The sequence below is a fragment of the Rhizobium indicum genome, assembly GCF_005862305.2.
Taxonomy (GTDB): Bacteria; Pseudomonadota; Alphaproteobacteria; order Rhizobiales; family Rhizobiaceae; genus Rhizobium; species Rhizobium indicum.
In genome coordinates, this window is sequence record NZ_CP054022.1 from 632,320 (window position 1) to 747,662 (window position 115,343).

Sequence of the window (115,343 nt, forward strand, 5' to 3'; positions counted from 1 at the left end):
ATCACCATCGCCGATATCATCGCCATCCTTTCCAATCCGAGGCTCCGATGACCATGACCAGTTCCGAAACCACCTCCGGCCGGCTGTCGGGAACCCGGTTTGGCTATCGCTTCAACATCGTCGGCGCGATCGGCTTCACTGTGATCCTCTTATGGGCGCTCGTCGCGATCTTCGCGCCATGGATCATCCCCTACCCCGTCGGCGAGATCATCGATCTCGACTATTTCGGCCCGATGAGCCGGGAACTCTGGCTCGGCTCCGATTATCTCGGCCGCGACATGCTCTCAAGGATTCTGATGGGCGCACGCTACACGGTCGGTATCTCGCTGGCGGCGGTGACGATCGCCTGCTTCAGCGGCGTCGTGCTCGGCATGATCGCAGCAGTCGCCGGCGGCTGGCTGGACACGATCCTCAGCCGCTTCCTCGACGCGCTCAACTCCATCCCGAGCAAGCTGTTCGGCCTTGTGGTCGTCGCTGCCGTCGGCTCCTCGGTCCCGGTGCTGATCATGACGCTGTCGGTGATCTACATCCCCGGCGCTTACCGCTTCGCCCGGGCGCTCGCCGTCAACATCAATGCGATGGATTTCATCACGGTTGCGCGCATCCGCGGCGAAAGCACTCTCTATCTCATTCGCTCGGAAATCCTGCCCAACATCGTCGGACCGGTGCTTGCCGATCTCGGCATCCGCTTCGTCTTCATCGTTCTGCTGCTCTCCGGGCTTTCCTTCCTCGGCCTTGGCGTCCAGCCGCCCTATGCCGACTGGGGTGCGCTGGTGCGTGAGAATATCGGCGGCCTGCCATTCGGTGCGCCGGCGGTGATGTTTCCCTCGTTTGCCATCGCCAGCCTGACGATCAGCGTCAACCTGCTGATCGACAACCTGCCGCAGAAAATCCGCGACCGGAGTGTGTCATGAGCAATTTCATCGAAATCCGTGACCTGAAGGTCGAAGCCACCACCGATTCCGGCCGTCGCGTCGAGATCATCAAGGGTGTCAGCCTCGATGTTGCCGAGGGCGAAATCGTCGCGCTGATCGGCGAGAGCGGCTCGGGCAAGACAACCATCGCCCTGACCCTCATGGGCCATACGCGTGCGGGCTGTCGCATCTCCGGCGGCAGCGTTTCGGTCGGTGGCAAGGACATGGTCACGCTCAGCGAGAAACAGCGCGCCAAGGTGCGCGGCACCGAAGTTGCCTATGTCCCGCAATCGGCGGCTGCCGCCTTCAACCCGGCCACATCGATCATGGACCAGGTGATCGAAGTCACGCGTATTCACCAGCTGATGTCACCGGATGAGGCGCGTGCCCGGGCCGTCGAACTCTTCCGGGCGCTGTCCCTGCCGGAACCCGAGACGATCGGCAGCCGTTATCCGCACCAGGTTTCCGGCGGCCAGCTGCAACGTCTGGCGGCCGCCATGGCGCTGATCGGCGACCCGACCCTCGTCATCTTCGACGAGCCGACGACGGCGCTCGACGTGACGACCCAGATCGAAGTCCTGCGGGCTTTCAAGTCGGTGATGAAGAAGGGTGGTATCGCTGGCGTCTATGTCTCGCACGACCTTGCCGTCGTCGCGCAGATCGCCGACCGCATCGTGGTGTTGAAAGGCGGAGAGACGCAGGAAACCGGCACCACCGACGAAATCCTCAACAATGCCAAGCACCCCTATACCAGGGAGCTGCTCGCAGCCTTCGAACCGAAACCGCGCGGCGCAACTGGCCTCGCCGAACCCGCGACGGCTCCCCTGCTGAGCATCGAAGGTCTTGTCGCGGGCTATGGGCAGCGCCAGGCTGACGGCCTGCCGCTCGTTCGCGCGGTCGAGCATGTGAGCCTGAAGGTGGAAAGAGGCCGCAATCTCGGCATTATCGGCGAATCCGGTTGCGGCAAGTCGACGCTCGCCCGCACAATCGCCGGCATCCTGCCGGCGGCGGTCGGCAAGATCGTCTTCGACGGCACGGAACTGCATCGCAACGCGCGCGAGCGTTCGCGTGATGAGTTGCGCGAGATGCAGATCGTCTTCCAATATGCCGATACCGCACTCAACCCGGCAAAATCGGTCGAGGACATTCTCGACAGGCCTCTGGTCTTTTACCACCGCATGGATCGAAAGGCGCGGAACGCCCGGATCGATCAACTGCTCGACATGGTACGCCTGCCCCGCAACCTGCGCCATCGCCGGCCGGGCGAACTCTCGGGCGGCCAGAAGCAACGTGTCAACTTCGCCCGGGCGCTCGCCGCCGATCCGAAGCTGATCCTCTGCGACGAGATTACCTCGGCGCTCGACACGGTGGTCGCCGCCGCGGTCATCGACCTGCTCAAGGAATTGCAGCGCGAACTCGGCCTCTCCTACATCTTCATCAGCCACGACCTCTCGGTGGTGGAGGCGATCTGCGACGAGATCGTCGTGATGTATGGAGGCCGGAAGGTCGAGGAAATCACATCCCTGACGGTGAAGGCGCCGCAACACCCCTATTCGCAACTGCTCTTCTCATCGGTGCCAACGCTCGATCCGGCCTGGCTCGACGGGCTCCAGCAGGATCCGGAACTGGTGCGGGCTTATTGCCGGCACTGAGCGACGATTCTAACGCGAAATTTCTCGGGTCGGATTTGCTTCAAGAAATTAGGCAGCAAACTGCTCTGCCCTCCTCGAAACCAGAGTTGGGCGCTTGCCAGATCAAGCGCCCACCGGGTCAGGTCGTGCTGGAAAGCCTCGACTCCGCGGCAGGAGCCCAGCAAGTGGCAGCGAACATGGCTTTGGAAGGTAAGGCCGAAATTTTGTCGCAAGTCCTTCCAACCGGAAGAAGCTTAGAGTTATAGGGAGAACAACCTGCGACAGAGAGAGCAGTATCCGCGCAGGACTGATGAGTGACGCAAAAACTGCTCACTTTTGCTGAAATAGCCCTAATGCGGAAACAAGGTGGTTAGCGGCATGTGGGCCTTGATGATCGGCGATTTCAGGACGACGAAGCTGAAATACTTGTCGATGCCGACGTCCATATCGGTAAGGCGCTCCATGATCGTCTGGTATTCGTCGATCCCGGCGGTGACGAATTTCAGCAGATAATCGTAGCCGCCCGAAACCAGATGGCATTCGATCACCTGGTCAACTTTTTCGATCGCCGCCAGGAAGCGAGCGAAATCGATCTGCCGATGGTTCTTCAGGGTGATCTCGGTGAACACAGTCAGCGTCTGCCCAAGTTTGCTGACGTTGATCTGAGCCGAATAACCTTCGATATAGCCCTCCGACTGCAGCTTCTTTACCCGCATCAGGCAGGGGCTCGGCGACAGATTGACCAGTTCGGCGAGTTCCACATTCGTGACGCGGCCATTCTTCTGCAGTTCGTAAAGGATTTTTACGTCGATCCGGTCGAGTTTCATCTCATACGCCCTCACTTGCTGGAGATCGCCAATGACGCAGCAGATTATGCTGCTTGTTCCCGGCACCAACCTTAGCACATGACGTTGGCCTGTCGATCGCGTTGCGAGACAGGCCGAAGCACAAACGGCTGCTGGTATCCTCCCAACACGGAATCTTCTGCTGCCGCCAACCGATCTCCGGCAAAGCCGTGGCGTCGGATCCGCTACACTACCGTTAAAACGGAGACTCTCCCATGCCCGCACCTCTCACTCGCGTCGACACCACGCCGGAACTGCCTTCCACCGCTGATGTCGTGGTTATCGGCGGCGGCATCGTCGGCGTTTTCACGGCCTATTATCTCGCCCGGCGCGGATTGAAGGTGGCCCTCGTCGAGAAGGGTCTGATCGGCGCCGAACAATCGAGCCGCAACTGGGGCTGGTGCCGCCAGCAGAACCGCGACGCCCGCGAATTGCCGATGTCGACGAAGAGCCTCGACCTGTGGGAGCGCTTCGCCACTGAGACCGGGGAGGACACCGGGTTCCGTCGTTGCGGCCTCTTCTATCTGAGCAATAGCGAAGAGGAACTGTCCGCCTGGGCACGCTGGCGCGATTTCGCCCGCTCGGTCGGCGTCACGACACTTATGCTGAGCAGCGCCGAGGCGACCGAACGCGGGCGTGCCACCGGCACCTCATGGAAAGGCGGGGTGTTTTCGCCGACCGACGGCACCGCCGATCCGGCGAGCGCTGCGCCAGCCGTCGCGCGCGCGATCCTGAAACTCGGCGGCACGGTGCATCAGTCCTGTGCGGCCCGCGGCCTCGACGTCGAAGGCGGCAGGCTCTCGGGCGTCGTCACCGAGCATGGCACGATCCGGACAAAGATTGCGGTCCTCGCCGGCGGCGCCTGGGCCTCCTCCTTTTGCCGCCAGCTCGGTATTCGATTTCCGCAAGCCTCGATACGCTCCTCGATCCTCTCCGTATCTCCAGGGGCAAGCAGCCTGCCGGATGCGCTGCATACATCAGCCGTTTCGGTGACGCGACGCCGCGATGGCGGCCACACGCTGGCGATCAGCGGCCGCGCCCGCGTCGATCCCACTCCACAGCAGTTCCGCTTCGCGCGGCAGTTCCTGCCGATGTTCGCCCGGCGCTGGCGCAGTCTCGCACCCGGCGGGTTGGAGGGCTTTCGCTCCGGTCACGAAACTCTCACCCGCTGGCGGCTCGACAGGCCGACGCCGATGGAGCGCATGCGCATCCTCGAGCCGGCGGTCGACGAGGCCACCATTGCCCTTACGCATGCGCGGGCGCTCGAGCTTCTGCCCGACTTGAAGAAGACCGCCATCAGCGCGGCCTGGGCAGGCTATATCGACAGCACGCCCGACGGCGTGCCGGGGATCGGCGAGATCGCCACCTTGCCGGGTTTCATCCTTGCTGCCGGCTTCAGCGGCCACGGTTTCGGCATCGGGCCGGGCGCCGGTCATCTGATCGCCGATATCGTCACAGGTGATGAGCCGATCGTTGATCCGAGGCCCTACCATCCCGACCGCTTCGGGGGAACCGCCTGGGGCAAAGTGGCCGATTTTTAGGGCACGGTCGGCCTTTGTGCGACGTTCGACGACGCGGATCGGCACGACTTGGTACCGGCCATAGGAGCCGATGCATCGCGCTTCGATTGCCACGATCACTAAAAACCGGCGGTCAAGGGGAGGTTGATCGCTTCGGCTCCTCACCGGCATCATTGGCAATCAAGGCGCGCAATGCTGCCGCCACAGGCGAGCCAGCGACGGCGAGATCGCGCACCGTGCTCATGTGATTGCCGTCTGCGACCTGCGATGCCTGCACGTCGAGCCCTTGGGCGGCAAGAATGTCCTTGAACGCATTTGCCTGTATTTTGAACGGATCAGTTTCCAGTTCGCCGGTCATGATAGCGACACGTGTTGCAGGATCGTGCTCGTGACGCATGGGCGTAAACCGTCGCACCTCCTCGTCGCACAAGGCGATCTCGTCACGCAGGAAGGACGTCTGCAGGGGTTCGAGATCGTATAGCCCGCCAAGCAGGAATGCAGCAACCACGCCCGAAGGCGCTTGCGAGCGATGGAAGAGAAAGGTTGCAAGATGTGCACCGGCGGAGTGGCCGCTGACGGAGAACCGCTTTGGTGTGGCGCCAAAACGATCGGCATGCGCCAGCAGGAAAGCCTTGGCCTTCAGGACCTGACCAACCAGGACGTCCATTCGCGCCATGGGCATCAACGAATAGTCGACGATGGCTGCGACCGCGCCGGCGCCGGTGATCGTTTCAGCGACGCAGGAATAGTCCTCCTTGGAAAACATCCGCCAATAGCCGCCATGGATGAACATGTGGATCGGCATATCCGAGCCGGCGCTGTTTGGCAGGAAGATATCAAGCGTCTCGCCCGGCGCAGTCCCGTAGGCGACGTTGGCCTCCATGGCGACAGTGCGCCGCGTTGCAAGGCTGCGAGCTCGGATATCGCCAACGATCGCGTCGAAATCTGCGACATGGTCACGAATGCGGAACGGGTCGGCCACAAGTTCCTCCCTCAGAAACTTGTCGCAATGTACTTGGCTTCCATGAACTCCGCGATACCATGGTGTTGCCCTCCTTCACGCCCAAGGCCGCTCTGTTTCACACCGCCAAAGGGGGCGGCGGGATCGGAGACCAGTCCACGATTAAGCGCGATCATTCCAGCCTCGACCTTGGAGGCGACCCGCATGCCGCGGCCAATGTCGCGGGTATAGATGTAGGCGGCGAGGCCATATTCCGTATCGTTGGCGGCAGCGATCACCTCCGCCTCGCTCTCGAAACGGTAGAGCGGCGCGACGGGACCGAAAATCTCCTCGCACCCCATGTCGGAGGCCGGGGAAACATCGACGAGCACCGTCGGTGGATAGAAGAAGCCGCGTTCTGCCAATGTTCGTCCGCCGCAGAGCGCGCGCGCGCCGCGCGAAATGGCGTCTGCAACAAGGCGCTCGATCTTCTCCACCGCCTTGCGTGTGATCATCGGACCGCACTCGGTATCCAGATCCACACCCGGACCGACCCTGAGGGCGGCCATGCGTCGGGTAAATTTTTCCGCAAAGGCATCGTGGATACCGGACTGGACATAAATGCGGTTTGCAGCCGTGCAGGCCTCACCCGCATTGCGCATTTTCGCGACCATCAGACCCTCGATCGCCGCGTCGATGTCCGCATCGTCGAAAACGATGAACGGCGCGTTGCCGCCAAGTTCCATGGAGCAGGAGATGACATTTTTCGCCGCTTCCGCCAGAAGCGTGCGGCCGACGCCCGTAGAGCCTGTGAAGGAGAGTTTTCGCACGCGCGGGTCGGTCAGCATGGCGGCGATGACGGGGCCTGGCGTCGATGTTGTCATCACGTTCACGACACCCGGCGGCACGCCAGCCTCCTCGTAGAGAGCCGCAAGCGCATAGGCCGTCAGCGGCGTCTCGCTCGCCGGCTTCAGAATGACGGTGCAGCCTGCGGCAAGGGCCGGCGCGATCTTGCGGGTCGCCATCGCGGCCGGGAAATTCCACGGTGTGATGAGAACGCAGATGCCGATAGGCTGGTAATCGACGACGATGCGGTTTCCACCGGCCGGGGCAGTGCCGAACTCACCAGAGCTGCGCACCGCCTCCTCGGCGTTCCAACGAAAGAACTCCGCCGCATAGGCCACCTCGCCGCGTGCGTCGCGCAACGCCTTGCCGTTCTCGAGCGAAATCAGCCTGGCAAGCGTTTCGGAGCGCTCCACCATAAGTTCGAAGCAGCGGCGCAGAATCTCGGAACGCTTTCTCGGCGGCGTCTCGCGCCAACCTTCCGCGGCGCCTGCGGCAGCCTCCACGGCCACTGCCGCATCCGCAAGGGTCGCATCGGGCACGGAGGCAATGGCCGCCTCGGTCGAGGGGTCTATCACGTCGATCCGCCCCTCGCCAGCCGCAGGCCGCCAGGCGCCGCCTATATAGAGGCCGCGGGAGAACGAGTTGAGCCCGAAGGGATCGTGGTCTGGATGTGAAGAATGCTGGTTGACGTTCATGATGATTTCCAAGTCAGAGGGCGGAAGCGGCCAGGTCGCCGTCATAAGCGGCGCGCACCAGGCCGCGCATGGCGGCCGCATCGAAGGAGCGGGGGTTATTCTTGATCAGCCGGCCGATGCCGAGCGCCTGCTCTGCGGCCCAGTCGATCCGGTCTTCCGGCAGGCCGAGCCCGGCAAGCGTCGGCGAGATGCCGATCGCGGCGAAGAGACGGCTCACCTCGCCGATCGCGGCATCGGCAAGCGTCTCGTCGTCCTCCACGCCGGTGGGATCGAGGCCGAGCGCCCTACCGACAATGGCGATGTCCCCGCTCGAGACGCGGCGATTATATGTCATCACATAGGGAAGCATGGTCGCAACCCCGAGCCCATGCGGCGTATGGGTCACGGCACCAACCGGATATTGCACGGCATGGGCCGCAGCGGTGCCTGCCGTTCCGAAGGCGCAGCCGGCTGCGAGCGCGCCCATCATCACATCGGCGCGCGCATCGATGTCGGCGCCGTCGACGAAGGCCTTTTCCAGGCTCCGGCTGAGGAGCCGGATGGCATGCAGCGCGAACTGGTCAGAGAGATCGCTCTTGCCGATGAAGACATGCTGCTGCGCGAGTTCAGGATCGCCGGGGCGGCGCATGGCCGTGAAGGCTTCGATGGCATGCGTCAACGCATCCGCACCGGCAATCGCCGTAAGCCCAGGCGGGCAGGATAAGGTCAGTTCCGGGTCGCAGATCGCCGCTGCGGCGATGAGATATGGGCTGGAAATGCCAACCTTCAGGATACGGTCAGGATCGGAAACAACCGCAACCGGCGTCACCTCGGAGCCCGTGCCTGCCGTCGTCGGCACGGCGATGACCGGCAGGACGGGCGCCGGCACCTTGAACTCACCGTAGTAATCGGCGAGCGCGCCGCCATGAGCCAGCAGGAGCGAAGCGCATTTCGCCATGTCGAGACAGCTGCCGCCACCGATGCCGATCACCATATCGGGCTCAAAGCCGCGCGCGGCTTCAACGCAAACCGCGACCGTATCTTGCGGCACGTCCGGCAGCGTCCGGTCATGCACCAGGACGACAATGCCGGCTGCTTCAAGCGCGGCGATCATTTCCGCGAAGACGGGTGTTGCGGCAAAACGCGCATCCGTGCAGACGAGTGCGCGCCGGCCGGTTCTGCTGGCGACGCTCGCGAGCGCATGGCGCTGGCCGACGCCAAACAGGATTTCCCGCGGCAGCCTCAAGGCGGCAAACAGGCTCATGATCTTTGTCCCTCGAAGGCCAGGATGCGAGGGCGCGAAAGCGCGTTGAGGTCTTCCCAGAGGCGCTGGTCGATCTCGAAACCGTTGCGGCTTGCTGCCGCCCGCCGCCGGCGGGCACGATCGCCCGGGACGAGAACCGGTTCGCCAGTGCTGGCGGGTGGTGAAGCGCGCACGGCATCGAGATAGGTCGACAGTCGCGCCGGCAGTCCCGGCGCCAGACTGGGCTCGATCAAAATGAAGACGTCGCCCTTGTTGCACGGCGACTGGCTGTCGAGCGTGCCGCGCACATCCGGCGCGAGCGCCGAGCCGGCAAGAGCTGCCACCAGCAGCTCCAAAGCGATACCGAGGCCGTAGCCCTTCGCGTCGCCGAAGGGCGCAATCGCGCCGGTCTTCGCACGCCCCGGATCGGTCGTCGGGTTACCGGCCGCATCGCGCGCCCATCCCTCGGGAATAGGTCTGCCGGTCGCCGCGTGATGATGGATCCTGCCCATCGGCACGAGGCTGGTGGCCAGGTCGAGCACGAGCGGTTCCTCGGCGGTCGGCACGGCGATGGCGATGGGGTTGGTGCCGAGCATGGCCCGGGTGCCGCCGAAGGGATGGACCAGCGCCTCGCTTGACGAGAGCGCGATGCCGACGAAACCCATTGCAGCGATGGCCTCCACATAATGCGCGAGCATTCCGAGATGGTTGGCATTGCGCACGGCGACAAGGCCGATACCAAGATCCGCAATGTGAGGCGCCAGCCGTTCGATCGCGGCCATGGCGACGACGGGGCCAAATCCCGACGACCCCTCCACCTCCAGCACCGCATCCGCGCGCCAGCGCTGGGTGCCCTTCGTCTGCGGGTCAATGACCCCGCGCTCGATCCGTTCGATCAACCGCGGAAGCCGGTACAGGCCATGCGAGGGGTGCCCCTTCATCTCCGCCGTCACCAGGACGCGAGCCTGCAGGGCCGCATGGTCACGCGGTGCGCCATGCTCTTCCAGCAGGCGCGTGGCAAGCGCAAGCGCTGCCGCTTCGGATATGCGCATGATTTTTCCTCCCTATATTAAATCGTATAGGATATAGGATTGTCGTGGCCGAAGCATCGTGCTAGCGATTGAACCTGTCAAGAGGCAAGGCAGCAGATGATTTCGACGAGACCGAAGGAACCCTCAACGGGCACAACCCAGATACCGCGCGCCAACAGCCTGGCGGGCGACGTCTACGAGGCAATCTTCAACCAGCTCATGTCGTTGAAGATTGCGCCGGGGACGCGCATCACGGTCGACAACCTGGTCAAGGAGTTCAACGTCTCCCATACGCCGATCCGCGAAGCCCTCGGCCGGCTTGAAGGCGAAGGCCTCGTCGTCAAGCAGCATCTCGTTGGCTATCGTGCCGCGCCCCAGATCACGCGCCACCGCTTCGACGAGCTCTATGAACTGCGTCTGCTGTTGGAACCTGCCGGCGCTGCGAAGGCAGCCGAGGCGATGAACGACGAAAAGCTCGCCATTCTCACCGAGGCCGCAGGAGTGATGACACGCAGCGACAACAGCGACGAACGAGCGAACTATTCGGCCTTCGCTCGCCAGGACGCCATCTTTCACGACCGGATCATGGAATTTGCCGGCAACGAGTTGATCCGCGAGATGCTGACATTCCAGCACACGCATTTCCATATCTTCCGCCTGATGTTCCATCGCCGCGTCACCGAGGAGGCGCTCGCCGAGCATCAGACGCTGCTCGATGCCTTTGCGGCGCGCGACCCGGGCGCGGCTGCGAACGCAATGCGCATTCATATCGAACACTCGCGCGACCGGCTGTTGCCGGCATTCGACGAAATCTGAGCAACCCGGCAGGCACGATCGTGCCTGCCCGATCTGACAAGAGGAGGAGAACCCATGCCAGGCAAGAAAATCCTGATGCTCACCGGCGATTTCACCGAGGAGTACGAAATCTTCGTCTATCAGCAGGCGATGGAGGCGGTCGGCCACACGGTGCACGTCGTGTGCCCGGACAAGAAGGCCGGCGATATCCTCAGGACGTCGCTGCACGATTTCGAGGGAGACCAGACCTACACCGAAAAACTCGGGCACAACGTCACCATCAACAAGACATTTTCCGAGGCCGAGAACCAGCTCGACCAGTATCATGCCGTCTACTGCGCCGGCGGGCGCGGACCGGAATATATCCGCACCGACAAGCGGGTGCAGGCAATGGTGCGTCATTTCCACGAGCAGAAGAAGCCGATCTTCACCATCTGCCACGGGGTCCAGATCCTGATCGCGGTCGACGGTGTCGTTCGCGGCAAGAAGGTGGGTGCACTTGGGGCCTGCGAACCCGAAGTCACCCTGGCGGGCGGAACCTATATCGACCTCTCGCCAACCGAAGCCTATGTCGATGGCACGATGGTTTCGGCCAAGGGCTGGACGGCGCTCGCCGCCTTTATCCGCGAATGCCTGAAGGTGCTGGGAACGGAGATCCACCACAGCTGAGACGACGATACCAAGTAACGAAAAAGGCCCGGCAGCTGACATCTGCCGGGCCTTCTTTGCGGTTGGGCCTACAATCACGCTCCGCCGCGGTTCCAGCCGCGGCCACGGTCGCCGAACATTTCATAGCCGCCATCGGTGATGGCAAGCGTATCCTCCAGCTTGATGAATCCGCGCTTTGGGTGAAGCATCGTCGTCTCGACCGAGATCACGCTCCCGGCTTCCAGCGGCTTGTCGGCATCGATGCCATCATAGGTGACGGGGTGGTTCGTCATGAGGAACGGTGCTTCGTGGGCGATGAGGCCCATGCCATGGCAGAAAAAGTCGGTGAAGGCCGCCGACGGCGAGGCCTTGAGCTCGGCCTCCGCTGCCACGATCATCTCACTGCCCGCAGCCCCTGCCCTGACCTTGGCGAAGGCCGCTTGCTGGATGCATTCGACTTCGGCCAGGAGGTCCTCCAGTTCCGCATCCGGCTCGCCGAGCACAGCCATGCGGCAGAGGTCGCCGATATATCCGTGATAGTTGCCGCCGGAATCGATCGACAGGATCTCGCCCTCGACCCAGGCCTGCGGCGAGCCCGCGCGGTTATGGCTGGAACCGAGCGTCAGCAGGCAATATTCGAAGTGCAGGCCGCGGTTCGTTTCCTCCCGGCGCAGCTGCTCGATGATCTCCATCTTCGTCGAGCCGGCGCGGGCCGCCGCCATCGTCGCCAGCATGGAGTCGGTAATCAGTTCGGAGGCGCGTCTTAGCCTTGCCAGTTCATCCGGCGTCTTGACCGCCCTTAGCCGCTCCAACACATGCGTGGCATCGACAAATCGAGCGCCATCCAGCCGAGAGGCAAGGAGGTCGCGGGCGTCGGATGGCAGAAAGGCTGGCTCGATGCCGATGCGCCCACCGCTCTTGCCGATTTTCTTCAGGTGTTCGACGGCGAGCCCGGCGGCATCCTGCGTGCCCCAGGTCGCCGTATGCACGGCGGGCGTCCAGAATGGGTTGTTCTGGTGCTCTGCGCCCTCCATGCGGTTACCTACATAGGCGGCGTGATCAGGCGCGCCTTTCTCATAAATCACCATCGGCAGGTACCGGCTATGCCCGATCGCATCCATGGCCGCGAAGAAGATGAACTTGTAGCCGCCCATGAGATATTGCGTGTTGTGTTTGGAGGTGGCGACGACGACGTCGATACCGGCTTCCTCCATGAGACGGTCGAGCTTGGCCGTATCGAACGGCGTCACGGCGGCCTGCCTCGTTTGCCCTGCATTGTCGTTCATTGTCTTTCCTCCCAGAAAATGGATGCGCCACTTCAGAAGCCCGGCGGCAGCAGGCGGAAGTCCGGCAAATCGCGAAGCGCAAGCTCCGGCCCCGCCGGTGAGTAGACCACGAAGAGGAGCATCGGCCCGCCGCCAGTGTTCTTCGTCGAATGAAAGCGGCTTTCCGGAACATAAATCGTGCAGCCGCTGGCGACCTTCCGCGTGATAGGATTACCCGTCTCGTCCTCGACCATCTGCTCGCCCTCGCCAGAAATCACAAAGATGATTTCCTCCGCGCCGGGATGATTGTGGCGGGAATGGCCCTCGCCGCTCGGCAGTTCGACGACACCGCCGGAAAACCGGCTGGCGCCGTTGACCTCGGGCGCCACAGTCAGCGACAGCTTGCCCCAGTCGAAGCCGAAGGCGCTCACGTCCTTAGGATAGATGAAGTACTTGTCCTTTACCATGAAACTGCCTCCTCCACATCCTTCCTCAGACGACCGCGCCGATGGCGAGCGCCTTGAAATCTTCGGTCTGCTTGCGAATTGCCGCCTCTGCCGGCAGGCGCTCCATCGAGCTTGCGCCATAAAAGCCGTGGCAGCCAGGGCAACGCTCGAGAACATAGCGCGCATCCTCCGGCATGGAGATCGGGCCGCCATGGCAGAGCACGATGACATCGTCGCGCACGGAACGTGCCGCCTTGATGATCGCGGTGATCTCATCGACGCAGTCATCGAGGGACTTGCCGGATGTGGCGCCGATCGTGCCGCCAGTCGTCACTCCCATATGCGCCACGACGATGTCGGCGCCGGCGGCCGTCATGGCGATCGCCTCGCTCTCGTTGAAAACATAAGGCGTCGTCAGCAGCTCGAGCCCGTGGGCGGTGGCGATCATCTCGACCTCCAGATTGTAGCTCATACCTGTCTCCTCGAAACTCTGCCGCATCCGGCCGTCGAAGAGGCCGATTGTGGGGAAGTTCTGTACGCCGGAAAAGCCCATTGCCTTGAGGTCGGCAAGGAAGCGCGGCATCAGCACGAAGGGGTCCGTGCCATTGACGCCGGCGAGTACCGGCGTCTTTTTCACGACCGGCAACACTTCGAGCGCCATATCCTTCACAATCTCGTTGGCATTGCCATAGGCGAGCAGTCCGGCCGCCGAACCGCGCCCCGCCATCCGGTAGCGCCCGGAATTGTAGATAATGATGAGGTCGATGCCGCCTGCTTCCTCGGCCTTGGCGGAGATGCCGGTGCCGGCGCCGCCCCCGACGATCGGCACGCCGGCTGCGATCATGCCGTGAAATTTTTCGAGGATGGTGTTGCGCGGTATGACTGGCATCGATTTGTCTCTCAGGGGTTGGCGATGTCACGATAGGCCGCGACGGCGGCCTCGGCGAAATCTGGGTCGTTGATATGGAGCGGCAGGCGAATAATACGTCGCGATGCCGTCGGCTTCACCGTCGCCTCGAGCGCGGCAAAAAGCGCGGCGTCGGCTTGCGGATCGAAGAACGGACCGCCTTCGATGTCGAGGGCCGAAACGCCCTTTTCGGGAATGAGGAAGCGTAGGGGGCCGTGGCAGAGATTGAGCTTGTCGCCGATCCAGCGGCCAATCTGCGCACATTCGGCCAGTGTCGTGCGCATCAAGGTGACGTTCGGGTTGTGCCGGTAAAACAGCCGGCCGGCATAACGCTCCGGAACGGTCTCCGGCGCCCAGAAGTTCACCATGTCGAGCGCACCAACCGAACCGACATAGGGCAAGCCTTTGCGAGCAATGGCGCCGAAACGGTCCGAGGTGGCGGGCAAGACGCCGCCGAACAGCAGGTCGCAGACCTCGGTCGTCGTGATGTCGAGCACGCCAGAGATGAGCTCGCTGTCGGCAAGCTTCTCCATCGCCCGCCCGCCCGTGCCTGTGGCGTGGAAGACCAGGCAATCATAGTCCGCTCGGAGGCGCTCGACCATGGCGGATACGGCAGGTGTGGTAACGCCGAACATGGTAAGCCCGAGGGCCGGTTTGGATGCAGTCACCTCAGCCGGGCGGTGGGCCATGGCGGTGATCGCCTGAGCGGCGTTGTGAAGGATGACGCGGCTCAGCCGGTTCAGGCCCGCCATGTCCGTGACCGAAGGCATCATCACGATGTCTGAAACATCGACAAAGGGAGCCACATCGCCGGATGCGAGCGTCGAGACCATGATCTTTGGCAGACCGAGCGGCAATTGGCGCATGCCTGCGGTAATGATCGAAGTGCCTCCGCCTCCACCGATACCGATGACGCCGGCGATGTCCTGGCGCTCCACAAGGAAGCGCGCGAAAGCAATGCCCATCGCCTCGACCGCCCTTCCGCGGTCCCCGCTGGCAAGAACGGCTCCAGCCCCGTCCGGATGGCACGCCGCCACTGCGTCGGCCTTCACATCGACGGCGGTCGCAGGCTCGCCTATGCCGACGTCAACGCGGACAACACCGCCGCCCACCGCTTCGATGCAAGCGGCAAGATACGCAAGCTCCTCGCCCTTCGTGTCGGCCGTGCCGACCACGTAGATCTGCTTCATTTCCCCTCCGCGACCGGGTGGATTTCCTCCCGGCATATCTCACGTTGGGACAAAGCGACGGGCCCTTGCAAATTTGTGAGACGTGCGTATCATAAAGACATGGATGTCTCACGTCAACAGAACGAAACAGCCAGGACCGAGCGAGGCCCGCGTGCCCGAACGCGAAAACTGATGCTCGAAACGGCAACGCGGATCATGCAGTCCGGTATCACTCCGTCGGTAAGTGAAGTCGCCGAGGCTGCCGAAGTCTCGCGCGCGACGGCCTACCGCTACTTTCCGAGCCAGGCCGCGCTGGTGCATGCCGTGGTGGATGAGGCTCTGGGGCCCATACTCGGCTGGTCGTCGGAGAGTCCGGATGCACGCGTCCGCGTTGCCGACCTTTTGGCGACGGCGATGCCGCGCATCGACGAGTTCGAGGCCACCTTCAAGGCGGCGCTGAAACTTTCGCTGGACCAGTGGGCGCAGCGCCAGGCGGGCACGCTCGGCAACGAACCGCTGTTCAAGCGCGGCCACCGGGTCGACCTGCTGAAGAGCGTGACTGCCCCCCTGCAGGGCGCCGTGCCGCCCGAATCCAGGGAACGCCTTGCACAGGCGCTTTCACTTGTCTTCGGCGTCGAAGTGCTGATCGTGTTGAAGGATATCTGGGGCCTGACCTCGGAAGGCGCGCAGTCTGTTGCCGAGTGGGCCGCCAAGGCGCTTGTTGATACCGCATTACGGCAGGCAGAGAGCGAGGCATGACGTGGCGCCCCGACTTGGGGCAACAACTGGTTCGACCAGTGTCAGTAATATATTCTTGTATTGTGGTCTGGATCGCCGATGATGAATGTGAGACGGTCCGACAAGCCTGCGTCAGAAGCCCTGCAATTGCGGGGGAAAGACGTCGAAACTTCGAAGACGAGCCTTTGATGAAAGCTCTCCGAGGTTGCGCTTGACGATAATGGCTTTTGGTACTACCAGATCAGGGAACGACATTCAGGCTTGAGATCTGAAACGAGCTAGGGGGTCGAGGAGGACCCCCAGCACGAACACCGCCCAAGAGGATCGGGAAAGCCGGATCGGGAGGCCCGCGATGAAGCGGGAGGCGTGCATAAATGGGAGGAAACATTATGCGCAAAACTATGACCGGTCTGTTGGCCGGTGTCGGATTGATGTGGGCCTGCGGAACATCCGCACAGGCCCAGGAACTGACCATCTTCTGGGCCGAGTGGGACCCGGCAAACTACCTTCAGGAACTCGCCAACGAATACGAGGCTCAAACCGGCGTTAAGGTCACGGTCGAGACCACACCATGGGCTGACTTCCAGACCAAGGCCTTCACCGAGTTCAACGCCAAGGGTTCAGCCTATGACATGGTCGTCGGCGACAGCCAGTGGATCGGGGCAGCGTCAGAAGCCGGCCATTACGTCGATCTGACCGACTTCTTCACCAAGCACAATCTGACCCAGGTGATGGCCCCGGCAACAGTGAAATACTACGCCGAATATCCGTCGAACTCGAAAAAGTACTGGTCAGTTCCGGCCGAAGGCGACGCCGTCGGCTGGTCCTACCGCAAAGACTGGTTCGAAGATCCCAAGGAGATGGAGGCGTTCAAGGCCAAATACGGCTACGACCTCGCCCCGCCGAAGACATGGGCCGAGATGCGTGACATCGCCGAGTTTTTCCACCGTCCGGACCAGAAGCGATACGGTATCGCCATCTACACCGACAACTCTTATGACGGTCTCGTCATGGGTGTCGAGAACGCGATCTTCTCGTTTGGAGGCGAACTCGGCGACTACCAGAGCTACAAGGTCGACGGCATCATCAATTCCGAGAAGAACGTCAAGGCGCTCGAGCTGTATCGCGAGCTCTACGGGTTTACGCCTCCGGGCTGGGCCAAGTCCTTCTTCGTCGAGAACAACCAGGCGATCACCGAGAACCTGGCGGCGATGAGCATGAACTACTTCGCCTTCTTCCCGGCTCTGGTGAACGAGGCGTCCAACCCGAACGCCAAGGTTACCGGCTTCTTTGCCAATCCGGCAGGCCCGAACGGCGAGCAGTTCGCAGCGCTCGGCGGCCAAGGCATATCGGTCATCTCCTACTCAAAAAACCAGGAAGAGGCGATGAAATTCCTCGAATGGTTCATCAAGGACGAGACCCAGAAGCGCTGGGCCGAACTCGGCGGCTACACGGCAAGCGCCAAGGTGCTTGAATCGCCGGAGTTTCAGAACGCGACACCCTATAACAAGGCCTTCTACGAGACGATGTTCAAGGTGAAGGACTTCTGGGCAACGCCTGAATATGCCGAACTGCTGATCCAGATGAACCAGCGCATTTATCCCTTCGTCACCGCCGGCCAAGGCACGGCGAAGGAAGTGCTCGATTCTCTGGCAGCGGACTGGAACGCTACGTTCGCGAAATACGGACGCAACAAGTAGCAAGCGCGCTCAGCGGAGGGGCCGCAGCCCCTCCCATTTCACTCTGCATCTCCGCGCCGAAGGCGCGGCTCGAGAGGGCGCGGCGCCCGGCATCAACTTCGCGCATCGTGATGCCGTTCCGGCATCCGGCGCGCCGAACTCTCGGAGGAGGAGAGGATTGGCCACCGCAGTCATGACATCGCTGGACACGAAATCGCGTGCCGCATCTCGCGGCATGAGCGACATCCGGATTCGCAATCTCTTCATCATTCCGACGATCCTGTTCCTGATCGTCTTCAACATCTTTCCGCTGATCTATTCGCTCGGCTATTCCTTCACCGACTTTCGCGCTTCGTCGAACGCGCCGGCCAACTTCGTCGGCCTGCAAAACTACCGCGAGTTGCTGAACGATCCTTTCATCTGGTCGAATTTCGCCATCACCGCGAAATATGTGATCGTCTCTGTTACCGGGCAGGTGATCGTCGGCTTCGGCACCGCGATGCTGCTCAACCGCGATATCCCGCTGAAGGGTCTTCTGACGACGCTGCTGCTGCTGCCGATGATGCTCTCGATGGCAGTGGTCGGCCTCTTCTGGAAGCTGCTCTACGACCCGTCCTTCGGCATCATCAACTACGCACTCGGCCTCGGCTCCTTCGAGTGGCTGTCGAATCCGGATATGGCGCTCTATGCAGTCGCAATCACGGACATCTGGATGTGGTCGCCCTTCGTGATGCTGCTGTCGCTTGCCGGTCTTTCGGCCGTGCCGAAGCATCTCTACGAGGCAGCGGCGATCGACCGGGCGGGGCCGTTCTATACCTTCTTCCGCATCACGCTGCCGCTCGTGGCGCCGATCCTCATGATCGCAATCATCTTCCGTACGATGGAAGCCTTCAAGACCTTCGACCTCGCCTACATCCTGACCAGCCAACCGACGACCGAGGTGATCTCCATCCGGCTCTACAAGATGGCCTTCCAGGAATGGCAGACGGGGCGTTCCTGCGCACTCGCCTACATCGTGCTCATCATGGTCCTCGCCATCACCAACATCTACGTCAAGTACCTCAACAAAGTGAAGGAGCGCTGAGATGGCCGCCGTCCAAACCCGCTCCGAACGCGCGCTGAACCGGGTGGCGATCGCCGCCGTACTGGTCATCACGCTGATCTTCCTGGCGCCAATCTACTGGATCACCTCGACGGCCTTCAAGCCGCGCAACCTTGCTACCACCATTCCGCCGACGGTACTTTTCGAGCCGGAACTCTCGCCCTTCGTGAAGCTCTTCACCAAGCGCTCGCAATTGCGCGGGACGCCGACTCCCGAAGAATATGCCGCCGCCCCCTGGTGGGAGCGGATGGTGTTCGACGGCGGCGAGAAGATCGTCCGCTCCGGTCGAGGCGAGGTGCAGCCATCCGGCTATCCGAACCGCTTCATGAACTCGCTGATCGTCGCCATCACGTCCACGGTGCTGGCAGTCGGCATGGGAACATTCACAGCCTACGGCTTCTCGCGCTTCAAAGTGAAGGGGGAGGCAGACCTTCTCTTCTTCATCCTGTCGACGCGCATGCTGCCGCCCGTCGTCGTGGCGATCCCGATGTTCCTCATGTACCGCGTCGTCGGCCTCAACGACACGCATTGGGGCCTCATCATACTCTACACTGCCTTCAACCTTTCCTTCTCGGTCTGGCTGATGAAGGGCTTCATCGACGAGATCCCGAAGGAATACGAGGAGGCAGCACTCGTCGACGGCTACACGCGGATGGAGGCCTTTTTCAAGATCGTCATCCCGGAAGCGGCGACCGGCATCGCCGCGACCGCCGTCTTCTGCTTCATCACGGCCTGGAACGAATATGCATTTGCGCTGATCATGACGAACCGGCGCGCGCAAACGGCTCCACCCTTCATTCCGAGCCAGGTCGGCTCAGGCCTGCCGGATTGGACGGTCATTGCGGCCGGCACGTTCCTGTTCCTGCTACCGGTCGCCATCTTCACCTTCCTGCTCAGGAACCATCTCCTGCGCGGCATGAGCTTCGGAGCGATCCGCAAATGACCTTCCGCGCCTTGAACCAGAGATTTCTCGAACCCGCTTCGCAGTATCTGATGATCCTCGGCATTATCGCGCTCTGCCAGCCCTGGAACCTATTTCTGCATCGCTACGGCATGACGATGACGCTCGTCGGACTGATCGCCTTCATGGTGACGACCAAAATCCCGCGGGACGCGCAACCAGACGAAGGCAGCCATTCATGACGCAGATCGAACTTCGCGGGATCCAGAAATATTTCGGTGCCGTCCAGGTCATCAAAGACCTTAATCTCGCCATCGCCGACAATGAATTCATCGTGCTGCTTGGACAATCGGGCTGCGGAAAGACGACGACATTGCGCGCCGTCGCCGGGCTCGAGACGATCGACGAAGGCGACATTCTGATCGACGGGCAGCCGGTGCAGCATATCAAGGCATCCGGCAGGGACATCGCCATGGTGTTCCAATCCTTCTCGCTCTATCCGCACATGACGGTCTACGAGAACATCGCCTTCCCGCTCCGCGCTACCCGGATGAGCCGTGCCGATGTCGATGCGTCGGTCCGCGAGATCGCCGGTGTGCTGCGCATCACCGGTCTGCTGGCCCGCAAGCCTTCGGCGCTGTCCGGCGGCGACATGCAGCGTGTCGCAATCGGCCGCGCGCTGGTGCGACGGCCAAAGGCCATGCTGATGGACGAGCCGATCGGTGCGCTCGACGCGAAGCTGCGCGAGGAGATGCGGGCGGAAATCAAGCGCCTGCATATCAAGCAGGGTTCAACCACCATCTACGTGACGCATGACCAGGTGGAGGCCATGTCGCTCGCCGATCGAATCGTCATCATGCACGAGGGCATCCTTCAGCAGGTCGGCACGCCGGAAGAGGTTTATGCGCAACCCGCCAACACGTTCGTCGCCCAGTTCGTCGGAAGCCCGGTCATGAACATGGCGCCGGCGACCATCAGCGAAACGGGCAGCCATACCAGCGTGCAGGTCGGCGACGGGACGACGGGCTTCGAGTTCCCCGCCGTGCTGGCCAACCGCCTCTCTGACGCAAGGGCCGAGAACGGCAAGCTGACACTCGGGGTACGCCCTGAGGGCGTGCTCGTTTCACGGGAGGCCCGCGAGGGCTTCATGCCGGTCGAAGCGCATATCATCGAGCCTCTTGGCTCGCACGACATCGTGGACCTGAAGGTCGGTCACCAGATGATCAGGGCACGGACCAAGAGCGGTTTCGTGCCTGGTCCCGGCGAAGCCGTCTGGGCACGCATCGACCCCGCCCAGGCACATTTCTTCAACACCGCTACCGGTTCGTCGCTGGGGATCAGACTCTGATGGCGCATATCGAACTCAAGGGCATCACCAAGACCTTCGGCAGCCACACGGCGCTGAAAAACCTGAATATCGACATTGCTGACGGCGAGTTCTTCGTGCTGCTCGGGCAGACCGGCGCCGGCAAGACGACGACGCTGCGCCTGATCGCCGGTCTCGAGAAGCCGGCCGCAGGCCAGATCTTCATCGACGGGCAGGACGTTGCCGACTGGGGTGCCGCCGAGCGCGACGTGGCCCTGGTGCTCCAGCAATACTCGCTTTACCCGCGCTATACGGTGCGGGAGAACCTGGAATTTCCGTTGAAATCCCGTATCCGTCGCGTTGAACCCGGGGAAATCAAGGAGCGCGTCGACCGCGTTGCGAAAACCCTGCGCATCGAGCATCTGCTCGACCGCAAGACGGACCGGCTGTCGGGAGGCGAGATGCAGCGCGTATCGATCGGCCGGGCCATCGTGCGCAAACCGCGGGTCTTCTTGATGGACGAACCGCTTTCGGCGCTCGACGCGAAGCTTCGCGAAGCACTTCGCACCGAGCTGAAAAACCTGCAGATGAACCTCGGCGCGACCTTCCTCTTCGTCACTCACGACCAGATAGAGGCCATGTCGATGGGCGACAAAATCGGCGTCCTGAACAATGGTCAACTGGTGCAGACGGGTACGCCGCAGGAGATCTACGGAAACCCGGTCAACACCTTCGTCGCGCGCGCGGTCGGTTCGCCGCCGATGAACCTGATTGCCGGCACGCTTGCCGGCGGCGAGGCAGTGGCGAGCGAGGGCTATCGGCTGCCCCTCGGCAACGGACACGGGATCGCGACAGACGGTCGTCCGCTCACCTTCGGCATCCGTCCCGAGGACATTTTTCTCGACAGCGGCGCGCCCGGCGAAGCACGGGTCCACGACGTGGAAAATCACGGTGTCGAAAAGATCGTGACGCTGCGCACCGGCGAGAAGTTCATCCACGCGACCGTGCCGACACAGACGGCGCTTCGGATCGAGGATGAGGTTCGCTTTTCGTGGAATCCGGAAAAGGTCGTGCTGTTTGACGCCGGAAGCGGTGTAAGCCTGCGGCACGCGGGCTGACCTGATCGGTCCGAAGGATGCCAGCGGTCTCGGCGGCACGGCAGGGGCAGCCAGCGTTTCGAATTGTCGCGACGAGGCGCTATGCGGGAAAGCGCCGGCGGTAGTGTTCTACCACTTCGGGATTGCGCAAATTAACGGGCAAGTCGCCCTTGATGACGCGCAGGGCTTCGCTCGCCGCGCCTGTTCCCATGCGCATCATGCTCTCTTCCGTCAGACCAGCGAGATGGGGCGTGACGATGACGTTGTCAAAGCCGAGATAGGGATGGTCGAGCGGCAGCGGCTGCGTTGCGAAGACGTCGAGCGCGGCTCCGCCGATACGACCATCGCGCAGCGCCTCGATCAACGCCGCATCATCGATCACGGGGCCGCGCGAGACGTTGACCAGAATGGCCGCGGGCTTCATGCGCCCGATGCGACCGCCATTGAGCAAGCCGGTCGTCTCCGGCGTCAGCGGGCAGCAGAGCACCACGATGTCAGCCGTCGCCACAAGCTCATCGATCGTGACGAAACGCGCGCCGTCCGGCACGCTTTCCGGCGACCGGCTCGTGGCGACCACCTCCAGTCCGAAACCGAACTTCGCGATCTTGAAGATCGCCTTGCCGACATTGCCCATTCCAACGATGCCCATGGTGCGGCCGGCGAGGTCGACGGCCGTATCCGATTGGGCGCGGCCCGCCACCCAGCCGTTCTGACGCAGGTCGCGGTCCATCAGGCGGAAGCGCCGAAGCAGGGCCAGCGTCACGAGAAAGACGTGCTCGGCGACAGTCGAGGCATTGGCGCCCGGGACGTTGGCGACAAGCACGCCGGCGCGGGTCGCCGCATCCATCGGAACCATGTCAAGCCCGGCACCATGGCGGATCGCCGCGCGAAGCGCTGGCGCATCCTCGAAGAAGGCCGGCGGGATCGGCGCGCGTATGACGACGATGCCCGCGCCGCGGCCTTCTCGCAGCAACGTTTCGGGATCGGGCGCGGAAGCGACGCGCAGATCACCCGCAGCCTCGAGCATGGTCTTGGCCGCGGGGTGCAGGGGATGTGTGGAAAAGATGAAGCTCATCGGCCCTCCCGCCGGTTGCGCCTATCCGGCTGTCGTCGCTGGACCGCCGATGAGACCCTTCCAATAGCTTTCCGCGCCTTGAAGATGCGCGCTCATCAGCGCCTGGGCCAGATTGCCGTCTCGGGCAAGCAGCGCCTCATAGATGCGGATATGTTCCTCATGCGAGCGCCGGCTGCGGGCGGCGTCGGCAAAATAGATCGGCAGGCGGTGCTCGCCCATCACGTAATAGACGCTGCACACCCGATGGAAGACGCTGTTCTTGGTGGCTCGGACGATCTCCAAATGGAAGTCCCGATCCTCGCGCGCCAGCCCCTCGCCGGCGGCAAGCTTCGCCTCGGACGCAGCGAGGATATCGCGCAATTGCTGGTAATTCTCCTCCGTCGCCCGATCGCATGCGAGTTCCGCGGCCTTGATCTCATGGATCTTGCGAAGCTCCACGGTCTCGTAGATCAGGATAGGATCAAGCGGCACGCCGGCGCGGGCAAAAAGCGCCATTGCCTCCACGCTCGCCTCCGTGGTCGTCAGGTAGATGCCCGACTTGGCCCGGCGTTCGACGATGCGCATTGCCTCCAGAATGGCCAGTGCCTCGCGAACCTGGCCCCGGCTGACGCCGAAATGCTCCGCAAGCTCTCGCTCCGATGGCGTGCGGCCGTTGCCGCTCGAGTTCGAGAACAGGTGGGCTGCGAGATCGGAGAGGAGGGAATTTTCTTTCATCGTCACTGTCTTTGCGCGTGAGTCTCCAGGACCCGCTGATTGATCGTGAAACCCAGGCCAGGCCTGTCCGGGATCTCTACCATACCGTCTTTCACCGACACAGTGTCCTCGACAAGATCGTGGATCATCGGATTGGCGCCGAGCGAATATTCGATGACGAAGCTTGCCGGGGAAGCCGCGCACAAGTGCAGGCCGGAGAAGAAGCAGGGCGCGCCGGCCCAAAGATGCGGCGCGAAACGGAGGTTGAAGGCGCTGGCGAGCGAGCTGATGCGCATCGCCTCCGTAATGCCGCCGCAGAAGGCGGGATCCGGCTGGAATATGTCGGCGGCCCGAAGCATGGCAAGATCTCGAAAGGCAAAACGCGTCGCCTCGCTCTCGCCCGCAGCGATCGGTACGTTCCCAGCCGCGCGCACCTCCGCCATGCCCGGCTTGTCATCGGCTATCACCGGCTCCTCGAACCAGGCGAGGTCGCAATCGGCGACCATCTGGATGAAGCGCTTTGCCTCCGCAACAGTATAGGTGCCGTGCGCATCGACCATCAGGTCGACGTCGGGGCCGATTGCCTTGCGAGCCGCCCGCACGCGCGATGCCGAGACATGCAGCGCACGATCCATCGCACCGACGCGCATCTTGACTGACTTGAAACCACCGGCCGCGACATAGGACCGGAGCTGTTCGCCGATCCGGTCCACGCTCTCCCAACCGCCCGAGGCATAGGCGGGCAACCTGTCCGCCTTGCGCCCACCCAGCAGCTTCCAGACAGGGACGCCGAGCGACTTGCCGAGAATGTCCCAGAGCGCTATGTCGACCGCGCTGATCGCCGCGACGGACAGACCGCGCCGCGCGATCTCGGGCATGGCGTGACCCGAACTCGCCGCCGTCTCGTGGCGTACGCCGTTGTAGAGCATCTCCCATATGCTGGAGATGTCGGCAGGATCGCGGTCGATGAGCTTCGGCCCCACCTCGTGATTGAGCATGTGTACCAGCGTGCCATAGGTGCCCGAACTGCCCGCGGCATTCTTGCCCTCTCCCCAGCCGACGATCCCGTCGTCCGTTTCGATCCGCAGGATCGCACTATCGAAGGTCGTCAACCGGCCGAAGTCGCTGCGGTGCTGACGGCTCGCCTCGATGGGAATTTTAATCCACCAGGCCTCTACGGTCTTGATACGCATGTCTCGGATCCCCTGCCCCTCACGGCCCGCGAGCCGCAGGGCATATGTCTTCCGTTCGTTACCTGATCAGCGGCAGGATCGTCTCGGCAGTGATCCGCATCTGATCGTCGTAGAACTTCTCAGTGAGAAGGCTCGAGCCGTGGTCCTGGATAAATTTCAGTTGCTCCGGGGGAATATCGACGGGGTTACGCTCGACCATGTCCGGATATTTTGAGGCCGGCGTGCGGTCGACCGGAGCGACGAATTCGTTGGTGACGGCGCCGTCGTACCCGATCTCCTTCAGCGTGCCGATGATCTTCGGCCAGTCGAGCTGGCCGAGGCCGGCGGCAAAACGATTGTTATCGGCGACGTGGAAATCGAACAGGCGCTTTCCAGCGAGCCGGATCGCTTCATACATGTCTTCCTCCTCGATGTTCAGGTGGAAGGCATCAAGGCAAACCCCGCATTCGGGGCTGACGGCATCGGCGAGCGCCAGCGCTTGGGCGGCACGGTTGAAGAAATAGGTCTCGAAACGGTTGAGCGGCTCGACGGCAATGCGCACGCCCCTCTTCTGGGCATGGGCAAAACACTCCTTGGTAGCGTCCACCACCCATGTCCACTCTTCCTCCTCGGTGCCATCCGGCACCACCTTGCCGACGGTGGCCGGCACGAGGGTGACGATCTCGCCATCGAGTTCGCTGACCATGGTGATGACGCCCTTGACATAGTCCACTGACCTGGCGCGCTGGCCTTCATCCTTGGCGGCAAGATTGCGTTCGCCGAGCGTCAGCGTAACGGCGCCCCAGCAGCGGATGCCATGCTCTTTCAGCAGCGCGCGCGTCTCCTTGATGTCGTACTGCGCCGGCTCCCCAGATATCTCGATGCTTTCGTAGCCATATTTCCTGATGCGCTTCAGCGTAACGGCGAGCGGTTCGGCCCGCATCCAGTTATGTGTCGAAAGATGCATGAGGTCCTCCCAGACAGTTGCAGCACGGTCCACCGCCAATCGGGCGGCAAAAGGTCATGTTATGGTTGGCCACTCTCGCCACCTTCGGCAATCTGGTTTGGCCAATTCTCGTTATTTGAAAGCTCTAGCTCAATTCTTAACCCTCTGCAAGACGGGGCCAAAAGGTCGATATTTCTTTAGGCGGTCGATATTTAATACTGATTTTCTCGCTTAGGCGCGAATCCGGCACCCCAAGCTTGTAATAAACTGGCTTGACCAGATTCCAAGATTTGGTATGACCAGATCTGGAAAAATGATAGGACGTTGAAACCATCTCGGAGTGGCCGCAGGCCAAGTGGAGGGGAGATGAAGATCGGCATGTGCATGTTTCTCTGGACGACAAGTGTCGGCCGGAAACACGAGGCACTGTTACGCGATATCAAGGACACGGGGTTTGACGGCGTCGAGATCCCGATCTTTTCGGGCACACCCGACGACTACCATCGGCTGGCAGACATGCTTGACCGGATCGGCCTGGAACGGACCGCCGTTTCCGCCATGGGCGATCCGCAGATGAACCTGATCGCCGCCGACGCCGCGACCCGCAGGCGCGGCATCGACTACATGAAATGGGCCATCGACTGCAGCGATGCGCTGGGCGCGACGTTGCTCAGCGGCCCGCTACATTCGACGCTCGGAAAGTTCTCTGGAAGCGGGCCGAGCGCGGCGGAACTGAAGCGTTCGGTTTCCTCGCAACGGGCGATCGGCGACCATGCAGAAAAGCACGGCATCACGATCGGGCTTGAGGCGCTGAACCGCTTCGAATGCTACCTGTTCAACACGATGGACGATCTTGCGGCCCATATCGACGCGGTCGGACATCCGCGTATCCGCGCCATGTACGACACGTTCCACAGCAATATCGAAGAAGCCGATCCCATCGGCGCGTTCACGCGAAACAGTGACCGCATCGTGCATGTCCACATTTCGGAGAACGACCGCGGCGTACCGGGGCGGGGCAACATTCCGTGGGCGGAGACGTTCAAGGCGCTACGCGCGAGCGGCTACGACGGGTGGCTGACAATCGAGGCCTTCGGTCGGGCGCTCAAGGAGCTCGCCGCCGCGACAAAGGTCTGGCGCGACTTCTCCGAGACACCGGAAGCAGTCTATCGCGAAGGCCACCGCCATATCCTCGATGGATGGCACGCGGCGGCATGAATACCAACAGACCTGCCTGATTTCGCCCCGGACAGGGCTGCACCGCACGGGAGACCGCGGAGGCGGCCGAGCTGCCGGGGGGAATGCGGACGCTTATGCTGCTCATGAAAGACCGCGGTTTTCTCAGGCTTGGGCAAACCCATTGGATGGGCCGGCTTTCGGCCACCCTTCCCGACGATCAAGGGCGCATGCATGCCAACGAGAGCACATTTTCTGCGCCCTCGTCTTGTCACTCAGCCGATGGCCATAAGGCTTGCATTTCCGCCGGCAGCTGCGGTGTTGATCGAGGTCGACACCTCCTCCAGCAGCCAATTCAGGCAATAGGCCTCGGGATCGCTCGCCAATTCTTCGGTCGTTGCGGCCTGGACCAGCAGAAGCGGACCGGGCAGGTGAGCAATCTTCTGATTGACGGCCAGAACCCTGTCGCGATCCCCTTCGACGAGGGCACCGGAGAACGGCCCGTCCTTTTCCCAGTCCAAGGTCCAGGAAATCCGGCCGGCGACAGCCGCCGGAAGATCCGCCAGGACTGACCTCGATAACGAACCCGAGTCCACGACGATGTGATTGCCGGTCGATAGGGCTGCGGCGATCTGGCGATGAAGCCCGCCCTCCGTCTGCGGCACGACGAGAATACGGCCGCGGGGATGGAGCGCGTAGAGATTGAGCTCGCCCACCGGACCGGTGAGTTCGCGTTCGAGCCCGAGCGCCGAACGGCTCGCATATCCACGCGCCGCTTCCCCCTCACCCGACAGGCCCTTCTTGTCGAGCCAGACGATGTAGTCACGAAGGGCAAGGTCCGTATGAATGGAATCCTGCTGCGGCGGCACGGGCGCACGTTGCACCAGCCGGCCGATATAGAGCGGACCGCCGGCTTTCGGACCGGTGCCCGACAGGCCGCGGCCGCCGAAAGGCTGCACGCCGACGACCGCGCCGATGATGTTCCGGTTGACATAGAGGTTGCCGGCCTTGATGCGGCTGGTCACATGCGCGATCGTTTCATCGAGCCGGGTGTGAAGGCCGAATGTGAGGCCGTAACCCGATGCGTTGATGTCGTCGATCAGCCGGTCGAGGCCGTTTCGCTTGAAACGGACGACATGCAGGACCGGTCCGAAGACCTCCCTCGTCAGGTCCGACAGCGACTTGATTTCGATGATCGTCGGCGGAACGAAGGTCCCCGCCGCAGTACTTTCCGGCAACTGCAGCTGATCCACCTTGCGGCCCAAGCCGCGCATATGCTCGATATGCTGGTCGATCTCCGTCTTGGCGCTGTCGTTTATGACCGGGCCGACATCGATGCTCAGCCGATCGGTTCGGCCGATCGTCAGCTCGCGGAAGGCGCCCTTCAGCATGTTGAGGGTCCTATCGGCGACATCGTCCTGAAGGCAGAGAACCCTGAGGGCCGAGCAGCGCTGACCGGCGCTGTCGAAAGCAGAGGCAATGACGTCGGCCACCACCTGCTCGGCCAAAGCCGAGGAGTCGACGATCATGCCGTTCTGGCCGCCGGTTTCGGCAATCAGCGGAATTGGCTTGCCGCTTGCCGACAGCCGTTCCGCCAGCTGCGCCTGGATCATCCGGGCAACTTCGGTCGACCCGGTAAACATGACGCCTGCCGTCTCCTCCGCCCCGACCATGCCGGCGCCGAGACGGCCGCTGCCGGGCACGAACTGCAGGGCACCGACAGGCACGCCCGCCTCGTGGAGGATCTTGACGCTCTCCGAAGCGATGATCGGCGTGACGCCGGCAGGTTTGGCAAGCACGGGATTACCTGCCACCAAGGCTGCGGCGACCTGTCCGGTGAAAATCGCCAGCGGGAAATTCCACGGGCTGATGCAGACGATCGGGCCGAGGGGCGCATGCGAGGGGCCGAGGGTCTTGCGGGCCTGCTCGGCGTAATAGCGCAGGAAGTCGATCGCCTCACGCACTTCGCCGACGGCGTTGGCCGCGGATTTGCCGGCCTCGCGCATGACGATGCCCATCAGCACCTTGATGCGGGCCTGCATGATGTCGGCCGCCCGCTCCAGGCAGGCGGCACGCTCGGCCGGCGGCACGGCGGCCCATTGCGGCGCGTGCTCGGCCGCCATGCGAACGATGCGCGCAGCCTCCTCGACCTTCACCTCGGTCACTGTGCCGACGACATCCCGGTGATCGGCAGGATTGAGAACATCGCGCGTCACCCCCTCCGTAGAGCCGTCGGCAAGGAGGGGAAGCGCATGCCACGGGGCAGCAGCCGCGGAGATGAGCGCCTCAGCCAAATCCGAAAGGGTGGCTTCGTTCGAGAGATCGAGACCTTCGGAATTGGCCCGGGCGTTGCCGTAAAGAGCCTTCGGCGAGGCGATCTGCGCGTGGGGGGCGCCAACGACAGGCATGGCTGCGACGTTTTCGGCGGGATCGGCAATCAGCGCCTCGACCGAGACATTCGGATCGGAAATGCGGTGCACGAAGGAGGAATTGGCGCCATTTTCCAGAAGACGCCGAACTAGATAGGCGAGCAGCGTCTCATGCGTTCCCACAGGCGCATAAATGCGGCATGGCCGGTCCAGTTTTTCCTTCCCGACAACCTCGTCGTAGAGCGGTTCGCCCATGCCGTGCAGGCATTGGAACTCGTATTTGCCGACGGTGAAATCAGGACCCGCCAGACGATAGATCGTGGCGAGCGTCTGGGCATTATGGGTGGCAAATTGCGGGAAGATCGCATCCGGAGCATCGAGCAGCTTGCGCGCGCAGGCGACGTAGGCGACATCGGTGTAGATCTTGCGGGTATAGACCGGATAGTCGTCGAGCCCGTCCAGCTGGGCACGCTTGATCTCCGCATCCCAATAGGCGCCCTTGACGAGACGGACCATGACCCGGCGCCCGGAGCGGCGTGCGAGATCGATGATATAGTCGAGGACGAATGGGCAGCGCTTGCCATAGGCCTGCACAACGAAGCCCAGCCCATTCCATCCGGCGAGATCAGGGGCAAAGCAAAGCTCCTCGAGGAGGTCGAGCGAAAGCTCCAGCCGATCGGCCTCCTCGGCGTCGATATTGAGGCCGATATCATAGGTCTTGGCGAGAACGGCCAGCGCCTTGACCTTCGGAAGCAGCTCGCTCATCACCCGGCCGGCCTGCGACCTTACGTAACGCGGATGCAGGGCCGAAAGCTTGATCGATATGCCCGGACCGTCATAGATGCCGCGCCCGTCCGACGCCTTGCCGATGGCGTGGATCGCCTTTTCGTAATCCCGGTAATAACGCTCGGCGTCGGCGCCCGTCGTCGCGGCCTCGCCGAGCATGTCGTAGGAATAACGGAAGCCGCGTGCTTCCAGCGGCCGGGCGCGTTTCAGCGCCTCCGCGATCGTTTCACCGGTGACGAACTGCTCGCCCATCATCCGCATCGCCATATCGACGCCGCGACGGATGACCGGCTCGCCGGCGCGCGCGATCAGCCGCGTCAGCGCTGCCGAAAGGCTCCGATCGTTGACCGTCGACGTCAGCTTGCCGGTAACGACGAGCCCCCAGGTGGCGGCGTTGACGAACATGGATTTTCCGCCGCCGATATGGGAGGTCCAGTTGCCCTCGGCAATCTTGTCGCGGATCAGCGCGTCCCGGGTTTCGGTATCCGGAATGCGCAGCAGCGCTTCGGCGAGGCACATGAGCGCCACGCCTTCCTGGCTGGAAAGCGAGTATTCCTGCACCAGCCCTTCGACACCGGTCCCCTTGTGCTTGGCGCGCAACGCCTCGATCAGGCTGCGGGCCGTGCTGCGAATGTCATAGCGTTTTGCCTCGGAGACGCGCGCTGCTGCAACGAGCGGCGGCAGGCATTCGGTTTCCGGCCGGCGATAGGCTGCCGTGATGGCCTGGCGAAGTTCGGATTGCGGCCGGATCGGCGGGGCAAAGGCAGAGAATGGCGCGCCATCAGCCGGATCATTGGAGGGGGCGGGGTCGATCGCTGCGTTCAACATGAAAGTACCTATCAATCGATATCTGGTTTAACGGATGAACGAGATGCCGGGCTCATCGTCCCACTGTGCATCGTCCGTGCAGGCGGGGCCGGAATATTCCGTCTCTCGCAGCGGGCGCGCCTCCGGTCTGTCGCGCTTGAGGGTGAGCGCCGCGGCCACGGCCCTGATCGCCAGCGGCCGGTAGTGCGCGAGCAAATCCGGCGTCCGATCGTCATCCGCTTCTTTATTCTGCATGAATGCTCCCCGTGTTGAGCGCGGCGGCGATACCGATTTCAGCACTCTTCTGCCCGGCCTACAACCTACCACAGCCGCAAATCGCAATCTCACTTGATTTCAACAGTTTCCAGGCTGTATGAACTTATTAATCCGCCCGAGAGAGTTCAAATGGCTACTGAAACCGACATCTTTAGTGAATTGGACCAGTTCGACAGAAAGATCCTCGCCGCGCTCGCCGAGGACGGAAGGCTGTCGATCACAGATCTCGCCGCGCGTGTCGGATTGTCGAAGACGCCATGCCAGATCCGCTTCAAAAGGCTGATCAGCGAAGGATATATCGAAGGCTTCAAGGCCGTTCTCAATCCGTCGAAAATGCAGCTCGACCATATTGCTTTCGTCGAGGTGAAGCTTTCCGATACCCGCGAGGACGCGCTGAAAAGTTTCAACGATGCCATCAAGAAGATCAGCGAAGTCGAAGAGTGCCATATGATCGCCGGCAGGTTCGACTATCTCTTGAAGATCCGCACGCGCGATATCGGCCGCTACCGCCGTGTCCTCGGCGAGCGCATCTCGACACTGCCCCACGTTGCCAACACATCGACGAATGTCGCGATGGAAACGGTCAAGGAAGGCTGGAACAAGTCCGGTTCGAGTTTTTCGTGAATGTGATCCTTGAGATGACGAACTGCCGGTGAGTAGCCGCCGGACGGACTGCGATATCGTCATTGCTATCGGCTATCGCGCCACTATGATCAATCGACCCACAGGCAGTTCAGCCATCTCTCGCTTTCCGACCGCGTGCGCTCGGTTTCACCGGCACACTCTTCCCGTACTCATTCCACCATGTCGTCAACGCTTCCATGGTGGGACCGAGGCCCCGCGCTTTTTGGGTGATCTCGTATTCGACGCGCGGAGGAACCTCCGCAAAGATGGTGCGGGACACGAGCCCGTCTGCTTCGAGCTCGCGGAGTTGCGCCGTCAGCATGTGTTGGGTAATGCCGGGAATAGCCTTTCTCAGTTCGCCAAACCGGTGGATCCGCTGATGGAGCAGCCACATGATTTCCAGCTTCCATTTGCCGGAGAGCAGCGCGAATGCGCGACGCATCTCCTCATGCATATTGATTTCGCCATCGGCCATGGTCTGGTTTTCCATACTAGCTGCAAGTAATTCATCCTACTTGCAAAGATAGACCTTAGACGACATTTTCCATCCGTGCATCAGGGACGCAGTAAAAGGAGCGCCCCTCACATAGAAACCGACAGACTCGACGAGAGGAATGTTGCTGCCTGGGCAGCGACAGGGATGAACTATGCTTGAATTTTACGGATACTGGATCAGCACGGCACTTCTATCCGCGCTCTATCTCGCTTCAGCCTACATGTACGCCACAAGGAAACAGTGGGTTCGTGAAGCGCTGACGGAACTCGGATACAGCGCGAACAGCCTCGTTCCGTTCATGATCATTGTTAAGGTCTTCGGCCCGATCGCAATCCTTTCGCGCGTCAGCGTGCCGCTCAGCGATCTCGCCTATGCAGGTATCTTCTTTCATCTGCTGCTGTCGGGCCTCGCCCATATCGGCGTTCGAAAACCTGTCGGCGCTCTGCCAGCGGCGATCGGCCTGGCGCTGCTGATCACCTCATTCATGACGCAGAACGACGTCCGCGACGTCCCTTCGCCTTACGTCCAGGCCGCTGCCCTCTGACACCTCGATGATTACTAAGCCTTATCAAATGGAGATACACATGGGTCGACTCAATGGAAAAATTGCCGTTATCACTGGCGCAAGCCGCGGCATTGGCCGCGCCACCGCAAAGCTGTTTGCGGCCGAAGGCGCGAAGGTCGCAGTTCTTTCGCGGACATCCGAAGGCGTCGAACGCGTTGTCGATGATATCGTCGACGCGGGCGGCACCGCGCTCGGCGTCGTCTGCGACGTCGCTGAAGCCATTCAAATCACGGCCGCGGTGGACAAGGTTGTCGCAACATATGGCCGCATCGACATTCTCGTGAACAATGCTTTCGATGGTTCTGCGGTCTCGTCGTCGGTCATCGACCTTTCGGTCGAGCAATTGCAACGGAACTTCGACACCGGGCCGATCGCGTATCTGCGCTTCATGCAGGCTTGTTATCCTCACCTGAGAGAAGGCGGAGACGGGCGGATCATCAATTTCGGTTCGATGGCCGGCACCGTGGGGTTGGCTGGTTACGGTCCGTACAACATGGCCAAGGAGGCGGTACGTGCGCTGACTCGCACGGCGGCACGCGAATGGGGTGCCGACAACATCACCGTGAACAACGTTCTGCCGATCGCGGACACCTGGGGCGCCGAGAAAAAGGATATCCCTCCCCCGACCAACGCGCTCGCTCGTTTCGGCTCGCCGGAAGACGACATTGCCCCGGTGGTGCTGTTCCTGGCCAGCGAGGATTCCCAATTCATTACGGGATACAGCCTTACCCCCGACGGCGGCACAATCATCGACAGCGCCCGGTAACAGCCCTCGGCAACCTTCGATAAGCAAGGGGCGCAGCGTGCTGCGCCCCCTTGTCCGGCAGAGCTTCCCGACATGAGTGTTGGTTACCGATGCCGGTAGCGAAAAGCTTCGACGAAGCCGGAGAAAGCAGGGGATGGATGGCGCCGGCTGGGGTAATAGAGATGATATCCTTGGAATGTTGGCGCCCAGTCGGCCAGCACTTCATTCAGTTGACCGCTGTCACAATATTGCCGGACGAGGTCTCTCGGCACATAAGACAGCCCGGCGCCGTCGAGAGCGGCATTGATCGCCGGCCCTATGTTGCTCATCACGAGCTGGCCTTCCACACGTACGCTGAACTCGCGGCCATCCTTTTCAAACTCCCAGGCATAGAGAGCGCCTGACGTCGGGAGACGCAGGTTGACGCAATTGTGGTCCGTCAAGTCATGCGGGGTCGAAGGCACGGTGCGGGCCGCAAAATATCCGGGTGATCCGACCACGGCGTAAGAGATATCGGGGCCAATGCGAACGGCCACCATGTCGCGCGCAATCGCTTCGCCGAGCCGCACGCCGGCATCGAATTGGCGCTCCACGATATTTGTGAAACCGTTGTCGACGATGAGTTCCACGGTGATATCGGGGTAATCCCGTAAAAATGCCGGCAGCCTCGAACGGAAGACCAGCTCCACCGCGTCATCGGGACATACGAGGCGGACTGTGCCCGAAGGCGTGTCGCGCAGCGCGCCGAGGGCACTGATCCCGGCAGCGATACTCTCGAAATGCGGCTGGATAGTTTCCACCAGGCGCGCACCGGCCGCTGTGGGAGCCACGTCACGCGTCGTGCGGGAGAGAAGCCGGACGCCGAGCCGTGCCTCGAGCGCGCTGATCGTATGGCTCAACGCCGAGCGCGTGACTCCCAGTTTTGATGCAGCGCGCGTGAAACTCCGCTCTTGAGCCACCTCCAGAAACGCACGCATTTCCGTGAACTCGTCGCGCCGCATTGTTGAATCTCCTTCATCACCAGATTCAGATTATAGCTTCTAGTCGCGCAAAACCAGTCCGGCTATCTTTTTTGGCAACGGACAGGAGAGCATGCATGACCGTCGAGCTGACATTGAATGAGACCGCACTGACGGACGACACGGCGACCTCATGGTCTGCTGTGACCTGCCTCTCGCTTCTCACGTTCCTTCTGGTGGGGTTGGAATTTCTCCCTGTGAGCCTTCTGACCCCGATCGCCAGGGACCTCTCTGTGTCAGAGGGGCAAGCCGGATTGGCGATCACCGTGTCGGGTGTCTTTGCGGTCATCACCAGCCTTTTCGGCAATGCAGTCTTGGCGAGGATCGACCGGAAGTCCGTCGTCCTGCTCTATACGGCGGTTCTTGTTGCATCGAGCTTGGCGGTTACCCTCGCACCCAACTTCCTCGTCTTTCTCGTCGGGCGGTCCCTGGTCGGCGTGTCGATCGGCGGCTTCTGGTCGCTGTCGACGGCTATTCTGGCACGCCTGGCTTCAGACCGTGATCTGCCCAAGGCCATTGCGCTTCTTCAAGGCGGCACCGCATTCGCCCTCGTCCTTGCCGCGCCGCTCGGGAGTTTTCTTGGCGGGTTGATCGGATGGCGGGGCACATTCTTCATCACGGTGCCGATCGGAATAGCAGCGCTCGCCTGGCAACTGGTGGTCCTGCCGAGGATGCCGGCGACATCAACCCTGTCGGTGGCCAGAATATTCGGGCTGCTGCGCAATCGCACATTCGCGATTGGAATGGCGGCGACCGGTCTCGCCTTCATCGGCCAGAACGCCCTGTCTATCTTTCTTCGTCCGTTCCTCGAAGGCGTCACGGGACTGGAATTGAATGTTCTGTCCATGGTGCTTCTCGGCCTTGGCGTCGGTGGACTGGCCGGAACCTCCGTCATTGGCTTCGTCGCCCGGCGCCACCTCCTCTTCGTTCTCGTAGGCTTGCCGGCTGCTCTTTCGGTCCTTGCCCTGCTGCTGATCGCTCTCGGGCCGTTCGCGGCGGTTACCGCATCCCTGCTCGTCATGTGGGGATTTTTCTCGACGCCGCTTCCGGTCGCCTGGAACACATGGATGGCCGCTATCGTCCCCGGTGAGTTGGAAGCGGCAGGTGGGCTGCAAGTGGCGCTGATCCAACTTGCCATTGCCGGCGGCGCTTTCACTGGCGGCATGCTGTTCGACACGGCGGGATGGTGGAGCACCTTCCTTCTGGCCGCCTGCCTTCTCGCCGGTTCGGCTGTCCTTGCCGCGCTCGCCGGTCGCCGTTCCTGAACCTTCAGAAACCTCAAAACAGGAGATCATCATGTCCCAAGGAATTGAAAACAAAGTGGTCGTCATCACCGGGGCAAGCAGCGGGCTTGGCGAAGCCACCGCGCGTCATCTTGCTGAGCGTGGCGCGTCCGTCGTCCTCGGCGCGCGGCGTGGCGACCGCATCGCTAAGCTGGCTGAGGAGTTGGCCGCCAAGGGCTATAGAACCAAGGCAGTCCAAACCGACGTCACGGACCAACTTCAGGTCAAGACGCTCGTCGACACGGCCGTCAACGCGTTTGGTCGCATCGACGTGATGCTGAACAACGCCGGCTTGATGCCACTTGCGCCGCTCGAACGGCTCAAAGTTGACGAGTGGGATCGCATGATCGACGTGAACATCAAAGGGGTGCTCTACGGCATCGCAGCAGCGCTTCCGCACATGAAGGCGCAGAAGTCGGGGCACATCATCAACGTGTCCTCCGTCTACGGTCATGTGGTCGATCCGGGTGCCGCCGTCTACTGCGCGACGAAATTCGCCGTGCGTGCCCTCTCGGAGGGGCTGCGGAAGGAAGTGAAGCCGTACAATATCCGCACCACGATCATTTCACCCGGCGCAGTGAGCACCGAACTCCTCGAACATATCAGCGAAAAGGACATCCAGGCGGGCGCCAAGGAGTTCGTCAGCAAGATCGCCGTCAGCGCGGACACGTTCGCCCGAACGGTCGCCTTCGCGGTGAACGAACCAGACGATGTCGACATCAACGAAATCCTGTTCCGGCCCACGGCTCAACCTGTCTGACGCGAGGCGCGCTATGTCGATGACATCCACGTTCATGAGCCGTCGCGCGGTGCTGGGCGGAACCTTGGCGGCCGCCGCTCTCCCTCCCGTGGCGCACGGGCAGGACGAGCGCGGCCCGGCGTATCCCGAAGTGACAGACGTCAGGATCAGGATAGGCTTCAACAAGCTAACCCTGACCGCGACACTCTTCGACAATCCGACGGCGCGCGATCTCGTTTCCATGCTGCCCTTAAACCTCACGATCGAGGACTATGGTAGGAACGAAAAGATCGTCCATCTGCCGCGCAAGCTGACCGAAGAAGGCAACGGTGCTTTCGGAAACGAGCAGCCGGGCGACCTTTGCTACTTCAAACCGTGGGGTAACCTGGCCCTGTTCTACGCGGATTACCGCTGGGACGGGCTGATCCGGCTCGGCCGCTTCGACAATGGCTTCGAGCCGTTGCTGGTGCGCGGCGCGTATCCGGTCCGCATAGAGCGAATCTGACAAGGGCCTTATGGCCGGAGATATCAATTCGCCTTCCTCCCAACCATGAAAGAACCCCATAGACGATAAATTTCCAGCACTAGAAAACCGCGGCCGGCTTAAGCCAGCAGAGGCGCTCGACGGGCGCCTCCGTCTATTCGATGATCTCGACGCAGAAATCTATAAAGGCCCTGACCTTAGCCGGAACATGCTGACGCGAGGGATAGAAGGCGTAGAGCGGGAATGTCTCGTCCGACCAGTCGGGAAAGAGGTTCACGAGCTGCCCATTGTTCAGATAATCCGCCATCCCGAGTGAGAAGACTTGCGCGATGCCTATCCCCGCAAGGCAGGTCGCCAAGGTCGTGCCGGCATCGTTGACTAAAATCCGGCTGCGGGTCTCGATCGAGACGACCTCTTCACCCCGCCGAAGCTCCCATTCGAAAGGCCTTGCAGTCAGCGGGTCCTGGAACTGGATACAGGTATGCTCGCTCAAATCCTGTGGACGGCCCGGCCGACCATGTCGCTCGATATAAGCGGGAGCCGCAATCGTGATCACGCGTGTCTGCATCAACAGGCGCGAAATAAGCGACCGTTGTGCAGGCTCGCCAAAGCGCACAGCGACGTCCATGCCATCAGTAACAAGATCGCCGATCTCGTTGCGGGTGATGACCTCGATCTGGATATCCGGGTAACGGTCGAGGAAGGCGCCGAGCCGCGGGCCGAGCACAAGGCGTGAGAAATATGGGTCGACATTGACTCGCAGTCGGCCACGCACCGCCTGTCTGGCGCCAACAGCTGTCTGCGCAGCCTCTTCGATGCCGCTCAAGAGTGGGGCCACCTGTTCGTAGAACCGCGCGCCGTCATCGGTGAGCCGCATCGTGCGTGTTGTCCGGTCGAGCAGCCGCAGACCGATCCGCCCCTCCAGTCGGGAAATGGCGCGGCTGACACCCGACGCCGATAGTCCCATTAGCTCCGCCGCCCGCGCGAAACTTCCGCTCTCGATAACGGCGGCCAGTACGCTCACGCCATTCAATAATCGTCCGTCAAACATCGGGCATCCGTGATTTTTAGTCACCAATCATGTGACAGAAGCGCGCTTCAGTCAAATGCTGCCAAAGGACATGATAAGCATAACAAACCGCCAACCTGCTGGCGGTGCAGGAAGCGAAGGAGTCTAACCATGTTTGTGATCACCGGAGTAACAGGCCAAGTCGGAGGCATTGTCGCCGCGCGTCTGCTGAAGGCAGGGGTGCCGATACGCGCCGTCGCGCGCAATGCGGAGAAAGCAGCGGAATGGAAGGACAAAGGAGCGGAACTGGCCTTGGCCGAGATGACCGACGCCGATGCGCTCACCAAGGCTTTCGCCGGCGCCGACGGCGTCTTTCTACTGATCCCGCCGACCTTCGATCCGACCCCTGGCTTTATGGAAGTGCGCGCTGTAATTGCGGCCCTGAAGACCGCGCTTCTTTCGTCTCGTCCCGCCAAGGTCGTTTGCCTCTCCACCATCGGCGCGCAGGCCAGAGAACCTAACCTCTTGAGCCAGCTTGGTCTCGTCGAACAGACGTTATCTGCCTTGCCAATGCCAATCGCCTTTCTGCGTGCCGGCTGGTTCATGGAGAACACGGCCTGGGATATCGCGCCGGCGCGCGAGACCTGTGTCTTCTCGAGTTTCCTGCAGCCGCTCGATCAGCCCTATCCGATGGTTTCTGTCCTCGACGTCGCAGCCAAGGCGGCAGAACTGCTGCAGCACGAGTGGGTGGGCAAACAGGTCGTCGAGTTGATGGGGCCAGAGGGCGTCACGCCCAACGATATCGCCGCTGTCCTATCATCCATCCTCGGCAAACCCGTCCGGGCGGAGCCGGTCGCCCGCGACACCTGGGAGCAGATTTTCACCGATCAGGGCATGCAGAACCCCCTCCCGCGGATGCGTATGATCGATGGCTTCAACGAAGGCTGGATCCGGTTCGAGGGCGAGCCGGTGAAGGGCACGACCACACTGGACACAGCCATGGGCCGTCTCATTTGCCCCGGCCGATAAACAGCTCAAAGGCCGTGGCGGAGAGCAGCCACGCCCTTTTCTCATGCAGCCTCTGACAGGGTCGCTCCCGGATTTTGAACTAACGGACTACCCAAAGACTACCGGATCGGACGGCAGACGTGCGGCCTAATGCGGTTTTTGAATTTCACAGTAGACAATGCTGCGGTTTGAGCCGGGCCAAACAGACACCTTCACATCCGCCCCGGTCACGCTTTCACTGGCGATCAAGCCCATCTCTCGCTCTGACCGCAACAGCAGCGCCCAGTTCATAAATGTCTCCATATAGCCATCGACGTCGGTCTCCGGGGAGAAGTTGGCGAATAGGAATGTGCCGCCAGGCTTCAGCATGCTGACGCACTTCCTGGCCAGCCTTACGGCTACCGCGTCCGGCAAATAATCATAGAGACCCGCGGCATAGACGAAATCGAACATTCCCAGCGCGTGCCTCCCACCGAGCAGGGATTTGACCGACCCGTTCACGGCCTCGACGGACGTGCCGGCGAAATCGCGGGCGACGGTTCCAACGCTTATCGGGTCTTGATCCAAAGCCACCCAGCGTCTGATCGCGCCGGCGCTGAGAGCGCTCGACAAAGGCCCCTCACGAAGATGCCCGGCGGCGATGGCGAGAACTTCGGTGGAACCAGCCCGGGTCGAAGCGATTTCGTCAACGCGGCGAGCCAGAATGTCTCGACGCTCCCTCACCGCGACGGATGACGAAGCATTTCGAGTGTAGGCGTAGATCGAACGTCCCAAGTTGCTCGCGGACAAGACGGCGTCCTCGATTTCAGGTCGGCCGTATATGAAGTCGAGAAGGCGTGCGTCGCCAGAATAGCCGCGCGGTTTTTCGAACGACCAGCGGGTCAATGGATCTTGATGAAGATAGTGAGCAACGGGATGGGATTGCGCGATCGGAACGATGACGTCCCACACCTCCGGATGAAAGCGCCGCCGTATCTGGTGCAAGGCCTCGGCAAGACGCTCGATGATCGCATTGGGCTCGACGCCGGACTTGAACTGACGGATCGACACGTCAAGGCTGAGGGCAAGCTCGGCTCTGGCAACGATCAGGTGGCCGGGATCTGGGGCAGCAACCCTCCTTGCCACCCGACGAATTTCGCCGGGCGCAACAAGACTTTCACCGTCCAAGACCAGGCTTTGTGCCATTTCGAGATCCCCTTGATATAGCGTTAAGCATAATCAACCTCGAAATAGGATGCGACTAGAATCCACACGGGATAAGGGTAATTCTACTCTTGCGGGTCAGATGCTACCCCTCTAACAAAGCTAAGCAATAAGACAAACCGGTTGCAGGTCGCCGAACGCGATTTTGGAGGGCGCCGAAGTATGGCTTACTTTTCAACATACTTTAGATGGCTGTCAGGCCGGCGTCGTTGCATGATCGCGGCTTGCACTAATGTCCAGAGTGACGAATCTACCGCCAGCTTTTCATTCGCCGAGGCTCTCAAATCTCTGAAAACTGAAAATGATGCTGTCCGGAGGCGGAGCTCACGGCAAGGTCTTTGGATGGCGGTTGCCGTTTATGTGGCCTTTGCACTTCCCGACCGATGGCTGATCCCCGATGTTGCCCCTATGACGATCGCCGCGCGATTCGTCGTTGCAACGATCGCGCTGCTGGCGTTCGAAATTCTGCGACTGGCCAATGCGAAAACCGTCTGGCTTGACATCACATGCGCCGCTGCTCTGCTTGTGGGCTATGTAGGCTGGCTTTACCCGGCGATTGCCACCCGCGACGTCACCGCCATGTCATACTACATGATATTCGGCGCCATCTTCATGATGGGCGCCAACCTGTTTTTCAGTTTCCCGTTTCGGCTTTCGGTGATCACCTCGGGCCTCGTTCTATGCGCATTTTTCATTACGATAGTGGAATTTTTTCCTTCAAGCCAAACCTACAAGCTTGCCTTCGGGATGTTCTACATTTCGTGCTTTGCCTTCACGTCTTTCGTCAATTGGCGATTGAACGTGGAGCGTCGAAACGTGTTGTTGAACGCGGCGGAGGCTCGCCACCAGCACTGGGAAGCGTCCGAGCGCGGAAGGTCACTGCTCGAGCTTTCTCATACTGACTACCTGACAGGCATCGGCAACAGACGCGCGCTGGATCGGCGGCTCGACGAATGCTGGGCCGCCTGGAAAGACGAACGCCGCGACTTCTCCGTGTTCCTCATCGACGTCGACTTTTTCAAGCGCTTCAATGATCGCTACGGACATCAGGAAGGAGACCGATGCCTGACTGTCATCGCCAATGCGCTGAAGGCGGTTGTAGGCTGGTCCGATGGCATGATCGGCAGGTATGGTGGCGAGGAGTTTATCGTGGTCATGCCGTCTGCCCTCCCCAAGGTCGCGATGACTCTCGCCGAGAAGATCAGAATGGAAGTCGAGTCCCTTGCGATTGATCACGACGAGCGACCAGATGATATGTCGATCGTAACCGTCAGCATCGGCGTCGCCGTCACCCGCGAGAAAGTGGGAGAGAAAGTTGAACGATTAGTACGTGAAGCCGACCTCGCTCTCTACAATGCCAAAGCAAGTGGCCGAAACTGCATTCGCAGTTTTGATCCGTTTTTGCCTCGCCCCGACGACCATGCTGGTAAACTCGTCCCGCTGCTGGCGGCCGCCATCGATCGCAAACTGGTCTCGCTCGTGTACCAACCGATCTTCGACGTGACGAACGGGAAAGCAAGAGCTGTCGAGGCTTTGATGCGCCTCAGGATGCCGGACGGCACCGCGGTTTCGCCGAAGACATTCATTCCCGTTGCGGAACGAAGTGGCGCTATCCTCGAACTGGGCAGGTGGGCGATCGAGACGGCATGCCGGGATATACTGATGACCGATCGCATGGCGACCGTCAGCGTCAACGTGTCGCCGATACAACTGCGTTCCCCCGGCTTTGCTGCCAGTGTCGCTGATATCCTTGCTCGGTGCGGGGTCTGCGGGTCGCGACTGGCCTTGGAAGTCACCGAGGGCCTGGACATGGATATGCAGGCGGAGGTGCTGAAATGCATCGCCGATCTGCGGGCACTCGGCGTCGAAATCTGGCTTGACGACTTCGGCTGCGGCTTCGCGGGCCTCTCTTGGCTGAGGGCGATCGAGTTTCAGACGGTCAAGGTCGATAGAACCTTCCTGCACGACTGCTCGAACCCACGCGGTCTGATGATGCTTCAGGACATGATTGCTCTCATCCGCAATCGTGGGAATACGATCCTGGTGGAAGGCGTCGAAACTGCAGCACAGTTTTCCCTTCTCAAGGATCTTCGCATCGACCGCGTCCAGGGCTTTCATATGGGCATGCCGGTCAGCGCTGAACTTCTGAGCGCGGCATAACTCGCCTCAAGGTTTCCAGATGGCTCAGCACGTCGTCGATGATCGGTGCGTGGCATGTGACGTCTTTGCAGATCGTCGTGATGCTAAGTGGCGCCTATCTTGCCACGTCAGGAGTGCCGGCGATCGAACAGGCCGCACTCGATAAGCCATAAGGGCGGCTATGCTCATTCCGCGAGTCCGATTCTTCCGTTACGTCAGCGACAACGTTTTAGCCTGGCTTCCGTGCGCCTCACCCATTTCAATCGGCTTGAGGCCCCGTCGTCCCAAGACCGGCGGCGACTGCATGCACGGCCGCGGGCTAGCCTCACTGGCACCTTCCAATCTCCCATGTCGCAACACTACATGATGGGAACAATGCAATTGGGAACATTCGACATCTGCTGCATGTTTTGCTGTGCGGAGGCACACCCAAACCTGTTGAGGATTTGAGCATGACTTGTTTTATCTGTGCCGCCTGCGGCGCTCAGTTCAGCGAGAGATCTGAGCCGCCGCGAGCCTGCCCGGTCTGCGAGGACGACCGTCAGTTCGTGCCCCAGTCGGGGCAAAGGTGGACGGATATGGCGGCAATCAGCCGGACACACAGTGTGATCTGGAACCAAGAAGCGCAGGGTGTTCACAGCCTGCAGATCTCACCTGCCTTCGCAATTGACCAGCGCGCCTTCCTCATCGAGGGACCGGATGGCAACATTCTTTGGGATTGCCTCAGCCTCGTTGACGAGGCGAGTGCGGCCCAAATTGCTGCGATGGGCGGTCTTACGGCGATCGCAATTTCACACCCACACTTCTATTCTTCGATGGTCGAGTGGAGCACAGCCTGTGGCGACGTGCCGATCTATCTCCACGCCGATGACGGCGAATGGGTACAGAGACCTGGTCCGGCACTTCGCCTTTGGAAGGGTGAAACTCTGCAAGTCGGTCCGGCGACCGTAATTCGTTGCGGTGGGCATTTCGCTGGCAGTTCGGTGCTTCACTGTCCCTGGCTGGAAGCTGGACGGGGCGCTCTGTTCGTGGGCGACACGATGCAAGTCACGCTGGATCGTCAGTATGTGAGCTTCATGCGCAGCTATCCGAACCTCATTCCGCTCAACGCCAGAACTGTGGAAGGCATATCGGAGGCCGTACGGCCATATCGATTTGAGTCGATTTACGGTGCATTCACGGGGAGAACGATCAAAACAGATGGCTCACGTGTCGTGGAAGGGTCTGTTCAAAGATACATAAGGGCCATTGAAGGTTAAGGTGCCGTTCAGCGATAACAAGGCAGCGAACTCCTTCGATGCAAACGAGACCGATGGAATTTCGATCGATTTCTTCCTAGGTAGTAAGGCCAGCAGCCCCCGACAAATTGCGGCTTTTTGGACGAATCAGGCCGTCTGATGAAGCGAGGCAATTGATCGCTGAAGGCAGACGATTATTCGGCGGTTGAACCCGGGAATGAGGAGCAGAATGGATCACGTCAATAGCCCGCAATCGTCAGTGAGCGAAGAGAAGGAAGCCCGCAGGCTTCAATACCTGACCTGGGAACACATTGCGTCGGACCTCCGTCATCCCACTCACCTCGCCCGCAAGGCGGAACTCAGGCGATCATGCGGTGCGGAGCTGGCCGAGACGTCCTACATCGCCGAGAATGCCGCAGTCTTCACCGAAAGCCTGACGATGGGCGAGCGGTCGTGGATCGCCGGGCACGCGCTCGTTCGCGGCCATGTGATCCTCGGCAACGATTGCACCATCAATCCCTATGCCTGTGTTTCCGGCACGGTGACGTGCGGTCATGGCGTGCGGATTGCTTCGCATGCCTCGATCGTCGGCTTCAATCATGGCTTCGACGATCCGACCATTCCTATACACCGCCAGGGCGTCGTCAGCATCGGCATCGTGATCGGCGACGATGTCTGGATCGGCGCCAATTGCGTGATCCTCGATGGCGCCACGATTGGAAACGGTGCGGTGATCGCCGCCGGAGCGGTGGTCACGGGAGACATTCCCGCCATGGCGATTGCCGGTGGAGTACCCGCCCGGGTGCTGCGGAGCCGAGGCTCGGCACCCAAGAAATCCGGCACTGGCGACATTGAAGATCAATTGGTCAGGCTCGGTCGGAAGGCGAAAGACCAATGGCCTGATATTCTTGCGCGCTGGAAAACGCAAGGATCCTATGAATCGCTGGAAGCGGACGGCATCCGGAGACCCGCGATCCGGCATCTCTGCGATGCAATCGAGATCGCTGCCGGCTTCGGCCACCTGCCGCCCGATCTCGATGCGGCGGAGACAGTCGAGCGTCTCCAAGGCCTTCAGGACCAAGAGACCGGCCTTTTCCCGGAAGAGCATGCGCGAGAGCACGGGAGGGCATTGAAGGATGATTCAAAGGCGCTCTATAACGTCCTTGCGGTTGGCTATGCGCTTGAACTGCTTGGTTCCGGTCCACGCCAACCGGTCCATGCGGTCGAGCTCGGCGCCGGGGAGCTGGATGAATGGCTGAGCGCCCTGCCCTGGTCGACCCGGGCATGGCACGCCGGAAGCGTGGTCGATGCGATCGGAACTGCCATGTACTTCAATGCGGAGTATTTCGGCATCAGGCATTCACGGCAGGCGCTCTTCGAGTGGCTGAGCCGCAATGCCAACAGCGTTTCGGGGCTGTGGGGTGAACCGACCGCGGCGGAAGGATGGCTTCAACCGGTGAACGGCTTTTATCGCCTGACGCGCGGCACCTACGCCCAGTTCGGCGTGGCACTTCCCCACCCGCACGCCTCGCTTGAAACGGTTCATCTCAACTATCGCAACCACAAAGGCTTCGTTGCAGCAAAATACAATGCGTGCAACCTGCTCGATACGATTCATCCTCTGCTGCTGATTGCCCGGCAGACCGACTACAGGCGGGCCGACGGCGAGGCGATCGCCCGCAAGGTCATATCGAGGGCGTTGGATAGATGGCGGGATGGCGAAGGGTTCCCGTTTGCCGATGGTGCTGAACCGAGCTTGCAGGGAACGGAAATGTGGCTTTCCGTCATTCACCTGGCGGCCGATTTCCTGGGACTGGCGGATCGCTTCGCCTTCGTCCCTAAAGGCGTTCACCGAACGGCAACCGTGGGGCTGGGTTTGTGACTACGCTTCGATCACCCGTGCAGTGATGCCGTCAGCCAAGCGGCGGCAAGGTCGCGTGCGTTGCTTCGCTTGGCTTTGACGGGCACGATCACATTGTAACGATCCTCCGCGGCAAGCTCGCCGCCGTCGACCTGCACCAGGGTTCCATCCTCCAGAAAGGTGCCCACCAGCATACGCCATCCCAATGCAATCCCTTGCCCTGCGCGCGCGGCTGCGATGGTTTCGGTATAGTGGTTGAACCGAAGCGACGGCTTTACCTCGATGTTGGCGCCGGTGAGCGAAAACCACTGCGCCCAGCTATACCAGGAACGATCGAGAACGTCCGTCTCGATGAATTCGTCGGCGGAGCCGAGCGCGCCATCTCCGCGACGCTTGAGATAGTCGGGAGAGCAGACGGGGCAGATGACGTCGCCGTGCGAGGCGATGACGGTGCTATCGCTGAAGGGAGGCACACCATATCGAATTGCCACGTCGACTTCTCCGTCATCGAGAGCGATCGGGCTGTCCTGGGATATCACCCGCACCGGGATGCCGGGGTTTGCACGGCGAAACTCTGCCAGCCGCGGCAGCAGCCAGAAAGAAGAGAATGCAACGGTCGCCCCTATGGTCAACACGTCCTGGCTGCGCGACTGGAGCGCTTCCACGCTCTCGGCAATATCGGCAAAGCTCTTGGCCAGCGTGGCTCCGAGGTTGATGCATGCCGCCGTCGGCTCGATCGCTCGATGCTTGCGCACGAATAAGGGCTGGCCGAACTCCTCCTCCAGCAATGCAATCTGCCTGCTGACCGCCGCCTGGGTGACACCCAACTCGGTCGCAGCCGTGGTGAAGCTCTTCTTTCTGAGCACCGCCTCCAGGGTCACCAGTGCCGTCAACGACGGGATCCGTCTTCTAAAGTGCATCACAGAACCCCTCAACGCATGATAAAAACTTATGCGAACCTAATTTTTTATGCCGTTGAAACATCGGAACTGCAAGGGCAATCTGGGGAAACTCTCGCATAAGAGGTTCTGATGCTAAACAAGCTCCCATCGTCCATTTCGGCTCTTCTCGACGCTCGTGCCAACGGTCACTCCCTGCCGGCCGGTCTTTACGTCAGGGAAGACGTGTTCGAAGCAGACATCGACGTCTTCTTCCACAATCACTGGATCTGTGTCGGTCTCGACTGCGATGTCCCCGAACCCGGTGACGCCACGGTGATCGATATCGGCAAGACGAGCCTGATCCTTCTGCGTGACGACGACGGAGAAATTCGCGTCCTGCACAATGTCTGCCGCCATCGCGGCTCCCGCCTTCTCGATCCGGGCAAGACGATCGTCTCAAAACTCGTCTGTCCCTATCACACCTGGACATACGAACTGACGGGTGAGCTCAGCTACGCGCCTCACATGGGCAAGGATTTCGACAAGGAGTGTCGGAGCCTCAAGCCCGTCACTTTCAAGTCGATCGGCGGACTGATTTATGTCTGTCTCTCCGACAATCCGCCCGAGGACATTGCTATCCTCGAACAGGCCATGGTCGAGCGCCTCGCCCCCTACGACATCCGGAACGCAAAAGTTGCCTTCCAAACGGATGTCATCGAGGACGGCAACTGGAAGCTCACGATGGAAAACAATCGCGAATGCTACCATTGCTCCGCGAACCATCCGGAGCTCTGCGTCTCCTTCGTCGATCTCGACTTCGGCTTCGACCCCGAGACGCTGAGCCCGGAGGATCGCGAACAGGCCGAGGAGCATTTGAGGCTGTATGAAGAGCGCACGAAGGCCTGGGAGTCCGACGGCTTTCCATCGGCGGCCGTCGAGCAGCTCGCCGACTGCGCCACCAATTTCCGCACCCAGCGGCTGATCATCGCAGGCGCCGGTGAATCCCAGACCCACGATGCCACCGCCGCATCTTCCAAGCTTCTTGGGCATATGACCCGCAAGGATCTCGGCGACACGCATCTTTGGGGCCACAACAGCTGGAACCACTTCATGGGCGACCATGCCGTGGTGGCAACCGTCATCCCGCTCTCGGCGGGCAAGACGCTGGTCAGAACCAAGTGGCTGGTCCACAAGGACGCCGTCGAAGGCGTGGATTACGATCTCGACAAGCTGACGGATGTCTGGGTTGCGACGACGGACCAGGACGCCGATCTCGTGGCACGCTCCCATGCAGGCACTCTCGACCCGGCCTATCAGCCTGGCCCCTACTCCCGCTTTTCCGAGACGAACCTCGACAAGTTCGCCAGCTGGTACATCGATCGGATGCGCGCCCATGGATACTAGGAGCCCGCAGATGCCCGCAGCCAGGGCCGCCCTTCACGACGTCTGGAACCCGGAAGAAGACGACGCGCTCGTCTGCCTTGACGTCCAGCAGGAAACCCACGACGTCAAGACCTTCACCTTCGCCTCGCGTGAGGGCAAGCGGTTCGTGTTCAAGGCAGGGCAGTATTTTCTGTTCGACCTGGAACATAATGGAGACGCTGAAAACAGGTGCTACAGCATCTCCTCCTCGCCGCATCGGACAAACGCCTTCTCCGTGACGGTGAAGCGCGTTCCCGGCGGAAAGATCTCCAACTGGCTTCACGACACCCTGGTTCCCGGCGCGACCATCAAGGCGAACGGGCCGCTCGGCCACTTCGTCAGGCCCGAGACGTCTGGACGCAAGCTTCTGCTTTTGTCGGGCGGCTCCGGAATTACCCCCGTCATGTCCATTCTGCGGGAACTCGCCGACAGTTGCGAACCTGCCGACGTCGTCTTCATGCACGCGGGACGGACGCCGCAGGATCTGATCTTTCGCGACGAACTGGCCTGCATCGCCCGCAGGCTGAAAGGCCTTCGCCTTCATTTCTTGCCCGAGACCGTGGCCGGCGAGCCGTCCTGGCCCGGTCTGACCGGTCGCATTTCGAAAGACTACATGCGGCTTGCCGTTCCCGATATCACTGAGCGAACCGTGATGTGCTGCGGCCCCGCCCCGTTCATGGCCGCCGCGCGCACCATTGCCGCCGAGCTCGGCGTGCCCGGCGCGAACTACCTGGAGGAAAGCTTCGACGCAGCCGTCATCGACGAACCCGAAATCCCTGCGGTTCAGGAGGCAGCTGCGAGGGTCTTTCAGGTCACCTTCTCGAAGCAGGCCCGCAGCATCGACGTCTCCGGCGACCAGAGCGTGCTCTCTTGTGCGAAGAAGTCAGGCGTCAGGATCCCGTCGTCCTGCGCGAATGGCGTCTGCGGCACCTGCAAGTCGAAGCTTACGTCAGGCACGGTCGACATGAACCACAATGGCGGAATTCGTCAGCGGGAAATCGACGCCGGCTTCTTCCTGCCCTGTTGCTCCAAACCGCTCAGCGATCTGGTAATCGAGCGCTGACACTGTCACTCACCGACAACAGGGACTGACTGAGATGCTGCGAGAGGAAAGCGATTCCGCCGAGTTGACCGGCTCGACGGTCTTCAAGGACGAGCGAAAGCAGGCATACCTCAATCCTGAAGGAGCCGACCGGCCTCTTATCAGTCCTGTGCCGGCCACGACGCTCGACCGGGCTCGCCGCTATCGTCTGGAGCGCCTGCGCAGGAAAATGCGCGAATGGGACTGCGGCGCCTTGCTTCTCTACGACCCCGTCAACGTCCGATATGCCTTCGATTCATCGAATATGAGCATATGGACGATGCACAACGCCTCGCGCTACGCTCTGATTCTCGCCGATGGTCCGGCCATACTTTTCGAATTCGAAGGCGCCGAGCACGTCAATGACGGGCTTCCCGGCATCGACGAGATCCGGCCGGCGAAATCATGGATATTCTTCACATCAGGCAACCTTATCGAACCCCGCCTGAAAGCCTGGGCGGACGAGGTCGCGGACCTCGTGAGCCGCAATGGCGGCAATAAACGCGTGGCGGTGGACAGGCTCGAACCCGCCGGCGCGTTCGAATTGCGGGATCGCGGCTTCATCCTCTTAGACGGTCAGGAGCTGGCCGAGCGGGCGCGATCCATCAAGAGCGCCGATGAAATCGAGTTGATGAGATGGACGATCCGTGTCTGCGAAGCAGGCATGGCGCGGATGTACGAGGTGTCCGAGCCGGGCCGCACCGAAAGAGAGATCTGGGCCGAGCTTCACTTCGAAAACGCACGCAGCGGCGGCGAGTGGCTGGAGACCAAGCTCTTGACCGCAGGCCCGAGAACAAACCCCTGGTATCAGGAATGTTCGGACTACGTCGTCAAACGCGGGGAGATGATATCCTTCGACACCGACATGATCGGACCCTACGGCTATTGTGCCGATCTCTCGCGGTCGTGGACAGCGGGACACGTGGCAATGAAGGGGAAGCAGAAGGAACTTTATGCGGCAGCCAGGGATCAGATCGAGCACAATCTTTCAATCATCAGGCCTGGGATGACTTTCCAGGAATTCAACGAAATCTCGTGGCGGATTCCGGAGAAATACCAGCCTTATCGATACACGCTTGCTCTGCACGGAACCGGAATGGCGGATGAATGGCCGGGGATCCTTCTGCATCCGGATTTCGACCCTGATTTCAGCGGCATCATCGAGGAGAACATGGTTCTCAACGTCGAAAGCCTGATTGCCGAAGCCGGATCCGAGAGCATCAAGCTGGAAACCCAGGCCTTGATCACGGCAAGGGGAGCCGAGCGGCTGGACACGTTTCCGTGGGAAGAGATCTGAAAAAGCAGGTCGCGCAAAACTGTGCAGCGGTTTGCGACAACGACATGCGTGAGAACAAAGAGCTAAAGCGCGAGGAGCGAATCTGAAAGATTGCGACGCGCTTTAGTGCGCTCTCGAAGCGGCACGATGCTGCGACGGTGTCTGCCCGAATGTGCGCTTGAAGGTTCTCGTGAACTGCGAGGCGTTTTCAAAGCCGACATCCAGCGCAATCTCGATCAGCGGCGCCTTCGACTGGGCAAGGATCGACTTCGCTCGCTCCATGCGAACACGATTATAGGCCTTGGCAGGAGACATCCCCGTCTTGTCGATGAAGATCCTCTCCAGTTGCCGCCTCGACAGGCCAACCGTGGCGGCAAGCTTCTGGATAGACATGCTGCCATCGACGAACTGCTCCATCGTAATCATCGCCGCCTTGACGCGGGCGTCGTCATAATCGTCGTAGAGCGGACGCCGGGGCTGTATGTCGGCCGGAGCCCGCGCCTTTTCGATCTGAAGGACCTCCAGCGCGTTTCGTTCGGCGTCGCGGCTGATACATTTTCGGACCAGCAACGCCGCCATGTCGGCGGAGCTGCTGCCGCCTGCGCATGATCCGCGCTGGCGATCGAGATTGAAGAGCCGATCGGAGCGAACGCTGAGGTCGGGAAACCGCTCCCGAAACTCCTTATAATGCAGCCAGCTCACACAGGACTCGTGCCGCTTCATCAGGCCAGCCGCAGCCAGAATGAACGAACCCGTGCACACGCCGATCAGCGGCACCTTCTTGGCGTCCGCCTGCTTGAGAAAAGCGATGGTCTCCTGGTCGACAGGGTTCTCCACCGTCAGAAGGCCGCCGACGACGACGATATAATTGAACTTCGACGGATCGACGAAATCGGACGTCGGAGCGACCTGGACGCCGCAACTCGAGGTGATCAGGTGCCGCGTGCTGCCGATCACCTGCCAGTCGGCAAGGACCCTTCCGGAACGATCCTGCTCGTCGCTGGCAAGCCGCAGCGTATCCACGAAGAGCGCGAAGGCGGACAGCGTGAACGATCGCGCCAGGACGAAGCCCACCTTGAGCCGCTCAGCCGACCTCGCGGCGTCGTCTCCGTGCCGATGCTGCCCGGATCGCATATTCATCCCCCTGCCGCCTGTAAGAACGTACTCATCGAATCCGAAAGACATGCGCCAGAGCATGATGCCGAAAAGTGTGAAGCGGTTTTCGGACGACATCCTGTTCTAGCGGATCATGATCGTCAATGAAAATGGGTTTGTCCAATGTTTCCCTCGGCTTCGAGCCGGCTAGCCTGAGCAGGGCGCAGGCCATCACGGAATATCTCGATATCCGGATGGCGGCGGTTTTGCTGGGGAGCGCCCCGCCGGCGCTCCCCGGGGTCAAATCACGCGGCCAGGACGCCGCTCTTCTTGGCCATCCAGGTTGCGATGTAGTCCATAAGGCCAGGGTTTAGGCAATCGTAAGGCTCGAGGCCGGACGTCCTCAGTTGTGCCCTGACAGCGTCCATCTTGGCAGGGTCGAAGCCGCTTTCGATGATCGACGACACGAAGGCCGCAAAGCCTGGCTTCGCCCAGCCGCTTTCCTGAAAGCGTTCCGGATGGACGAACGACAATCCCTGGAACGGATGTTCGCGCACGACCGGTCCATACATATGCACGCCGCATTCCTTGCAGGCGTGGCGCTGGATCAAGGCTGTGGAATCGACGACGGCGAGCTTGTCGTCATTCTCCTGAACTTCGACGCTTTCGGTCGGCGCAACTGCCACGACCGAAAACACTGCACCTTCGGGCTTCCAGCATTTCGTGCAGCCGCAGGCGTGATTGTGAGCGATATCGCCCTTGATCCTGACCTTCACGGGGTTGCTGGTGCACTTGCAGACGAGCGTCCCGCCTGTGAAAGCAGCGTCAGTCGCCCGAAAGCCTGAATCCACTGCCGGATGTATGGCTATGCTGGTCATGGGTTTCTCCTCCCCTTCTGGGCCGTTTGCGATATGCCCGGCCAAGCTCTGCAATCAGTCTCCCAACCTCCGTGCGTGCCAGCGCAGATGGTCTTCCATGAATGTCGAAATGAAGAAGTAGGAGTGGCCGTAGCCTTCCTGCATGCGAAGCCGCAGGCTGATGCCGGCAGTCTCGCAGGCTTGCCTGAGCTCTTCGGGGCGCAATCCATCCTCCAGGAAGCTATCCCCCGTCCCCTGGTCGACGAGGAATTCCGGGAACCGGTGCCCGTCTTCGATGAGCGAGCAGGCATCATATGCCCGCCAGGCCGTTTCATCCGATCCAAGGTATTTCTGGAATGCCGGCTTTGACCAGCCGGAGACCGAGGGATGGCTGATCGGCGCGAAAGCCGAGCAGCTGCCGAAGCGTTCGGGGTTCCTGAGCGCGATCGTGATCGCGCCATGTCCGCCCATCGAGTGACCGAAGATTCCCTGGCGGTCCATGTCGACCGGAAACTCGGCCGCGATAAGCTTCGGCAATTCATCGACGACGTAGCTGTACATCCGATAGTTCTGTGCGAATGGCGGCTCGGTCGCGTCGACGTAGAAGCCGGCACCCTTGCCGAACTGCCAATTGCCAGGTTCGTCCGGGACGGCATCGCCCCGCGGACTGGTGTCGGGGCAGACGATGATCATGCCGAGTTCTGCGGCAAGTCGCCGATACTCGCCCTTTTCCATGACGTTCGCATGGGTGCAGGTCAGACCGGAAAGGTACCATAGAACCGGCAGCTTCCGTGCTTTGGCCTGCGGCGGCAGGAATACCGCAAAGGTCATGTCGCAGTCGCAGACATCCGAGCGATCGACGTAAACGCCCTGGGTGCCGCCATGAGAATTCTCGGTCGAGATCGTCTTCATGGCTCAGTACACGACCACGCCGCGGATGCTTTCGCCTTTGTGCATCAGCTCGAAGCCCTTGTTGATATCTTCGAGCGGCATGGTGTGGGTGATCATCGGATCGATCTGGATCTTGCCTTGCATGTACCAGTCGACGATCTTCGGCACGTCGGTGCGCCCGCGCGCGCCGCCAAAGGCGGTGCCCATCCAGTTGCGGCCGGTGACCAGCTGGAACGGACGGGTGGAGATTTCCTGGCCGGCGCCGGCAACGCCGATGATAATGGACTTGCCCCAGCCGCGGTGGCTCGCTTCCAGCGCCTGGCGCATCACCTTGGTGTTGCCGGTGCAGTCGAACGTATAGTCGGCCCCACCGATCAGGTCGCCGTGGCGCTTGGTCAGGTTGACGAGATAGGGCACGATGTCGTCGCCGACCTCCTTCGGATTGACGAAGTGGGTCATGCCGAACTTCTCGCCCCATGCCTTGCGGTCAGGGTTGATATCGACGCCGATGATCATGTCGGCACCGGCAAGACGCAGGCCCTGCAGAACGTTGAGGCCGATACCGCCGAGCCCGAAGACGATCGCCGTCGCGCCCATCTCGACCTTGGCGGTGTTGATGACAGCGCCGATACCGGTCGTGACACCGCAACCGATGTAGCAGATCTTGTCGAACGGCGCGTCGGGATTGACCTTGGCAAGGGCGATCTCCGGCAGCACGGTGAAGTTCGAAAAGGTCGAGCAGCCCATATAGTGATGGATCTTGTCCTTGCCGATCGAGAAGCGCGAGGTGCCGTCCGGCATCACGCCCTGGCCCTGGGTCGCGCGGATCGAGGTGCAGAGATTGGTCTTGCGCGAGGTGCAGGAATAGCATTCGCGGCATTCCGGGGTGTAGAGCGGAATGACGTGGTCGCCCTTCTTCACCGAAGTGACACCGGGGCCGACATCGACGACGATGCCGGCACCCTCATGGCCGAGGATCGCCGGGAAGAGGCCCTCAGGGTCGGCGCCTGACAAAGTGAAATCATCGGTGTGGCAGATGCCCGTCGCCTTGACCTCCACCAGCACTTCGCCGGCCTTCGGGCCTTCCAGCTGCACGGTCATCACTTCGAGCGGTTTTCCTGCCTGAACGGCAACGGCGGCGCGAACGTCCATGTTGATATCCTTCCTCTTAAATTGAATTCTGATGCTGCATATTCGGATCGACCGGCTTCTCGCCGATCTGCTTCGCTGCGTTACCGCCGAGACTTCAAGCTCTGGCGTTCGAGCTTTTCGTTCATCTCGGACCCATTGTCGTCGCCAAGGACCCCATCACATCTCCCGCTCAACCTGGCACCAGACCGCCAGCAGTGGCCGGGCTGTGCATCTTATCGCGAAGGATTGCCCGGCGTCGTTCGCAAAGACCGTGCCGATACCGGCAGAAAACCATTGGGAATTGCCAAGGCAGATTTCACCCGGCGAAAGCAGAATGAAAGCGCGGGGCTGCGTCTGAACATGATCGGGAAATCTTGTATAGCGATCCATATAGATCACGCCGACCCTGAGATCGGCGCGTTCCTCCATGCCGCCGGGACCGACCAAGACCGCATGGGAGTGCGTATTGCCAAAATTCAGGCTTGCGAACGGACCGGAGCGGCCGCGTCTCCAGAGCAGCTTATCGGCGAGACTCTGGAACTGGCCGGCGATCGCCTCGTATTTCCGTCCGGATTTCGCAAGATGGCCGATGGCGTCATCCAGCCCTTCCGGCGCGCCGGGAAGAGGCCCGCCCTCCGGACGCACCTTGCCGGTCTTGAGCAGCCTCTGGAGAACCTTGCCCGCGACAAAGCTGGCGACGGCAGGAGCCTCCGCCGACAGCATCAGCCCGCCGACATCATTGAGGAATTCCTGCAGCGGCCGAGAGCGCCTCTCCCTCCCGATGTCGTGCAGCCGTATGTATGCCGGCTTTTCGTCATCGTTCAGGAGAAGGTCGGCACCAGGTTTGATTGGACGTCCCACGACGCGCACCACGTTCGGTCCCCCCCGCTAGAGCGCCTTTTGCAATTCCGGCAGGGCGTCGAAGAGATCGGCGACCAGTCCGTAGTCGGCGACCTGGAAGATCGGCGCCTCCTCGTCCTTGTTGATGGCGACGATGACCTTCGAATCCTTCATGCCGGCCAGATGCTGGATGGCCCCTGAAATGCCGCAGGCAATGTAGAGCTGCGGCGCCACCACCTTGCCGGTCTGGCCGACCTGCCAGTCGTTCGGCGCATAACCGGCATCGACGGCAGCACGACTTGCGCCGACGGCAGCACCCAGCTTGTCGGCAAGCGGCAGGATGACTTCCCTGAACTTCTCGGCCGAGCCGAGTGCCCGGCCGCCGGAGATGATGATCTTCGCCGACGTCAGTTCCGGACGGTCGGAGGCCGACAGCGCATCGCCGACGAAGGTCGACAGCCCCGAATCGGAAACCGCCGGGATCGCCTCGATCGTTGCCGAGCCGCCTTCCGGTGCAGAGGCGAAGGAGGCGGTGCGCACGGTGATCACCTTCTTGGCATCGCTCGCCTGTACCGTCTGGATGGCATTGCCGGCATAGATCGGCCGCTTGAAGGTGTCAGCAGAGATCACTTCGATGATTTCCGAGACCTGGGCGACATCGAGAAGAGCAGCGACCCGCGGCAGCACATTCTTGCCGACCGAGGTGGCAGCCGAGACAATGGTATCGTAGCTACCCGCCAGCGAAACGATCAGGTCGGCCAGCGGTTCGGCCAGATTGTTGGCGAGTTCGTCGCTTTCGGCCAGCAGCACCTTGGAGACGCCGGCAAGCTTGGCCGCCTGTTCGGCAGCAGCCTTGGCAGCCTTGCCGGCGACGAGCACATGCACGTCGCCGCCGATCTTGGTGGCTGCCGTCAGCGTCTTGGCGGTCTGATCAGACAGGCTGGCATTGTCGTGGTCAGCCAGAAGAAGAATGGTCATGATGATGGCTCCTGTTCCCAGCTGATTACAGCACGCCGGCTGCGTTTTTGAGCTTGTCGATCAATTCGGCGACCGACTTGACCTTGACGCCGGCCTTGCGGCCCGACGGCTCCTCGGTCTTCAGCACTTTCAGGCGTGGCGTGGTCGAGACGCCGAAATCATCAGGGCTCTTCTTGTCGAGCGGCTTCTTCTTCGCCTTCATGATATTAGGCAGCGAGGCATAGCGCGGTTCATTCAAGCGCAGATCGGTGGTCACAACAGCCGGCAGCTTGATCTCGATCGTCTGCAGGCCGCCATCGACTTCGCGGGTCACCTGAGCCTTGCCATCCCCGATCTCGATCTTCGAGGCGAAGGTCGCTTGGGCAGTTCCGAGCAGTGCCGCCAGCATCTGGCCGGTCTGGTTCGAATCGTCGTCGATTGCCTGCTTGCCGACGATGATCAGCCCCGGCTGTTCGGCATCGGCCACAGCCTTGAGGATCTTGGCGACAGTCAGCGGCTCGACCGCATCGTCGGTCTCGACCAGGATCGCCCGGTCGGCGCCCATGGCAAGTGCGGTGCGCAGCGTCTCTTCGGCCTTGGCAGGACCGATCGAGACGACGACCACTTCCTCGGCCTTGCCGGCTTCCTTCAGCCGCAACGCCTCTTCCACCGAGATCTCGTCGAACGGGTTCATCGACATCTTCACATTGGCAAGCTCGACACCCGTGCCGTCCGGCTTCACCCGGATCTTCACGTTGTAGTCGACAACCCGTTTGACGGGCACGAGAATCTTCATGGGCAACCCCCCTTTTATTTCTAGACTGATAGAACAGGATGATTTTGGGGTCGGCCTAAAATCTGAATCCTGTTCTAAATTCTATAGTTAGAGCATGATGTCGTCCGAAAAACGCTCACACTTTTCGGCATCATGCTCTAGTCGTCAGTGCGGCCGTTCGGCAAGCAATAGCCAGAAGGCGAAGAGCGGCGTGTCGAGCGACCTCATGGCATGTCTGATGCCAGGGACATTGTAGAACGATCCACCGATACCAGGCGAAAACCAGTTCCCTTCCCCCTGCTGGAACTCTCCCTCGGACAGTACGAGGTAGACCTCCTCTGGCGCATGAACGTGGTCGGGATAGCGCACCTGCGGCGCCATCAACGTCACGCCGATCCACAGGTCGCTCCGCTCCTCCAATCCTCCCGGGCCGATAATCATCGCATTGGCATGTCCATCGACAAAATTGTCGCTGGCCGTGTGGTCATACTTGGTGCGCCGACGCCATTCAAGCATTGGCTCGATGCCTTTGAACCCGTCGATCAATCGCATCAGCGAAGGATAGGACGTATCGATCGAGAGCGCCACATCAAGCTGAGCGCACAGGGGCAATCGGCTTCCCTCTCCCGCACGCGCGACTCCCGGGCGCTCCAGCGCTGCAAAAATCTGACGGATCGAGCGGCGGGCTTCCGGGGCCTTGGCGAACTGGTCAAAAGCCACGAAAGCCACATCCAGGAAATTCTGCAGGCTTTCATTGCGTAAACTCATGTCATCACCTCCCCAGACGATCGGCCGGCAAGCGGTCCGCTCTTGCGATCAGATATCTTTCGCGATGCGCAGCCCGTCATAGACGGCGGCATGCGTGTTGCGTGCGGCGACGGCATCGCCGATCCGGAACAGCTGGAACTTGCCATCAGGATTGCGAATGACGGACTGGGGTTCTCCGGAAAGAAGCTGGTCGTGCGATATCTCGCCGAGATTGCTCGAGTTGGGTTTCAGCTCGAAATAGAGCTCATCGAGTGGAATGGTCCCATGGTTGACGACGATCTGGTCGAAGCTGTGCTGCCTGGCAATCCCGCCGTAATCGCTGCCGACATGGGCGACGAGCTGGTTGCCGCTCTTCTCGACGGCTTCGAGACGATAGGTGACGGTGAAGGTCACGTCATGCTTCTGCAGAGATCGCATATAGGGCACCAGGTTCATGGCCATGACCTCGGGCGCGAAGGAGCGGTCCGGCGTCATGATCTCGACCTTGGCGCCTGCCTTGGCGAGAAATTCGGCCGCCTGAAGGCCGGCATGGTCGCCGGCATCGTCGAAGATCAACACGTTGGTTCCAGGCTTAACGTCGCCGGAGATGATGTCCCATGACGAGACCACCAGCTCGTTGCCGCTGGCGAGAACCTCGGTATGCGGCAAGCCGCCGGTCGCGATGATGACGACATCGGGGTTCTCGGCCTCGATGGTATCGGCTTCCGCCCAGGTGTTGAAGTGGAAGGTGACGTCGTATTTCTCGCACTGGCTCATGCGCCAGTCGATGATGCTGATCATCTCCCTGCGGCGCTCGCTTTGGGCGGTGAGCCGGATCTGACCGCCTGGATTGCTCGCCGCTTCGAAAACGACAACCTGGTGGCCGCGTTCTCCGGCGACGCGCGCCGCTTCCAGACCGGCCGGGCCGGCGCCGACGATGACGACCTTTTTCTTGGCCTCGGCCTTCGCCACGATATGCGGCATGGTCAGTTCGCGGCCGGTGGCGGCATTGTGGATACAGAAGGCGGCCCCGCCCTGATAGATGCGATCGAGACAGTAATTGGCGCCGACGCAGGGACGAATATCGTCTTCCCGCTTTTCGATGATCTTGCGGACGATGTGCGGGTCGGTCATGTGGGCGCGGGTCATGCCGACCATATCGACCTTGCCGGAGGCGATCGCGTGGCGCGCGGTGGCGACGTCAGGGATTTTCGCCGCATGGAAGGTTGGAAAGTTGGTTGCGGCGCGAATTTCGCCGGCGAAATCGAGATGCGGTGAATTCGCCATGCCCTGGATTGGGATCACGTCGGTCAGACCCGCATCGGTATCGATGTGGCCGCGAATGACGTTCAGGTAATCGATCAGGCCGCTTGCCTTCAGGCGCTTGGAGATTTCGATGCCATCGCCCTTGCCGGTGCCGCCGGGAAGACATTCGTCGGCGGTGTAGCGCACGCCCAGAATGAAGTCGTTCCCCACCCTTTGCCGGATCGCTTTGAAGACGTCGAGACAGAAGCGCAAACGGTTATCGAGCGAGCCGCCATAGGGACCGTCGAGCTCGTTGGTAAGCGGCGACGTGAACTGGTCGATCAGATGGCCGTAGGCTTCCAGTTCGACACCGTCCATGCCGCCAGCCTTCATGCGCTCCGCAGCGTCGGCGAAATCCTTGATGATGCGCTCGATGTCCCAATCTTCCATTTTCTTCGGGAAGGAGCGGTGGGAGGCCTCGCGCTGATGCGACGGCGCCACGACCGGCAGCCAGTCGCCCTTGTCCCAGCGTGTGCGCCGGCCGAGATGGGTAAGCTGGATCATGATCGCCGCACCCTCTTCATGCACGGCGTCGGTCATTTCCCGGATCCAAGGCACGATCTCGTCCTTGTAGGCGAGCAGGTTGTTGAAGACCGGCGGGCTGTCCCTGGAAACCGCGGCCGAGCCGGCCGTCATCGTCAAGGCCACGCCGCCCTTTGCCCGCTCCACCGTATAGGCGCGATACCTCTCCTTCGGCATGCCGTCTTCCGGATAGGCCGGCTCGTGGGAGGTCACGATGATACGGTTGCGTAGCGTCAAATGCTTGAGCTGATAGGGCTGAAGAAGGGGATCGTTCGACATGGGCCGTGGTTCCGGATTAAAAACGTCAGAGGAGACGCTAAGCACAATGTACATATGTGTCAATATTGAAAACATATGGGTCGCCGTTTTCGACAGTCATGTACATTTTTCTTGTGCGCGGCTTGATAATTTGATAGGAGATAGCCCATGGATCAGGCTTTGAACGACACTGGCTGGCGCGGATCGCAGGAGGGATGGCTGGAAGCAGCTTACCACTCGCTGCTCGATTCCGGCGTGGATTCGGTGAAAATTCTGCCGCTGGCGAAGAAGCTCAACCTCTCGCGCACGAGCTTCTACTGGTTCTTCAAGGACCGGGAGGAACTGCTGGCCGGGCTCGTGGCGCGGTGGCGCGACAAAAACACTGGCAACATCGTCAAGCAGTCCGAAGCCTATGCGGAATCGCTTGCCGAGGCGATGCTCAACGTCTTCGATTGCTGGCTCAACAATGATCTGTTCGACGCCAGGTTCGAATTCGCCGTGCGCAGCTGGGCGCTGCAGTCCGACGAGATTCTCGCCGAGGTCCGGCAAGCCGATCAGCTTCGACTGGAAGCCCTCAAGCGGATGTTTATTCGCTTCGGGCTACCAGAAGCGACATCAGATGTCCGAGCGCGAACAACTTACCTCGTGCAGATCGGATACATCTCCATGCAAGCCAGGGAGGAACTCGCCGTCCGCATGAAACGGATCCCCGAATATATCGCGATCTACACCGGCGAAGTGCCGCAGCAGAGGGAGCTCGATCGCTTCTTCTCGCGGCATGGCCACAGGCCGGGTTAGGGAGAGCCGGATGAGCGCTTCCCTGAGGATCGGTATCATTGGCGGCGGTGGCTGGCTTGGCGGAGCAATCGCCGGCTCTATCCTTGATGCCGGCCTGGTCGAACCTCGAAATCTCTCCCTTTCCTATCGCAGTGAGCAGCCGCGCCGTTTCCCGAATTCTTTCCTGACCACCGACAATCAGGCGCTTGCCGACCGCTCGGACGTGATCGTCCTTTCCGTCCGTCCTGATGACTGGCATGCTCTCGATGTCGATGCCGGCGGCAAGCTGGTCATCTCGGTCATGGCGGCCATCCGCCTGGACGCACTTTCCGAGCGCCACAACACCGGTCGCGTCATCCGCGCTTTGCCGAACGCCGCCGCCGAAGTGGCCAGGTCCTATACGCCATGGATTGGCGCGAGCGATGTCACCGAAGACGACCGGGCGCTCGTCCGTGCTATTTTCGAGGCATGCGGATCTGAGGACGAGGTCGCAAGGGAAAGCGACATTGATTATCTCACGGGTCTTTCCGGGTCCGGACCGGCTTTCCCCGCATTGCTCGCCGCCGCCATGATGCGCGACGCCATCGCAAATGGCCTGCCGGCGGAGATTTCGCGGCGCGCCGTCAACACGGTGATCACAGGCGCCGGCCGCCTGCTGGAGCGCCATGACGAATGTCCCGATGACGTCGTTCAAACCTTTGTCGGCTATCGCGGCACGACTGCGGCAGCCATCGAAGGCATGCGCGTTGCCGGGTTCGACGCTTCGGTCGCTGAGGGATTATCGGCGGCATTCAAGAAATCGGTGAGTATGGGAGACGCTTCCTGACAACCGTTGGAGTGGGTCCTGCGGCGCCCCGCTCAGCAAAACCGGCCGCTAAACAGAGGGAACGAGAATGAAAAAACTATTCGCATCGACATGTCTGACGTTCGGCCTGATCGGCGGGGCGTCTTTCGCCAGCGCCGCCGAATGCGGCACTGTCACCATCGCCAGCATGAACTGGCAGAGTGCAGAGGTTCTCTCCAACCTCGACAAGTTCATCCTGAACGAAGGTTATGGCTGCGCAGCGGAAATCACCGTCGGCGATACCGTCCCGACGATCACCTCGATGGCCGAAAAGGGCCAGCCGGACATCGCGCCCGAAGCCTGGATCGACCTGCTGCCCGACGTCGTCAAGAAGGGAACGGAAGAAGGCCGGATCGTTCAGGTCGGCTCTCCGCTGCCCGATGGCGGCGTCCAGGGCTGGTGGATTCCCAAATATCTGGCCGACGCCCATCCTGACATCAAGACCATCGGCGACGTGCTGAAGCATCCGGAACTCTTCCCCGCTCCTGAGGATGCGAAGAAGGGCGCCATCTATAACGGGCCGCAGGGCTGGGGCGGCACCGTGGTGACCACGCAGCTCTACAAGGCCTTCGAAGCCGACAAGGCCGGCTTCACCCTCGTCGATACCGGCTCGGCTGCCGGCCTCGATGGCTCGATCTCCAAGGCCTACGAACGCAAGGAAGGCTGGGCCGGCTACTACTGGGCGCCGACCGCGCTGCTCGGCAAGTATGAGATGGTCAAGCTGGAAGCCGGCGTTCCGAACGACGCCGCCGAATGGAAGCGCTGCAATACCGTCGCCGATTGCCCCGATCCGAAGCCGAATGCATGGCCGGTCGACAAGATCGTCACCCTCGTTGCAAAGCCTTTCTCGGAAAAGGTCGGCCCTGAAGTCATGGACTACCTGACGAAGCGCTCCTGGAGCAACGACACGGTCAACAAGCTCATGGCGTGGATGACCGACAACCAGGCAACCGGCGAGGACGGTGCCAAGCACTTCCTCAAAGAAAACAAGGACCTCTGGACCAAGTGGGTCTCGCCTGAGGCAGCCACGAAGATCGAAGCTGCTCTCTAGAACAGGATGATTTAGGCCTGTTCGGCCTAAAATCTGAACCCTGTTCTAAGTTAAATAGTGAGAGCATGATGTCGTCCGAAAACCGCTCACACTTTTCGGCATCATGCTCTAACGCCGACTACTGCGGTGCGCTTAATGCGCACCGCCTCTCGCTGCCGATAAAATCAAAAAGACTGCCACGGCTCTTTGAAGAAAAAGGGGAACCGAATGGAATGGTTTTATAAATTCCCGCATATGGATGACGACGCCCTTCGCAATCTGAAGAAGGCGATCGATGACGGTTTTCGCACGTTTACCCGCACCTATGGCGACGCGATCGAAAGCCTCTTCTCGCCGCTGCAGCATTTCCTGATCGCCGCCGATCGCTTCATGACGCAGACGCCGTGGCCGATCATTACGGCAATCATCCTTGTCATCGCATGGTTTGCCAGCCGCAGCCTGAAGATCGTCCTCGGCTGTCTCGTCACACTGCTGTTGATCGGCTATTTCGACATGTGGGACGATACGATGCGGACGGTCTCGATGATCTTCGTCTGTACCGTGCTCTCCATCGCCATCGGCATTCCGATGGGGATATTGATGGCGCGTTCCGACCGGCTGCAGCGCGTTATCAATCCGATCCTCGACGTCATGCAGACGATGCCGAGCTTCGTCTATCTGATCCCTGTCGTCATGCTGCTCGGCATCGGCAAGGTGCCGGGACTGATCGCCGTCGTCATCTACGCCATCCCGCCGATGATAAGGCTGACCGACCTCGGCATCCGCCTGGTCGACAAGGACGTGCTCGAGGCAGCCGATGCGTTCGGAACGTCGAGTTCGCAGAAGCTGTTCAAGGTCCAGCTGCCGCTGGCGCTTCCCACCATCATGGCCGGCATCAACCAGACCATCATGATGGCCCTCGCCATGGTCGTCGTCGCTTCGATGATCGGCGTCCAGGGCCTTGGCCAGCCGGTTCTGAAGGCGATCGCCAACCAGTACTTCACCCTGGGTATTTTCAACGGCCTTGCCATCGTCGGCATTGCCATCATCTTCGACCGGGTCAGCCAGGCGTATGGCAAACGGCTCCAGAAGCATCGGGAGATCGTCCATGGCTGATCAACGTTTCGGCGGCATCAAGATCCGCCACCTCTACAAGATCTTCGGTCCCAATCCCGGCGCTCATGTCGATGCCGTCAAAAAGGGATTGTCGAAGACCGAGCTCAACGAAAAGCACGGCCACGTGCTCGGCCTGAAAGATATCAATGTCGAGATACCCTCGGGCCGCATCCAGGTCATCATGGGCCTCTCGGGTTCGGGCAAGTCGACGCTCATCCGCCACATCAACCGTCTGATCGATCCAACCGCCGGCGAAGTGCTTGTCGACGGCGTCGATGTGGTGAAAATGAACGAGACCGAATTGCGGACGTTTCGCCGGCACCAGACGGCAATGGTGTTTCAGAAGTTCGCGCTTCTGCCGCACCGGAATGTTCTCGACAATACCATCTTCGGCCGCGAAGTGCAGGGCATGGAGCGCTCGAAAGCCGTCGACGTCGCCATGGGCTGGCTGGAGCGGGTCGGCCTGAAGGGCTTCGAGAGCAAATATCCCAACCAGCTATCGGGCGGTATGCAGCAGCGCGTCGGGCTGGCACGAGCCCTCTCCAACGATGCGCCGGTTCTGCTGATGGACGAGGCCTATTCGGCGCTCGACCCTTTGATCCGCACCGATATGCAGACGGTCCTTCTCGACATTCAGAAGGAGATCAAGAAGACCATCGTCTTCATCACCCACGATCTCGACGAAGCCCTTCGGCTGGGCGACCAGATTGCGATCCTGCGCGATGGCGAAGTCATCCAGCAGGGCACCAGCCAGGACATCGTTCTGCGTCCGGCCGACGCCTACATCGCCAACTTCGTCAAGGAGGTCAATCGAGGCCGGGTCATCCAGGTCGATGCCATCATGACATCCTCGCATTCCAGTGCGGTGCCAGGCGGATTGACGATCGCATCAGGCACGACCGTAGAAGACGCCGTCCGGATCCTGGCATCGGCGGCGCACGACGATGCCAGAGTGGTTTTACCATCCGGGGAAGCATTGGGGCTTGTCACCTTCCGCCAGCTCGCGGGCGCGATGGTGAACTCGCAGGAGGTGGCTCCCCGACGCGACAGCGCCCTCTCGGTCGCACTTTAAAGCTCCAAATGCGGCCGTCTTTCCGCTTCGTTGGCGAGGCACATCGCCATCTCCGGAACTGGGAAGTCGGCCGCCTGACGCCGGGGGATCACACTGTCAAAACTCTTCCCGCATCTGTTTTCGCTGATCGGCCTGGGCGGACGAGCCGCATTGGAGCTGTGATGGCCGGGCAGAGAATAAGAATGCCGATCGACGAGCTCCGCCACCTGGCGCTCGAAGCCTGCCTCGCCTGCGGCGCCAGTCCGGCCATGGCGAAGGCGCTCGTCGATGCAACGCTTTCGGCCGCCTGCTTCGGGCGCACTGAGCTCGGCTTTCCGCATTTCGTCGATTATCTCACGAGCCTGCGCGACGGGCGGATCAACGGAGACGCCAAGCCCCGCTTCGACCATGTGCTGCCGGCCCTGATCCAGGCCGATGCGGACGGCGGTATTGCGCAGCTCGGGTTTGACCTCATTTACGACGACTTCGTAAAGCGCGTGAAAACCTTCGGCATTTCCGTCCTCACGCAAAGAAACAGCTATACCGCCGGGGAATTGGGATATTACGTCCGGCGCCTGGCTCAAGACGGGTTGATATCCATCGCCGCCGCCAACGGACCGGCCTTGATGGCCGCCGCCGAGGGCGGGGAGCCCGTCTACTGCACCAATCCGCTCGCTTTCGGCGTGCCTCTGCCGGAACCCTTGCCGCCCCTCGTCATCGACCAGGCGACGAGTGCCACGGCATTCATATCCCTTGCCGAGGCGGCAAAGGCGCAGTCGCCGATTGCGCACGGCATGGCCATCGACGAGACCGGCGCAATCACCACCGATCCGGTCAAGGCGATGCTTGGCGCTCTCCTGCCCTTCGGCGGCTACAAGGGCGGCAATATCGCCCTTATCGTCGAGATGCTCGCCGCGGGTCTTTCCGGTGCGGCGTGGTCGCTTGATGCCGGCCACTTTCTTTCGGGCGAACACCCGGTGAATGCGGGAATGACCGTGATCGCGCTATTCCCCGCGGCCGTGGATGCAGGTTTCCCGGCGCGCGCCAAGGCCCAATTGGAACGGCTGCGCTCCAAGGGAGTCCGTATCCCCGGAGACAGAGCGATGCCCGCGAGCGCCGTGGAAACCGGTAGTCTAGACGTCGACATAGGCGTGTTGGAAACGATCCGTCGCTTGTGCCCTCAGTGAGAAAATCATTGCTCAGCCCAAAGCCGAACGCATCGCACCCGGTGGCATCATGCGAAGTTCCCATCGTTGGTGCGAATTGAGAAATTGAAGATCTCTATCCACTTTCCGCAGCTCGTTGCGCAAGACAGGCGGCTTTCAAGCAAGTGCTTACCTATACATTTTGCGCAAGGTCAGTCCAGACTGCGTCACGAAAAGCCGGTTGGCCAACAATATCGGGACGTGACAATTGCTCCATAGCTGAGGAACAGTAAGATCAATCTCGACCAAGGCCATGATGGTTTACGGTCCCAAAGCCAAGCCCGTCCATCCATCACCCCCCGGATGGAAGGGATCATACATACGCACTCCATCCCGTGCGTATGCCTGCGTACCTGTCTGCCTGCCGAAGGTCCTCTTTAAGCGGTCCACTAAGACCCTTCGGCAGGCGACTGCGCGGCTCGCGAATTGGGGCGCGCTCTACAAGCTTCAGATGACGCGCATCTCGGCAAGATCGCCGCGGTTGAACCTGTGGCGTGGCGGATACAGCTGTAAAATCGCTCCTTCAGCGTAATCGTTTTATCAGCGGGTTGTCGTCATCGCCGGCAGCGTGACGTCTTGCCAATGGCCGCGGGTTCTGTCAGTTCCTGATCTGGATGGGAACTAATGCATTCAACGGGTTGGTCTTTTTGACATTTACCATGCCCGAATTCGGCCTGCATCAGCTGGCGCAAGCCGCTGATCTCGATGCCGGTATCACGCGGAGATCCACCTGCTCCGCTACAAGCTGCTGCACTCTATCCAACAATCGTCTAATATACGTCCAAGGCCGCTCATCCATGCCGTCTACAGGCTCTGATGAAGCGCCGCGGCGCAGGACGACCATCCATGACGACTGGCAAGGCTGGCAGAGGTACGTGCACCAATCCGACACTCTCGCCGGCCGCGCGTCGCGCTGGCACCTGCGAGCGGCGGAGAAGAGCATGTCGAAACAGCCACATCGAACAATGGGAGCAGGATGACGGAAAATAGCACTGCGCCATTCTCATTTCGTTTTAGCGGTTCGTCCTTCGATAATATGGTCGAAACGCTGGGGGGCGCTTTTGGCGCATTTGATGCAGAGCCTGTCGGCCGCGCCCAGGACTTCCATTGGGGATTGGATTTCTCGGTATGTGACAAAGCCGTCCTGCTCACGGGTTATCATGAGGCGGAGTTTCAGTTCAATATCGAGCCGACCGTCGATACGGCGGAGTATCTGTCGATCGTCGTGCCGCGCAGCGGCGGCATGGGGGTAACCTATGGGTCGTCCCGCATCGCCGAGGCCGGGCAAGGAAAATTGCTTCTCTATAACAATTTCGAACCCAACAGCGTCATCATGCATGGGCAATCGAACGTCATCGACGAGTTGCTGATCAACTGGCCTGTCATCCTGCAGACGATCGGCCAGACGTTCGAGATGCCGTTCAGCGGCTCCCTCGACCTGCTGCCCGAACTGGATCTGTCGAAGCCGGAAGGCCGGTTGATCGGCAATCTCACGGAAACCATCATCTTAGGCATGCGCGACGATGGCCCCTTGCTGCAGTCGCCGATCGCCATGGCGCATATGACGCAGGCGCTGGCCGATCTGGTCGTGCGCCTGGTGCCGCACCGGCTGTCGCATTTCCTTGAGAATCGCCCCGCCCTGATCGCGCCCCGGCATGTCCGCCGGGCGATCGAATTCATGCACGCCAATATCGATCAGCCGATCACCATGCCGAAGGTGGCCGAAGCCGCCGGCGTATCCAGCCGGGCGCTCGAGACCGGTTTTCGTGCGTTCAGGGGAACCTCTCCCGCCGCCTATCTGCTGACGCTTCGGCTGCGTGCCGCGCGCCAGGAACTGCTCGATCCCGAGAGCAAGGAGACCATGAAGGCCGTCTGCCTCAAATGGGGCTTCTTTCATTTCGGCCGGTTTTCGGCAGTCTATAAAACCACCTACGGAGAATACCCCTCCGACACCAGAAAGCGCGTGATGCGACGATAGCGGCCATGGCTTGCGGTGAAGAGCCGGTTGGCCGACCCTGACGCGGGGTGTTTACGCGTCGTCCCGCGGTGGCAACGTGTAATGCACTCTCATTGTCCTTAGATCCCGCTTCACGATCCGCAGCATCCCTTCGCGTTCCGCCAGGACGTTGAGTTCCCTGAGCACGAGAGAATGCGCGATCCCCAGCAGGCGCGCAAAGGCGCGGCTGTCACGCGCAATCCCCAGATCCGCGGCGACCAGGAGACCGGCCTGGATGGATGTCAGCTTGTTATCCCTGCCTTGCGCCGCAGCGACGAGAGCGAGAAAACGATCGACGTCGGAGGCCTCTTCGCTCACGCGGCTTTTCGCTGGCGGAAGGACACCATGATGGATTTCGAGGTGGGCGTATCGCTTTCCGTACCTGCGCTGCCAAGCGGCACGAGCACGTTCAGTTCGGGATAGTAGCCCGCGATGCTTCCTCGCGGAATGTCATAGGGCACAAAGCGGAAATTCTCAGCGATGCGCTCGATACCGTCATCATGCTCGCCGACCACGTCGACCCGGTCACCGGCCTCGGCATTCATCGCCGTCAGGTCGGCTGGGTGAATGAAGATAACCTGCCGCTCCCCGTAAACGCCGCGGTATCGGTCATCGAGACCATAGACCGTCGTATTGTATTGATCGTGCGATCGGAACGTCTGCAGGGCGAAACGCCCCTCGCCCTTTCGCGCCCGTTGATGCACCGTCTCGTCGGGAAGCGCTTCGCAAGAAAATGACGCCTTGCCTGCCGGCGTATCCCACTCCCTGTGGGCGGCCGTATTGCGCAGGTGGAAACCGCGCGGCTTGCGCAGGCGCATATTGTAGTTTTCGAAGCCCGGAATGGTCGCCTCGATATGATCGCGGATGCGGTCGTGGTCGTCGGCGAGTTCTGCCCAGTCGACCACGGCGGAGCCGACCGTCGCTTGTGCAATGCCGGCAATGATGGCGACTTCCGAGAGGAGATGCGGCGAAGCCGGGCGATTGATGCCGGCGGAACCATGCACCATGCTCATCGAATCCTCGACGCTTATGAGCTGTGAGTTGCCTGCCGCGTTCAGATCCATCTCGGTGCGCCCGAGGCACGGCAGGATGAAGGCCGCCTCCCCGGGCATGAGATGCGAATGATTGGGTTTGGTGGCGATATGCACCGTCAGCTTCAGCCGCCGCAGCGCCTTTTCAACGAGTGCGCTGTCGGGCGTGGCGCGGGCGAAATTGCCGCCAAGCCCGATGAAGGCCTCGGCCGAGCCATCGAGCATCGCGCCGATCGCGGCAAGGACATTGTGGCCATGTTCGCGGGGAACGGTGAAGCGGAAGTGCTTCTCCAGCGCATCGAGGAAATCGTCCGATGGTTTTTCATTGATGCCGACGGTGCGGTCGCCCTGCACGTTGGAATGGCCGCGAACCGGGCAAAGGCCGGCACCCGGCCGGCCGATATTGCCGCGCAGGAACATGAAGTTGGCAATCTCGCGGATCGTCGCCACGGAATGCAGATGCTGGGTCACGCCCATAGCCCAGGTGCAGATCACCCGTTCGGCGTTGATATAGACATCGGCCGCCCGTTCGATCTGCTGCCGGCTCAGTCCCGATTGGTCCTCGATCTCGGCCCAGCTGGTCGCCTCGACCGCTGCCCGGTATTCTGCAAAACCCGCGCAGTGTTCGGCGAGAAATGCGTGGTCGAGAACGGAGGGCAGACCGGCGGCGACGGCGGCGTCTTCCGCAGCCAGCACGGCCTTTGCCATCCCGCGCACCGCGGCCATGTCGCCGCCGAGCTGCGGCTGCAGATAAAGGCTGGCGATATCGGTCGAACCGCCGCGCAGCATCTCGACCTTGTCCTGCGGATCGGAGAAGCGCTCCAGGCCGCGTTCGCGGATGGGATTGAAGACGACGACACGCGCGCCGCGGATCGCCGCCCGGCGCAAGTCGCCGAGCATCCTCGGATGGTTGGTGCCCGGGTTCTGCCCGATCACGAAGATCGCGTCGGCCTCTTCGAAATCCTCCAGCAGCACGGTGCCTTTGCCGACACCGACCGCCTGGCGCATGGCGATGCCGCTCGCCTCGTGGCACATGTTGGAGCAGTCGGGAAAATTGTTGGTGCCGTAGACGCGCACGAACAGCTGGTACAGGAAGGCGGCCTCGTTGCTCGCCCGGCCCGACGTATAGAATTCCGCCCGGTTGGGGTTATCGAACCCCCTCAGGATAGCGCCGATCTCGGCAAAGGCATCCTGCCACGCGACCGGCAGGTAACGGTCGCTCACCGCATCGTAGCGCATCGGATGGGTCAGGCGGCCGTTGAGTTCCAGTTCGTAGTCCGTCAGCTGGCGAAGCTGCGACAGCGTGTTTTCCGCGAAGAAGGCCGGCGTGGCCCGCTTCTCCGTCGCCTCCCAGGCGACGGCCTTCACGCCGTTCTCGCAGAACTCGAACGACGATCCGTGCTCCGGATCGCCCCAGGCGCAGCCCGGGCAGTCGAACCCATCCGGCTGGTTCGCCTTCAGCATCGTCCGCGCCCCTGAAATCGGCATGCCGCTTTGAAGCAAACGCTTCCCGCAGCTCTTCAAAGCGCCCCAGCCGCCGGCTGCCGCCGATTTCTTACGAATGAATTTTGTGTCCATGCGCCCTGTATTGTCGAAGCGGGGAAAACATCAAGGGCGCACGCGCGATGGCTCGATAGGAAAAACCTATCAAGGATTCGTCTAACCGACGTCCTTGATGGCGTGCCGCTCCTCGGGCGAATGTGCCAGGATGCGATTGCGGCCTTGCGTCTTGGCGTCGTAGAGCGCGGCATCGGCCTCGCTCAGGAGGCGGTTCGGGTTGATCCTCAAGGTGGCTCCCGTCGCACAGGATATGCCGATGCTGGCGGTCACCCGGCCGAATTCGCTGCCGGTATGAACGATATTCTCCTGGCTTAGGAGACGCGCGAACTGTTCGGCAACGATCATCGCCCCTTTCGCACTGGTTGCAGGCAGCAGAACCACGAATTCCTCTCCGCCGTAGCGTGCGACGATGTCTGCCGGGCGGCTTACGGACTGGCGCAGGCACCTGCTGACGACACGCAGGCATTGGTCTCCGGCGGGATGACCATAGGTGTCGTTATAGGCCTTGAAGCGGTCGATATCGACCATCAGAAGGCTGAACGGCGTGTTTTTCCTGGCGCTGCCTGCGGTCTCGCGGGCGAAAGCCTCGTCGAAGGCCCGGCGGTTGACCATGCCGGTAAGTCCATCGGTCTCGGCGAGGGACTTCAGTTGCTCGGCCGACAGCCGGAGGGCGATTTCCGCCTGCTTGGTCGCCGTGATGTCCGAGACGACGGCCATCGCTGTGCCGTCTTCCGCTAACCTTGTCCGGATGCTGCGCCAGTCGCCGTTGTGAAGCTGAACCTCTTCGTCCTTGTTGCTGTGCAACGTAGCACTGACGGACCTGATCCACTCTTCGCGGTCAGCGTCCGGGATACCGGTGCGCTCGCCGGTTTCGGCAACACGGCGAAGGATGTCGCTGATATGGGCGCCAACCACGCGAGCGTCCCCGGATAGCGGAAAGGCGGCGCGATACTGATCGTTGCAAAAAACGAGGAAACCCTTGCTGTCGTACATGGCGATGCCATCGGACATGCCGGCCATCGCATGCGACAGCAGGTTCTTGCTCTTGCGCAATTCCCGCTCCAGGGCAGTCCGCTCCGTCACGTCACGCGTGACGCCGGCCAGGCCGATCACCCGTCCCTGCCTATCCTTCAGCGGCACCTTGGAGGCGAGCAGGTATCTGTCTTCGATACGCTCGACGGAGTCGATCAGGGGCACACCGGTGTCCATGACCTGCTGTTCGAGATAATAAAATTCTTCGGCGCGCGGCCGCGAGATAAGATTGAAATCCGACAATCCGGTCATCTCCGCCGTGGTTCTGAAACGAAAAAGGCGGATCATATTTTCATTGACGGTGATGAACCGGCTGTTTCGGTCCTTCACGTAGAGATAATCGGGCGACTGCGAAAATGCGGTTACCAGGATGCTTCGCTCCAGCTCCCATTGTTGCGTCTTCAACAGAACGAAACCACACAGCACCGTCGCCAGGCAGTTCAATACCGTCATCGGCAGACCGATGATGGCCAATACGCGGGCGTGCACCAGGGTGGGAAGCACCGCCATCAAGACAATAAGTGCGCCGCCGAGCGCGAGGCTCAGCAGCGCAACGTCCAAGAGCTCGGGAGATCTCTTGCGGATCCAGACATTGGCAGCCAGGCCGATACCGGTCGCGACAGCAATTGCGATCAGACCGTCGATCATTGCGGCGCCGCCGACCCAGAAGCGGAAGACCATCGCCAGCGACGCCGCAAAGGCGGCCGCGATCGGTCCGCCAAACATGCCCGCCAAAGCAAGCGGCGAAAAGCGGATGTCGATATAGATGCCGGGATTGACTTCGACGGCCAGCAATATGGACCCGATGGAGGCGCCGCCCGCTATGATTCCGAAGGCGATTTTTTCTTGTATGACCGAGCGACGCTGAAATTGGATCGAGAAATGCGCCCAGAGCGAAATCGCCAGGCACACGAATGACAGGTTGCCACCGAATTGCGTCCAGATGCCATTCACTGCGTTGGATCCACCTTCCAATACATGTACCGAACCAATCATAGGGCAACACTGGTTTGAGCTTCGTTAAATCACAGACCCATCAGGCTATATTCGTCAGCAGGTGCGTCTCCAGGCCGATCGACAGCAATACGGCGACAGGAAAGCGGGCGTCCGCCGCAACGATGAGGTATGGGCAGAGAGGCCTGCTGCCAGATTTGACGACATGAGAAATACGCGAAATCGGAATTGAAAGGTCATGCTCCAGGACGGCAGGAGACATCATGTCCGCAACGCCCTGCGGTTCAACGGCTAGCAGCCGAAGCATAAGGCATGTTTAACAACAGCATCCTCTGCGTCTGGACATGGAGCCTGATGACACAATCTAGCGTTATCCGGATAAGCCTGCGCAATCGGGCCATTCGTTGCAAGCAGCCATCCCATGCCGTCAGCAGCCGCAGCTGCCGACGGCATCGTCCGATGCTTCTCTCTTACTTGCAGATCGCCGCCGCCAAAAAGCCGCGCATCGCCTCGCCATAAGGCGGCCGCATCATGTATTCCGCTTCCACCATCTTGCTCTGGTGATAGACGGCGCGCGGATGCGAGAAGGCGAGGAAGCCGAACTTGCCGTGATAGGCTCCCATGCCCGAATGGCCGACGCCGCCGAAGGGCAGGCCTTCCGCCGTGACGTGGCTCATGCAGTCGTTGACCGTCACCCCGCCGGAGGTCGTGTTGTCGAGGACGCGAGCCTCCTCCTGCTGATCCCTGCTGAAGTAATAGAGAGCGAGCGGGCGCGGCTTGGCATTGATACGGTCGATGACGTCGGCAATATCGCGATAGGGAAGGACCGGCAGCACGGGTCCGAAGATTTCCTCCTGCTGCACGCGCATGTCTTCCGTGGGGTCGAGGATCAGGGTCGGAGGCATGCGGTGGGCCGATTGCTGGGAGAAATTCTCTGCCGCCGGGTTGATCTCGACGATCCTCGCGCCCTTGGCCCTGGCATCGTCGATCAGGCCCTGGATGCGGGCGTGATGGCGGGCATTGACGATCGAAGTGTAATCAGGATTTTCCTTCAGCGCCGGATACATCGCGCCGACCGCCGCGACCGCGTGGCCGGCAAAGGCCTCGACGCTTTCCTCGGGCACATAGACATGATCAGGCGCAAGGCAGATCTGGCCGGCGTTCAGCGTCTTGACGGTCATGACGCGGCGCGCCGCGTCTGCGAGGTCGGCTGAGCGGCCGACGATGACGGGCGACTTGCCGCCGAGTTCCAGCGTCAGCGGCGTCAGGTTTTCCGCCGCCGCGCGCATGACATGATGGGCGACCGCGGTTCCGCCGGTGAAGATCAGATGGTCGAAGGCAAGTGACGTAAAGGCCGTGCCCGTCGCCGGTCCGCCCTGAACGACTGATATTTCCGTTTCGTCGAAGGCGCCGGCAATGAGTTCCGCCATCAAGGCGGCCGAGGCCGGCGTCACCTCCGACGGCTTGATCATGGCGCGGTTGCCGGCGGCGAGAATGCCGGCAAGCGGCGCAAGGGCGAGCTGGTAGGGGAAATTCCAGGGGCTGAGAATTCCGACAACCCCCTTCGGCTGATAGACCACTTCGGCCACCGCGTCCGGGAACAATGCCTCGTGCTGCTCGGGCCTCAGCCATTCGGCGAGATGGGCCTTGGCATATTTGAGCGAACCGACGCAGGTAAAGACATCGAGAAGCAGGCTCGCCTCGACGCTGCGGCTGCCGAAATCGTCTGACAGGGCAGAGGCAATCGCATCCTTATGGTCGACGAGAAGGGCGATGACGCGGTCGATGCGATCGGTGCGGGTCTCAATGCTTGGCGGCCCTTCCCTCAGGAAAGACGCCCTTTGCCGGTCAAGCAGCGCCTTCATGGCATCGGAGCTGGTATCGGTGGTAATGATCGGGGTGACTGTGTTCATTGTTTCCTCCCTTGAACGGTGTCAGACGGCCGGCTGGCACACGACCGGTTTCAGCACGATGCCCTTTTCCGAATCCTCCACCGCCTGGTTGATGTCGGCGAAATCGTAGAAGGTGATCAGCCTGTCGAAGGGGAAGCGGCCCTGCCGATGCAGATCGATCAACAACGGGATCAGCACGTCGGGATTGGAATCACCCTCGACGATGCCGCGGACCCGGCGCCCGCCGGACAGGATATGGGTGAGGTCGAGCGTCAGCGTCGCGCCATGGGGCGAGGCTCCGACGATGCCGCAGGTGCCGCGCGGCGCCAGCACCCGCACGCACTGGTCGATGACCGCGGGCACGCCGGAGGCATCGATCGAATAATCGACGCCGGCGCCGGTCAGCGCCATGATCACGGCAACCGCGTCGCTCGCCTTGCCGTTGACGATATCAGTTGCGCCGAGTTCCGCTGCAAGTGCCAGCCGCGTCTCGTTGACGTCGACGGCGATGATCCTGGAAGCGCCGACGATCCGCGCCGCCATCACGGCGGCAAGACCGACGGAGCCCATGCCGAAAACCGCGAGCACTTTACCCGGCTCGACCTTCAGCGCATTCATGACCGCGCCGGCGCCGGTCTGGATGCCGCAGGCGAGCGGCCCGAGCAGCGCCAGATCCGCATCATCAGGCACTTTCACGATATTGCGTTCATGGCACAGCGCGTGGCTGGCGAAGGAGGATTGCCCGAAAATATTGCCGTGAACCCGCTCTCCCTCGCAGGAGAGCCCGCTCGAACCATCGGCGCGCGCACCGAAGAAGTTGCGCGGGAAGAATTCGTGGCAATAGGTCTCCTCGTGATCGTTGCAGCTCGGGCAATGACCGCAGGAATTGAAGGTCATGACCACGTGATCGCCGGGCTTGACCTTGGCAACGCCCGGCCCGACACGCTCGACGATACCAGCACCTTCATGGCCGAGCACGACCGGCTGCGGCACCGGCAGGTGCTGGTCACGCATGACGATATCGGTGTGGCAGACCCCTGTCGCCACGACGCGAACCAGGATTTCACCCTCGCGCGGCTCCTCCAGATCGAGCCTTTCCAGCGAAAACGGCGTATGCGGCGCACGCGCCACCGCAGCATGGATCTTCATTGTTTCCTCCTCCCAATGATCGGCTCGTCAACCCGCCCGGCGAGCCGGGCTCGCCCTCAGCGGTCGCGCTTATAGGCGCCGAGCCCCGGCTGATAGGTCTTGTCGTCGAGGAACTGTTTCAGCCCCTCGTCGCGCCCCTTGGTCTTGTCGAGAAACAGCATCTGCTCCAGCTTGGCGTAGATGTAATCGTCGGCGAGATCCCATGGCAGGTTGCGCACCCGCTTGTAGGTGTCCTTGGCGGCCTTCAGCGTCACCGGGTTCTTTTCGAGCAGGCTGGCGCAGATCTTGCGGACCCGGCTTTCAAGCTCTGCCAGCGGCACCGCCTCGTTGACGAGACCCATTTCCGCGGCCTTGCGCCCGCCGAACAGTTCGCCGGTCATGATGTAATAGAGAGCGTCGCGATGGCGCATCACTTCGGCGACCGCGCGGGTGACGTTGCCGCCTGGCAGAATGCCCCAGTTGATCTCGGAGAGGCCGAAATTCGCCTCCTCGGCGGCGATGGCGAGATCGCAGGACACCAGCGGTGTGAAGGCGCCGCCGAAGCACCAGCCGTTGACCATGGCGATCGTCGGCTTTTCGAAATACATCAGCCGGCCCCACCAGTTGCCGGACTGGCGCCGCGCCTTCAGCGTGACGTCACGTGGCTTGTCGTCATTGTCGCGGAAATATTCCTTCAGATCCATGCCGGCCGACCAGGATTCGCCGGCGCCGCGCAGGACGAGGACGCCGCAGCGCTCGTCGCCCTCGAGCTCGTCGAGCACTTCGAGCATCCTGATATTCAGGGCCGGGTTCATCGCATTGCGCTTTTCCGGACGATTGAGGGTCACGAAGGCGATGCCGCTGTCGAATTCGACCAGAACCGGCGATTTGTCTTCAGTCATGAGGTTACTCCATGGGTTTCGGCGTGATGCCGGGGCCGCTTCACAGGGCCTGTCGTTGAAGGGTTTCGTCAAAATGGAACTGGCGCAGGACATGTTTCTGCACCTTGCCGGAGGCGGTGCGGGGAATGGTCTCAACGAAGAGGATGCGGGCCGGACGCTTGAAGGCGGCGAGCCTTGCCGCGCAATGGCCGGCGATCTCATCGCCCGTTGCCGCAGCACCCGGCCGCAGCACGACATAGGCGAGGCCGCATTCGCCCCATCGGATATCGGGAATGCCGACGACCGCGGCCTCGAGAATATCGGGATGGCTAACGAGTGCTGCTTCGACCTCGGCGGGATAAACATTCTCGCCGCCGCTGATGTACATGTCCTTCAGCCGGTCGACGATGCGATAGAAGCCGTTCGCTTCGCGGCGGCCGAGATCGCCGGTGCGGTACCAGCCGTCGGTGAAGGCGGCAGCGGTTTCCTGAGGCTTGTTCCAGTAGCCCGGCGTCACCGCCGGCCCGCGCAGCCAGAGTTCGCCGATCTCGCCGTCATCGACCTCGCGGCCGTCCTCGCCGACGATACGAATGTCGAGCAACGGCGCCGGAAGACCGACGCTGCCGGGATTGTCCTGCACGGCGCGCCGGTCGATCGGCACGTGCAGCACCGTTCCGGCCTCGCTCATGCCGTAACCGTTGACCAGCGCAACGCCGTCATCGAGATAGCTTTCGATCAGCGCCTGCGTCAGCGGCGCGCCGCCGACGAAGAGCGCATGCAGGCCGGCGAGCGCGGCGGCGCTATAGGCAGGGTCGTTGCGCAAGGCGAGCGCAATCTGCGGCACAGCGAAATAGTGAGTGATGCCACGCTGCCGGTCGGCAAGGGCTGCGAGCGTGCGCGCAGGCGTGAAGCGGTCGGAGATGACGAGCGTGCCGCCCAGCATCAATGTGGTGCGCGCCACCGCGATCAGGCCGATCGTGTGGAAGAACGGCAGGTCGCACAGGGCGACGGATCTCGGCCCGATTTCTCCGACGACGGAAAAATTGATGGCGGCGAAAAAGGCGTTGCGGCGGGTGATGACGACGCCCTTCGGCTGTCCCGTCGTGCCGGAGGTGTAGAGAAGGACGCAGGGTCCATCGGCATCGGCCGGCAACGGAGCGGCCGGAAGGCTCGCCTCGATCCGCGCGGCGAACCCGGCCGGGCCGGCGGCCGTCGATATCACCGCCATCTCAGGATCGGCGCTCACAAGGCTGGCGACGGTTGCCGCGAACTCCTCGTCGTGAACGAGCAGAGCCGGCGCACAATCGGCAAGGATCGGCCGAAGCTCCGCGGCGTTGAGGCGCCAGTTGAGCGGCACGTAGATGGCGCCGGCACGCTGGCAGGCAAAGGCAAGCACGATCGAATCCATCGAGTTGCGCGCCAGCATGGCGACACGCGCCGCCTCGCGGCGCGCTCCGAGCACATCGTTCAGAAAGCCGGCGCAGCGGGCGATCCGCGCGTCGAGCTCGGCATAGGTGAGCTGCCGGCCGGTGGCAATCTCGAACAGAGCCCGACGGTCCGGTGCGACGCGGGCGCGGTAAAGGATTGGATCATCCGTCACCAGTCCGCAATCCGCCGACGAAGCCATCCCGGAAAAGGAATGCGCCATTTTCTCCTCCCATGCCCACCGCTCCCCGCGGCAGGCATCAAATTTGTATGCAACACATACTAATATCTTTTTCCTGCGATGCAAGAGCCTGTTTAAGGCAAATCCGATCGCGCGAATGGCGCACGGAAATCCGCATTGCGGATATTGACTAACCCGCTGATTTTGATGGTTATGGCGCCTGGACGAGGCGAGAACGAACGATGGCCACAAAACCACCGCAGGACGATTTCGAGGGCGAAGATGCGCCCGCAACACCGGGCCTCGATGTCGGCCGGCTAGGCGATCTGCTGGGATTTCATCTGCGCATGGCCCATGTTGCGATCTATCGTGACTTCGCCGAAACCATGGAGGAGCTGGCGCTGACGCAGAAGCAGCTGGCGGTGATGGAACTCGTCGCCGGCAATCCGGGCGCATCGCAGATCGACCTTGCCAATACGCTCGGCACCGACCGGGCGACGATGATGGCCCTCGTCAACCGGCTGGCAGCCCGCGACCTGATCGAGCGCCGCCCCTCCGCGGCCGACCGCCGCCGCCAGGAACTTCATCTGACGAAGGCGGGACGCGCAATGCTCGCACGGGCGCGTGAGCTGATCGACAAGCATGAGCAGCGTTTCGTCGAGCTGTTTTCGCGCGACGAACTGGATGCGTTGCTGACGGCGCTGAAGCGGATATACAAGGGGAACTGAAACCCGCTTCACTTGGGAAGCAAGCAGCATCCAAGCCTTTAGATTTCTATTGGCTAACCCCCGTGTTATGATCCCCATCCTGGCGTCGTCCGCCGTGGGTTCTGCACACGGAGACTTGTCTGATGAGCGAAGTGGACGTACTTTTTGCCTCCCTGCGACAGGCGGCTGACCCGCGGACGGTCGAGTGCATCGAAAACGTCGTCATGCATGGCTCGGATCGTGAGCTCAATCGCATCAATGCACTCGCTTTCGCCGATCAGCACGATCTCGACCAAGAGAAAACCATCGCCGCGTTTCTGCATGCAGCCCGCATAGGCGCGTTCGAAATGACCTGGAATGTCCTTTGCCCAGGGTGCGGCGGCGTCCTCGACAGCGGCGCAACCCTCAAAACAGTCGTCCACGAGACGTATCATTGCGCGCTCTGCGCGGCCGGATACGAGCCGACCCTCGACGAGATGGTCGAGGTCACGTTCACGGTCAGCCCGCGCGTGCGCAGGATCGCCGCCCACGACCCCGATCGGTTGCCGCCGCTTGAGTACTACCGGCAGATCTTCTTCAGCTCCGGGGTCGACCTGCCTGACGATCTCGAAGCGAGGTTTTCGCGCATCCAGCTGGAGATGATCGAGTTGGCTCCGGGCGAGAAGGCTTTCGTCTCCCTGCAACTGCCGGCGCAGTTCGTCATCATCTTCGATCCGGTCACACACTCGGCGCAGTTCATCGACGTGCAGGGCGAGCCCACCGACGAACGTCAAACCCTCTCGATGATCATCAGTCGGACGCATGCACTGAACGAAACGCTGACCCTTCGTCCGGGCTCACTGCGGCTGACCCTCGAGAACCACACCGATCGCCGAGTGGTGCCGAACGTCTGCATCGCAGGCGACGAGCTGCACGACCTCTTGGGCCGCAGGCGGGCTTTCCTGACAGCCAAGCGTCTGCTGACGAACCAGAGCTTCCGCGACATCTATCGGACCGACACGCTCGACGTCGACCAGCGCCTCAAGATCACCAGCCTGACCTTCCTCTTCACCGACTTGAGGGGCTCGACCGCGCTTTACGAGCGCGTCGGAGATCTTGCCGCTTTCGATCTGGTGCGAGCGCATTTCCGGGTTCTTCACGAGATCGTCGCCACAGAGGCCGGAGCGGTCGTCAAGACCATTGGCGATGCCGTGATGGCGACCTTCCCGAGCCCGGACCGTGCGGTGGCCGCGGCAATCAGGATGCGTGAGGCGATGCTTCAGCTGAATGCCGAACACGGCAGCGACGATCTTCTCCTGAAGATCGGCATCCATGAGGGACCATGCCTCGCAGTCAACCTGAACGACCGGCAGGACTATTTCGGCCAGACCGTCAATATCGCTTCCCGCGTGCAGGGCCTTGCCGATCCCAATGTGATCATGATGACGGAGGCGATCGTTGGGGATGCCCAGGTTTCAGAGATCCTCCGCGACAGCGGCATCACTTCGGCTTCGCGGATGGCGGAACTTCAGGGCATCGGGCGGGAAGTGAGGATTTTTGCGCTGTCGTGAGTTTGGTCTGCTCTTCGGCGTCAAGCCGACTTTAGCAGTTTCCGCTGACGGTCCTTAGCGAACCTTTTCGTTATCGAAGGATCAGGCCGATTTGTGCCCCATGTCGGTTGTAAGCGGGTGCGTTGCTTTTCCTGAAAGCTGACGCGGATCGCGAAACTCTGCGATCTCTTTGCGACAACGAGAGCTGTCGCGCTAAGCCTTATACCACCGGCAAAAGGCAACTGTGGAGGACAAAGCTGCATGAGACTTTCGTCGAGTCGATCTAACTGTGCGATCCCACCAGCCTAACCGCAAAGGTTGCGCGCCGCGCGCCGACTAGACCATTGAAGGCTCGACATAAGACGAGACACCGTAACTTCCTATGCTTGGTGCGTGGGCTGGCAAAAGCTAGCCCATGATGGGGATCGAACGGAGTGCTGAATGAACACTGTAAAAGTCGGATGCTCGTAAATATGGCCATTTTCAACCGGCGACCGCTATTCTAGGTTTAAAAAGGCGGCGGGTTGAGGGGGCTACCTTGATTGAGTACGAATACGTCAAACTTGATCGACGCCTTGCGGAGATCAGCACTGTGCATCCGAGTGAGCTTAGCAGCGCCATGACTATGGCAAACCTAAAATCGCGGGATGAAGGATGTTCCTGGGCCGAGCTTACAGACCTGGATTGTGCTATCGTACTTGGCTCCGCAGGAGCAGGAAAAACGCGGGAACTTCTGGAGCTTGCAAAGCAGGTTCGCGCGTCGGGAATCCCTGCTTTCGTGCTTCGAATCGAGGCACTTCTTCGACTGCCGGCGGAACAGTCCTTTTCGCATTCTGACGAAGCCGCCGCCTCGGCTTACGCGAAGTGGAAGAGTCGGGGAGGCCCCGCAGTCGCCTTGCTGGATGCATTGGACGAGGCCCGTTTGCCGGACGCGCGCAACACCAGCGCACTTGCTGACGCATTGACCAAGCTTTCGGCTTCCGTAGGCAAAGTCGGCAAGGAACTGAAGGTCATCATCACATCGAGAGCCAGCGAATGGCAGGGCGACAACGACCTCCAAGCCATCAAAGCTGTGATCAGAGGCCTTAGACCGCCCACCGCTGAAGACCGTCCGATTGAGGTCAAGACCTTCCGCCTCCTGCCTCTTCGAGCCGACGATGTTAAGGCCATCGCTGCCAGCAGGAACATCGATGCTGCCGAGTTTGTCGAGGCAATCGACAAGGCGAAGGCGGCCAATCTGGTCTCCCAACCGCTCGACGCTCAGCTCCTGATCGACCTTTGGCAGGAAGCCATCGACAATGGCCGTGAGCCGACGAGCATCTTCCGTTCAAGACGGCGGGTCTATGATGACATCGTGGGATTTCGTCTGCGCACAGAGAGTGGCCAGGAGCGCCGATCAAACCTTGATCCCCTTCTCGGGCGACGCGCATGTGAGAAGCTTGCTGCCGTTTCACTTCTGACCGATATCCAGGACTTCACCATAGATCCGTCGACACCGCATGCGATCAACGCACTATCCGCGCTGTCCACAGACACCGAACGCTGGTCCGAGGTCGAAGTGCGTCAACTTCTCTCCTACGGCATCTTTCAGCCTTCTGTTTCCGGTCGCGTGCGCTTTGCCCATAATGAGTTGCGCGACTATCTTGCAGCATGCCACTTCCGCGATGCGATCAGTAAAGATGCAGGTTCACTCGATATCGTGAAGCCGCTTTTGGCCGAGGGATTTGGTAACATCGAAATTCCTCAATCCACCGAGCACGTCTTTGGATGGCTTGCCGCGCTCGATCGGATCGTTCGAAATCGGGTGACGGAGCTTCGCCCTTCCCTATTGATCGAAACGGGTGATCCAACCGCGTTGACGGTGGAGGAGAAGTCGCAGGCTATCCGGTCACATGTCGCCGCATATGAAGATCGAACTTACCGGGGAGAGTGGTTTTCAAACCAGGATGTTCGTGATTTTGTCACGCCGGACCTGGCCACAGCAATACGTGAGCAGCTTACGATCGCGGCTTCCCCCGAAGTTCGCGAGTTGCTGATCGAGATGATCCGGTTTGGCGGGATGTCGACGTTGGTACCCGAGCTGGGAACGATCGCTTGCGATCAGGGCGAAAAACTTCGGGTGAGAGCGGAAGCATGCTTTGCCCTGTCTGACCTCAACGACACGACTTTCGCGCAGGCCGTGATGGATGCAGCTCTCCTGGCTGATGCACCCGAGCATGAGGATACGCAAAGCGCCCCTTCGTGGAATCTGTTTGTCGCCAGTGCCTTATCTTATACAATGCCGGCGGGCGTACCCATCTTGGACGGGATCGCGTTGACCGATCGCTTGCGCCGTGAAGCCAGAAATTACGCCTCCGCGACGTCTCACTACTTGGAAGAGTTTGTCGCGCGGCTAACCGTTCCGGAGATTGGCAACTGGCTGCGGATATTTCTCCGGTTCGCCAAGGGCCAGCGCGACCCCAACCGCGACATGATGCCGGCACGCATCCCTCGCTTTAGGGCTCTTGGACAAGCAATATGTCATTGCATCAATACTCTCCTCGTAGAGGACCCTGCCGGCATCCCGCGATCCCTACTTCTGGAAGCGCTGGAATTTGCGTTTTCAATCGCCAAAAACCCGGACTACTCCCCGCGGGAAACCGGGCTTCCTGCACTAGCGCGCACATTGAGAGCCCTACCAGATCTCAAACATGATCTGATTACGATGCGGATGGCGCTTTTCTCGCAAAATGAGAAGAACGAATACTGGATTGCCCATCAGGCAATAGATCCGCTTAAATTGGGTAGAAGCGGTGATGGCTACGAGATCTTCACGGCTGAAGATATTCGAAGGCTTGCCGATCTCATGGCGGATCGCCCGACTAGCAGGGAAAGGGAGCTGGCATTTACGTGCGCGCGCCAACTGGCGGATCAAATTCGGTCGCAATCCGAGCGCGACGAGGCACGATTGATCTTGAGACGATATGCCCGCCGGTACGGGGGACGCGATCTCAAACGAGCGTATGGGAGACTAGCTCCGCTTTGGCGGTTCGCGAGCCGATTCCGGCACAGCCACCAATATACGGTACGCCGATGGGCACGTTCACAGATCGAGACATTCTCCAGCGGCCTTTGGAGGGTCTACAACACGTTCGTTTTCCTGCGGCGGTGGCGACGGCTGTCGAGTGGTCTGGAGAAGGGTATGCTTATATGGGCCGTTCGTAGAAGGCCCAACGACCTCGGGACAAGCGTTGTAGATGGCACGAGGGCTCGCCACGGAGAGTGGATCGCCAAACTTTTCGCTGCGGGCTTCAAGCGCTACTGGAGGGACAATGACATTTCCTATGCCGATCGCGATACCTACCAGGCATGGGTCGGACTAACAGGTCTCGCACTCGAAGCTCCAGAAGCGCTGGCGCAACTTCCTGATCATCTTGTTGAACGGGCTTTCCGGTACGGCTTTGCTAACTTGAACAGTTTTCCGGAGTGGTTGTTTCCGCTTGCCCTTCTGAAGCACCAGCTTTTCACGGGTGTCGCGACCGGCATTCTTGAAGAGGACATAAGGGGTGGCGGCGACAAGGAGTCCACGTCGGATGGCTTCAGCAGGATCGCTTATTCCAGCAGTGATATCCGTGAACTGATTGCCTCGCCGCTGTTCCAACTCTTGCTTACCTCTGGCTTGCCAGAAAATAGGCGCGATCTTGAAATTGCCGTGAACCTCGTCGCGCGCTCTTCTGCAGTCAGCCCAACGGTCCTGACACCCTTCTTGCAGCAAAACTTCACCGCTGCCGTGTCGAGCTTCAGGATGTCGGACGCATGGATATGGCTCGACGCGCTCTTTTGCGTGGAGCCCGCCTCTGCTTGGGCTGCGTGGACGACGGCATTCGGTTACTATTGGAGCCCTTCAAGCAAAGCGCTTTTCTTGAGATTTATAGGGCGGGAATCGCCTTCGTATTCAGAGCGGAGGAGCGCGATGCAGAGCGTGACAATCTAGCTACCGATGCCGCGGTGTTGCGCGCTCTGGTAAAAGCAACTTACCTTGTATGGCCGCCAGCCAATGATCCCGTGCACGAAGATGCTTATTCACCGGATATTGCGGACAAAGCAACGTCAAAGCGCTCATATTTCTTAAATGCTCTGACCGCCCTTGGATCTGAGCAAGCGCTGGCATCCCTCGACGCACTCGCAGTTGACCCCGATTTGAGACGGCATCGCGACACGTTCCTGTACCAAAGGGACAAGCTGGTCAGAACATCTGTTCGGCGTGACCTGCTCCCGGCCAGCGAGGCCATCACTTTCCTGAATTCATTCTCCAAGACACCGACTTCGATCGAGGAATTCCGAGCGCTGATAAAACGCCACCTGGTGGCGCTCCTAGAGAAGCTGCATCATTTCGACGACGACGAAGGCTTCCTCTTCAGAAGCGGACGGGGCAAGGAAGACGATATTCGGAACTGGCTATCGGGTAGGATGCGCGAAATTGGAGCGCAGCATTACGAGGTCATCCGTGAGCAGGAAGTCGCGGTCGAGAACCGGCCAGATCTTAGAATTCACTCACGGAATGCGGAGCTTGGGCTAATCTCTGTAGAAATCAAAATGGCCGAAGAGCCTCATTGGACTGGTGACATCCTGATCGACAAGATACAGACTCAACTCGCAGACCAATACATGTTCGAAAATGGTTCCCACACTGGCTTTTATCTCCTGGCCAATGGAGCCAATCCACGGGTTAAGGTCATCCATCCAAAGACAGGGGTAGTTCTGCGGAAAGCCTTTGCGAAAAGGATAGCAGGCAAGGCTGTCAATTTTCTGGGCCTGATCGAACAGGCCAACTCGAAGGCCCTTGCGGTCACCGCTACGCTGTCCGGTAACAAGGTTGTCGAGGTAATCTCAGTCGATCTATCGGAGAGATGACGGGCCAACGCCGACTTGGGATTCCAAGTCAGCATGATTTGCGATCCAAGACCGGCAAATTCCAGCTTTGACCAATCCCCAAGCCTAAGGCCAGTCCGCATAGCCCGAGGACAGCATGCTGTTTTCCGAGCCGGCCGAAGCGCGGGCGATTTCGCGGTAGCCGGCGGGTGAAAGGCCGGTCTTGCGCTTGAAGAAATGGCTGAAATAGGTCGGGTCGCGAAAGCCGAGGCTGTCGGAGATTTCCTGGATATTGCGGGCCGATCGCTCCAATCTCAGCTTTGCCTCCTGCACCACGCGCTCATGCAGGAGCTGGATCGGCGAGCGGCCGAGCGCCCTTTGGCAAATGGAATGCAGCCGGTCGGCCGTGACGCCCAGCTCCGCGGCATAGTCGCTGATCGGCCGGTGCTGGCGGAAACCGGCCTCGACCAGTTGCCGGTATCGCTGCAGGATCGATCCGGTTTCGCCCTGCCCGCGCTGCTCGCTTCTCTCGCCATCGGAGCCGCGCCACAGCGCCATCAGAATGAGCCTAATATAGGCGGATGCGACCATCCATGAGGAGCGGGAGGGATCGCCCAGTTCCCGAACGAAACCAGAAATCAGCGGGCTGATTTCGGCCACTGCTGAGGGATCCAATGCCTCGACCAGCTTGCGCTGCTCGGTGAAGATGCGCAGCGAATAGGACTCCACCTTGTCGCCGATCGCATCGACCATGATCTGCGGCGAAGCCCCGACCAGATGAGCCGCGGTTCCGGCTGATATCGACAAGTCGCATCGCGCCTGCGGCGGCAGGAAGGCAAGCAGCGGTCCGTGCAGCGGCCGGTGTTCGCCATTGTCGAAGTGAAGCTCCCCACTCCCCTCCCCGAGCAGAAGGACATGGTGGAAATCGGCATACAGCCCTTTTTGAAAACGGATACGCCGGTGCGACAGCGACGGAGCGTGCCACTCGCCTCTGGCATAGTGATGAATCCCTCCGTCCGTCGCCAACGCTTCTCCTCCGCTCCCAGTCAAACAATGCTGATATCACCGGATAATTACAATATTAACCCAATAAATCGCATTCCATCGGCGCCAGATCGGCGTAACCTTTTCTCCATCAGCCTTTGGGAGGAGGCTCTTCAACAGATGCAGGAACGGTGAGGCCGCCCTCGTGGCGCCGCGTGCGCTCGTTTTCTCCCATGGCAACAATGCAAACCGGCATGCGGCGCCAGCACGTGGCGCCAATGCGTGGCACCAACACATGGCGAATTGGGTGGAACAGTGTTTTCGGCAAAGCTGATGATCAACAACGAGGCGATGGATGCTTCCGAAGGGGCCACCTTCGAACGCATCGATCCGTTGACCGGCGACATCGCAACGATCGCCTCGGCAGGATCGGTTGCCGACATGACAAGAGCGGCCAATGCGGGCGCTGCCGCCTTTCCGGACTGGTCGCAGACCGGCCCGGGCGAACGGCGCAGGCTTCTGAATGCCGCAGCCGATATCCTGGACGCCCGCACGCCCGAACTCATTGCCGCCATGACTGGCGAAACCGGCGCAACCGCGCAATGGGCGGCGATCAATTGCGGGCTCGGCGCGGATATTCTTCGCGAAGCGGCGGCGATGACCACGCAAATATCGGGCGAGCTCATTCCTTCAGGCATTCCGGGAAGCCTCGCCATGGCGGTCCGCCAGCCGGCAGGCGTCTGCGTCGGCATTGCCCCCTGGAACGCACCTGTTATCCTCGGCACCCGCGCCGTCGCCATGCCGCTTGCCTGCGGCAACACGGTCATCCTCAAGGCTTCCGAACTCTGCCCGAAGACCCATGGCCTGATCGGCGACATCCTGCGTGACGCCGGCTTTCCGCGCGGCGTCGTCAATGTCGTTTCCAATGCGCCGAGCGATGCCGCCGCTGTCGTCGACGCACTGATTGCCCATCCCGCCGTGCGCCGCATCAATTTCACCGGCTCCACCCGTGTCGGCCGGATCATTGCCGAGTCCTCGGCAAGGCATCTCAAGCGCTGCCTGCTCGAACTCGGCGGCAAGGCGCCGTTCATCGTTCTGGCCGACGCCGATATCGACGAAGCCGTGCGTGCAGCCGCCTTCGGCGCCTTCATGAACCAGGGCCAGATCTGCATGTCGACCGAGCGTATCATCCTGATGGACGAGATCGCCGATGGCTTCGTCGGCAAGTTCCGGACGAAGGCCGCAACCCTTGTCGCCGGCAATCCCAGGGACGGCAACACGCCGCTCGGCACGCTGATCAACACTGAGGCCATCAGGCGCGTCCGGTCGCTCGTCGATGATGCCCTGCAGAAGGGCGCAGTCCTCGTCTGCGGCGGCGAGGCCCACGGCACACTGATGGACGCGACCGTTATCGATCACGTGACGCCTGCCATGCGTATCTACCGCGAGGAAAGCTTTGGACCGATCGCGGCAATCGTCCGGGTCGGCAGCGTCGACGAGGCCGTGACGGTTGCCAACGACAACGAATACGGGCTTTCGGCCGCCGTTTTTAGCGCCGACGTCAATGCGGCGCTCGCCGTCGCCATGCGGCTCGAATCCGGCATCTGCCACATCAACGAAGCCACCGTTTCCGACGAGCCGCAAATGCCCTTCGGCGGCGTCAAATCAAGCGGCTACGGCCGCTTCGGCGGCAAGGCGGCGATCGACGAATTCACCGAGCTCAGATGGATCACCATGGCCTCGGGAAAACGGCACTATCCGATCTGAATTCCAGATCGGCCGACATGAACACTGGGAACGGGCTGGGAGGCCTGCATCAAGAGGGAGGAATGATTTCATGAACGACATTTTCCGCAACGGCAAATTCAACGCGGCATCGCTGAGCCGCCGCTCTTTCATCGCATCGACGGTGGCGGGCGGTGCGGCGCTGGCGCTTTCGCGCCGCACGGCCTTTGCTCAAAGCAGCGATACGCTGAAGGTCGGCTTCATCAGCCCGCGCACAGGCCCTCTCGGCGGCTTCGGCGAGACGGACGGTTATGTGCTCGAACTGGCGCGCAAGGCGCTGGCGAACGGCCTGCAGGCCGGCGGCAAGACCTGGAAGGTGGAGATTCTCGACCAGGACACCCAGTCCGATCCCTCGCGCGCCGGCCAGTTGGCGAAGGAGCTGATCAACAACCAGGCGATCGACCTGATGCTTGCCGTCTCGACACCCGAAACCATCAATCCGGTGGCCGACGCCTGCGAAGCAGCCGGCATTCCCTGCCTCTCGACAGTCATGCCCTGGGAAGCCTGGTATTTCGGCCGCGGCGCCAAGCCCGGTGCGCCTTCGCCGTTCAAGTGGACCTATCATTTCGGCTTCGGCGTCGAAGAGTTCCACAAGGCCTATGTTTCGCAGTGGAACCTGATCGAGACCAACAAGAAGGTCGGCGTCATGTATCCCAACGACGCCGACGGCAATGCGATCCGCACCCATCTGGCGCCGGCGCTCGCCAAGGAGGGATTCACCATCGTCGATCCCGGCGCCTATGAAACCGGAACCACCGACTTTACCGCGCAGATCGCTCTCTTCAGGCAGGAGGGCGTGGAGATCTTCAATTCGTTCCCGATACCGCCCGACTTCGCCGCCTTCTGGCGTCAGGCTGCACAGCAGGGCCTCACCCAGCAGATCAAGATCTGCCAGATCGCCAAGACGGGTCTGTTTCCCTCCGACATCGAGGCGCTTGGCGATCTCGGCCTGAACATCGGCAGCGCCGCCTACTGGCACAAGGCCTTCCCCTACAAATCCACGCTGACAGGCGTATCGGGAACCGAACTCGCCGACGGTTATGAAACGGCAAGCGGCAAGCAGTGGACGCAGCAGCTCGGCGCCAGCCTTGCGCTTCTCGACGCCGGCTTCGATGCGCTGAAGGCCAGCGCCGACGTCAAGAGCAAGGAGGCCGTCGCCAAGGCGATCAGCACGCTTAAGACCACCACGATCGCCGGCAAGGTCGACTTCACCAGCGGCCCGGTCGCCAACGTCTCCCCCGGACCGATCATCGGCACGCAATGGGTGAAAGCGCCGGAGGGCTCGAAATTCGCGCTCGACTATGTCGTCACCGAAAACGCCACCGACCCCAATGTCCCGGTCGGCGCCAAGCTCACCGCCTATAACGGATAACGAACAGTGCTGCAGCGGGAAGCTCAAAGACGGCCGGGGGGAGCCTTTCTCTCGGCCAAGGGAATCCACAAGCGGTTCGGCGCGCTGGTGGTGCTGGAGAATCTGGACTTTTCCATGGGGGATGGCGAGGCGATCGGCATTGTCGGGCCGAACGGCGCCGGCAAGACAACCCTGCTCAGCGTGCTCGCCGGCGCCTTCCCGCCGAATGAGGGAAGCATCACCTTCGACGGCGTCGACGTCACGCGCCGGACGGCGGCGGAGCGCTGCCGCTCCGGGCTCGTCCGGACCCATCAGATTCCCAAGCCCTTCGGCGGCATGACGACCTTCGAAAATGTCTTCGTCGCCGCATCTCACGGTAATGCCGCAAGCCGCGACGAGGCCTATGAGCGCGTGGTGGATTCGCTTTCGCTCTGCGGCATGCTTGGCGTCGCCAACCGCCCTGCCGACACGCTTGGCCTGCTGGACCGCAAACGCCTGGAGCTTGCCCGTGCGCTTGCCACGCAGCCGAGGCTGATGCTGCTCGACGAGATCGGCGGCGGCCTGACCGATGGCGAGGCCAGCGAACTGGTGGAAACCATCCTCGAATTGCGCAACCGCGGCATCGGCATCGTCTGGATCGAGCATATCGTTCATATCCTCCTGCAGGTGGCGGAGCGGCTGATCTGCATGGACGCCGGCAGGATCATCGCCGATGGCGAACCGAAAATGGTCATGAGCAATGCGGAGGTGGTCAAGGCCTATCTCGGAGGGACACCCGCATGAGCCTTCTTTCCATCCGCGACCTCGACGTCCGCCATGGCCTGCTCCAGGCGGTGCGCGGTGTCAGTTTCGATCTTGCCAAGGGCGAGGTACTGGCGCTGGTCGGCGCAAATGGCGCCGGCAAGACGACGCTGCTCAGATCGATCGCCGGCGCCCATCTGCCATCATCCGGCCGCGTCCTTCTCAACGACGAAGATCTGGCCGCCGTCCCGTCCCACAAGCGGATCGCCAAGGGCATCGCCCTGGTACCGGAAGGCCGGCGCCTGTTTTCGCAGATGACGGTGGAAGAGAACCTGCTTCTCGGAAAGAGCTCCGGCCGCAAGGGCGAGTGGAGCATCGATCGCGTCCTCGACGCCTTTCCCAACCTGAAACCCCGCCGTCACGCCAAAACGGGACACCTCTCGGGCGGGGAACAGCAGGCGACCGCCATCGGCCGGGCGCTGATGAGCAATCCCGATATTCTTCTCCTGGACGAGGTCTCACTCGGGCTTTCGCCTCTGGTCGTCGATCGCGTCTACGCTCAGTTGGAGACCTTGCTCACGTCGGGGACGACCATCGTGCTCGTCGAACAAGATCTCGCCCGCGCCATGAGCGTGGCAAGCCGCGTCATCTGCATGCTCGAGGGACGCATCGTCCTCGACAGGCCGGCGGCCGCCGTCACGCGCGAACATGTCACCCAAGCCTATTTCGGATTGCACCGGGCAGCCGGCGAAAGGAGCGCATCGTGATCAACACCCTGCTCCAGGGCATTCTGCTCGGCGGCTACTACGCCGTTATCGCCTGCGGCCTGTCCTTCATGTTCTCGGTCATGCGGATCATCAATCTCGCGCATGGCAGCCTGGCGGTCGCAGCCGCCTACGGGTTGTGGCTGCTCGCCGCCAAAGCCGGCATTCCACCCTTCGCCGGTCTGCTGATCGTGCTGCCGGTCATGGCGGCGGCCGGCTGGCTGTTGCAGCGCTTCATTCTGGAGCGCAGCGCCCGCGGCGGCACGCTCCTGCCGATTCTCACGACCTTCGGCCTGTCGATCGTCATCGACAACCTGCTGTTCGAGCAGTTCGGCGCCGACACAAGGTCGCTCGCGCCCTTCATCGGCAACCTGTCCTATGCTTCCTGGCAACTGCCGGGCCACATCTTCGTCGGCAAGCTGGCCGTCCTGATGATGGTGACGGCAGTCCTTATTCTCGGCGGGTTGCAGTTCTTCCTGAGCCGATTTGCGCTGGGTCGCGCGATCCGCGCCACGGCGGAGGATCCCGATACGGCAGGGCTGGTCGGCATCGACGCCCGCAGAGTCAACGCCGTCGCCACCGCGATCACCATGGTCACGGTCGGCATCGCCGGTGCTTTTCTCGGGATGCGGGCAACCTTCAGCCCCTATGCCGGCGGCCCACAGCTTCTCTTCGCCTTCGAGGCGGCCGTCATCGGCGGCGCAGGTTCGCTATGGGGCACACTTGCCGGCGGCATCGTTCTCGGTCTTGCCCAATCGCTCGGCGCGCAATTGCATCCGCAAGGCTTCCTGATCGGCGGCCATGCGGTGTTCCTGCTGGTGCTTTTCATTCGGCTGTCCCGGTTCGGCATGCCGGTTCTCGACAAACTTGGCGCCTCCCTGCGCGCCCGTCTCCGGAGCCCGACATGAGCCCCAACGCGACCCCCAGCACGACCTTCGCCTCCAACGGAATATCGATAGAGCGCTGGACGAAATCGTCGCGGGTGGCGCTTGGCTGCATGGCCGCGGTGCTTGCCCTGCTGATGTTTGCCCCAGCCGTGCTCGGCGCCGGCGCGATCGACCGGCTGACGGCTCTGTTCATCTACGTGATCCTTGCCGCCATGTGGAATGCGCTGGCCGGGTTCGGCGGGCTGGTCTCGGTCGGCCAGCAGGTGTTCTTCGGCCTCGGCGCCTATTTCACCATCCGGCTTGCCGATGCGGGGCTCAATCCCTTCGTCTCGCTGTTTGCCGCCGCGGTCGTGACCGGCGCGCTGTCGATCCCGCTTTCGCTGTTCATGCTGCGGCTGAAGGGCGGCGAGTTCGCGATCGGCATGTGGGTCGTCGCCACACTCGCCCACCTGCTCGTCAACCTCGACGGCCTGATCCAGGGGGAAACGGGAACTTCACTGATCTCGCTCAACGTCTATGACAGCGGCACGCGGCGAGCGACGATCTACTGGCTCGCCTTGACGGCCATGGCCGCCCTGCTCGGCGCTCTCTTCATCCTGATGCGCAGCCGCGCGGGCGCTGCCATGCAGGCAATCCGCGACAATGAGGAGGCGGCAACCTCGGTCGGCGTGCGCGTGATCGCCACCAAGCGGCTGCTCTTCGTGCTCGCCGCCTTCGGCATCGCGGTCGCCGGAGGCCTGTGGCTGGCGACCGCCACCACCTTCCAGCCGAAGACCTATTTCAGCGTCCAGTGGACGGCCTACATGATCTTCATGGTGCTGGTCGGCGGGATCGGCAAGTTCGAAGGCGCGATCCTCGGCGCCATCCTGTTCTTCGTGATCGAAACCTTCTTCGGCGGAGCCGGCGTCTGGTACCTGATCGGCCTCGGCGCCACCGCCGTGATTTTCTCGCTCTACCTGCCGCGCGGCCTGTGGGGCGAAATCGAGCGCCGCTACGATTTTCAACTTCTGCCGGTCGGCTACCGGCTGAAATTGCCCGGTCCGCATAAAATCAAATGGGAAGAATGAGCCGGCTTAATTCCGGATTCTCTTGCGAAAGGTGACGTTCATGCTTTTTGGTAAAACAATCCTGGTGACCGGCGTGGCTTCAGGCATCGGCGCCCGCACGGCGGAACTGGCCGGCCAGATGGGCGCCGAGGTCATCGGCGTCGATGTGCGCGAGCCGGTGAGTGGAAGTGCCGCCTTCATCAAGGGTGATCTCTCGACCCCATCAGGCATTGCCGAGATCGTCGCGCAGCTTCCAGTGCGCCTCGACGCGCTCGCCAATGTCGCCGGCCTTTCCGGCAGCACAGGCGTCGTCTCGACGCTCGCCGTGAATTTCTACGGCCTTCGCGCCCTGTCGGAAGCCGTGGCGCCCCGTCTCCGTGAAGGCGGCGCCGTCGTCAACGTCGCCTCGATTGCCGGCTATGGCTGGCGCGCCAATCTCGAGCGGGCAAAGTCCTTGGCCGCCATTGAAGGCTTTCCCGAGGTGGCGGCGGTTGTGGCCGAACACGGCCTCAAGGACGAAGAAGGCTATCCGCTCTCCAAGGAACTGCTGCTGCTCTGGACCATGCGCGCCGCCCATCAGGCATTGTTCAAAAACCGCGGCATCCGGGTCAATGCGGTCAGCCCCGGGCCGGTGGAAACGCCGATCCTCAAGCAGTTCCGCGCCGTGCTCGGCGACGCCAGGGTCGACAGCGACATCACCCGCGTCGGCCGGGCCGGCACCTCCGCCGATATCGCCCCCGCCGTGCTCTTCCTCTGCTCGGATGGCGCACGCTGGATCAACGGCGCCAATCTTGCCGTCGACGGCGGCCTCGAAGCTTCCATCAACGCCGAAGTCCTCGGCTTCTAGTTCTTGTCCCAAGGAGACCTCCGATGAATATTTCCCTCCTCATCAACGGCGCAGACCGCGCGGCCTCCGGCGGCCGGACCTATGATCGCATCGATCCCTTCACCGAAAAGCTCGCAAGCCGCGCCGCCGCGGCAAGCTTGGACGATGCTGCCGCGGCCGTTAATGCCGCCGCCGCAGCCTTCGGCGCCTGGTCGAAGACCGGCCCCGGCCAGCGCCGCGCCATCCTGATGAAGGCCGCCGATATCATGGATTCCAAGGTGGGCGAATTTACCCAGTTGATGATCGAGGAAACGGGCGCCACCGCTCCCTGGGCCGGCTTCAATGTCATGTTCGCCGCCAACATCCTGCGCGAGGCCGGCGCCATGACGACGCAGATATCAGGCGAAATCATCCCTTCCGACAAGCCCGGCACGCTCGCCATGGGTGTTCGCCAGGCTGCCGGCGTCTGCCTGGCGATTGCCCCCTGGAACGCGCCGGTCATCCTCGCCACCCGCGCCATCGCCATGCCGATCGCCTGCGGCAATACCGTCGTCCTCAAGGCATCCGAACAATGCCCCGGCACGCACCGGCTGATCGCCACCGCGCTGACCGAAGCCGGCCTGCCCGCCGGCGTCGTCAATGTCATCACCAACGCGCCGGAGGATGCGCCTGAGATCGTCGCGGCGCTGATTGCCCATCCGGCCGTCAAGCGCGTGAACTTCACCGGGTCGACCAAGGTCGGCAAGATCATCGCCGAGACCTGCGGCAGACATCTCAAGCCCGCCCTTCTCGAACTCGGCGGCAAGGCGCCGCTCGTTATCCTCGACGATGCCGATATCGACGGTGCCGTCAATGCCGCCATTTTCGGCGCCTTCATGAACCAGGGCCAGATCTGCATGTCGACGGAACGCATCATCGTCGACGAGGCGATCGCCGATCAGTTCGTCGCCAAACTGGCCACCCGGGCCAGTCAGCTTCCGGCCGGCGATCCGCGTGGCCATGTCGTTCTCGGCTCGCTGATCAGCCTCGACGCGGCGAAGAAAATGGATGAGCTGATCGCCGATGCGACGGCCAAGGGTGCAAAGCTCGTGGCCGGCGGCAAGCGCTCGGGCACCGTGGTCGAGGCGACGCTGCTCGATCATGTCACGCCCGAGATGCGCGTCTATGCGGAAGAATCCTTCGGTCCGGTCAAACCGATCATTCGCGTCTCCGGCGAGGAAGAAGCCATCCGCATCGCCAACGACACCGAATACGGCCTGTCCTCCGCCGTCTTCAGCCGTAATGTCCAGCGGGCAATGGCGGTTGCGGCGCGGATCGAAGCCGGCATCTGCCACATCAATGGCCCGACGGTGAACGACGAGGCGCAAATGCCCTTCGGCGGCGTCAAGGGCAGCGGCTATGGCCGCTTCGGCGGCAAGGCGGCGATCGCCGAATTCACCGACCTGCGCTGGATCACGGTAGAGGATTCCGCCCAGCACTATCCTTTCTGACGTCGACAGCGGCGAAGGGCAGATCGCGCCAATTCCAAGCGATAGAGTGTCCTGTCGGACACGCGGCGCTCTATCGCAGTTGTAGCGCGGTCATTGCGGCCATCACCCGGCCTGGACCAACATCCTCTTACTCATCCCGCTTCAGATCTTTGGGAACGGCATATTTGGATCCGTCGTAACGCAGCCGGTGTTTGCCAATCGTCGTTTTGTCTTCGCTCTGGCAGTCACCATCCTTTCCGACCGTGGCGACGGAAGTGGTCGTTTTTTCGGTTACGACTATATCGGCGAACACGCCTTTTGCTGGTGAACCGATTGAAAGCGTGCGCGTGATTTCATCGAACTCACCGGCACAGGCGGTATCCCATTCTCCGTGATTTTCACTGACGACAATATTGTCGAGAATCGGCTTCAGCCCATCACCGTCGACTGAGAAGAGCCATAAGGTCGTTTCGCCGAACGGATTGGCGCGCGAACTACCTTCCAGCGTAACACGCAATCCAAAAGCCGTTTTCCCAGGAGCGAGTTGATAACGCGCAGTATCGAAGGCGACGCTTTCTACATGAATGGCATCGTCTGACATAAGTCCCTGAAGACGCAGACGCTGCTTTACATGAAGATTGGTGCTGTCTACCACGAGCAGTTCGATGTCACCCTCGTTTTCCGAATCCGACTGCTCCGTCATCAATGGGACAGCCACAAGGGTCAGTTGCGGGTGAGCTGGCCAAATCCGGCAAATCACCCGACGCGGATCGCCGTCGACATTGTCGCCTGTCGGCAATGTGATGGTTGAGCCCGCGAGCCGAAAAGCGTCATCGGCGTTGGTGGCACCGGGATAGGCAAGACGGATGATGTCTAAGGAGCGGCCGGCGCATTCGGCCTGGCCCGCCGATGCCGCTTGAGCGCTGACAGGAACGCAGAGCCCGATCAGAACGATCAGTTCGAAGAATGAAGCGCGGGCGTTCGAAAGCTGCGTCAATACAAATCCCTCCACAAAGCCACAGGCATATTCGAAACGTGACATTTGGCAATATTGGGAGAATCGAAAGATATCAGCGACCGAGGACCGAGCAACATCAGTTGGCCGCGACAATGCTGCGGCAATCGGAAGCGTTCATCTGTGGCCAACCGACAACTATATTCCTAAGTTGAGTGCGATGGCTGCCTGTGCCACGCACCAGATCGAGCTGCTCCTCGGGCTCCAGCCTGGAACCAAAACCTTGTAACGCGTATCGGCCGAGAATGGCTTTCGAACTTATGGCGGGTGCACAAATGGCCTTGCACATCAAACGAATCTACGAGCCGAAAGACGACAAAGACGGCATGCGCATCCTGGTCGACCGGCTATGGCCGCGCGGGTTGAGCAAGCAGGATGCAGCAGTCGATATCTGGTTGCAGGATATCGCACCAAGCCCGACGCTGCGCCGTTGGTTTGGCCACGATCCCGCCAAATGGGCCGAGTTCCAGCGCCGGTATCGGGACGAGCTGGAAAAGAACCCGTCCGCCGTCGAGGAGCTGAAACGCCAGATCGGACAAGCGGACGCGACACTTCTCTACGCTGCGAAAGACCTGCACCACAATCACGCCATCATGCTTCAGCGCTTCCTCGGCAAAGACTGACGCGTCGGTGGCCGACGCCGATGACACGCTGCCTCTCCGTGTCCGAAATTTCCGGGAACCTTTTCGACAAACCCGCATCCAATGTTCGCTTCCGAAGGCGCACCGCCGTTGCTGCCGGAAGACATTCGGTCACGACACAAGGAGACAGATCATGTTGAAACGAATTCTCGGCGCCACACTGATGGCGGCCTCACTGGGCACGGCTTCGATCGCCGCCGATGCCAAGCCGACCGATCCTCAGATCGCCCACATCGCCTATACGGCAGGGCAGATCGATGTCACCGCGGCAGAGCAAGCGTTGAAGAAGAGCAAGAATGCCGACGTCACCGAATTCGCCAAGACCATGGAGCGCGACCACAAGGCCGTCAACGACCAAGCGCTCGCCCTCGTCAAGAAGCTGAAGGTGACGCCCGAAGACAACCCCGTCAGCCAATCCTTGTCGACACAGGCAGCTAAGGAACTGACGACGCTGGAGGCGCTCGACGGCGCGGCTTTCGACAAGGCCTATGTCGAAAACGAAGTCGCCTATCACAAGTCGGTCAACGACGCGCTTGCCAACACCTTGATCCCGTCGGCTGAGAATAAAGAGCTCAAGTCGCTGCTGGAAACGGGCCTGACCCTGTTCAAGGAGCATCAGATGGATGCCGAGCATCTGGTTTCCATGATCAAATAGGCTTGAGGAATGCGCTGGCTAATGAAATCGCTCCCGCTGCTCTATACACTGCTTTGGGTAGGCAGCGGGGTTGCCTCGGCGGCGGACTATCAGATCACCATCGCGGGCATGAAATTCGGCTCGCCGCCTCCCGAGCTGCATGTCGGCGATGTGATCGTCTGGCGAAACGATGATATATTCAGGCACACGGCAACCGCTCGCGACAAGAGCTTCGATATCGACCTGCCGCCGAAATCGGAAGGCCGTATGACTGTCACCCATACGGGAGCGGTCGATTTTTATTGTCGCTTCCATCCCGCCATGACGGGCAAACTGGATGTCCGGCCGTAGGGCGGGCTCCAATCGAAAGACGGGCAGGCAGACGGAGCATTCCCATGGCAGCCATTCCGGTTCCGGCCGCGCGACACCGGCAGCAGATGTCGATACTGTCCGACGCCGAACTCGTGCCCTTGGCGAGGATGGGCGACGAGTTCGCCATCCGCGCCATCGTTCAGCGTCACAATCAGCGCCTGTTCCGGAGGGCGCGCGCCATCATTCGCAATGATGCGGAGGCGGAAGACGTCGTCCACGCCGCCTATATCAAGGCCTTCACCAATCTGGCGACGTTCCGGGGCGAGGCACAACTTTCGACATGGCTGACCCGCATTACGCTCAACGAGGCGCTCGGCCGTGTGCGGGGCCGAAAGAACACCATCGGACTCGAGGAAATCGATGTGCAGACGATGGCGCCGGGTGGCGAAGTGTTACAGTTTCCGTCCTCCCTGTCCGCAACCGATCCGGAAACCGAGCTGTCCAGGAGCCAGGCGCGGCATCTTCTCGAAAATGCGGTCGACGAACTGCCGGACGATTTTCGCGCCGTCTTCGTGCTGCGGGATGTCGAGGGCATGAGCACGGACGAGGCCGCCTCTTATCTCGGCATAAGACCCGAAACGGCCAAAACCCGGCTGCACCGGGCGCGGAAAATGATGCGCCAGTCGATCGAAAAACAGCTTTCCGGAGCATTCTCGGCGCTGCTCCCCTTCGATGGCGCCCGTTGCGCTTTCATGGCCGATCGCGTCATTGCTGCCCTTCGCCCAGAGACGCCATGACATCTCGCACTATCAGCGGGAGCTAGGTCCCAGATCCGCAACCAGGTCAGGACTGTAGTGCGGCGCCGGACCTTCCTTCGGTGCCTGTCACGCACGAAAGTTGTCGATGCAGCTTTCCGGGGGGCGCACTAAAAATTCATGCCGATTCCGACGGCTCCTTCTTATCGCTGATCCGTTAGGAGCCCGCCTTTAGATCCGGAGGCGGTCCAGTCGCCTGTGCCGCTGTAGCCCGTCAGAGGCTAAGATATGCGGAGGTCAATCGTGGTATTCAAGAGCATAACCCGCCCCATAGACGGTGCGAATCCTCAGATTGCGGAGCCCTGCAAACGCTTTTCGCAGCCGGCCGATATGCACGTCGACCGTCCGCCTTTCTACAGCGTGGGGATCGGACCAAACGGCCTCGATGAGTTGCTTGCGGGTACTGATCTGCCCCTGCCTGTCCAATAGGAATCTAAGGATTCTCATCTCAATAGGCGCAAGCGCTACTCTCTTGCCCGAAACCACGACGGCATGCGGCCCGAAGACAATCTCGGCGGCGCCAGCAAACTTGGGTAGAGTCGAAGCCCCCGACCGCGGGTTTATACCGTGGAGAAAGGCGAGAAGCTTTGAAGGCGACAAAGGGCGCGTGATGCCTTCGTCGAGCCCGGCCTTGATCAATTGCAGGTGCTGGGCACGTGTGTCCTCGCCGACAAGTGCCGCCACCGGAAGCCTTGATTCCTTCAAGAGCGTACATAGGGGCGCAACATCACTCTGCCAGCCTGCACAATCCAAGACGACGGCGGAAAGCACTACTGATGTGCAAGCGTCCACGACATCGTCGTCACTTGCGGCAAGGCGAGCCTTGAAGCCCTCGCCATGCAAAATGTGCGCAAGGAGCAGATAGAACTCGGCGTTCTGCGAGCAGACCAGAATGACAGGAGCCATGTCGATTGCCTTTTTTCTCACCTGATGAAACGGCGAGCTCAGCTCGGCGCGAACTCGCCACCGTTGACATCTATGATGGCTCCATTGACGAACCCGGCATCCTCCGATGCCAGGAACGCGATCACCGCGGCGACGTCGTCTGGAACACCGAGCCGACCGGCCGGAATACGGGCGAGCGCGTCAATGTTGATCTTGCTTTGCGGGGAGCCTGTCAGCGGCGTCAGGATGCGACCTGGCGCCACGACATTCGATGTTATGCCATAGGGACCATATTGAGAGACCAGCACGCGGGACAATCCTGAAAGGGCGGCTTTAGACGTCGCATAGCCCGCGCCAGCGATCCGTGGTCTCGTCCGGCCGGCAAGAGAACCGACGAATATAAGGCGTCCATAACTCATTTCCTTCATGGCAGGCAGAACCGCCTGGCAACACAGCATCGTCCCCGTCAGGTTGACGGCGAGCACGTCGTTCCACTCTTCAAGGGGAAGGTCGGCGACCTGACGAGGGCCGTCGGGACCTTTCGGTGATATCCCCGCGTTGCAGACGAGGATCCCAGGCGCGCCCAGGTCACTGGCGACTTCGCAGAAAAAGGAATTGATTGCCGCCGCTTCGCGGAGATCAACCCTCCTCGCAATGGAGCGCTCTGGCCCAAAACCCTCGGCGAGCGCGGCGCCCGCGGCTATGACGCTTGCCTCACCATGGCTGAAGACGGCAACCCGATGACCGGCCCTGAGCAGACGAAACGCAGTGGCAAGACCGATCCCGGTTGTGCCACCGCTGATGACTGCAACATGCGGATTGCCGCCAGGGCTCATGCCGCTTGATCCATTGCAGCAAATAGCGAAAGGGGTGGATGTGCGGCCGCCTCTGTTACTACCTCGATCAGCAGGGGACCTTCTTCACCCAGCCCGCGCTCCAGATATCGAGGAAGATCCGCGGGATCGGAGATTCGGACCGCCGGGCAGCCGCAAGCTTCGGCAATACGCCGATGATCGACATCTGCGAAGCTGCAGGCAGTCGTGAAGGTGCCGAACTTGACAGCTTCAGCATCACGTTGGAAGCCGAGGATACCGTTGTTCAAAACGATGATGAGTACGGGAAGCTTGCTCCGAACCATGGTTTCCAGCTCCGCCCAGCTGTGGGCGAAACCGCCGTCCCCTACGATGGCAACCACTGGTTTGTCCGGTTTTGCCGCTTTCGCGCCGAGCGCAAGTGGCAAGCCCCACCCGAGTCCAGCAAGGCCCCGCGGCGACAGGAAGCGCATACCAGGGGAAAGGGCCCGCAGTTGGCCGGCTATCCACATCGAAGAATAGCTCGCATCGGAAACAACGGTCGTATCTGCCGTCAACACTTGCTGCAGGTCGGACATAACCCGCTCGGGACGGATCGGACTTTTCTCCGAACGAGCAACAGACTGGCGCTCAATGTCAAACGAGCGCCAGAATCCAGCAATCCGGGCCGTCAACCTATCGCGCTGCGATGCGCGGTACGAGAGATCGCCTCGGGCCAGCGCGCTACGCAACGCGCTAATGGTTTCGGCCGCATCGCCTGGCAATCTGACCGCTTCGTAGTTGCGCCCGATTTCGGTGGGATCGACATCGATGTGGATGACTGATGCGGACCGGGGGATTTGGCGCCAACTGTCAGTGCCATTCTGGTTGGTTCGCGTTCCGACCAGAATGACGAGATCGGCCTCTTCGACAAGGGCAAGCGTGTGCCGTCCGAGCGATCGCGGCCCAACGAGAGCGCCGAGAACGCCGGCTGACAGCGGGTGGTATTCGTCGACCGCGCCTTTTCCCATATTGGTCGTCAGCACGGGAAGCGAGGCTTCGTCCTGTAGCCCTGAAAGCTCGCCGGCGGCATGGCTTGCATGAACGCCTCCTCCGGCGATGACGATGGGTGCCTGGGCTGCGGCGATCATCGAGGCTGCGCGCTCGATGTCACTATCGCGCGGACGCAACCGATCGAGTGGCCAGTGGCCAAGCACAGCCTCACGACGAAAGAGCGAAGGGGCAATTTGTTCCCGCAAGAGGTCGGCGGGGAGCAGGAGAGCTGCCGGTCCCGGCCGGCCCGAGGCGGCTGCTGTGAAAGCAGCATCGACATAGTCGTCGATCCGCTCCGCAACCAGCACCTTGCGCACCCACTTCGTGCAGGATTGGAATAGGATGAGATGATCGAGTTCCTGGAATGCATTGCGATCAGCCTGGTCTCGTTCGACATCCTGGACGAGAGCAACGACCGGAACGCTAGCCTTCAGCGCTTCGGCCAGCGGCGGAACGAGAAGCGTTGCGGCGGGTCCGTTCTGCGCTGCTACCACGCCAACCTTGCCGGACAGCCGCGCATATCCATCGGCCATGGTCCCTCCCATGTTTTCCTGTCGGTAGGCGATTTGACGTATGCCGATTGCTTCGGCCGCAAGGATAACCGCCGAAGGCAGGCTCTGAGCAAAGATATGGGTGACGTTGTGCCTTTTCAGGGAAAGAGCGATCCGCTCGGCGACGGTTGTATGATCAGTTGCCATGGTCACATGCCTGCTTCGGTTGGAGTTGCTTCGAGGATTGAAAGGAAGTCTGCGAAGGCTGCGACGACCGCATCACCGTCAGCAGTCGTCATTGCCGTCGAAAGGCACGCCGCAGCGCCATTGGGAAGCAGGATGCCGCAATTGAGGAAATGCCTGGAGAGCCGGCCCATCAACTCGGCCTCTTCGGGGGCGAGATACGCCTCGCGGAAGTCCGTTGGCTGCTTTCCTTTCGGATGAATGCGAAACAAGGATGCCGCCCCCGTCACGCTGAAGGCTGCGCCTTGTCGCTCGATTTCCTTTCGAAGCCCAGCCCGTATCCCATCGCCAAGGCTCTCGAGTGCAGCGAAAGCGCCATCCGTCATCGCCTCCATGGCGACCCGGCCCGCAACCATCGATACGGGATTTGCCGAAAACGTGCCGCCTTGCGGCAGCAGCGGCTTTCCGCTGTCGCTTGCGAACACCCGCATCACGTCCTTACGCCCACCGACCGCCCCGATGGGAAAACCTCCGCCGATGATTTTGCCGGCGGCGACCAAATCGGGGTGGAGACCATAGCGGGCCGACGCCCCCGCGTGTGACTGCCGCAGATTGAGGACCTCATCGGCAACAATGAGAATCCCATATTTCTTCGCGATTGCCTCGACAGCGGCAAGAAAGCTCGGCTCAGGCGCTATCAGCCCCGCGCGGCTCGGCATCGGATCGATCAGGATACAAGCCAGTGAAGGGGCAGCCGAAGCAATTCGGCGCTCCAGATCCGCGATGTCATTGAAGCGGATAACCGTCACCTCGTCCCTTACCGAAGGCGGCATTCCGCGATAGGCCGGTACGGCCGGCGACCGCAACGGGTCGTTCCATATAGCCGGTGACACCGCCTGCCCCGTTTCCGCCCAGTCGTAAGCGCCGTGATAGGCGCCTTCGATCCGCGCGATGCCTGGCCGGCATGTGAAAGCGCGGGCCGCCTTGATCGCAAACATTACAGCCTCGGTCCCGCTGTTGACGAAGCGAATATGTTCGATCGCCGGAATGCGCTCGATCAGTAGCTCTGCCAGCGTGATCTCGTGCTCGGTTGGGTTGGAGAAACACGTTCCGCGATGAAGCAGATCTGCGACCGCGTCGGCAACTGGAAGAAAGCCATGGCCGTGTATCAGCGTCGTGAAATTATTGTTTAGGTCGAGTAGGCGGTTGCCGTCGACGTCGATGAGATAAGCTCCCTCCCCGCGCGAAATGTAGAGCGGGCTGGGCTCGTGATCGACGGTGACCCGCGTGATCCCGGTTGGAAACACGCGGCGCCCCTTTTTAAAGAAATGTTCGGACCTCGACCGGGGATATCCCCGGCCGTGGCGAAGGACATTAGGGTGAAACATTCGATCTTCTCCGGCCAGCGCGGGTCGCGGCGCAACCCTTCATAATTTTGTTATTACAAAAATCATGAACCCGAAGAAGTTGCAACAAAAAAATCCGGCTGCCGACGCTATTGCAGCTTGAGACGCTCCTGCGCGGCTTTCTTCAGACGCCGGTAGCCGTCTCGAATATCGTTTTCCATTGCGGCACGGACCGCGGATGGGTCTTTATCCACCAGCCCCTCTATCGCGGCCAAATGATTGTGGACACCGTATTTTGCTTCCGCAAACTCAGGATAGAGGTCGTGGAACGAGGCGCCTACCCTTAACCACAGGGCCTCAATGGTCGAAAGGAGGCGCGGCATCTTGCACAACCGATAGATCGTAAAATGGAATTCCTTATTGTCGTGAAGAGCGTCGGAGTAACGCCTTTCGTCGAGCGACAGTGTGATTTTCTCCTGCAGCGCCAATAGCTTGTCGACTACATCATTCGTGGCGCGAAGGGCGCCTTTTTCCGTCGCCAACCCTTCAAGCGCAAGTCGCATCTGCGTGACTTCGTAGAGCGCTGCAAGATCGAGATGCGGGACGATGACGGTTTTAGGGCCCACCATGACGAGCGCGCCCTCGAAGACCAGCCGGTTGATCGCCTCGCGTGCCGGCGTGGCACCGACGTTCAGCATTTCGGCGACCGAACGGATCGGCAACTTGTGGCCCGGCTTGTAAGCACCCCGCGTGAGCTGCTCTTTAATGGATGAATAAGCGAAGTCGCTGAGTCGCCCAGACTGCAAATCCGATCCCGACGATTCCTCTTTAGTTGTACTTTCGTTCAAAATTGACCTCCACGCGTTGACATCTTCACATTTTTGTTGCAACAAAAATGAATTAGGCGAAAAGCGAAATCGTAATGTGACAGCATAACGTCAACGCGAATATTAGCAACGCCTTGGCCGGGGAGGCCATGTCCGAACAGCTGCCGGCCTTGCCGGCATAGCACCTGGGTGCCGCACGAGCGGAGCCGGGAGGTTTCAACGCGTGTCAAAGCACGCAAGTGAGGAGATATCATTTTGATTGGTGCGCCTGTTTTCATCGATCGTATAGGCAAAGCCTACGGGACCCAGACTGCCGTTGGTGGAGTGACCCTGAATATTGCGGCAGGCGAATTCCTGTCGATCCTCGGTCCGTCCGGATCGGGCAAGACGACGCTTCTGACAATGATCGCCGGTTTCGAAAGCCCGTCTGCCGGACGCATCATCATCGACGGGCGCGATGTCACCGCCGTATCGCCCGATCGCCGCAATATCGGGATGGTCTTCCAGCGTTATGCCTTGTTCCCGCATCTGACCGTTTCCGAAAACATCGCCTTCCCCCTGAAGATGCGTGGCATCCGCAAGGACCTCAGAGCAGAACGGGTTGGCCGCGCGCTCGACCTCGTCCAACTCCCGGACTATACCAAGCGCTATCCCCACGAACTTTCCGGCGGCCAGCAGCAGCGGGTGGCGGTCGCGCGAGCAATCGTGTTCGAACCGCCTGTTCTCTTGATGGACGAGCCACTCGGGGCACTGGACAAGAAGCTGCGCGAATCTATGCAGATCGAGATCAAGCAGCTTCAGCGGCGCCTCGGTGCGACGGTCATCTACGTGACGCACGATCAGGAGGAGGCGTTGACGATGTCCGACCGGATCGCCGTTATGGCAAAGGGGCAACTCGCGCAGCTCGGAACCCCGGCGGACCTTTACTGTAATCCGCAGAGTGCCTTTGTCGCCGATTTCATCGGCAAGATGAACTTCTTGACTGGAGAATTCCTGGGTGAAACCGCTAGCCGCCAGACGATCAGACTGGGTGACGACGTTGTCATTGATACGCCCGGTGCTCCCTATGGCTTCGAGGGTCCGGCAAAGATCGGTGATCGCGTTCGGCTCGCGCTACGGCCTGAGCGCCTTGGCCTTGCAGCGCGTGGCGCAGGGGGACTGAACGCCCTCCCCGGCCGGATCGAAACGTCGGTCTTTGCCGGCGCCTTCGACCTTCATCTCGTTCGCGCCGATTTCGGAAGCGGAGAGATCATTCAGGTGCAGATCCCTGCCGATGGAAATAGAACGGCCTTTGCGATGGGGACACTCGTGGATGTCATCGCCGAACGCGACGGCCTCCGGCTCTTTGCGGTTGCGGAGGCATGAAATGACCACGACCGTCGATAATCTACCCCTTGCACCAACCCGTCCAGCGAGCTGGTTTTTCTCACGCTCGGCGCGCCAGTATTCGCACGCGCTGACGTTCCTGCTTATTGCGCCGTTGATGCTCTTACTGGCGGGAAGCTTCATCTATCCAATCGGCAGGCTTGTCTCTCTGAGTGTCATGGCACCTGGATTCACGCTGCAGTACTACGAGCGGATCGTCACCGAGCCGCTCTACATCGAAGTCCTGCTTCGCACGTTGCAGACGGGTGCAATCGTAACCGTGGCGAGCCTGCTGCTCGGTTATCCGGTTGCCTTTCTGATGGCCCGCTCCAAAGGCAAGACTGCATTGATCGTATCGGCAGCGGTGTTCGTGCCGCTATGGACCTCAGTGCTAGTGCGATCCTACGCCTGGATCGTGCTGCTGCAGCGAAACGGCATCGCTAACGGTCTGTTGATCGAGAGCGGCCTCATTAGCAGTCCGTTGAAGCTTATTTACACCGAAGGCGCGGTCATCCTTGCGATGACGCATGTTCTTATGCCCTTCATGATCCTGCCGATCTACAACGCTGTTCGCACGATTCCTGCCGATTACGCCCAAGCCGCCCGCAATCTCGGCGCCGGCACGATTGGCGCGTTCCTGAGCGTGACGTTGCCGCTCAGCCTGCCCGGAATCTTTGCCGGATGCGTCATGTGCTTCATCCTGGCGATCGGTTTTTATATCACGCCGGCACTCGTCGGCGGGCCTGGAGCATTGATGATGGCAACGCTGATCGGGCAGCAAACCACCGTCCTGCTTGACTGGCCATTTGCCGCAGCGCTCGCGACCGTCCTTCTAACCACGACGCTTTTCTTTGTCCTTGTGTTCCGCAGCGCGCTTTCCATCAGCAAAGGAATGAACAGTGTCAATTGAGCCCGCAGCCCCCCCATTCGCCGCCTCTCGCGTCAAAAGCACCCATCGACCTTACGGCAAAGCAGCCTCGCGGCTCCTTGGAGGCTCCCTAATCGGAGCAATCCTGTTCTTCCTGTTGTTGCCGACGCTGCTCGTCATCCCGATTTCGCTCAACGACAGCAACTATATCGAGCTCCCGCCGAAGGGCCTGACGCTTCGCTGGTATATCGATTTTCTCGCCGACCCGGACTGGCGCGCAGCAACGATCTTCAGTCTGCAGATTGCGCTGTCGACGACGATCGCTTCGACGGTCATCGGTACATTGGCCGCGATCGGGCTCGTTCGCGGCGATCTGCCGGGAAAGACCCTTCTGCAGGCATTGTCGCTAGGGCCAATGATCGTTCCCCATGTTGTTTTCGGCGTTGCGCTTTATCTGGTTTTTTCCCCGCTCAGCCTCACGGGCAATTTCACTGGTTTCCTGATCGCGCACACCGTGCTTGCTGTTCCCTACGTGATCATCACCGTGTCGGCAGCACTGGAACGCTTCGACACGTCCCTGGAGCTCGCCGCACTGAATTGCGGGGCAAGCCGAAGCCGCGCCTTTTTTAGCATTGTGCTTCCTAACATCGCGCCGGCGGTGGCTGCAGCTTCGGTCTTTGCGTTTCTGGCGTCATTCGATGAAGCGACAGTCGCCTTCTTCATTTCCGATACCGGCGGAAAAACGATCAGTCGCAAGATGTTCGAGGACATCGATTTCAATCTCACCCCGGTCATAGCAGCAGTTTCGACGCTGCTCGTCGCGGTATCGCTGCTGCTTATGGGAGCCATTCATCTCCTTACCCGCCGCGGGGAGGATTAACGTGGCCATATCAATCCGACGGAGGAATACGCGATGAAAAAACGAACCAAGATCAAGCCTTTGCTGCTTGCGACTTGCCTCATGCTTGCTGGCGCGAGGGCGGGGCAAGCCGAGGAGCAGGTCATCATTGCGACCACTGGTGGAGCCTACGATGCGGCCCTTCGAAAATTCTGGTTCGAGCCATTCACCGAAACGACCGGCATCAAGGTTGTTTCGGTCGCCGCAACGAATGCCGAGATGCGGGCGAAAGCTGCGGCCATGGTCAAGACCGGCAACGTCACCTGGGACCTTTACCCGGACGGCGAGATCCAAGCGAGCGCTGAAGCGCATGGGCTGACATCTGAAGACCTCACCGAGTTCTGCAAGTCTTTCCAGGGCCGCTCAGACCTAGTCAAGGATGCTTGCGTCGGCGCCGGGGCAAGACTTTTTTCGACCGCAACGCTCATGGCCTACGACCCGACCGGCTTCAAGAGCGGAAATCCGTTGAGTTGGGCCGATATGTGGGACGAGACAAAATTTCCCGGTGGCCGCTCGTTTCCGAATTTCGACGATCCGTGGCGGGTCATGGCTGCAGCGCTCCTCGCCGACGGCGTTGCGCGCGACAAGCTCTTTCCACTCGACGTCGATCGCGCCCTCAACAAGCTCGACGAGATTCGCCCGGCGATATCGCTCTGGTGGAAGACCGGTGATCAGAGCGTTCAGGGCTTTCGCAACGGCGACTACAGTATCGGGCAGATCTGGCTGACGCGCGCAAATGCCCTGAAGGCGGAAGGACGCCAGATCGCCTGGTCCAAGCAGGCCTCGTTCCTCGTCGGCGATCGCTTGACGATCATCAAGGATGCGCCGAACCGCGGAAATGCGTTGAAGTTGATCGGTTACTGGCTTGATCATCCGGAGGCGCAGGCCGGCGTGTGCGACGAACTCCTTTGCACGCCGCCAAGCCGCAAGGCGATCGATTTGATGTCGCCGGCTGCACGCGCGGCCCTGCCGAGCGACGAGGACATCCGGGATTACATCGTCATCCCGGATGCTAAATGGATCAACGACAATGCCGCGATGATGCTCGAGCGTTGGAATGCCTGGATCCGATGATGATCCCCCTTCGGGCGGCGGTGCCGCCCGAAGGGGCGGAGGCGGATCTTTATCCCTTGAGAGCACGATTGACGGCAGCTGCGACGTCGCGCACTTCGGAAGCCGTATGGCCGGCAGTTGGGCATATTCGCAGCCCTGCCCTTCCCTTGGCGACTGTCGGGAAGAAAATGGCCGACGTATAGTACCCGGAATCAAGCACCAGTCTGGCAGCGCCGATTGCCGCAAGCTCGTCACCGACGACGACGGTCCTGATCGGGAGTCGGGACCCTGCCTGTGCGGTCGGCACCAGTTCGTCGAAAAGAGAGATGTGTTCTGCGAGTGCCCTTTGCCGCACGCCCAGTTCCGGTGTGCGATGGATTGATTGCGAGGCGAGAGCTGCACCGATCGCCGCAACATTGATGGAGGCCGAGAAGGCATGCGCGAGAGCAAAGCGCCGGAAGATTTCCTCCTGGAACGCCGTTGCGAGCATCAGCATGCCGCCTGAGGCTCCGAAACCCTTCCCGAGCGAGGCTGCGATGATCGTCCGCTCGCCGAGCCCCTCGGGCATTTGTGAACGGGCAAACCCCTCGCCTCTTTCACCGAAGATCGATATGCCGTGAGCATCATCGATGTAAAGGAAGAGGCCATATCGCTCCTGAAGCTCGCGCAACTCCTTGATTGGGGCACAGCCGCCCATGGAATACACACCGTCGCAAACATAGGCGACCGTATCATTCTGGCGGCAAATATCTTCGAGCGTCTGAAGATCGTTGTGGCCGATCGTGCGGACCTCGCATTCTTCGGCAACGACGGGCTTGTTGAAGGCAAGCGTCGCATGTGCAAGCCGGTCGAATACCATGACCGGTTTTGTGCCGCCGGTCAGGACTCCGGACGCAATCAGCGGAAGCGCGCTCAAGTTGGCGGCAAGCACAGTTGTGTAGGTAATCACCCTCGCGCCGAAGAGATCAGAAAGAGCATCTTCGAGGTCTCCGAGGACTGCGAAATTGAGCCGCGTGCGGGCGCACGACCAATGCAGAGTCCCGTAGCGTCGGACGGTCTCGATTGCGCCTTCGATGATTGAGGGATGATTGTCGAGCCCGAGATACGAGCAGCGAACGAAGTCGATGACGCGCTCCGATCTGCCCTCTGCAACTGGCAGCTCCACCGCTCGCCCATCGGACGGATGGACATAGAGTGCCATCAGGCCGTCAAGATGGGCGGCTGCAAAGTGGGGACTTGCGTGGCTGATCAGGCCCGCGGTATTTCTGTGGGACTTTTTCGCTGATCCGGCGCCCGAAGCTGCCTCTTGCATATTGCCCTCCCAAATGTTCGACAGACTTCACGCTATGCGCGAGATTGCTGTTTATGCAACGAAGGCGGCAGCAAATTTTTGGGAAATTTCGGTGAACATGTGAACGCGGCGAAGTCACATACTTTGGGCAATGTCGATTGCATACCCCTCCTTTGGCACGGTGCGAATTACATCGCGGCCAAGCGCCCGCCTCAACGCACGCCGGAGGCGGCCAATATGAACATCAACTGTCCGCGGCTCGACAAAGGCTGTTTGGGGCCAAGCGACGGCAATCAGCTCTGCGCGGCTGAGAACGCGGCCCGCGTCACCCATAAGAGCGCTCAGCAGACGAAACTCGATCGGGCTGAGATTGACCGGCATCCCTCTTACCAGAACACGCCGCCCGCTGAGGTCCAGCTTCATATCGTCAAAGATAGGACCAAGGCGGCTATGCGTGCCGTCGGAGGAACTGCCAATTGCACCATGAAGGTAAGACAAGAGTCGTTCCGGTGGCATTGGCCTTGTAAAGCTCTCATCTACGTTGGCTTTCAGGATGTCGAGATAGGCGGCCTTTTCGGCAACTAGCGCTATGAGCGTGACGTCGCTGGCAAGTCCCCTTTCCTTCAGACCCGACGCGATATCAGCCAGAATTTGTGAACCCGGCTGGCAGTCGACGATGATAGCTGCAGCATCACGCTCCACGGCAGTAGCTACCGCCTCGCTCGGAATATCGACGAGCATCGTCCTGTATCCGGCTCCCTTCAAGATGTATGACAGCATCAAATAATAGTCAGCGTCTTGAGATACGATCGCCAGAAGTTCGCTCATCGTCTCGCCCCGCCAGTTACTGGCCTTACCGCGACCGCTTTTGATACGACAAAACTTTCAGAGAAGTGGCTCATGCTGATTGGAACCTCACGCCGTGGCTTGTAAATGCGCAACAGAATCGCAAAAGCGCTATCACTACGGGTATTTTTATAGCTTGCCTTTCTTGTTTGTTACAACATAATGTTGAGGGCGCGAAGAATCTCGCGCCGAAGCGCATATTTGCCAGGGACGGCACGTGATCGTGGCCCACTCGGTGGGATCGACGTCCGGCATAATTTGATGGCCTGTTTCCGGACGGTAACGGGGCTTTTAATGCGCGAAATGTTCAAAAGGTTCTCAACCGGCAGCGCTGCGGCGACACCGGATTTTTGGAGTGATGAAGATGTTGGGGACATAAGTACTGCTGCCCGATCGCTTTACGGACAAGGTGCGAAAACAGCGGCTGCCTGGTGCGCACTATGCGCGCGCTATGACGGCCGCTCAGGTGATTTCACCTTTTGGGTACGCGTTTTCAAACATCTGGGGACGGAAGAGATTGTGAATTTCACAAAGGCAGGCTCGGAATGACGCAGGAGGTATCTGAACCTGCGCGTTTAGCTTCGCGAGAGTAGCGCCTACCTCGAGCGGTAACCTCCACCCGGATTTCCCGCCCTGCCAAATTTTGCCATGCTGGCTATTTTAGCCCGATGAGCACTATGAATATTTCGCTGCCGGATAACCTTAAGCAGTTCGTCGACCAGCAGGTCGCCGGGCGAGGTTATGGTACCAGCAGCAAATACGTCCGCGAGTTGATCCGTCTCGGCAGCACTTGCGTGATCTCCTGCTTGAGGGTGCTTCATCCGAGACGACCGAGCGGTTGATGCCGCCTATATTGATAACCTGCGAACCCGTGCCTCGCGGCAAAGCTCTAGGTGACCGCAAGTCTATCGTTCCCCGCGAGTCAGCCCGCGGGGATGTCGAGAATGACTCGCGAGGCCGGCGCTCAAGTCGCGATTAGCTTCGTCGATGCGCTGCAGTTGACTTTTGGTTTGATTGCAAGGCATCCTGCATCGGGTTCATTGCGCTACGCATATGAACTCGGTTTGCCCGATCTGCGCAGCATGACGGTGAAGGCTTTCCCTTACGTCAACATGTTGAGTGAGCCGTTGTTACAGGGCAGAAGCCCACGATAGCGCACTTATTTCACGCGCAGCGTAGATCTCCTCGACTCCAACCCCCATTCGGTTCCTCCGACCGAGCCGAATCCTTCGCTTTTTCGAGGGACTTCAAAGATCGATGCCGCGGCCGCGATTGACGGTGCGTTGGCGCCGTTCCGAGATAATCTGTTCGCTGCTTTCCATGCGAACCGCCCGCTGCAGGACCTTCAACCGTTCCTGCACCGCCTCGAAGGCGCGGCGCTGTGCCGGTGGCACGCGGTTGGCGAGATCCTTTTCGCCTCGCAGGATGGCGTTGCGACCAAAGCGCTCGTCGAGCGCCCGGCTGACGGCAGCGAACTCGCCGCGAATGTTGGGATCAAGAGAAACGGCCGGTGCATTCCGCTTGCGGCCGCTGTTCTTCGCTTCAGCAGTTAGCCGCATGAGCGCTTCTTCCGCCGCCTTCGATAGGCCGGGAATGGCAACCGCCATGCGCCGCCGCTCTTCGGCGACGGCCTGACGTTCGGCATCGAGCACATTGACGTAGGCCGAACCGAGCGCGCGCAGGCGGGCGGCGGCTTCAGGCACAGCCTGCACCGCCTCTTTCCGCTCCCGGCCGGAAGCCAGCATCCGGTCCACGAGGCGATCGGATCCGCGCAACGCGCCGTATGCGGCGGGGTCATTGGTCACTGCAGCGGCGATGCGGTCGGCGGCAAAGCCGTTCGCGAGCAGATCTTCGATCTTGCCGACAGCGCCAGCTGGATCACGCCAGATCGTTGATGCCACGTCAGCCAGCACTGTTCGCTGCTGGCGATAGAGGGGGCCGGCGCGAGCACGAGATCTCGCCTCCTCGTCGATCGGAGTCCTGAACTCGGTGACTGCGGCAAGCATGGGAACACTCTCTGTCTCGGGATCAGCACTGGCGCCGGCAACAATCTTCGAACGATCCCGCCGCTCGGCGAGATGCTGCTCGTCGGCGAAACGCTTCACGGCCTCGAAGAGCCGGGCCAGCTTCTCGCGTCTAGTGTTCGCGAGGTCTTCCGGCATACGCTCGACCACGTTGCGTTCGGCAACCGCATCGGCCTTCGAGGTAGAGGCGCTCCAGCCGAAGCGGGCGGTGAGCGCCTCGCTGACGGCCTTGATCTCCTGCACGACGGCGCGGTCTTCGGCGGCAAGCGCAAAGGCCGTCTTGTAGGCGTCGTCACCACCCTGCCTGCGCACCGCCTCGATCTCCATGAGACGCACCATCGCCGTCTTCGAGAGGCCCGGGATCGACAATGACATATGGGCGCGACGCTGTTGCTCACTGAGATCGAAGCGTTCGGCATTCCGGCGGAACTCCGTCGCATGGGCGCGGGCGAGCGGCAACAGGTCCGTCAAGGCGGTGATCGCGGCATTTCGCTCGTCGCGTGCCACACGACCGTCGACGATCAGATCGGAACCACGCAGGCGACCGAGCCGATCCGGTGCTGCGGCAAGATCGTCGGCAAGCCTGCGAGGTTCGATGCTTGCATTCGATGCCAGGGCGTTCAGGGCGACAAGTGCTGCATCCGAGTCACGATAGATCTTCTCAAGCAGCGGCCGCAGGATGGCTTCCCGTTCCTTCCACGCCGGCGACGCAAGCTGTGCCAGGCGCGCGTCTTCCTCCACGGTCTTGGTGAAGACCGTGGTGGTCGCGAGCAGATACCTGGTGTGGTCAGCATCTGCATCCGAGACAGTTTGCGTTTCAATTCGCTCCTCATTGTACGAGACACGCCGCTCCCGCTCGATCGCGACGCCGAGCGCCACGCTGGCCCGCTCCCAGAGCTCAGCCACCTGCTCCCTCTTTTCCGCGATCCACGCCCACCGCCGGGAAACCTCCTCTTCCATGCCGGCCGCAGCTTGAGAAAGAGTGTCGAGCCCGCGGCGCCGCGCGAAATCTTGCGCATGAGCCCGGTAGCCGGCCTCGCTCTCGAAATCGAGTGTTGTCGTCTTGGCGCCGGAGCGCGACAGGCGCAGGACGAGTTGCTTGAACAGTTCTGGCCGATGGCTTTCCTGCTCGATGCGCTCCAGGCGGGCTTCGGCGGTTTCGATGCGTTTCGCGGTCCAGACATTGCGGTCGACTTCTCTTTCCTCGAACCGCTTCTGCCCGGTTTTCTCATCAACGATCGGAACCTGAACCTTGACCCGCTCCACGCCATCCTTGCGCAGGGTGACGGTGTCGCCTTCGGAGACACCACCGTCTTCGAGCGCCTTCGGCAAGCTCACACCCCAGAGACGATGGACGCTTCCGTCCTCGGTCTTCACGTCGGCATAAGGACTGTCGTCGGCATCCTCATCATTCGGCCGGAATTTGGCTTGTCCGGTTTCCACGAGCTCACCGGTGACGCCGCTAGCATGATCGACACGCGGCTTTCGTCCCCATTCCGGCCTCGCTTCAAAGTCTTCCTTCGCGGCATAGAGGTCAGCGCGGTCGCGATGTCGGGTCATCGACACATAGGTCAGGTGCTGGTCCATCATGCCGGTGGCGAGTACGAAGGTTCGCTCGACGGTGGTACCTTGTGATTTGTGGATGGTCGCGGCGTAGCCATGATCGACATTGCGATAGCTGTCCTCACTGATGACGACGTCACGGCCATTGTCGAGACGGACCGAAAGCAGTGTGTCGCCGCGTTTGTCGCCGGTGGAAACGACCGTGCCGAGCATGCCGTTCTTCACATATTGCGGGCCGAGACGGGGAGCACGGGGCTCGATGAAGCGGGCATTCTCCAGGAAGATGATGCGGTCGCCGGCGGCAAATTCCCGCCCACCACGTTCGGTCTGGAATGAACGGTTCTCACCCAGCGCGCCCTCTTCCGATATCACCGATCGCAGCGCTTCGTTCAGACGCTTCACGTCTTGATTGGTGTGAGCGAGTACAAGAAGCTCGTCGCAGCGAAGCCGGCCGTCATTGCCTTTGAGGACCGACGTCTCGATTGCCGGTTTGCGCGCTTCGCTCCAATCGGCGACGATCCGGTCGATCGTTTCCGCTCGTGTGCCAGCCTCGATGAGATGGCCCCGCTGCGCATAGGCGTCGAGACCCTTCTCGATCTCGCCACGAGCAAAGAGCCGCGACGCCTCTCGCGCCCACGGCTCCCGCTGGCGGCGCACACCGGCAAGTTCGGCAAAACCGATCCGCTCAGTGATTGCCCGGAACGCCGCCCCCGCCTGGATCGGCTGCAGTTGCATCGCATCGCCGACCAGCACGACTTTCGCCCCTGCCTGTTCCACGAGCTTCAGCACGCGGGCCATCTGCTGCGACGACACCATGCCGGCCTCGTCGACAACCACCACATCGCCGCGGTGAAGCGTCTCCTGTCCATTGGCCCAGATGAGTTCCCAGGAGGCGAGTGTTCGCGACCTGATGCCGGAGCTGTCTTCCAGTCCTTCCGCCGCCTTCCCCGCGAGCGCCGCGCCCATCACCCGGCGGCCACCGCTCTCCCAAGCGACACGTGCCGCGGCAAGCAGTGTCGACTTGCCGGCGCCAGCAAGGCCGACCACGGCTGCAATGCCATTGTCACCGGTGACATGACGGACCGCGTCCACCTGCTCCGGATCGAGCCGAAAGGATTTTTCCGGATCAGCTGTTTCGACATTTTCGATCGCAGCGGCGAGGCTCTCGGCCGAAACTGCAAAACCGCGACGTTCCGATAAAACCTGCGCCGACCGCGCCATGTCATATTCGATGCGGAGAATGTCGCGTGTGGTGAAGACGGCGGGTTCCCCTGCCTTGCCCGTTTCGGCATCGACCTGTTGCGGCTTCAGCATGATGAGATCGTCCGACGCCATCAGCCGCGCGCGGATATTGGCAAAGTCTAAGGGGTCGTCGACGTAGCGATGCAACGCCTTAGCGATATCGCACTCATTGAAGGTCGAACGTTCATTGCTCAATTGCTTCAGCAGGAGCTCCGGCTCGGCGAGCAGCCGGTCTGCCATTTCCTGCCGCCGGGCGAGATCCGCCGGCGCGAAGTAGAGCTCCCTGCCCTTCCTGGCCAATGCTGCCTTTTCCGGCCCAAGATGTTTTTGCGCGATCCCGTCCAGCCCCTGCTCTGCATAGGAGCGGCCATCGAGGCGGATCTCATGGCCGGCAAGCGCCAGGTGCCGGTTGGCCGTCTCCGCCCAGGCGATCTTCCACGCTTTCATGGTTTCCTTGTCGCCGGCCCAGAGCTTATAGACGATCTTGCCCTTTGACCGGTCCGGTGTGACGACGCGCAGCGGTTCGCCGTCCTCGCCCACTACCGCCACCTTCTTTGGGCCGAAGCCTTCCTCGGTCAACGGACGGAGCGTCATCATCAGATGGATATGCGGATTGCCGTCTTTGTCGTGATAGGCCCAATCCGCGACCATGCCCTTCGAGGTGAGATTGTCCCGGACGAATTCGCGCACCAGGCCAATATTCTCGGCT

Annotated in this window: 101 protein-coding genes and 2 pseudogenes (2 of these 103 only partly in view); 57 read left to right on the forward strand and 46 right to left on the reverse strand. The window is 61.1% G+C overall.

The window, feature by feature from the left end:
- The 3 genes in view from FFM53_RS27315 to FFM53_RS27325 are tightly spaced (each overlapping or abutting the next) and all read left to right on the forward strand, a layout consistent with a single transcriptional unit that may run on beyond the window.
- Positions 1 to 51, forward strand: the end of a protein-coding gene (locus tag FFM53_RS27315; protein WP_028742929.1) for an ABC transporter permease. Its footprint begins 900 nt before the window's first position; 51 of the gene's 951 nt are visible here — the last part of the coding sequence; the start codon falls outside the window, past its left edge; the stop codon is at positions 49 to 51.
- Positions 48 to 914, forward strand: a complete 867-nt coding sequence (locus FFM53_RS27320) for an ABC transporter permease (RefSeq protein WP_131620223.1) — start codon at positions 48 to 50, stop codon at positions 912 to 914. Before FFM53_RS27315 ends, FFM53_RS27320 begins: the two co-directional genes overlap by 4 nt.
- Complete coding sequence (locus tag FFM53_RS27325; protein ID WP_138388675.1) at positions 911 to 2,566, forward strand: ABC transporter ATP-binding protein; 1,656 nt, start codon at positions 911 to 913, stop codon at positions 2,564 to 2,566. The genes FFM53_RS27320 and FFM53_RS27325 overlap by 4 nt, the downstream gene beginning before the upstream one ends.
- Before the next feature lie 329 nt (positions 2,567 to 2,895).
- On the opposite strand, the gene FFM53_RS27330 is transcribed toward FFM53_RS27325, so the two are convergent.
- Complete coding sequence (locus FFM53_RS27330) at positions 2,896 to 3,372, reverse strand: Lrp/AsnC family transcriptional regulator (RefSeq protein ID WP_003549758.1); 477 nt, start codon at positions 3,370 to 3,372, stop codon at positions 2,896 to 2,898.
- Positions 3,373 to 3,605: 233 nt separating this feature from the next.
- Between FFM53_RS27330 and FFM53_RS27335 the strand changes: the two genes are divergently transcribed.
- Positions 3,606 to 4,931 carry an NAD(P)/FAD-dependent oxidoreductase gene (locus tag FFM53_RS27335; protein WP_138388674.1) on the forward strand — a complete coding sequence of 442 codons (1,326 nt, stop codon included), beginning with the start codon at positions 3,606 to 3,608 and terminating at the stop codon, positions 4,929 to 4,931.
- 112 nt (positions 4,932 to 5,043) lie between these two features.
- Here FFM53_RS27335 and FFM53_RS27340 read toward each other — a convergent pair whose 3' ends face one another.
- From FFM53_RS27340 to FFM53_RS27355, 4 genes are read right to left on the reverse strand one after another with little or no spacing between them, the layout of a single operon-like run.
- Positions 5,044 to 5,892, reverse strand: a complete 849-nt coding sequence (locus FFM53_RS27340; RefSeq protein WP_246413221.1) for an alpha/beta hydrolase — start codon at positions 5,890 to 5,892, stop codon at positions 5,044 to 5,046.
- Between the two features lie 11 nt (positions 5,893 to 5,903).
- Positions 5,904 to 7,391 carry an NAD-dependent succinate-semialdehyde dehydrogenase gene (locus FFM53_RS27345; protein ID WP_138388672.1) on the reverse strand — a complete coding sequence of 496 codons (1,488 nt, stop codon included), beginning with the start codon at positions 7,389 to 7,391 and terminating at the stop codon, positions 5,904 to 5,906.
- Between the two features lie 13 nt (positions 7,392 to 7,404).
- Positions 7,405 to 8,634, reverse strand: coding sequence for an iron-containing alcohol dehydrogenase (locus tag FFM53_RS27350; protein ID WP_138388671.1), 1,230 nt, complete (start codon positions 8,632 to 8,634; stop codon positions 7,405 to 7,407).
- Positions 8,631 to 9,665: an Ldh family oxidoreductase gene (locus FFM53_RS27355; protein WP_138388670.1), complete on the reverse strand. Its 1,035-nt coding sequence runs from the start codon at positions 9,663 to 9,665 to the stop codon at positions 8,631 to 8,633. Before FFM53_RS27355 ends, FFM53_RS27350 begins: the two co-directional genes overlap by 4 nt.
- A gap of 96 nt (positions 9,666 to 9,761) precedes the next feature.
- Between FFM53_RS27355 and FFM53_RS27360 the strand changes: the two genes are divergently transcribed.
- A complete protein-coding gene (locus tag FFM53_RS27360; RefSeq protein WP_138388669.1) occupies positions 9,762 to 10,460 on the forward strand; it encodes a GntR family transcriptional regulator in 699 nt (232 codons plus the stop codon).
- 54 nt (positions 10,461 to 10,514) lie between these two features.
- Entirely contained in the window at positions 10,515 to 11,108 is a 594-nt protein-coding gene (locus FFM53_RS27365; RefSeq protein WP_064246445.1) for a DJ-1/PfpI family protein, read from the forward strand.
- 74 nt (positions 11,109 to 11,182) lie between these two features.
- Here FFM53_RS27365 and FFM53_RS27370 read toward each other — a convergent pair whose 3' ends face one another.
- The 4 genes from FFM53_RS27370 to FFM53_RS27385 are packed head-to-tail and all read right to left on the reverse strand — an operon-like array spanning position 11,183 to position 14,895.
- The gene (locus tag FFM53_RS27370) at positions 11,183 to 12,373 is read right to left on the reverse strand and encodes a M24 family metallopeptidase (protein ID WP_138388668.1); all 1,191 of its coding nucleotides are present in this window, start codon (positions 12,371 to 12,373) and stop codon (positions 11,183 to 11,185) included.
- A gap of 32 nt (positions 12,374 to 12,405) precedes the next feature.
- On the reverse strand, positions 12,406 to 12,819 hold the full coding sequence (locus FFM53_RS27375; protein WP_003549741.1) for a cupin domain-containing protein: 414 nt from the start codon (positions 12,817 to 12,819) through the stop codon (positions 12,406 to 12,408).
- A gap of 25 nt (positions 12,820 to 12,844) precedes the next feature.
- Positions 12,845 to 13,687: a phosphoenolpyruvate hydrolase family protein gene (locus FFM53_RS27380; RefSeq protein ID WP_138388667.1), complete on the reverse strand. Its 843-nt coding sequence runs from the start codon at positions 13,685 to 13,687 to the stop codon at positions 12,845 to 12,847.
- Positions 13,688 to 13,698: 11 nt separating this feature from the next.
- Positions 13,699 to 14,895, reverse strand: coding sequence for a Tm-1-like ATP-binding domain-containing protein (locus tag FFM53_RS27385; protein WP_138388666.1), 1,197 nt, complete (start codon positions 14,893 to 14,895; stop codon positions 13,699 to 13,701).
- Positions 14,896 to 14,994: 99 nt separating this feature from the next.
- On the opposite strand from FFM53_RS27385, the gene FFM53_RS27390 reads away from it, so the two are divergent.
- From FFM53_RS27390 to FFM53_RS27420, 7 genes are all read left to right on the forward strand, one after another.
- On the forward strand, positions 14,995 to 15,633 hold the full coding sequence (locus FFM53_RS27390) for a TetR/AcrR family transcriptional regulator (protein ID WP_173883663.1): 639 nt from the start codon (positions 14,995 to 14,997) through the stop codon (positions 15,631 to 15,633).
- A 368-nt stretch (positions 15,634 to 16,001) separates the two neighbouring features.
- On the forward strand, positions 16,002 to 17,312 hold the full coding sequence (locus FFM53_RS27395; RefSeq protein ID WP_138388664.1) for an ABC transporter substrate-binding protein: 1,311 nt from the start codon (positions 16,002 to 16,004) through the stop codon (positions 17,310 to 17,312).
- A gap of 157 nt (positions 17,313 to 17,469) precedes the next feature.
- A complete protein-coding gene (locus FFM53_RS27400) occupies positions 17,470 to 18,375 on the forward strand; it encodes a carbohydrate ABC transporter permease (protein WP_003562956.1) in 906 nt (301 codons plus the stop codon).
- A 1-nt stretch (position 18,376) separates the two neighbouring features.
- On the forward strand, positions 18,377 to 19,336 hold the full coding sequence (locus FFM53_RS27405; RefSeq protein ID WP_138332488.1) for a carbohydrate ABC transporter permease: 960 nt from the start codon (positions 18,377 to 18,379) through the stop codon (positions 19,334 to 19,336).
- Positions 19,333 to 19,536 (forward strand): hypothetical protein, encoded by a 204-nt coding sequence (locus FFM53_RS27410; protein WP_138388663.1) that lies wholly within the window; start codon positions 19,333 to 19,335, stop codon positions 19,534 to 19,536. The genes FFM53_RS27405 and FFM53_RS27410 overlap by 4 nt, the downstream gene beginning before the upstream one ends.
- A complete protein-coding gene (locus tag FFM53_RS27415; RefSeq protein ID WP_029871366.1) occupies positions 19,533 to 20,642 on the forward strand; it encodes an ABC transporter ATP-binding protein in 1,110 nt (369 codons plus the stop codon). The genes FFM53_RS27410 and FFM53_RS27415 overlap by 4 nt, the downstream gene beginning before the upstream one ends.
- Positions 20,642 to 21,718, forward strand: coding sequence for an ABC transporter ATP-binding protein (locus tag FFM53_RS27420; protein ID WP_138388662.1), 1,077 nt, complete (start codon positions 20,642 to 20,644; stop codon positions 21,716 to 21,718). The genes FFM53_RS27415 and FFM53_RS27420 overlap by 1 nt, the downstream gene beginning before the upstream one ends.
- A gap of 79 nt (positions 21,719 to 21,797) precedes the next feature.
- On the opposite strand, the gene FFM53_RS27425 is transcribed toward FFM53_RS27420, so the two are convergent.
- The 4 genes from FFM53_RS27425 to FFM53_RS27440 are packed head-to-tail and all read right to left on the reverse strand — an operon-like array spanning position 21,798 to position 25,604.
- Positions 21,798 to 22,772 carry an NAD(P)-dependent oxidoreductase gene (locus FFM53_RS27425; protein ID WP_138388661.1) on the reverse strand — a complete coding sequence of 325 codons (975 nt, stop codon included), beginning with the start codon at positions 22,770 to 22,772 and terminating at the stop codon, positions 21,798 to 21,800.
- Positions 22,773 to 22,793: 21 nt separating this feature from the next.
- Positions 22,794 to 23,486 (reverse strand): FadR/GntR family transcriptional regulator, encoded by a 693-nt coding sequence (locus tag FFM53_RS27430; protein ID WP_138388660.1) that lies wholly within the window; start codon positions 23,484 to 23,486, stop codon positions 22,794 to 22,796.
- Positions 23,487 to 23,488: 2 nt separating this feature from the next.
- Positions 23,489 to 24,658 (reverse strand): mandelate racemase/muconate lactonizing enzyme family protein, encoded by a 1,170-nt coding sequence (locus FFM53_RS27435; RefSeq protein WP_138388659.1) that lies wholly within the window; start codon positions 24,656 to 24,658, stop codon positions 23,489 to 23,491.
- Positions 24,659 to 24,716: 58 nt separating this feature from the next.
- Positions 24,717 to 25,604 (reverse strand): sugar phosphate isomerase/epimerase family protein, encoded by an 888-nt coding sequence (locus FFM53_RS27440; protein WP_138388658.1) that lies wholly within the window; start codon positions 25,602 to 25,604, stop codon positions 24,717 to 24,719.
- 345 nt (positions 25,605 to 25,949) lie between these two features.
- Between FFM53_RS27440 and FFM53_RS27445 the strand changes: the two genes are divergently transcribed.
- Entirely contained in the window at positions 25,950 to 26,801 is an 852-nt protein-coding gene (locus FFM53_RS27445) for a sugar phosphate isomerase/epimerase family protein (RefSeq protein WP_138388657.1), read from the forward strand.
- Between the two features lie 233 nt (positions 26,802 to 27,034).
- Here the strand turns inward: FFM53_RS27445 and putA are convergent, their stop codons facing one another.
- Together putA and FFM53_RS27455 are read right to left on the reverse strand one after the other, a co-directional pair.
- A complete protein-coding gene (gene putA, locus FFM53_RS27450) occupies positions 27,035 to 30,742 on the reverse strand; it encodes a trifunctional transcriptional regulator/proline dehydrogenase/L-glutamate gamma-semialdehyde dehydrogenase (RefSeq protein WP_138388656.1) in 3,708 nt (1,235 codons plus the stop codon).
- Between the two features lie 27 nt (positions 30,743 to 30,769).
- Complete coding sequence (locus FFM53_RS27455) at positions 30,770 to 30,976, reverse strand: hypothetical protein (protein WP_138388655.1); 207 nt, start codon at positions 30,974 to 30,976, stop codon at positions 30,770 to 30,772.
- Between the two features lie 150 nt (positions 30,977 to 31,126).
- Between FFM53_RS27455 and FFM53_RS27460 the strand changes: the two genes are divergently transcribed.
- The gene (locus FFM53_RS27460) at positions 31,127 to 31,621 is read left to right on the forward strand and encodes an Lrp/AsnC family transcriptional regulator (protein ID WP_138388654.1); all 495 of its coding nucleotides are present in this window, start codon (positions 31,127 to 31,129) and stop codon (positions 31,619 to 31,621) included.
- Positions 31,622 to 31,730: 109 nt separating this feature from the next.
- Here the strand turns inward: FFM53_RS27460 and FFM53_RS27465 are convergent, their stop codons facing one another.
- Positions 31,731 to 32,111, reverse strand: a complete 381-nt coding sequence (locus FFM53_RS27465) for a winged helix-turn-helix transcriptional regulator (RefSeq protein ID WP_138388653.1) — start codon at positions 32,109 to 32,111, stop codon at positions 31,731 to 31,733.
- 157 nt (positions 32,112 to 32,268) lie between these two features.
- Here FFM53_RS27465 and FFM53_RS27470 point away from each other — a divergent pair, with 157 nt between their 5' ends.
- Together FFM53_RS27470 and FFM53_RS27475 are read left to right on the forward strand one after the other, a co-directional pair.
- On the forward strand, positions 32,269 to 32,661 hold the full coding sequence (locus FFM53_RS27470; protein WP_105008942.1) for a DoxX family protein: 393 nt from the start codon (positions 32,269 to 32,271) through the stop codon (positions 32,659 to 32,661).
- A 40-nt stretch (positions 32,662 to 32,701) separates the two neighbouring features.
- Entirely contained in the window at positions 32,702 to 33,448 is a 747-nt protein-coding gene (locus FFM53_RS27475; protein ID WP_138388652.1) for an SDR family NAD(P)-dependent oxidoreductase, read from the forward strand.
- An 83-nt stretch (positions 33,449 to 33,531) separates the two neighbouring features.
- On the opposite strand, the gene FFM53_RS27480 is transcribed toward FFM53_RS27475, so the two are convergent.
- Entirely contained in the window at positions 33,532 to 34,428 is an 897-nt protein-coding gene (locus FFM53_RS27480; RefSeq protein ID WP_138388651.1) for a LysR family transcriptional regulator, read from the reverse strand.
- A 95-nt stretch (positions 34,429 to 34,523) separates the two neighbouring features.
- Here FFM53_RS27480 and FFM53_RS27485 point away from each other — a divergent pair, with 95 nt between their 5' ends.
- The 3 genes from FFM53_RS27485 to FFM53_RS27495 are packed head-to-tail and all read left to right on the forward strand — an operon-like array spanning position 34,524 to position 36,973.
- The gene (locus FFM53_RS27485) at positions 34,524 to 35,711 is read left to right on the forward strand and encodes an MFS transporter (protein ID WP_138388650.1); all 1,188 of its coding nucleotides are present in this window, start codon (positions 34,524 to 34,526) and stop codon (positions 35,709 to 35,711) included.
- 31 nt (positions 35,712 to 35,742) lie between these two features.
- On the forward strand, positions 35,743 to 36,489 hold the full coding sequence (locus tag FFM53_RS27490) for an SDR family oxidoreductase (protein ID WP_138388649.1): 747 nt from the start codon (positions 35,743 to 35,745) through the stop codon (positions 36,487 to 36,489).
- A gap of 13 nt (positions 36,490 to 36,502) precedes the next feature.
- Positions 36,503 to 36,973, forward strand: coding sequence for a cyclophilin-like fold protein (locus FFM53_RS27495; RefSeq protein ID WP_138388648.1), 471 nt, complete (start codon positions 36,503 to 36,505; stop codon positions 36,971 to 36,973).
- Positions 36,974 to 37,106: 133 nt separating this feature from the next.
- Here the strand turns inward: FFM53_RS27495 and FFM53_RS27500 are convergent, their stop codons facing one another.
- Positions 37,107 to 38,003 carry a LysR family transcriptional regulator gene (locus FFM53_RS27500; protein WP_138388647.1) on the reverse strand — a complete coding sequence of 299 codons (897 nt, stop codon included), beginning with the start codon at positions 38,001 to 38,003 and terminating at the stop codon, positions 37,107 to 37,109.
- 129 nt (positions 38,004 to 38,132) lie between these two features.
- Between FFM53_RS27500 and FFM53_RS27505 the strand changes: the two genes are divergently transcribed.
- Complete coding sequence (locus FFM53_RS27505; RefSeq protein ID WP_138388646.1) at positions 38,133 to 38,990, forward strand: NmrA family NAD(P)-binding protein; 858 nt, start codon at positions 38,133 to 38,135, stop codon at positions 38,988 to 38,990.
- Between the two features lie 126 nt (positions 38,991 to 39,116).
- On the opposite strand, the gene FFM53_RS27510 is transcribed toward FFM53_RS27505, so the two are convergent.
- Positions 39,117 to 40,154, reverse strand: a complete 1,038-nt coding sequence (locus FFM53_RS27510; protein WP_138388645.1) for a class I SAM-dependent methyltransferase — start codon at positions 40,152 to 40,154, stop codon at positions 39,117 to 39,119.
- Positions 40,155 to 40,334: 180 nt separating this feature from the next.
- On the opposite strand from FFM53_RS27510, the gene FFM53_RS27515 reads away from it, so the two are divergent.
- The 3 genes from FFM53_RS27515 (at position 40,335) to FFM53_RS27525 (ending at position 45,431) form a co-directional block, all read left to right on the forward strand.
- Entirely contained in the window at positions 40,335 to 42,332 is a 1,998-nt protein-coding gene (locus FFM53_RS27515) for a putative bifunctional diguanylate cyclase/phosphodiesterase (protein WP_138388644.1), read from the forward strand.
- A gap of 431 nt (positions 42,333 to 42,763) precedes the next feature.
- Positions 42,764 to 43,570: an MBL fold metallo-hydrolase gene (locus FFM53_RS27520; protein ID WP_138388643.1), complete on the forward strand. Its 807-nt coding sequence runs from the start codon at positions 42,764 to 42,766 to the stop codon at positions 43,568 to 43,570.
- A 208-nt stretch (positions 43,571 to 43,778) separates the two neighbouring features.
- A complete protein-coding gene (locus tag FFM53_RS27525; RefSeq protein ID WP_138388642.1) occupies positions 43,779 to 45,431 on the forward strand; it encodes an acyltransferase in 1,653 nt (550 codons plus the stop codon).
- 11 nt (positions 45,432 to 45,442) lie between these two features.
- Here the strand turns inward: FFM53_RS27525 and FFM53_RS27530 are convergent, their stop codons facing one another.
- Positions 45,443 to 46,330, reverse strand: coding sequence for a LysR substrate-binding domain-containing protein (locus FFM53_RS27530; RefSeq protein ID WP_138388641.1), 888 nt, complete (start codon positions 46,328 to 46,330; stop codon positions 45,443 to 45,445).
- Positions 46,331 to 46,441: 111 nt separating this feature from the next.
- Between FFM53_RS27530 and FFM53_RS27535 the strand changes: the two genes are divergently transcribed.
- Genes FFM53_RS27535 through FFM53_RS27545 form a run of 3 tightly spaced genes read left to right on the forward strand, consistent with a single transcriptional unit; the run spans position 46,442 to position 50,091 of the window.
- Positions 46,442 to 47,695, forward strand: a complete 1,254-nt coding sequence (locus tag FFM53_RS27535; RefSeq protein ID WP_138388640.1) for an aromatic ring-hydroxylating oxygenase subunit alpha — start codon at positions 46,442 to 46,444, stop codon at positions 47,693 to 47,695.
- 10 nt (positions 47,696 to 47,705) lie between these two features.
- Positions 47,706 to 48,776 carry an FAD-binding oxidoreductase gene (locus FFM53_RS27540; protein ID WP_173883664.1) on the forward strand — a complete coding sequence of 357 codons (1,071 nt, stop codon included), beginning with the start codon at positions 47,706 to 47,708 and terminating at the stop codon, positions 48,774 to 48,776.
- 34 nt (positions 48,777 to 48,810) lie between these two features.
- On the forward strand, positions 48,811 to 50,091 hold the full coding sequence (locus FFM53_RS27545; protein ID WP_138388638.1) for a M24 family metallopeptidase: 1,281 nt from the start codon (positions 48,811 to 48,813) through the stop codon (positions 50,089 to 50,091).
- A 102-nt stretch (positions 50,092 to 50,193) separates the two neighbouring features.
- On the opposite strand, the gene FFM53_RS27550 is transcribed toward FFM53_RS27545, so the two are convergent.
- The 9 genes from FFM53_RS27550 to FFM53_RS27590 form a co-directional block, all read right to left on the reverse strand.
- Positions 50,194 to 51,204, reverse strand: a complete 1,011-nt coding sequence (locus FFM53_RS27550) for a GlxA family transcriptional regulator (RefSeq protein WP_138388986.1) — start codon at positions 51,202 to 51,204, stop codon at positions 50,194 to 50,196.
- A 266-nt stretch (positions 51,205 to 51,470) separates the two neighbouring features.
- Positions 51,471 to 52,043 carry an S-(hydroxymethyl)glutathione synthase gene (gene gfa / locus FFM53_RS27555; protein ID WP_138388637.1) on the reverse strand — a complete coding sequence of 191 codons (573 nt, stop codon included), beginning with the start codon at positions 52,041 to 52,043 and terminating at the stop codon, positions 51,471 to 51,473.
- A 54-nt stretch (positions 52,044 to 52,097) separates the two neighbouring features.
- Positions 52,098 to 52,934, reverse strand: a complete 837-nt coding sequence (gene fghA, locus FFM53_RS27560) for an S-formylglutathione hydrolase (RefSeq protein ID WP_138388636.1) — start codon at positions 52,932 to 52,934, stop codon at positions 52,098 to 52,100.
- A gap of 3 nt (positions 52,935 to 52,937) precedes the next feature.
- Entirely contained in the window at positions 52,938 to 54,065 is a 1,128-nt protein-coding gene (locus FFM53_RS27565; RefSeq protein ID WP_138388635.1) for an S-(hydroxymethyl)glutathione dehydrogenase/class III alcohol dehydrogenase, read from the reverse strand.
- 156 nt (positions 54,066 to 54,221) lie between these two features.
- Positions 54,222 to 54,917: a dimethylsulfonioproprionate lyase family protein gene (locus FFM53_RS27570; protein WP_138388634.1), complete on the reverse strand. Its 696-nt coding sequence runs from the start codon at positions 54,915 to 54,917 to the stop codon at positions 54,222 to 54,224.
- Between the two features lie 15 nt (positions 54,918 to 54,932).
- Entirely contained in the window at positions 54,933 to 55,862 is a 930-nt protein-coding gene (locus FFM53_RS27575) for an electron transfer flavoprotein subunit alpha/FixB family protein (RefSeq protein WP_138388633.1), read from the reverse strand.
- 25 nt (positions 55,863 to 55,887) lie between these two features.
- Positions 55,888 to 56,637, reverse strand: a complete 750-nt coding sequence (locus FFM53_RS27580; RefSeq protein WP_138388632.1) for an electron transfer flavoprotein subunit beta/FixA family protein — start codon at positions 56,635 to 56,637, stop codon at positions 55,888 to 55,890.
- 144 nt (positions 56,638 to 56,781) lie between these two features.
- Complete coding sequence (locus tag FFM53_RS27585; RefSeq protein ID WP_138388631.1) at positions 56,782 to 57,384, reverse strand: dimethylsulfoniopropionate lyase; 603 nt, start codon at positions 57,382 to 57,384, stop codon at positions 56,782 to 56,784.
- Between the two features lie 48 nt (positions 57,385 to 57,432).
- A complete protein-coding gene (locus FFM53_RS27590) occupies positions 57,433 to 59,469 on the reverse strand; it encodes an NADH:flavin oxidoreductase (protein ID WP_138388630.1) in 2,037 nt (678 codons plus the stop codon).
- Between the two features lie 147 nt (positions 59,470 to 59,616).
- On the opposite strand from FFM53_RS27590, the gene FFM53_RS27595 reads away from it, so the two are divergent.
- The 7 genes from FFM53_RS27595 to FFM53_RS27625 all read left to right on the forward strand — a co-directional run bounded on the left by FFM53_RS27595 (position 59,617) and on the right by FFM53_RS27625 (position 67,449).
- On the forward strand, positions 59,617 to 60,246 hold the full coding sequence (locus FFM53_RS27595; protein ID WP_138388629.1) for a TetR/AcrR family transcriptional regulator: 630 nt from the start codon (positions 59,617 to 59,619) through the stop codon (positions 60,244 to 60,246).
- Positions 60,247 to 60,256: 10 nt separating this feature from the next.
- Entirely contained in the window at positions 60,257 to 61,051 is a 795-nt protein-coding gene (locus FFM53_RS27600; RefSeq protein ID WP_138388628.1) for a pyrroline-5-carboxylate reductase family protein, read from the forward strand.
- A 67-nt stretch (positions 61,052 to 61,118) separates the two neighbouring features.
- Entirely contained in the window at positions 61,119 to 62,120 is a 1,002-nt protein-coding gene (locus tag FFM53_RS27605; protein ID WP_138388627.1) for an ABC transporter substrate-binding protein, read from the forward strand.
- A gap of 207 nt (positions 62,121 to 62,327) precedes the next feature.
- Positions 62,328 to 63,215 (forward strand): ABC transporter permease, encoded by an 888-nt coding sequence (locus FFM53_RS27610; protein ID WP_138388626.1) that lies wholly within the window; start codon positions 62,328 to 62,330, stop codon positions 63,213 to 63,215.
- Positions 63,208 to 64,287 (forward strand): quaternary amine ABC transporter ATP-binding protein, encoded by a 1,080-nt coding sequence (locus FFM53_RS27615; RefSeq protein ID WP_138388625.1) that lies wholly within the window; start codon positions 63,208 to 63,210, stop codon positions 64,285 to 64,287. Before FFM53_RS27610 ends, FFM53_RS27615 begins: the two co-directional genes overlap by 8 nt.
- Positions 64,288 to 64,448: 161 nt before the next feature.
- Positions 64,449 to 65,453 carry an Ldh family oxidoreductase gene (locus FFM53_RS27620; protein WP_138388624.1) on the forward strand — a complete coding sequence of 335 codons (1,005 nt, stop codon included), beginning with the start codon at positions 64,449 to 64,451 and terminating at the stop codon, positions 65,451 to 65,453.
- Between the two features lie 994 nt (positions 65,454 to 66,447).
- Positions 66,448 to 67,449 carry an AraC family transcriptional regulator gene (locus tag FFM53_RS27625; RefSeq protein WP_138388623.1) on the forward strand — a complete coding sequence of 334 codons (1,002 nt, stop codon included), beginning with the start codon at positions 66,448 to 66,450 and terminating at the stop codon, positions 67,447 to 67,449.
- A 51-nt stretch (positions 67,450 to 67,500) separates the two neighbouring features.
- On the opposite strand, the gene FFM53_RS27630 is transcribed toward FFM53_RS27625, so the two are convergent.
- The 7 genes from FFM53_RS27630 to FFM53_RS27660 form a co-directional block, all read right to left on the reverse strand.
- Positions 67,501 to 67,785, reverse strand: a complete 285-nt coding sequence (locus FFM53_RS27630) for a hypothetical protein (RefSeq protein ID WP_138388622.1) — start codon at positions 67,783 to 67,785, stop codon at positions 67,501 to 67,503.
- Positions 67,782 to 70,076 carry an FdhF/YdeP family oxidoreductase gene (locus tag FFM53_RS27635; RefSeq protein ID WP_138388621.1) on the reverse strand — a complete coding sequence of 765 codons (2,295 nt, stop codon included), beginning with the start codon at positions 70,074 to 70,076 and terminating at the stop codon, positions 67,782 to 67,784. Before FFM53_RS27635 ends, FFM53_RS27630 begins: the two co-directional genes overlap by 4 nt.
- Before the next feature lie 81 nt (positions 70,077 to 70,157).
- Complete coding sequence (locus FFM53_RS27640) at positions 70,158 to 72,086, reverse strand: diguanylate cyclase (protein WP_138388620.1); 1,929 nt, start codon at positions 72,084 to 72,086, stop codon at positions 70,158 to 70,160.
- Positions 72,087 to 72,514: 428 nt separating this feature from the next.
- Complete coding sequence (locus FFM53_RS27645) at positions 72,515 to 73,957, reverse strand: coniferyl aldehyde dehydrogenase (protein ID WP_138388619.1); 1,443 nt, start codon at positions 73,955 to 73,957, stop codon at positions 72,515 to 72,517.
- Positions 73,958 to 73,978: 21 nt separating this feature from the next.
- The gene (locus FFM53_RS27650; protein WP_138388618.1) at positions 73,979 to 75,085 is read right to left on the reverse strand and encodes an NAD(P)-dependent alcohol dehydrogenase; all 1,107 of its coding nucleotides are present in this window, start codon (positions 75,083 to 75,085) and stop codon (positions 73,979 to 73,981) included.
- A 56-nt stretch (positions 75,086 to 75,141) separates the two neighbouring features.
- Positions 75,142 to 75,966 carry a p-hydroxycinnamoyl CoA hydratase/lyase gene (locus FFM53_RS27655; RefSeq protein ID WP_138388617.1) on the reverse strand — a complete coding sequence of 275 codons (825 nt, stop codon included), beginning with the start codon at positions 75,964 to 75,966 and terminating at the stop codon, positions 75,142 to 75,144.
- Between the two features lie 40 nt (positions 75,967 to 76,006).
- On the reverse strand, positions 76,007 to 77,593 hold the full coding sequence (locus FFM53_RS27660; RefSeq protein WP_138388616.1) for an AMP-binding protein: 1,587 nt from the start codon (positions 77,591 to 77,593) through the stop codon (positions 76,007 to 76,009).
- Between the two features lie 200 nt (positions 77,594 to 77,793).
- Here FFM53_RS27660 and FFM53_RS27665 point away from each other — a divergent pair, with 200 nt between their 5' ends.
- From FFM53_RS27665 to FFM53_RS27680, 4 genes are all read left to right on the forward strand, one after another.
- Entirely contained in the window at positions 77,794 to 78,279 is a 486-nt protein-coding gene (locus FFM53_RS27665; RefSeq protein ID WP_138388615.1) for a MarR family winged helix-turn-helix transcriptional regulator, read from the forward strand.
- A 122-nt stretch (positions 78,280 to 78,401) separates the two neighbouring features.
- Positions 78,402 to 79,808: an adenylate/guanylate cyclase domain-containing protein gene (locus FFM53_RS27670; RefSeq protein WP_138388614.1), complete on the forward strand. Its 1,407-nt coding sequence runs from the start codon at positions 78,402 to 78,404 to the stop codon at positions 79,806 to 79,808.
- 517 nt (positions 79,809 to 80,325) lie between these two features.
- Positions 80,326 to 83,760 carry an NACHT domain-containing protein gene (locus tag FFM53_RS27675; protein WP_173883665.1) on the forward strand — a complete coding sequence of 1,145 codons (3,435 nt, stop codon included), beginning with the start codon at positions 80,326 to 80,328 and terminating at the stop codon, positions 83,758 to 83,760.
- Between the two features lie 14 nt (positions 83,761 to 83,774).
- On the forward strand, positions 83,775 to 84,680 hold the full coding sequence (locus tag FFM53_RS27680; protein ID WP_246413224.1) for a hypothetical protein: 906 nt from the start codon (positions 83,775 to 83,777) through the stop codon (positions 84,678 to 84,680).
- Positions 84,681 to 84,764: 84 nt separating this feature from the next.
- Here FFM53_RS27680 and FFM53_RS27685 read toward each other — a convergent pair whose 3' ends face one another.
- Entirely contained in the window at positions 84,765 to 85,664 is a 900-nt protein-coding gene (locus FFM53_RS27685) for a helix-turn-helix transcriptional regulator (RefSeq protein WP_138388613.1), read from the reverse strand.
- Between the two features lie 261 nt (positions 85,665 to 85,925).
- Here FFM53_RS27685 and FFM53_RS27690 point away from each other — a divergent pair, with 261 nt between their 5' ends.
- From FFM53_RS27690 to FFM53_RS27725, 8 genes are all read left to right on the forward strand, one after another.
- Entirely contained in the window at positions 85,926 to 87,389 is a 1,464-nt protein-coding gene (locus FFM53_RS27690) for an aldehyde dehydrogenase (protein ID WP_171600361.1), read from the forward strand.
- 70 nt (positions 87,390 to 87,459) lie between these two features.
- On the forward strand, positions 87,460 to 88,779 hold the full coding sequence (locus FFM53_RS27695) for an ABC transporter substrate-binding protein (RefSeq protein WP_138388612.1): 1,320 nt from the start codon (positions 87,460 to 87,462) through the stop codon (positions 88,777 to 88,779).
- A 6-nt stretch (positions 88,780 to 88,785) separates the two neighbouring features.
- The gene (locus FFM53_RS27700; RefSeq protein WP_171600348.1) at positions 88,786 to 89,541 is read left to right on the forward strand and encodes an ABC transporter ATP-binding protein; all 756 of its coding nucleotides are present in this window, start codon (positions 88,786 to 88,788) and stop codon (positions 89,539 to 89,541) included.
- Entirely contained in the window at positions 89,538 to 90,266 is a 729-nt protein-coding gene (locus FFM53_RS27705; RefSeq protein ID WP_138388611.1) for an ABC transporter ATP-binding protein, read from the forward strand. Before FFM53_RS27700 ends, FFM53_RS27705 begins: the two co-directional genes overlap by 4 nt.
- Entirely contained in the window at positions 90,263 to 91,171 is a 909-nt protein-coding gene (locus FFM53_RS27710; protein ID WP_138388610.1) for a branched-chain amino acid ABC transporter permease, read from the forward strand. Before FFM53_RS27705 ends, FFM53_RS27710 begins: the two co-directional genes overlap by 4 nt.
- Positions 91,168 to 92,217: a branched-chain amino acid ABC transporter permease gene (locus FFM53_RS27715; protein WP_138388609.1), complete on the forward strand. Its 1,050-nt coding sequence runs from the start codon at positions 91,168 to 91,170 to the stop codon at positions 92,215 to 92,217. The genes FFM53_RS27710 and FFM53_RS27715 overlap by 4 nt, the downstream gene beginning before the upstream one ends.
- Before the next feature lie 40 nt (positions 92,218 to 92,257).
- Positions 92,258 to 93,043 (forward strand): coniferyl-alcohol dehydrogenase, encoded by a 786-nt coding sequence (locus tag FFM53_RS27720; protein ID WP_138388608.1) that lies wholly within the window; start codon positions 92,258 to 92,260, stop codon positions 93,041 to 93,043.
- Between the two features lie 23 nt (positions 93,044 to 93,066).
- On the forward strand, positions 93,067 to 94,512 hold the full coding sequence (locus tag FFM53_RS27725; RefSeq protein ID WP_138388607.1) for an aldehyde dehydrogenase: 1,446 nt from the start codon (positions 93,067 to 93,069) through the stop codon (positions 94,510 to 94,512).
- A gap of 127 nt (positions 94,513 to 94,639) precedes the next feature.
- On the opposite strand, the gene FFM53_RS27730 is transcribed toward FFM53_RS27725, so the two are convergent.
- Positions 94,640 to 95,533 (reverse strand): PA3715 family protein, encoded by an 894-nt coding sequence (locus tag FFM53_RS27730; protein ID WP_246413226.1) that lies wholly within the window; start codon positions 95,531 to 95,533, stop codon positions 94,640 to 94,642.
- Between the two features lie 248 nt (positions 95,534 to 95,781).
- Here FFM53_RS27730 and FFM53_RS27735 point away from each other — a divergent pair, with 248 nt between their 5' ends.
- From FFM53_RS27735 to FFM53_RS27750, 4 genes are all read left to right on the forward strand, one after another.
- Entirely contained in the window at positions 95,782 to 96,129 is a 348-nt protein-coding gene (locus FFM53_RS27735; RefSeq protein ID WP_138388606.1) for a DUF488 domain-containing protein, read from the forward strand.
- Between the two features lie 151 nt (positions 96,130 to 96,280).
- Positions 96,281 to 96,802: a DUF4142 domain-containing protein gene (locus tag FFM53_RS27740; RefSeq protein WP_138388605.1), complete on the forward strand. Its 522-nt coding sequence runs from the start codon at positions 96,281 to 96,283 to the stop codon at positions 96,800 to 96,802.
- Positions 96,803 to 96,811: 9 nt separating this feature from the next.
- Positions 96,812 to 97,132, forward strand: a complete 321-nt coding sequence (locus FFM53_RS27745; RefSeq protein ID WP_138388604.1) for a cupredoxin domain-containing protein — start codon at positions 96,812 to 96,814, stop codon at positions 97,130 to 97,132.
- Positions 97,133 to 97,176: 44 nt separating this feature from the next.
- On the forward strand, positions 97,177 to 97,890 hold the full coding sequence (locus FFM53_RS27750; RefSeq protein WP_138388603.1) for an RNA polymerase sigma factor: 714 nt from the start codon (positions 97,177 to 97,179) through the stop codon (positions 97,888 to 97,890).
- A gap of 255 nt (positions 97,891 to 98,145) precedes the next feature.
- On the opposite strand, the gene FFM53_RS27755 is transcribed toward FFM53_RS27750, so the two are convergent.
- The 5 genes from FFM53_RS27755 to FFM53_RS27775 form a co-directional block, all read right to left on the reverse strand.
- Complete coding sequence (locus FFM53_RS27755; protein WP_138388602.1) at positions 98,146 to 98,814, reverse strand: response regulator transcription factor; 669 nt, start codon at positions 98,812 to 98,814, stop codon at positions 98,146 to 98,148.
- Positions 98,815 to 98,852: 38 nt separating this feature from the next.
- Positions 98,853 to 99,629: a 3-oxoacyl-ACP reductase FabG gene (gene fabG / locus FFM53_RS27760; protein ID WP_138334866.1), complete on the reverse strand. Its 777-nt coding sequence runs from the start codon at positions 99,627 to 99,629 to the stop codon at positions 98,853 to 98,855.
- Positions 99,626 to 101,335, reverse strand: coding sequence for an acetolactate synthase catalytic subunit (locus FFM53_RS27765; protein ID WP_138388601.1), 1,710 nt, complete (start codon positions 101,333 to 101,335; stop codon positions 99,626 to 99,628). Before FFM53_RS27765 ends, fabG begins: the two co-directional genes overlap by 4 nt.
- A gap of 2 nt (positions 101,336 to 101,337) precedes the next feature.
- Positions 101,338 to 102,699 carry an aspartate aminotransferase family protein gene (locus FFM53_RS27770; RefSeq protein ID WP_138388600.1) on the reverse strand — a complete coding sequence of 454 codons (1,362 nt, stop codon included), beginning with the start codon at positions 102,697 to 102,699 and terminating at the stop codon, positions 101,338 to 101,340.
- A gap of 107 nt (positions 102,700 to 102,806) precedes the next feature.
- Complete coding sequence (locus FFM53_RS27775; RefSeq protein WP_138388599.1) at positions 102,807 to 103,505, reverse strand: GntR family transcriptional regulator; 699 nt, start codon at positions 103,503 to 103,505, stop codon at positions 102,807 to 102,809.
- 234 nt (positions 103,506 to 103,739) lie between these two features.
- Between FFM53_RS27775 and FFM53_RS27780 the strand changes: the two genes are divergently transcribed.
- The 4 genes from FFM53_RS27780 to FFM53_RS27795 are packed head-to-tail and all read left to right on the forward strand — an operon-like array spanning position 103,740 to position 107,689.
- Positions 103,740 to 104,849 (forward strand): ABC transporter ATP-binding protein, encoded by a 1,110-nt coding sequence (locus tag FFM53_RS27780; protein WP_138388598.1) that lies wholly within the window; start codon positions 103,740 to 103,742, stop codon positions 104,847 to 104,849.
- 1 nt (position 104,850) lies between these two features.
- Complete coding sequence (locus tag FFM53_RS27785; RefSeq protein WP_138388597.1) at positions 104,851 to 105,759, forward strand: ABC transporter permease; 909 nt, start codon at positions 104,851 to 104,853, stop codon at positions 105,757 to 105,759.
- Positions 105,749 to 106,597 carry an ABC transporter permease gene (locus FFM53_RS27790; RefSeq protein ID WP_138388596.1) on the forward strand — a complete coding sequence of 283 codons (849 nt, stop codon included), beginning with the start codon at positions 105,749 to 105,751 and terminating at the stop codon, positions 106,595 to 106,597. The genes FFM53_RS27785 and FFM53_RS27790 overlap by 11 nt, the downstream gene beginning before the upstream one ends.
- 33 nt (positions 106,598 to 106,630) lie before the next feature.
- The gene (locus FFM53_RS27795; protein ID WP_138388595.1) at positions 106,631 to 107,689 is read left to right on the forward strand and encodes an extracellular solute-binding protein; all 1,059 of its coding nucleotides are present in this window, start codon (positions 106,631 to 106,633) and stop codon (positions 107,687 to 107,689) included.
- 49 nt (positions 107,690 to 107,738) lie between these two features.
- On the opposite strand, the gene FFM53_RS27800 is transcribed toward FFM53_RS27795, so the two are convergent.
- Both FFM53_RS27800 and FFM53_RS27805 read right to left on the reverse strand, forming a co-directional pair.
- Positions 107,739 to 108,980: an 8-amino-7-oxononanoate synthase family protein gene (locus FFM53_RS27800; protein WP_138388594.1), complete on the reverse strand. Its 1,242-nt coding sequence runs from the start codon at positions 108,978 to 108,980 to the stop codon at positions 107,739 to 107,741.
- Between the two features lie 114 nt (positions 108,981 to 109,094).
- Positions 109,095 to 109,787 (reverse strand): winged helix-turn-helix transcriptional regulator, encoded by a 693-nt coding sequence (locus FFM53_RS27805; RefSeq protein ID WP_138388593.1) that lies wholly within the window; start codon positions 109,785 to 109,787, stop codon positions 109,095 to 109,097.
- A gap of 312 nt (positions 109,788 to 110,099) precedes the next feature.
- Between FFM53_RS27805 and FFM53_RS27810 the strand changes: the two genes are divergently transcribed.
- The 3 genes and pseudogenes from FFM53_RS27810 to FFM53_RS37065 form a co-directional block, all read left to right on the forward strand.
- Positions 110,100 to 110,354 (forward strand): hypothetical protein, encoded by a 255-nt coding sequence (locus FFM53_RS27810; RefSeq protein ID WP_246413228.1) that lies wholly within the window; start codon positions 110,100 to 110,102, stop codon positions 110,352 to 110,354.
- Between the two features lie 119 nt (positions 110,355 to 110,473).
- Positions 110,474 to 110,702, forward strand: a pseudogene (locus tag FFM53_RS36535) (ribbon-helix-helix domain-containing protein).
- Positions 110,647 to 110,914 (forward strand): annotated as a pseudogene (locus tag FFM53_RS37065) (hypothetical protein); the annotation flags it as partial. The pseudogenes FFM53_RS36535 and FFM53_RS37065, both read left to right, overlap by 56 nt.
- 138 nt (positions 110,915 to 111,052) lie before the next feature.
- Here the strand turns inward: FFM53_RS37065 and traA are convergent.
- Positions 111,053 to 115,343: the 3' portion of a Ti-type conjugative transfer relaxase TraA gene (traA, locus tag FFM53_RS27820; protein ID WP_138388591.1), read on the reverse strand. The gene runs 326 nt beyond the window's last position; the window shows 4,291 of its 4,617 coding nt (coding positions 327-4,617); the start codon falls outside the window, past its right edge — the gene reads right to left on this strand; the stop codon is at positions 111,053 to 111,055.

Coding starts and splice junctions, on each gene's coding strand:
- FFM53_RS27425 (WP_138388661.1), bottom strand. CDS start 22,772: ATGAGCTTCATCTTTTCCACACATCCCCTGCACCCCGCGGCCAAGACC.
- FFM53_RS27575 (WP_138388633.1), bottom strand. CDS start 55,862: ATGACCATTCTTCTTCTGGCTGACCACGACAATGCCAGCCTGTCTGAT.
- FFM53_RS27740 (WP_138388605.1), top strand. CDS start 96,281: ATGTTGAAACGAATTCTCGGCGCCACACTGATGGCGGCCTCACTGGGC.
- FFM53_RS27725 (WP_138388607.1), top strand. CDS start 93,067: ATGAATATTTCCCTCCTCATCAACGGCGCAGACCGCGCGGCCTCCGGC.
- FFM53_RS27730 (WP_246413226.1), bottom strand. CDS start 95,533: ATGTCACGTTTCGAATATGCCTGTGGCTTTGTGGAGGGATTTGTATTG.
- FFM53_RS27395 (WP_138388664.1), top strand. CDS start 16,002: ATGCGCAAAACTATGACCGGTCTGTTGGCCGGTGTCGGATTGATGTGG.
- FFM53_RS27460 (WP_138388654.1), top strand. CDS start 31,127: ATGGCTACTGAAACCGACATCTTTAGTGAATTGGACCAGTTCGACAGA.
- fghA (WP_138388636.1), bottom strand. CDS start 52,934: ATGAAGACGATCTCGACCGAGAATTCTCATGGCGGCACCCAGGGCGTT.
- FFM53_RS27715 (WP_138388609.1), top strand. CDS start 91,168: ATGAGCCCCAACGCGACCCCCAGCACGACCTTCGCCTCCAACGGAATA.
- FFM53_RS27545 (WP_138388638.1), top strand. CDS start 48,811: ATGCTGCGAGAGGAAAGCGATTCCGCCGAGTTGACCGGCTCGACGGTC.
- FFM53_RS27755 (WP_138388602.1), bottom strand. CDS start 98,814: ATGGCTCCTGTCATTCTGGTCTGCTCGCAGAACGCCGAGTTCTATCTG.
- FFM53_RS27810 (WP_246413228.1), top strand. CDS start 110,100: ATGCGCGAAATGTTCAAAAGGTTCTCAACCGGCAGCGCTGCGGCGACA.
- FFM53_RS27335 (WP_138388674.1), top strand. CDS start 3,606: ATGCCCGCACCTCTCACTCGCGTCGACACCACGCCGGAACTGCCTTCC.
- FFM53_RS27650 (WP_138388618.1), bottom strand. CDS start 75,085: ATGAAGATCCATGCTGCGGTGGCGCGTGCGCCGCATACGCCGTTTTCG.
- FFM53_RS27605 (WP_138388627.1), top strand. CDS start 61,119: ATGAAAAAACTATTCGCATCGACATGTCTGACGTTCGGCCTGATCGGC.
- FFM53_RS27405 (WP_138332488.1), top strand. CDS start 18,377: ATGGCCGCCGTCCAAACCCGCTCCGAACGCGCGCTGAACCGGGTGGCG.
- FFM53_RS27380 (WP_138388667.1), bottom strand. CDS start 13,687: ATGCCAGTCATACCGCGCAACACCATCCTCGAAAAATTTCACGGCATG.
- FFM53_RS27655 (WP_138388617.1), bottom strand. CDS start 75,966: ATGACTGAAGACAAATCGCCGGTTCTGGTCGAATTCGACAGCGGCATC.
- FFM53_RS27480 (WP_138388651.1), bottom strand. CDS start 34,428: ATGCGGCGCGACGAGTTCACGGAAATGCGTGCGTTTCTGGAGGTGGCT.
- FFM53_RS27580 (WP_138388632.1), bottom strand. CDS start 56,637: ATGAAGATTCTCGTGCCCGTCAAACGGGTTGTCGACTACAACGTGAAG.
- FFM53_RS27500 (WP_138388647.1), bottom strand. CDS start 38,003: ATGTTTGACGGACGATTATTGAATGGCGTGAGCGTACTGGCCGCCGTT.
- FFM53_RS27720 (WP_138388608.1), top strand. CDS start 92,258: ATGCTTTTTGGTAAAACAATCCTGGTGACCGGCGTGGCTTCAGGCATC.
- FFM53_RS27520 (WP_138388643.1), top strand. CDS start 42,764: ATGACTTGTTTTATCTGTGCCGCCTGCGGCGCTCAGTTCAGCGAGAGA.
- FFM53_RS27670 (WP_138388614.1), top strand. CDS start 78,402: ATGAGCGAAGTGGACGTACTTTTTGCCTCCCTGCGACAGGCGGCTGAC.
- FFM53_RS27695 (WP_138388612.1), top strand. CDS start 87,460: ATGAACGACATTTTCCGCAACGGCAAATTCAACGCGGCATCGCTGAGC.
- fabG (WP_138334866.1), bottom strand. CDS start 99,629: ATGAGCCCTGGCGGCAATCCGCATGTTGCAGTCATCAGCGGTGGCACA.
- FFM53_RS27645 (WP_138388619.1), bottom strand. CDS start 73,957: ATGAACACAGTCACCCCGATCATTACCACCGATACCAGCTCCGATGCC.
- FFM53_RS27660 (WP_138388616.1), bottom strand. CDS start 77,593: ATGGCGCATTCCTTTTCCGGGATGGCTTCGTCGGCGGATTGCGGACTG.
- FFM53_RS27750 (WP_138388603.1), top strand. CDS start 97,177: ATGGCAGCCATTCCGGTTCCGGCCGCGCGACACCGGCAGCAGATGTCG.
- FFM53_RS27505 (WP_138388646.1), top strand. CDS start 38,133: ATGTTTGTGATCACCGGAGTAACAGGCCAAGTCGGAGGCATTGTCGCC.
- FFM53_RS27365 (WP_064246445.1), top strand. CDS start 10,515: ATGCCAGGCAAGAAAATCCTGATGCTCACCGGCGATTTCACCGAGGAG.
- FFM53_RS27470 (WP_105008942.1), top strand. CDS start 32,269: ATGCTTGAATTTTACGGATACTGGATCAGCACGGCACTTCTATCCGCG.
- FFM53_RS27445 (WP_138388657.1), top strand. CDS start 25,950: ATGAAGATCGGCATGTGCATGTTTCTCTGGACGACAAGTGTCGGCCGG.
- FFM53_RS27550 (WP_138388986.1), bottom strand. CDS start 51,204: ATGCGATCCGGGCAGCATCGGCACGGAGACGACGCCGCGAGGTCGGCT.
- FFM53_RS27510 (WP_138388645.1), bottom strand. CDS start 40,154: ATGGCACAAAGCCTGGTCTTGGACGGTGAAAGTCTTGTTGCGCCCGGC.
- FFM53_RS27805 (WP_138388593.1), bottom strand. CDS start 109,787: ATGAGCGAACTTCTGGCGATCGTATCTCAAGACGCTGACTATTATTTG.
- FFM53_RS27535 (WP_138388640.1), top strand. CDS start 46,442: ATGCTAAACAAGCTCCCATCGTCCATTTCGGCTCTTCTCGACGCTCGT.
- FFM53_RS27410 (WP_138388663.1), top strand. CDS start 19,333: ATGACCTTCCGCGCCTTGAACCAGAGATTTCTCGAACCCGCTTCGCAG.
- FFM53_RS27355 (WP_138388670.1), bottom strand. CDS start 9,665: ATGCGCATATCCGAAGCGGCAGCGCTTGCGCTTGCCACGCGCCTGCTG.
- FFM53_RS27385 (WP_138388666.1), bottom strand. CDS start 14,895: ATGAAGCAGATCTACGTGGTCGGCACGGCCGACACGAAGGGCGAGGAG.
- FFM53_RS27785 (WP_138388597.1), top strand. CDS start 104,851: ATGACCACGACCGTCGATAATCTACCCCTTGCACCAACCCGTCCAGCG.
- FFM53_RS27350 (WP_138388671.1), bottom strand. CDS start 8,634: ATGAGCCTGTTTGCCGCCTTGAGGCTGCCGCGGGAAATCCTGTTTGGC.
- FFM53_RS27530 (WP_138388641.1), bottom strand. CDS start 46,330: ATGCACTTTAGAAGACGGATCCCGTCGTTGACGGCACTGGTGACCCTG.
- FFM53_RS27495 (WP_138388648.1), top strand. CDS start 36,503: ATGTCGATGACATCCACGTTCATGAGCCGTCGCGCGGTGCTGGGCGGA.
- FFM53_RS27800 (WP_138388594.1), bottom strand. CDS start 108,980: ATGCAAGAGGCAGCTTCGGGCGCCGGATCAGCGAAAAAGTCCCACAGA.
- FFM53_RS27440 (WP_138388658.1), bottom strand. CDS start 25,604: ATGCATCTTTCGACACATAACTGGATGCGGGCCGAACCGCTCGCCGTT.
- FFM53_RS27360 (WP_138388669.1), top strand. CDS start 9,762: ATGATTTCGACGAGACCGAAGGAACCCTCAACGGGCACAACCCAGATA.
- FFM53_RS27565 (WP_138388635.1), bottom strand. CDS start 54,065: ATGGACGTTCGCGCCGCCGTTGCCGTTCAGGCAGGAAAACCGCTCGAA.
- FFM53_RS27625 (WP_138388623.1), top strand. CDS start 66,448: ATGACGGAAAATAGCACTGCGCCATTCTCATTTCGTTTTAGCGGTTCG.
- FFM53_RS27665 (WP_138388615.1), top strand. CDS start 77,794: ATGGCCACAAAACCACCGCAGGACGATTTCGAGGGCGAAGATGCGCCC.
- FFM53_RS27595 (WP_138388629.1), top strand. CDS start 59,617: ATGGATCAGGCTTTGAACGACACTGGCTGGCGCGGATCGCAGGAGGGA.
- FFM53_RS27430 (WP_138388660.1), bottom strand. CDS start 23,486: ATGAAAGAAAATTCCCTCCTCTCCGATCTCGCAGCCCACCTGTTCTCG.
- FFM53_RS27485 (WP_138388650.1), top strand. CDS start 34,524: ATGACCGTCGAGCTGACATTGAATGAGACCGCACTGACGGACGACACG.
- FFM53_RS27525 (WP_138388642.1), top strand. CDS start 43,779: ATGGATCACGTCAATAGCCCGCAATCGTCAGTGAGCGAAGAGAAGGAA.
- FFM53_RS27620 (WP_138388624.1), top strand. CDS start 64,449: ATGGCCGGGCAGAGAATAAGAATGCCGATCGACGAGCTCCGCCACCTG.
- FFM53_RS27345 (WP_138388672.1), bottom strand. CDS start 7,391: ATGAACGTCAACCAGCATTCTTCACATCCAGACCACGATCCCTTCGGG.
- FFM53_RS27375 (WP_003549741.1), bottom strand. CDS start 12,819: ATGGTAAAGGACAAGTACTTCATCTATCCTAAGGACGTGAGCGCCTTC.
- putA (WP_138388656.1), bottom strand. CDS start 30,742: ATGTTGAACGCAGCGATCGACCCCGCCCCCTCCAATGATCCGGCTGAT.
- FFM53_RS27610 (WP_138388626.1), top strand. CDS start 62,328: ATGGAATGGTTTTATAAATTCCCGCATATGGATGACGACGCCCTTCGC.
- FFM53_RS27320 (WP_131620223.1), top strand. CDS start 48: ATGACCATGACCAGTTCCGAAACCACCTCCGGCCGGCTGTCGGGAACC.
- gfa (WP_138388637.1), bottom strand. CDS start 52,043: ATGACCAGCATAGCCATACATCCGGCAGTGGATTCAGGCTTTCGGGCG.
- FFM53_RS27455 (WP_138388655.1), bottom strand. CDS start 30,976: ATGCAGAATAAAGAAGCGGATGACGATCGGACGCCGGATTTGCTCGCG.
- FFM53_RS27390 (WP_173883663.1), top strand. CDS start 14,995: ATGGATGTCTCACGTCAACAGAACGAAACAGCCAGGACCGAGCGAGGC.
- FFM53_RS27590 (WP_138388630.1), bottom strand. CDS start 59,469: ATGTCGAACGATCCCCTTCTTCAGCCCTATCAGCTCAAGCATTTGACG.
- FFM53_RS27770 (WP_138388600.1), bottom strand. CDS start 102,699: ATGTTTCACCCTAATGTCCTTCGCCACGGCCGGGGATATCCCCGGTCG.
- FFM53_RS27515 (WP_138388644.1), top strand. CDS start 40,335: ATGGCTTACTTTTCAACATACTTTAGATGGCTGTCAGGCCGGCGTCGT.
- FFM53_RS27585 (WP_138388631.1), bottom strand. CDS start 57,384: ATGAGTTTACGCAATGAAAGCCTGCAGAATTTCCTGGATGTGGCTTTC.
- FFM53_RS27420 (WP_138388662.1), top strand. CDS start 20,642: ATGGCGCATATCGAACTCAAGGGCATCACCAAGACCTTCGGCAGCCAC.
- FFM53_RS27325 (WP_138388675.1), top strand. CDS start 911: ATGAGCAATTTCATCGAAATCCGTGACCTGAAGGTCGAAGCCACCACC.
- FFM53_RS27735 (WP_138388606.1), top strand. CDS start 95,782: ATGGCCTTGCACATCAAACGAATCTACGAGCCGAAAGACGACAAAGAC.
- FFM53_RS27795 (WP_138388595.1), top strand. CDS start 106,631: ATGAAAAAACGAACCAAGATCAAGCCTTTGCTGCTTGCGACTTGCCTC.
- FFM53_RS27615 (WP_138388625.1), top strand. CDS start 63,208: ATGGCTGATCAACGTTTCGGCGGCATCAAGATCCGCCACCTCTACAAG.
- FFM53_RS27600 (WP_138388628.1), top strand. CDS start 60,257: ATGAGCGCTTCCCTGAGGATCGGTATCATTGGCGGCGGTGGCTGGCTT.
- FFM53_RS27330 (WP_003549758.1), bottom strand. CDS start 3,372: ATGAAACTCGACCGGATCGACGTAAAAATCCTTTACGAACTGCAGAAG.
- FFM53_RS27705 (WP_138388611.1), top strand. CDS start 89,538: ATGAGCCTTCTTTCCATCCGCGACCTCGACGTCCGCCATGGCCTGCTC.
- FFM53_RS27435 (WP_138388659.1), bottom strand. CDS start 24,658: ATGCGTATCAAGACCGTAGAGGCCTGGTGGATTAAAATTCCCATCGAG.
- FFM53_RS27640 (WP_138388620.1), bottom strand. CDS start 72,086: ATGATTGGTTCGGTACATGTATTGGAAGGTGGATCCAACGCAGTGAAT.
- FFM53_RS27490 (WP_138388649.1), top strand. CDS start 35,743: ATGTCCCAAGGAATTGAAAACAAAGTGGTCGTCATCACCGGGGCAAGC.
- FFM53_RS27415 (WP_029871366.1), top strand. CDS start 19,533: ATGACGCAGATCGAACTTCGCGGGATCCAGAAATATTTCGGTGCCGTC.
- FFM53_RS27745 (WP_138388604.1), top strand. CDS start 96,812: ATGCGCTGGCTAATGAAATCGCTCCCGCTGCTCTATACACTGCTTTGG.
- FFM53_RS27765 (WP_138388601.1), bottom strand. CDS start 101,335: ATGGCAACTGATCATACAACCGTCGCCGAGCGGATCGCTCTTTCCCTG.
- FFM53_RS27465 (WP_138388653.1), bottom strand. CDS start 32,111: ATGGAAAACCAGACCATGGCCGATGGCGAAATCAATATGCATGAGGAG.
- FFM53_RS27635 (WP_138388621.1), bottom strand. CDS start 70,076: ATGGACACAAAATTCATTCGTAAGAAATCGGCGGCAGCCGGCGGCTGG.
- FFM53_RS27370 (WP_138388668.1), bottom strand. CDS start 12,373: ATGAACGACAATGCAGGGCAAACGAGGCAGGCCGCCGTGACGCCGTTC.
- FFM53_RS27540 (WP_173883664.1), top strand. CDS start 47,706: ATGCCCGCAGCCAGGGCCGCCCTTCACGACGTCTGGAACCCGGAAGAA.
- FFM53_RS27475 (WP_138388652.1), top strand. CDS start 32,702: ATGGGTCGACTCAATGGAAAAATTGCCGTTATCACTGGCGCAAGCCGC.